Origin of the sequence: Ralstonia sp. A12 (assembly GCF_000801955.1) — a bacterium.
Taxonomy (GTDB): domain Bacteria; phylum Pseudomonadota; class Gammaproteobacteria; order Burkholderiales; family Burkholderiaceae; genus Ralstonia.
In genome coordinates this window covers 511285-626627 of the sequence record NZ_JSZO01000001.1, presented here as the reverse complement: position 1 = coordinate 626627, position 115343 = coordinate 511285, and the positions used below count along the sequence as shown (strand labels likewise).

At 61.4% G+C, this 115343-nt stretch carries 104 protein-coding genes, 3 tRNA genes, 1 other RNA gene and 1 pseudogene (2 of these 109 only partly in view); 72 read left to right on the top strand and 37 right to left on the bottom strand.

The window, feature by feature from the left end; genetic code table 11:
• The 3 genes from PI87_RS02870 to PI87_RS02860 all read right to left on the bottom strand — a co-directional run.
• A protein-coding gene (locus PI87_RS02870) for a hypothetical protein (RefSeq protein WP_084209882.1) crosses the window boundary here: on the bottom strand, window positions 1-129 show its 5' portion. It extends 216 nt beyond the left edge of the window; the window shows 129 of its 345 coding nt (coding positions 1-129); the start codon lies at window positions 127-129; the stop codon falls past the left edge of the window.
• A gap of 92 nt (window positions 130-221) precedes the next feature.
• A complete protein-coding gene (locus tag PI87_RS02865; RefSeq protein ID WP_232313927.1) occupies window positions 222-578 on the bottom strand; it encodes a hypothetical protein in 357 nt (118 codons plus the stop codon).
• Between the two features lie 78 nt (window positions 579-656).
• Complete coding sequence (locus PI87_RS02860) at window positions 657-1205, bottom strand: DUF4339 domain-containing protein (protein WP_039596455.1); 549 nt, start codon at window positions 1203-1205, stop codon at window positions 657-659.
• Window positions 1206-1403: 198 nt separating this feature from the next.
• On the opposite strand from PI87_RS02860, the gene PI87_RS02855 reads away from it, so the two are divergent.
• Entirely contained in the window at window positions 1404-1745 is a 342-nt protein-coding gene (locus PI87_RS02855; RefSeq protein WP_039596454.1) for a helix-turn-helix domain-containing protein, read from the top strand.
• On the opposite strand, the gene PI87_RS02850 is transcribed toward PI87_RS02855, so the two are convergent.
• From PI87_RS02850 to PI87_RS02810, 9 genes are all read right to left on the bottom strand, one after another.
• On the bottom strand, window positions 1746-2363 hold the full coding sequence (locus tag PI87_RS02850) for a hypothetical protein (RefSeq protein ID WP_157003061.1): 618 nt from the start codon (window positions 2361-2363) through the stop codon (window positions 1746-1748).
• Entirely contained in the window at window positions 2363-2665 is a 303-nt protein-coding gene (locus PI87_RS02845; protein WP_039596138.1) for a hypothetical protein, read from the bottom strand. The genes PI87_RS02850 and PI87_RS02845 overlap by 1 nt, the downstream gene beginning before the upstream one ends.
• 107 nt (window positions 2666-2772) lie before the next feature.
• The gene (locus PI87_RS02840; RefSeq protein WP_039596137.1) at window positions 2773-3582 is read right to left on the bottom strand and encodes a DUF4942 domain-containing protein; all 810 of its coding nucleotides are present in this window, start codon (window positions 3580-3582) and stop codon (window positions 2773-2775) included.
• A 50-nt stretch (window positions 3583-3632) separates the two neighbouring features.
• Window positions 3633-4670 carry a hypothetical protein gene (locus tag PI87_RS02835; protein WP_039596136.1) on the bottom strand — a complete coding sequence of 346 codons (1038 nt, stop codon included), beginning with the start codon at window positions 4668-4670 and terminating at the stop codon, window positions 3633-3635.
• A gap of 112 nt (window positions 4671-4782) precedes the next feature.
• Window positions 4783-5808: a hypothetical protein gene (locus PI87_RS02830; protein WP_039596135.1), complete on the bottom strand. Its 1026-nt coding sequence runs from the start codon at window positions 5806-5808 to the stop codon at window positions 4783-4785.
• Window positions 5805-6725, bottom strand: coding sequence for a recombination directionality factor (locus PI87_RS02825; RefSeq protein WP_039596134.1), 921 nt, complete (start codon window positions 6723-6725; stop codon window positions 5805-5807). Before PI87_RS02825 ends, PI87_RS02830 begins: the two co-directional genes overlap by 4 nt.
• Window positions 6726-6738: 13 nt before the next feature.
• On the bottom strand, window positions 6739-7737 hold the full coding sequence (locus PI87_RS02820; protein ID WP_039596133.1) for a YqaJ viral recombinase family nuclease: 999 nt from the start codon (window positions 7735-7737) through the stop codon (window positions 6739-6741).
• 71 nt (window positions 7738-7808) lie between these two features.
• Window positions 7809-8780, bottom strand: a complete 972-nt coding sequence (locus tag PI87_RS02815; protein ID WP_039596132.1) for a DUF932 domain-containing protein — start codon at window positions 8778-8780, stop codon at window positions 7809-7811.
• Between the two features lie 100 nt (window positions 8781-8880).
• The gene (locus PI87_RS02810) at window positions 8881-9222 is read right to left on the bottom strand and encodes a hypothetical protein (RefSeq protein ID WP_198139502.1); all 342 of its coding nucleotides are present in this window, start codon (window positions 9220-9222) and stop codon (window positions 8881-8883) included.
• Between the two features lie 933 nt (window positions 9223-10155).
• Between PI87_RS02810 and PI87_RS02805 the strand changes: the two genes are divergently transcribed.
• The 38 genes from PI87_RS02805 to PI87_RS02620 all read left to right on the top strand — a co-directional run bounded on the left by PI87_RS02805 (window position 10156) and on the right by PI87_RS02620 (window position 43234).
• Window positions 10156-10353: a hypothetical protein gene (locus tag PI87_RS02805; RefSeq protein WP_039596131.1), complete on the top strand. Its 198-nt coding sequence runs from the start codon at window positions 10156-10158 to the stop codon at window positions 10351-10353.
• Window positions 10354-10847: 494 nt separating this feature from the next.
• Window positions 10848-11621: a hypothetical protein gene (locus tag PI87_RS02795; protein WP_157003060.1), complete on the top strand. Its 774-nt coding sequence runs from the start codon at window positions 10848-10850 to the stop codon at window positions 11619-11621.
• A gap of 149 nt (window positions 11622-11770) precedes the next feature.
• Window positions 11771-12007 (top strand): hypothetical protein, encoded by a 237-nt coding sequence (locus tag PI87_RS02790; RefSeq protein ID WP_039596128.1) that lies wholly within the window; start codon window positions 11771-11773, stop codon window positions 12005-12007.
• Between the two features lie 482 nt (window positions 12008-12489).
• Window positions 12490-12834 carry a hypothetical protein gene (locus tag PI87_RS02785; RefSeq protein ID WP_039596127.1) on the top strand — a complete coding sequence of 115 codons (345 nt, stop codon included), beginning with the start codon at window positions 12490-12492 and terminating at the stop codon, window positions 12832-12834.
• 106 nt (window positions 12835-12940) lie between these two features.
• Entirely contained in the window at window positions 12941-13408 is a 468-nt protein-coding gene (locus PI87_RS02780; protein WP_039596126.1) for a hypothetical protein, read from the top strand.
• A 503-nt stretch (window positions 13409-13911) separates the two neighbouring features.
• Window positions 13912-16623, top strand: a complete 2712-nt coding sequence (locus tag PI87_RS27985; protein ID WP_052321376.1) for an ankyrin repeat domain-containing protein — start codon at window positions 13912-13914, stop codon at window positions 16621-16623.
• 208 nt (window positions 16624-16831) lie between these two features.
• Window positions 16832-17113 carry a hypothetical protein gene (locus PI87_RS02770; RefSeq protein ID WP_039596125.1) on the top strand — a complete coding sequence of 94 codons (282 nt, stop codon included), beginning with the start codon at window positions 16832-16834 and terminating at the stop codon, window positions 17111-17113.
• A 90-nt stretch (window positions 17114-17203) separates the two neighbouring features.
• Entirely contained in the window at window positions 17204-17575 is a 372-nt protein-coding gene (locus PI87_RS02765) for a hypothetical protein (RefSeq protein WP_157003058.1), read from the top strand.
• 12 nt (window positions 17576-17587) lie between these two features.
• On the top strand, window positions 17588-18169 hold the full coding sequence (locus PI87_RS02760; RefSeq protein ID WP_039596123.1) for a hypothetical protein: 582 nt from the start codon (window positions 17588-17590) through the stop codon (window positions 18167-18169).
• Entirely contained in the window at window positions 18156-18641 is a 486-nt protein-coding gene (locus PI87_RS02755; RefSeq protein ID WP_039596122.1) for a hypothetical protein, read from the top strand. The genes PI87_RS02760 and PI87_RS02755 overlap by 14 nt, the downstream gene beginning before the upstream one ends.
• A 152-nt stretch (window positions 18642-18793) precedes the next feature.
• Window positions 18794-19981: a glycosyltransferase gene (locus tag PI87_RS02750; protein WP_039596121.1), complete on the top strand. Its 1188-nt coding sequence runs from the start codon at window positions 18794-18796 to the stop codon at window positions 19979-19981.
• Window positions 19982-20221: 240 nt separating this feature from the next.
• On the top strand, window positions 20222-20482 hold the full coding sequence (locus PI87_RS28965) for a hypothetical protein (RefSeq protein WP_157003057.1): 261 nt from the start codon (window positions 20222-20224) through the stop codon (window positions 20480-20482).
• 203 nt (window positions 20483-20685) lie between these two features.
• On the top strand, window positions 20686-20928 hold the full coding sequence (locus PI87_RS02745; protein ID WP_232313926.1) for a flagellar biosynthetic protein FliQ: 243 nt from the start codon (window positions 20686-20688) through the stop codon (window positions 20926-20928).
• Between the two features lie 7 nt (window positions 20929-20935).
• Window positions 20936-21781, top strand: coding sequence for a flagellar biosynthetic protein FliR (locus PI87_RS02740; protein WP_039596119.1), 846 nt, complete (start codon window positions 20936-20938; stop codon window positions 21779-21781).
• Window positions 21781-22872, top strand: a complete 1092-nt coding sequence (locus PI87_RS02735; protein WP_039596118.1) for an EscU/YscU/HrcU family type III secretion system export apparatus switch protein — start codon at window positions 21781-21783, stop codon at window positions 22870-22872. The genes PI87_RS02740 and PI87_RS02735 overlap by 1 nt, the downstream gene beginning before the upstream one ends.
• A complete protein-coding gene (gene flhA, locus PI87_RS02730; RefSeq protein WP_039596117.1) occupies window positions 22869-24953 on the top strand; it encodes a flagellar biosynthesis protein FlhA in 2085 nt (694 codons plus the stop codon). The genes PI87_RS02735 and flhA overlap by 4 nt, the downstream gene beginning before the upstream one ends.
• A gap of 48 nt (window positions 24954-25001) precedes the next feature.
• Window positions 25002-25766, top strand: a complete 765-nt coding sequence (locus PI87_RS02725; protein ID WP_052321375.1) for a flagellar hook-basal body protein — start codon at window positions 25002-25004, stop codon at window positions 25764-25766.
• 44 nt (window positions 25767-25810) lie between these two features.
• On the top strand, window positions 25811-26602 hold the full coding sequence (flgG, locus tag PI87_RS02720; protein WP_039596116.1) for a flagellar basal-body rod protein FlgG: 792 nt from the start codon (window positions 25811-25813) through the stop codon (window positions 26600-26602).
• Window positions 26603-26619: 17 nt separating this feature from the next.
• The gene (gene flgA, locus PI87_RS02715; RefSeq protein WP_198139501.1) at window positions 26620-27684 is read left to right on the top strand and encodes a flagellar basal body P-ring formation chaperone FlgA; all 1065 of its coding nucleotides are present in this window, start codon (window positions 26620-26622) and stop codon (window positions 27682-27684) included.
• Window positions 27681-28271 (top strand): flagellar basal body L-ring protein FlgH, encoded by a 591-nt coding sequence (locus PI87_RS02710; protein ID WP_232313925.1) that lies wholly within the window; start codon window positions 27681-27683, stop codon window positions 28269-28271. The genes flgA and PI87_RS02710 overlap by 4 nt, the downstream gene beginning before the upstream one ends.
• Entirely contained in the window at window positions 28271-29410 is a 1140-nt protein-coding gene (locus tag PI87_RS02705; protein WP_052321373.1) for a flagellar basal body P-ring protein FlgI, read from the top strand. Before PI87_RS02710 ends, PI87_RS02705 begins: the two co-directional genes overlap by 1 nt.
• A 35-nt stretch (window positions 29411-29445) precedes the next feature.
• Window positions 29446-29829 carry a flagellar basal body rod protein FlgB gene (locus PI87_RS02700; protein WP_039596114.1) on the top strand — a complete coding sequence of 128 codons (384 nt, stop codon included), beginning with the start codon at window positions 29446-29448 and terminating at the stop codon, window positions 29827-29829.
• 12 nt (window positions 29830-29841) lie between these two features.
• A complete protein-coding gene (gene flgC / locus PI87_RS02695; RefSeq protein ID WP_039596113.1) occupies window positions 29842-30312 on the top strand; it encodes a flagellar basal body rod protein FlgC in 471 nt (156 codons plus the stop codon).
• The gene (gene fliE, locus PI87_RS02690) at window positions 30312-30632 is read left to right on the top strand and encodes a flagellar hook-basal body complex protein FliE (protein WP_039596112.1); all 321 of its coding nucleotides are present in this window, start codon (window positions 30312-30314) and stop codon (window positions 30630-30632) included. The genes flgC and fliE overlap by 1 nt, the downstream gene beginning before the upstream one ends.
• Before the next feature lie 88 nt (window positions 30633-30720).
• Window positions 30721-32205, top strand: a complete 1485-nt coding sequence (fliF, locus tag PI87_RS02685; protein ID WP_232313924.1) for a flagellar basal-body MS-ring/collar protein FliF — start codon at window positions 30721-30723, stop codon at window positions 32203-32205.
• Window positions 32202-32912 (top strand): hypothetical protein, encoded by a 711-nt coding sequence (locus PI87_RS02680; protein WP_039596111.1) that lies wholly within the window; start codon window positions 32202-32204, stop codon window positions 32910-32912. Before fliF ends, PI87_RS02680 begins: the two co-directional genes overlap by 4 nt.
• Window positions 32909-33772 (top strand): FliH/SctL family protein, encoded by an 864-nt coding sequence (locus PI87_RS02675; RefSeq protein WP_039596110.1) that lies wholly within the window; start codon window positions 32909-32911, stop codon window positions 33770-33772. Before PI87_RS02680 ends, PI87_RS02675 begins: the two co-directional genes overlap by 4 nt.
• Window positions 33769-35100: a FliI/YscN family ATPase gene (locus PI87_RS02670; RefSeq protein ID WP_039596109.1), complete on the top strand. Its 1332-nt coding sequence runs from the start codon at window positions 33769-33771 to the stop codon at window positions 35098-35100. Before PI87_RS02675 ends, PI87_RS02670 begins: the two co-directional genes overlap by 4 nt.
• 54 nt (window positions 35101-35154) lie before the next feature.
• Window positions 35155-35625, top strand: coding sequence for a hypothetical protein (locus tag PI87_RS02665; protein ID WP_039596108.1), 471 nt, complete (start codon window positions 35155-35157; stop codon window positions 35623-35625).
• Window positions 35622-36725, top strand: a complete 1104-nt coding sequence (locus PI87_RS02660; protein ID WP_039596107.1) for a hypothetical protein — start codon at window positions 35622-35624, stop codon at window positions 36723-36725. The genes PI87_RS02665 and PI87_RS02660 overlap by 4 nt, the downstream gene beginning before the upstream one ends.
• Complete coding sequence (locus PI87_RS02655) at window positions 36722-37126, top strand: flagellar hook capping FlgD N-terminal domain-containing protein (RefSeq protein WP_039596106.1); 405 nt, start codon at window positions 36722-36724, stop codon at window positions 37124-37126. Before PI87_RS02660 ends, PI87_RS02655 begins: the two co-directional genes overlap by 4 nt.
• A 33-nt stretch (window positions 37127-37159) precedes the next feature.
• Entirely contained in the window at window positions 37160-38347 is a 1188-nt protein-coding gene (locus PI87_RS02650) for a flagellar hook protein FlgE (RefSeq protein WP_039596105.1), read from the top strand.
• Window positions 38344-39333, top strand: a complete 990-nt coding sequence (locus tag PI87_RS02645; RefSeq protein ID WP_084209865.1) for a FliM/FliN family flagellar motor C-terminal domain-containing protein — start codon at window positions 38344-38346, stop codon at window positions 39331-39333. The genes PI87_RS02650 and PI87_RS02645 overlap by 4 nt, the downstream gene beginning before the upstream one ends.
• A 56-nt stretch (window positions 39334-39389) precedes the next feature.
• Window positions 39390-39788 carry a FliM/FliN family flagellar motor switch protein gene (locus tag PI87_RS02640; protein WP_084209864.1) on the top strand — a complete coding sequence of 133 codons (399 nt, stop codon included), beginning with the start codon at window positions 39390-39392 and terminating at the stop codon, window positions 39786-39788.
• Window positions 39736-40413 carry a flagellar biosynthetic protein FliO gene (locus PI87_RS29935; protein ID WP_084209863.1) on the top strand — a complete coding sequence of 226 codons (678 nt, stop codon included), beginning with the start codon at window positions 39736-39738 and terminating at the stop codon, window positions 40411-40413. The genes PI87_RS02640 and PI87_RS29935 overlap by 53 nt, the downstream gene beginning before the upstream one ends.
• A complete protein-coding gene (fliP, locus tag PI87_RS02630; RefSeq protein WP_232313922.1) occupies window positions 40406-41224 on the top strand; it encodes a flagellar type III secretion system pore protein FliP in 819 nt (272 codons plus the stop codon). Before PI87_RS29935 ends, fliP begins: the two co-directional genes overlap by 8 nt.
• Window positions 41225-41320: 96 nt before the next feature.
• A complete protein-coding gene (locus PI87_RS02625) occupies window positions 41321-42037 on the top strand; it encodes a sigma-70 family RNA polymerase sigma factor (RefSeq protein WP_198139499.1) in 717 nt (238 codons plus the stop codon).
• Window positions 42038-42088: 51 nt separating this feature from the next.
• A complete protein-coding gene (locus tag PI87_RS02620; RefSeq protein ID WP_052321369.1) occupies window positions 42089-43234 on the top strand; it encodes a tetratricopeptide repeat protein in 1146 nt (381 codons plus the stop codon).
• Here PI87_RS02620 and PI87_RS28960 read toward each other — a convergent pair.
• The 7 genes from PI87_RS28960 to PI87_RS02590 all read right to left on the bottom strand — a co-directional run bounded on the left by PI87_RS28960 (window position 43231) and on the right by PI87_RS02590 (window position 49822).
• Window positions 43231-43626: a hypothetical protein gene (locus PI87_RS28960; RefSeq protein WP_157003056.1), complete on the bottom strand. Its 396-nt coding sequence runs from the start codon at window positions 43624-43626 to the stop codon at window positions 43231-43233. The genes PI87_RS02620 and PI87_RS28960 overlap by 4 nt on opposite strands.
• Before the next feature lie 122 nt (window positions 43627-43748).
• Window positions 43749-44495: a dienelactone hydrolase family protein gene (locus PI87_RS02615; protein WP_232313921.1), complete on the bottom strand. Its 747-nt coding sequence runs from the start codon at window positions 44493-44495 to the stop codon at window positions 43749-43751.
• Between the two features lie 325 nt (window positions 44496-44820).
• A complete protein-coding gene (locus PI87_RS02610; RefSeq protein ID WP_039596102.1) occupies window positions 44821-45402 on the bottom strand; it encodes a tetratricopeptide repeat protein in 582 nt (193 codons plus the stop codon).
• A 50-nt stretch (window positions 45403-45452) separates the two neighbouring features.
• Window positions 45453-46604 (bottom strand): hypothetical protein, encoded by a 1152-nt coding sequence (locus PI87_RS02605; RefSeq protein WP_039596101.1) that lies wholly within the window; start codon window positions 46602-46604, stop codon window positions 45453-45455.
• Window positions 46601-48277, bottom strand: coding sequence for an outer membrane protein assembly factor BamB family protein (locus PI87_RS02600; protein ID WP_157003055.1), 1677 nt, complete (start codon window positions 48275-48277; stop codon window positions 46601-46603). The genes PI87_RS02605 and PI87_RS02600 overlap by 4 nt, the downstream gene beginning before the upstream one ends.
• 92 nt (window positions 48278-48369) lie before the next feature.
• Window positions 48370-48762, bottom strand: coding sequence for a hypothetical protein (locus PI87_RS02595; RefSeq protein WP_052321368.1), 393 nt, complete (start codon window positions 48760-48762; stop codon window positions 48370-48372).
• Window positions 48763-48781: 19 nt separating this feature from the next.
• Window positions 48782-49822, bottom strand: coding sequence for a hypothetical protein (locus PI87_RS02590; protein WP_039596099.1), 1041 nt, complete (start codon window positions 49820-49822; stop codon window positions 48782-48784).
• Window positions 49823-50172: 350 nt separating this feature from the next.
• Between PI87_RS02590 and PI87_RS28955 the strand changes: the two genes are divergently transcribed.
• Window positions 50173-63267: a carbohydrate-binding protein gene (locus tag PI87_RS28955; protein ID WP_039596098.1), complete on the top strand. Its 13095-nt coding sequence runs from the start codon at window positions 50173-50175 to the stop codon at window positions 63265-63267.
• A gap of 2 nt (window positions 63268-63269) precedes the next feature.
• A complete protein-coding gene (locus tag PI87_RS28345) occupies window positions 63270-63572 on the top strand; it encodes a hypothetical protein (RefSeq protein WP_157003054.1) in 303 nt (100 codons plus the stop codon).
• Window positions 63573-64039: 467 nt separating this feature from the next.
• Here the strand turns inward: PI87_RS28345 and PI87_RS02580 are convergent, their stop codons facing one another.
• Window positions 64040-64258: a hypothetical protein gene (locus PI87_RS02580; RefSeq protein WP_157003053.1), complete on the bottom strand. Its 219-nt coding sequence runs from the start codon at window positions 64256-64258 to the stop codon at window positions 64040-64042.
• A 9-nt stretch (window positions 64259-64267) separates the two neighbouring features.
• Here PI87_RS02580 and PI87_RS28950 point away from each other — a divergent pair, with 9 nt between their 5' ends.
• The 6 genes from PI87_RS28950 to PI87_RS28945 all read left to right on the top strand — a co-directional run bounded on the left by PI87_RS28950 (window position 64268) and on the right by PI87_RS28945 (window position 69714).
• Window positions 64268-64588: a hypothetical protein gene (locus PI87_RS28950; RefSeq protein WP_157003052.1), complete on the top strand. Its 321-nt coding sequence runs from the start codon at window positions 64268-64270 to the stop codon at window positions 64586-64588.
• A 28-nt stretch (window positions 64589-64616) separates the two neighbouring features.
• The gene (locus PI87_RS02575) at window positions 64617-65027 is read left to right on the top strand and encodes a hypothetical protein (RefSeq protein WP_157003051.1); all 411 of its coding nucleotides are present in this window, start codon (window positions 64617-64619) and stop codon (window positions 65025-65027) included.
• 1152 nt (window positions 65028-66179) lie between these two features.
• Window positions 66180-66392, top strand: a complete 213-nt coding sequence (locus PI87_RS02570; protein ID WP_039596095.1) for a hypothetical protein — start codon at window positions 66180-66182, stop codon at window positions 66390-66392.
• A gap of 565 nt (window positions 66393-66957) precedes the next feature.
• A complete protein-coding gene (locus tag PI87_RS27980; protein ID WP_157003050.1) occupies window positions 66958-68304 on the top strand; it encodes a KAP family P-loop NTPase fold protein in 1347 nt (448 codons plus the stop codon).
• A 48-nt stretch (window positions 68305-68352) separates the two neighbouring features.
• A complete protein-coding gene (locus tag PI87_RS02560; protein WP_039596094.1) occupies window positions 68353-69066 on the top strand; it encodes a hypothetical protein in 714 nt (237 codons plus the stop codon).
• Window positions 69067-69411: 345 nt separating this feature from the next.
• A complete protein-coding gene (locus PI87_RS28945; protein ID WP_157003049.1) occupies window positions 69412-69714 on the top strand; it encodes a hypothetical protein in 303 nt (100 codons plus the stop codon).
• 73 nt (window positions 69715-69787) lie between these two features.
• Here PI87_RS28945 and PI87_RS02550 read toward each other — a convergent pair whose 3' ends face one another.
• Both PI87_RS02550 and fabI read right to left on the bottom strand, forming a co-directional pair.
• Window positions 69788-70978, bottom strand: a complete 1191-nt coding sequence (locus tag PI87_RS02550) for a tyrosine-type recombinase/integrase (protein WP_039596092.1) — start codon at window positions 70976-70978, stop codon at window positions 69788-69790.
• Between the two features lie 343 nt (window positions 70979-71321).
• Window positions 71322-72116 (bottom strand): enoyl-ACP reductase FabI, encoded by a 795-nt coding sequence (gene fabI / locus PI87_RS02545; RefSeq protein WP_039596091.1) that lies wholly within the window; start codon window positions 72114-72116, stop codon window positions 71322-71324.
• A gap of 306 nt (window positions 72117-72422) precedes the next feature.
• Here fabI and PI87_RS02540 point away from each other — a divergent pair, with 306 nt between their 5' ends.
• The 5 genes from PI87_RS02540 (at window position 72423) to PI87_RS02520 (ending at window position 79080) form a co-directional block, all read left to right on the top strand.
• Window positions 72423-74321: an extracellular solute-binding protein gene (locus PI87_RS02540; protein ID WP_039596090.1), complete on the top strand. Its 1899-nt coding sequence runs from the start codon at window positions 72423-72425 to the stop codon at window positions 74319-74321.
• 28 nt (window positions 74322-74349) lie between these two features.
• Window positions 74350-75402: a microcin C ABC transporter permease YejB gene (locus PI87_RS02535; RefSeq protein WP_039596089.1), complete on the top strand. Its 1053-nt coding sequence runs from the start codon at window positions 74350-74352 to the stop codon at window positions 75400-75402.
• Window positions 75403-75415: 13 nt separating this feature from the next.
• Complete coding sequence (locus PI87_RS02530) at window positions 75416-76540, top strand: ABC transporter permease (RefSeq protein WP_039596088.1); 1125 nt, start codon at window positions 75416-75418, stop codon at window positions 76538-76540.
• Window positions 76537-78192 carry an ABC transporter ATP-binding protein gene (locus PI87_RS02525; RefSeq protein ID WP_039596087.1) on the top strand — a complete coding sequence of 552 codons (1656 nt, stop codon included), beginning with the start codon at window positions 76537-76539 and terminating at the stop codon, window positions 78190-78192. Before PI87_RS02530 ends, PI87_RS02525 begins: the two co-directional genes overlap by 4 nt.
• Window positions 78193-78432: 240 nt before the next feature.
• Window positions 78433-79080: a C40 family peptidase gene (locus PI87_RS02520; RefSeq protein ID WP_039596086.1), complete on the top strand. Its 648-nt coding sequence runs from the start codon at window positions 78433-78435 to the stop codon at window positions 79078-79080.
• Window positions 79081-79142: 62 nt separating this feature from the next.
• On the opposite strand, the gene PI87_RS02515 is transcribed toward PI87_RS02520, so the two are convergent.
• From PI87_RS02515 to PI87_RS02500, 4 genes are all read right to left on the bottom strand, one after another.
• The gene (locus PI87_RS02515; RefSeq protein WP_039596085.1) at window positions 79143-80099 is read right to left on the bottom strand and encodes a patatin-like phospholipase family protein; all 957 of its coding nucleotides are present in this window, start codon (window positions 80097-80099) and stop codon (window positions 79143-79145) included.
• Between the two features lie 93 nt (window positions 80100-80192).
• Entirely contained in the window at window positions 80193-80573 is a 381-nt protein-coding gene (locus PI87_RS02510) for a hypothetical protein (protein ID WP_039596084.1), read from the bottom strand.
• 107 nt (window positions 80574-80680) lie between these two features.
• Window positions 80681-80965 (bottom strand): hypothetical protein, encoded by a 285-nt coding sequence (locus PI87_RS02505; RefSeq protein ID WP_039596083.1) that lies wholly within the window; start codon window positions 80963-80965, stop codon window positions 80681-80683.
• 44 nt (window positions 80966-81009) lie between these two features.
• Entirely contained in the window at window positions 81010-81285 is a 276-nt protein-coding gene (locus PI87_RS02500; protein WP_039596082.1) for a hypothetical protein, read from the bottom strand.
• A gap of 185 nt (window positions 81286-81470) precedes the next feature.
• On the opposite strand from PI87_RS02500, the gene PI87_RS02495 reads away from it, so the two are divergent.
• From PI87_RS02495 to PI87_RS02470, 6 genes and pseudogenes are all read left to right on the top strand, one after another.
• Complete coding sequence (locus PI87_RS02495) at window positions 81471-82154, top strand: response regulator (RefSeq protein ID WP_039596081.1); 684 nt, start codon at window positions 81471-81473, stop codon at window positions 82152-82154.
• Between the two features lie 112 nt (window positions 82155-82266).
• Window positions 82267-83945: pseudogene (locus tag PI87_RS02490) on the top strand (sensor histidine kinase).
• Between the two features lie 147 nt (window positions 83946-84092).
• Window positions 84093-85490, top strand: a complete 1398-nt coding sequence (gene gltX, locus PI87_RS02485; RefSeq protein ID WP_039596080.1) for a glutamate--tRNA ligase — start codon at window positions 84093-84095, stop codon at window positions 85488-85490.
• Between the two features lie 129 nt (window positions 85491-85619).
• Window positions 85620-85695 (top strand) — tRNA-Ala (locus PI87_RS02480).
• Between the two features lie 118 nt (window positions 85696-85813).
• Window positions 85814-85889, top strand: a tRNA-Glu gene (locus PI87_RS02475).
• Window positions 85890-85953: 64 nt separating this feature from the next.
• Window positions 85954-86030, top strand: a tRNA-Asp gene (locus PI87_RS02470).
• Between the two features lie 109 nt (window positions 86031-86139).
• On the opposite strand, the gene PI87_RS02465 is transcribed toward PI87_RS02470, so the two are convergent.
• The 5 genes from PI87_RS02465 to PI87_RS02445 form a co-directional block, all read right to left on the bottom strand.
• Window positions 86140-87486 (bottom strand): MATE family efflux transporter, encoded by a 1347-nt coding sequence (locus tag PI87_RS02465; protein WP_039596079.1) that lies wholly within the window; start codon window positions 87484-87486, stop codon window positions 86140-86142.
• 15 nt (window positions 87487-87501) lie between these two features.
• A complete protein-coding gene (locus tag PI87_RS02460; RefSeq protein ID WP_039596078.1) occupies window positions 87502-89292 on the bottom strand; it encodes an ArnT family glycosyltransferase in 1791 nt (596 codons plus the stop codon).
• Between the two features lie 172 nt (window positions 89293-89464).
• Entirely contained in the window at window positions 89465-89725 is a 261-nt protein-coding gene (locus PI87_RS02455) for a type B 50S ribosomal protein L31 (protein WP_021194158.1), read from the bottom strand.
• Between the two features lie 214 nt (window positions 89726-89939).
• The gene (locus PI87_RS02450) at window positions 89940-90806 is read right to left on the bottom strand and encodes a zinc-dependent peptidase (protein ID WP_039596077.1); all 867 of its coding nucleotides are present in this window, start codon (window positions 90804-90806) and stop codon (window positions 89940-89942) included.
• A gap of 40 nt (window positions 90807-90846) precedes the next feature.
• Complete coding sequence (locus PI87_RS02445; RefSeq protein WP_039596076.1) at window positions 90847-91515, bottom strand: LuxR C-terminal-related transcriptional regulator; 669 nt, start codon at window positions 91513-91515, stop codon at window positions 90847-90849.
• A gap of 377 nt (window positions 91516-91892) precedes the next feature.
• Here PI87_RS02445 and PI87_RS27975 point away from each other — a divergent pair, with 377 nt between their 5' ends.
• Window positions 91893-92774 (top strand): hypothetical protein, encoded by an 882-nt coding sequence (locus PI87_RS27975; protein WP_157003048.1) that lies wholly within the window; start codon window positions 91893-91895, stop codon window positions 92772-92774.
• A 133-nt stretch (window positions 92775-92907) separates the two neighbouring features.
• Here the strand turns inward: PI87_RS27975 and PI87_RS02435 are convergent, their stop codons facing one another.
• The 3 genes from PI87_RS02435 to trxA form a co-directional block, all read right to left on the bottom strand.
• Entirely contained in the window at window positions 92908-94287 is a 1380-nt protein-coding gene (locus tag PI87_RS02435; protein WP_039596075.1) for a sigma-54 dependent transcriptional regulator, read from the bottom strand.
• 281 nt (window positions 94288-94568) lie between these two features.
• A complete protein-coding gene (rho, locus tag PI87_RS02430; RefSeq protein WP_039596074.1) occupies window positions 94569-95831 on the bottom strand; it encodes a transcription termination factor Rho in 1263 nt (420 codons plus the stop codon).
• A 191-nt stretch (window positions 95832-96022) separates the two neighbouring features.
• On the bottom strand, window positions 96023-96349 hold the full coding sequence (gene trxA, locus PI87_RS02425; protein ID WP_004626253.1) for a thioredoxin TrxA: 327 nt from the start codon (window positions 96347-96349) through the stop codon (window positions 96023-96025).
• A gap of 202 nt (window positions 96350-96551) precedes the next feature.
• On the opposite strand from trxA, the gene PI87_RS02420 reads away from it, so the two are divergent.
• Both PI87_RS02420 and PI87_RS02415 read left to right on the top strand, forming a co-directional pair.
• A complete protein-coding gene (locus PI87_RS02420; RefSeq protein WP_039596073.1) occupies window positions 96552-99395 on the top strand; it encodes a PD-(D/E)XK nuclease family protein in 2844 nt (947 codons plus the stop codon).
• Window positions 99392-102904, top strand: coding sequence for a UvrD-helicase domain-containing protein (locus PI87_RS02415; RefSeq protein WP_039596072.1), 3513 nt, complete (start codon window positions 99392-99394; stop codon window positions 102902-102904). The genes PI87_RS02420 and PI87_RS02415 overlap by 4 nt, the downstream gene beginning before the upstream one ends.
• A gap of 53 nt (window positions 102905-102957) precedes the next feature.
• Here the strand turns inward: PI87_RS02415 and ffs are convergent.
• An RNA gene (ffs, locus tag PI87_RS28335) (signal recognition particle sRNA small type) lies at window positions 102958-103056 on the bottom strand.
• A gap of 126 nt (window positions 103057-103182) precedes the next feature.
• Between ffs and PI87_RS02410 the strand changes: the two genes are divergently transcribed.
• The 4 genes from PI87_RS02410 (at window position 103183) to recR (ending at window position 106778) form a co-directional block, all read left to right on the top strand.
• Window positions 103183-105402 (top strand): DNA polymerase III subunit gamma/tau, encoded by a 2220-nt coding sequence (locus tag PI87_RS02410; RefSeq protein WP_039596071.1) that lies wholly within the window; start codon window positions 103183-103185, stop codon window positions 105400-105402.
• Window positions 105403-105481: 79 nt separating this feature from the next.
• On the top strand, window positions 105482-105829 hold the full coding sequence (locus tag PI87_RS02405; protein WP_039596070.1) for a YbaB/EbfC family nucleoid-associated protein: 348 nt from the start codon (window positions 105482-105484) through the stop codon (window positions 105827-105829).
• A 29-nt stretch (window positions 105830-105858) separates the two neighbouring features.
• Window positions 105859-106158 carry an antibiotic biosynthesis monooxygenase family protein gene (locus PI87_RS02400; protein WP_039596069.1) on the top strand — a complete coding sequence of 100 codons (300 nt, stop codon included), beginning with the start codon at window positions 105859-105861 and terminating at the stop codon, window positions 106156-106158.
• Complete coding sequence (gene recR, locus PI87_RS02395; protein WP_039596068.1) at window positions 106155-106778, top strand: recombination mediator RecR; 624 nt, start codon at window positions 106155-106157, stop codon at window positions 106776-106778. Before PI87_RS02400 ends, recR begins: the two co-directional genes overlap by 4 nt.
• Window positions 106779-106794: 16 nt before the next feature.
• On the opposite strand, the gene PI87_RS02390 is transcribed toward recR, so the two are convergent.
• A complete protein-coding gene (locus PI87_RS02390) occupies window positions 106795-108201 on the bottom strand; it encodes a carbohydrate porin (protein ID WP_039596067.1) in 1407 nt (468 codons plus the stop codon).
• Window positions 108202-108360: 159 nt separating this feature from the next.
• On the opposite strand from PI87_RS02390, the gene PI87_RS02385 reads away from it, so the two are divergent.
• The 7 genes from PI87_RS02385 (at window position 108361) to PI87_RS02355 (ending at window position 115265) form a co-directional block, all read left to right on the top strand.
• Entirely contained in the window at window positions 108361-109275 is a 915-nt protein-coding gene (locus PI87_RS02385) for a LysR family transcriptional regulator (protein ID WP_039596066.1), read from the top strand.
• 22 nt (window positions 109276-109297) lie between these two features.
• A complete protein-coding gene (locus tag PI87_RS02380) occupies window positions 109298-110506 on the top strand; it encodes a CaiB/BaiF CoA transferase family protein (protein ID WP_039596065.1) in 1209 nt (402 codons plus the stop codon).
• Between the two features lie 96 nt (window positions 110507-110602).
• Window positions 110603-111652 (top strand): ABC transporter substrate-binding protein, encoded by a 1050-nt coding sequence (locus tag PI87_RS02375; RefSeq protein WP_039596064.1) that lies wholly within the window; start codon window positions 110603-110605, stop codon window positions 111650-111652.
• Between the two features lie 73 nt (window positions 111653-111725).
• Window positions 111726-112538: an ABC transporter ATP-binding protein gene (locus PI87_RS02370; RefSeq protein WP_039596063.1), complete on the top strand. Its 813-nt coding sequence runs from the start codon at window positions 111726-111728 to the stop codon at window positions 112536-112538.
• 23 nt (window positions 112539-112561) lie between these two features.
• The gene (locus PI87_RS02365) at window positions 112562-113353 is read left to right on the top strand and encodes an ABC transporter permease (protein ID WP_039596062.1); all 792 of its coding nucleotides are present in this window, start codon (window positions 112562-112564) and stop codon (window positions 113351-113353) included.
• 78 nt (window positions 113354-113431) lie between these two features.
• The gene (locus PI87_RS02360) at window positions 113432-114061 is read left to right on the top strand and encodes a TetR/AcrR family transcriptional regulator (protein WP_039596061.1); all 630 of its coding nucleotides are present in this window, start codon (window positions 113432-113434) and stop codon (window positions 114059-114061) included.
• 97 nt (window positions 114062-114158) lie between these two features.
• Entirely contained in the window at window positions 114159-115265 is a 1107-nt protein-coding gene (locus PI87_RS02355; RefSeq protein ID WP_039596060.1) for an alkene reductase, read from the top strand.
• 77 nt (window positions 115266-115342) lie between these two features.
• On the opposite strand, the gene PI87_RS02350 is transcribed toward PI87_RS02355, so the two are convergent.
• Window position 115343 carries a 1-nt sliver of an NADPH:quinone oxidoreductase family protein gene (locus PI87_RS02350; RefSeq protein WP_039596059.1) on the bottom strand. It continues 974 nt past the right edge of the window, so a 1-nt sliver of its 975-nt coding sequence is all that appears in the window; the start codon falls outside the window, past its right edge — the gene reads right to left on this strand; the stop codon is cut by the window's right edge — 1 of its three bases falls inside, at window position 115343.

The following is a 115343-nucleotide window of genomic DNA, read 5'->3' as shown; positions in this document are numbered from 1 at the left end:
GATTCTGGAAGCGGTCACGCTGATGTCGCCCACGCCAACGACCTGGAACGACTGGTGCTGCGAGATCAGGGTGTCGAGCTTTTCCGAGTCGAGTTCATCGGTGGTGAATTTCTGAATGTCGATCGACATAGGGCAGCAAAGAAAAAAGAAGACCTGAGACAGGACGAGAGCCACGCCGACCGGCGTGGCTCTCACTATGACGTTGGTTGTTGCCGGCGCGGTCAGTTGCAGTTACGCAGGTCCTGGAAGTCGAACGCGCTGAGTTTTGCCCAGCCGACCAGCTTGCCTGCAGCGCTCTGCGGGTTCGGGAGGTCGTAGTTCGGCACCGTTGCCAAGCGGACATAGCCACCAGGTGCGTCAGCCGTGATGGTGAAGGCCGACAAGAGCGTGAGCGGGCGTTTGGCCGCCGCAGCGCTGGGTGTTTCGTAAACCTGGATCGGATGCGCCAGGACGAGCCTGCCTCCCGGTCCGGTCTTCGTTTTCGGGAACACGCATTGGCCCACATGGCTGCTAGCGTGGGCAAGCGAGACAACGGCAACGGCGCAGGCCGCTGCGGCGATACGGAGCATCGATTTCATGGTCGAGTTGGGGGTAGTGGGTGAGAAGGTGGGTAAGGGAATGACAGACTGCGGATAGCGCAAACTCGCTGTAAGTAATCAAAGCGCTGACAGCAGGTTGAGCACAAACACGCCGATCCACGTCCAGAAATAGGCCGGGCGCTGCTTCAGGGAGGTCGCGCGCTTCCACAGGTAGACCGGCACGATGAAGACGAGCTTCCCAAACGTGGAGGTATCCACGCCGGCCACTTTGAGCCGGCGCTCATCCACGATGCACAGACCGACATTCAGCAACACGGTGACCCACCAATACCGGCCGGAAGCCAGCGCGCGTTGCGCCATCCATTCGTTACCCGCCACGACGTAGGCGAGAACACCCTGCAGGAAGCTGCCGATCAGTGGCGCGGCCGCAATGAACCAGACGACGAGGTTGCTCACATGGGTGGCCGGCAGCGTTGGCGGCAGATCGGCCGAGGCGAGATGCGCCGCAAGCTCGGTCTGTGCCAGCGGCGTCCAGGTCGCCAAGCCTTGTTTCCAGACCAAGGTTTCGGCGGTGAGGGCGTGTTGCGCAATCAGGCCAACGACCTCCGCCTCCGGCAGTCCGCCCAGACGTTGGCCGTTCTTTTCGTAATACCAAGCGTTGTTCATGTTCATGTTCGTTTTGGTGTTGAGTGTTTGGAAACCGTCCCATGGGCGGCTTGGGATGTTTTGTCGTGTCTACTCTACAAATCTTCGTATGAAGAAGCCCGCGCAAAGCGGGCACTGGGTGTGTCCGAATTGGATTGTAGAGTAAACACGTCCTAAAATGACGTGTTTACAGCGTCGTGAATCAGTCGTCAGGTGGGCATTCTGCACGCCATGACTGCCAAGCGCTCAGAGACCCCTTCCGCTCGACCGGCTCCGATCTCGGTGGCCCTGGGCAAACGCATCAAGCAGTGCCGCCACGCTGCGGACAAGTCACAGGAAACGTTGGCCTTCGAGGCGCACGTCGACCGGACCTACATTTCCTCGATCGAGCGCGGTATTGCCAATCCGTCGGTGGAGACGCTGGCGAACATCTGCTACTGCTTGGGCGTGACGCTCTCCGAACTGTTTGCACCGCTCGATGGCGTGTCGCTCAAGCCCACCGGGCACCGGCGCGTCAACGCCGCCACGCCGCCCGAGATCAAGCGCAGCCGCCTGCGGTAACTACGGCGGCTTGCGCCGGATCGACACGGCGCCCTCTATGGTCACGCGCTGCGTCGCCGCAGTGGTGAGCAGCAGCGGACGCTTGGCGGTCTCCAGGCGGGCGTTGAAACTGGCCAGCCCAGGCTCGGGTGCGGCGGGATCGAGCAGCAGCAGGGCGTGGGGCGTGAAATGGCGATGGGACTGCCGTCCTTCGATGCCCACCACGAGCGCTGCATGGGTGCGCCGCCGGGTGCACAGCGCCACGATCACCGGCCAGCCTTTGGCGAGTTCCCGGACGCAAAAGCGCAGCACGGCTGAGGGATTCCCTTCGCCAGTAACGGGGCGCACCCCGCAGTTCAGTTCCCAGACGAAGCTCGCTAGTTCTGAGAGCGTAAGGCCGTGCAGGTAGTGCGGCCAGGCGCGGTCCCAGAAGCGGGCGTCGGGACCGTCTGTGTGCCGCCGAATATCGACTGGATCGGCGAGCTTGCCCAACAGTGCCAGCGCCATGGCGACGCAGTGCAATGGGCTGCCGCCATCCCAGTCGCCCTGGCGGCTGAAAAGCGGCTTGCCAGAGTCCTTCACGACGAGCTGCCGTCCGGGCTGCATGGCCGGGTGCAGTTTCTGGATCAGCAAGTTCATCAATAATCCTCCGGCAGCAGGACCGTCGTCGCCGCACGATCGGCCTCCGTAATGATCAAGACCTTTTGCTGATTGGGTAACCGGTAGGAGGAGACCACGCGCTCTCCGGTATTGACCGCCAACACGTTCTGCAAGCGGTCTGCCTCGCGCAACTCGCCCCAGTCGCCACGAGCGTGGCGGTTGAGCAGCAGGTAGACCGATACGCCGGCCTCGGACAGGGCGGCAATCGCCGCCGGGGTTGCCACCAGTTGCCCGAGCGGCAAGCGTGGCGGTGTCAATGCGGGTAAAGCGGGTTCCGTCATGGGTGTTCTCCAAAAAATGCGGACGAGCGCGGGCCTCCAGCGGTGCCGGATGCAGGGTCGTCGGGGTCAAAGGGGAAGAAACCGGACGCAGGACGCGCCCCAAGGGGCTACCGCACTTGGGAAGGCAGTGCGTTGGGATAGTGCTTGGCGAGGATCAGATTCATGCGGTCTACCAAATCCGACCGCTTGAACGTCAGGTGTCCATTGCCGTTTTGGAACCAGCGCAGGTGCAGATAATCGTTCTCTGCCTCGACCTGCCGTTGCCCTCGCGCGTGGCTGATCAGGTAGTAGACGCCGGCACGGTGATCCGGCTCGGGCTTGCCGTCGAGCACGTGCAACACGCGCAGCAGGTCGTCCAGCTCATTCGCGCCGTGGTGATTGAGCGATCCGTAACTGAACAGGGACTTCAAGATGACCCGCTTGCCGAACTTGAAGGGCTGGTTGCTCTTGTAGTCCCACGACAGCCGCCGGAAACACTCCAGCACGCCGCGCTCGAACATGTCGCCACGGGCCCCGTGCAGCTCGGTGAACGTGGCTTCGATGTTGGCAGCGGTGAACTCGGGCACGTTGCCATCGGCAATCTGCTGGTGCCATTGCGCGCGGGCGCGGGCATCCATGAAGGTGCGCAGGCCCGATTCGCTGAGCAAGTAGTTCCAGCCCTGGGCGTCGATGGTGTGCAGGATCGCTTGTTCCGCCTCGGCGCGCGTCGCATATTCGCCGGTCACCGTGACCACGCCCCGGCGCGCATAGCTATTGTCGAGCACCAGCCTCGGAAAGCCCAGGTGGGCGGAGCGTGCGAGCTGTTCGGCTTCTGCAAGCAAGTCGAGCGCGGCGCGGATGCGTTCAACCACGGCGGCGCGCTGGTTGGCGAGATTGGAGATGCTGACGCTGGGGACGACATCTGTGGTGGTATTCATGAGAATCCTGTCCGTCGTAGGAAGACCATCCCGGGCACGCAGCCCGGGGCTTATGCCGCTGGCGCCGGTGCAGTGTCGGCAGGAAAGCTGGGCGGGAAGGTGGCCTCGTCCCAGTGAAGCTGGGCGGCGCTGAGCGACGACAGATCGCGTAGGGCGCCTGCGCGCCGCAGTTCGCCCAAGGTGGTGCTCAAGGCCGTTTCTTGCGTGCCGCCGAGCGCCGCCGCAATCCGGCTGGCGCATTTCCACTGCCACGGTTGCACATCGGGGGGCTCATCGAGCCGGATCGTGATGCGCACGGTGTCGGGCAGCAGCGCAGCGGACAGGCAGGCCTCTCGGAAGCGTCGGATGAGCTCCGCCGAGATGCCGGTCCGCCGCAACTCCAGCGGGTAGATGTACTGGCCCAGGAAATGCCCCACCGCCCGGTACGTCCAGCCCAGGACAGCCACGGGCGCATCGCCGAACTTACCGATGCGTAGATCCTGATCTAGTGCCCACACCGCATAGAGCGGCGCCATCGCCGGCTCCCGGGATCTTGGCGGTGCCAACTCCGGCGCCGCGGGCTCCCGAGCCTGCTCCGCGCGTACGGCTCGCCAGGGCGACACCGGCCCATCCATGCCATGCAGCGCCAGCACGAGATCGAGGTCGGCGTATAGCTCCAGCGTGATGGCGTCTCCCGCACGGATGGTCTCCGCCAGCTCCGGGCGGCCTTGGTCGGCCAGCACCCCGGCAAGCTTGTCTCGATACCGGGCGTTCTCCTCATCCCGGGAGTAAGGCAGAGTCGGCTCCACACGAACGGTGACATCCGGCATGGTGAGCGGGGTTCGTAAGGCACGCTGCCAGCGCGGAATGAACGTCTCTGGCAGAAGGCCACGCCCGCGCCCCTGCAGCGACCCGCCCTCGCAGGCGGCGGCGCCCTGGAAGATGCGCTTGAGCACCTGGTCGTACGACCCGATGGCGACGCAGGACCAGCGCGGTTCGTGTGGGTAGAGGTTTTTCTCGTACGTGTTCTCGAACAGAAAGTAGACGATGGACCCATCGGGGCGGCGTAAGGCCGCCGTTTTGAGGTCGACGAGGACGGTTGCACCCATTGGGGGCTCCTAAGGTGTAAGGGCGTGCGCGAGCCTCCGGGCCAACCGGAACCGGGCACACCAAAATGGATGGGAAACACAACGGCAGAAATGCCGGGCGCCAAGCCCGGCGTTATGCCGCTGAGGCGAGTTCAGCGAGCCGGCGGCGCAGGGCGATGGCCCGGGCCTGGGAGCAGCCAAGAAACTGGCGGATGCCGTTGACGGTCGGGCGCAGTTGTCCGGTGGCGATGGCCTGGACGAGTTGCGTCACGTCGGGGTCGTGCGACGCGCTTGGCGGGTGCGGCGTGACTGGAGCGTCGTGTGGGGCGTGACTGCCTGCCGTTTCGACGGCACCTAGCGTGACGGCCGTGACTGGGGGTGCAGTCACGTCAGTCGCACATGCGACCGCTGCGGGTAACGGCCCTGCTGGTGCGACGGCTAGGGCATGACTGGGCGCGACTGGAGTCTCCGAGCGCTGGCGCGACACCAGTGTCAGCGTCCAGAGCAGACAGGCAATGCCCTCCAGAACCGCAGCGAAGGTGAGCGCCGTCAGGAGCTCAACACGCACCACCGTTGTGCCCAGTAGCGCGGCGAGTCGCGCCGTGACCGGATCGGTGAGTCGCGCGTCGCGTTGTGCCGTCGCGCGGTCACGCTCGGCCATGCTGCGCCGTACGTTTTCCACTTCGGCGTCCAGCGCAGCAAGTCTCGCAGTCAGCGTGACGCGACGCGCCTCCAGTGTCGGGCAGTTGCCGGAACAGCGCTGAGTCGTGATCGTCGCCAGCCGCGCAACAACCTCAGCCCGTTCCGTCATGACCGCTGTGAGACTCCGATTGGCCGCCGCCGGCTCTGGGACAGGCGCCGCCAACATCCGCAGTTCCCCGGCATGCCGCTGGGCCAGGACGAAGAACGTGGCGTGACCGAGGCACGCCGCCGCCATGCAGGCAAGCCACAGGACGGCGGCCACGCCACGGACTCCAGCCGACGCGCCCCGCACCAGCGCCGGCAGCAGGTGGGCGCAGGCGACCAGCACGACACCGATGGCGACCCACACCAGCCGTTCGGCAGACGAGCCGCCGCGCTGCCAGCCGGCCAACAACGACAGGCAGAGCGCGGTGCCGGTCGCCGCGACCGCCAGCGCCCGAGAGGCGCCCCGGCTCATGCGGCCGATCCGCCCAGCAAAGCCGCCTTGCGCGTGAGCTTGTCGCGCAGGGTGGGGACAGGTCCGGGTGCCTCATTAGCCGCCGCCTCTGAGCCAAGTGCTGCATCGCCCTGGACTTGCCCCGGATAGAATTCCTCGGCCACCGCTGCCGCTTCTTCCGCGCTGTCCTCGAACTCCCCGTTGGCAAAGCCCGCCCTGGCGGCCGCATCCAACGCCGCCTGATCGAAGCCGGCTGCCTTGCGGCGTGCGTCCAGTTCTCGCGCCTCCGTAATGGTCGCTTCCAGCGTCGTGCCGACCCGGACCGCCAGATCGACGTAATAGATGGCGCCACGGTAGCTTTGCGCGGTGGATTTACCCCGCAGCCTCAATTCCAGCGCCAGACAGGCCAGCAGGTTGCCGGATACCGCGCTGAAGTAGTGCAGGCGTGCTGCCAGCGTACGAATGGAGTTGAACGAGGTGGTACGGAAGATGAACGAACCCATCTCGTCTTCGTCGCCTACTATCACATTCAATCGGCCATACGGCTTGCAGCCGCCCGGGCCGCCGAACTGACAGCCTTCCGGCGACGGGCAGGGCAGGACCGCAATGCCGCTGTCCTCCACGCGTTTGCAGCGCTCGCCATTCCCGACGCAGACCGGGCGACCGCTATCTCTGTCGAACAGGGTGTAATCCGCACGCAGCGAGAGGGTCGGATCGTTGAAGAGCAAGCGCACGGGAATGGAGCGCAGCTTGCCCGGCGAGGCCTTGCGCAACGATTCGTTGAGCGGATGCAAGATCCACTCGCCACGCTGCTGCACCTGGGTGGTGAGCGTGAACTGGTCATCCTTCTCGGGCAGGCGCTTACCGTTCTTCTCGACGACACGACCAATGGTGATGCGCCCAATGATGGGCGGCGTGATCATCAAACCTTTCAACATAGGGGACTCCAGATTACGGGTAGATGAGAAAGCGGCGTGAACCCGCTTTGGGGAGGGCGTACTGCTGAGCAAGCTCGGGGTGGTCGGCCAGGAGCCGTTCCAGGTCGATGCTGGTGCCGTCCTTGCTGCGCCGATACGTGACTTCGCCGGTCTCGAAGAGCGCGCATGACGCTTCACCCATGGCGGACTGGATCGTTTGTTTGAGCTTGGCAGCCGCCACTTCCTGGGCCTCGATCTGCTCGCGCACGCTGACCAGATCGGCGAACACCGCGCTCAAGTGCCGGTCGTCCGAGAAATCCACCGTGCCGCCGCTATCACGCGGATACAGAACGCGTAGCGCACGGTCGGCCGATTCGGAGCCGTCTCCTGGTGGTGGGGTATCGGTTTGCACATAGCGCCAGAACTCGGCTTCCAGCGGAATGAGCCCGGCGATGAGTTCGTCATCGCGTTCGATGCGGTGGACCTCCAGACGCTGTCCGCATAGCAGCACGGCCACATCAGCAGCTTGCTTGCCGGATACCGCGAGCTGATGTTGAGCCTGCAAGACCACGTATTCTGGGACGCCGTCCTGCCAGTGGCGCGCACCGAACAGGCCAGCGGTCTTGCACTCCAGGATCTGCACACCGGGCACGCCAATGACTTCGCGATCCAGATTCGCCAGCATGAAGGGAATGGTGGGGTGCCGCAGTACGGCATTGACCTTGCGGACACGATGACCCGTCTGCTGCGTGTAGGCCGCTGCGACGATGCCTTCCAAGAGCACGCCCCAATACACGGGCTCTCGCGTGTCGTTGGGGTCGGGCTTGGGCAATTCGGCATCCCGGCCGGTCTTCTCCAGCCACAACTCCAGCCGGCTCTTATAGGGGTTCAGGCCAACCGCTGCGGCGGCATCCGATCCGCCGATGCCGGTCCTGCGTACGGCCAGCCAGTCTTCACGCGGCAAGTCCTTGGTGGGCACCAGGCGCAGCGCAGGACGCTGGCGTCGGCGCACCTTTGTTTCAGACAGGGTCATGCTGACCTCCAGAAAGAAGAACGCCCGGCGGGAAAACCCGGCCGGGCGTATTGGGAAAAGCACATCAATGTTCACGCGATGAGTCGCATGGCCTCATCCCAAGCACGTTGCTTGAGCGTGGCGCCAGAGCCAAACCAGGACGCGTCGCGGCGATGGTCATCGCTGCGTGCGCGGCGGTGGTGGTCTGTCCACTCGGTCAAGGCATTCACCGCGCCCCACAGCGTTCCCGCCGCAGAGGGCAACTGGGCGCCCATGCCGCGCCCGGCGTACAACTCGCCGACCACCTTGAGCGCCTGTTCGTTGACGACAGGTGCGGCCCGCTCGGACGGCTGGTTGGTGGGGTAGGTCAGCACTCGCCGGAAAAACGTCTCGACCGCCGCGTCGGTGAGCTTGCATTCGGCCATCGCCTTGGTGCGGGCCATGAAGGCTTCCCAGTTCGACACGGCCAGCCCCAACTGACGTTTGACCGCATCGGCATCAAAGCGCGTCCGATGGGAGACCTTGACGGCACCAGCGCCGTCGCCCAGGGCGATTTGCAGCGTGTTGTTGCACACGACCCTGACGCTTGTTGGCTGGGCTGTCGTGGCCAGCGACCCGTCGCATGCGGAGGCAAGGAGCAAGTAACCCTTGATGGTGTCCTTGCCCTTGAGCGTGCCGGTTTGGCCCGTCTTGGCCAATGCCCAAAAACGGCGGCCTTCTTTGAGCACGCCAGCCGTTTCCAGTTCGAAGCCGCCCACTTCAGTCAAGTCACGATAGAACTCCAACACTTCTCGAGGCTGAACAACTTGATAGCGCGAGGAAACGACAGCCAAGGCCGCCTTGTTGTCTGAACGGTAGAGGACTTTTTGTTCGGGGAAGGCGTGGATGGCGCCGATGTGGGAACTGGCGCTGCTGGCGACAAAGCGAACGTCGGACGATTCAATCTGCCAGTTCATGCCGGCGCGTTCGGCCCAGACCTCGAGCGGTTGGTTGGGTGCGAGCTTGTTGCCAAGGCCGTGCCAAGGCCGCTCGCCGGTATATGCCATGGATTGCACAAGGTGCATGGTGAACTCCTGAAAACAAGTGCATAAAGCCCGGCTAGAGCCAGGCGGATGAAAAGATGGAAGAGAAGGGGAATGCGGTGGGCCGGTGAAGGCGAGGGAATCAGTCCTGCACGACGCTGAAGACATGCTGGCAGGCCAGGCACCGGTAGTTGTCCAGCACGTTCGCGTCGATGGCGGCCCCCACGACCGAGCCTGCCGCACAACCGGCGGCACTGCCCGCGAGGCCGGCGATCACGGCGCCGGCCAGTCCGCCGAACACCGTGCCAAGCGGTCCCGCGAAGGAACCGACTACAGCACCGGTCTCGGCACCGGCGAGCGCCGCTGCCATGCCGCCGGTCGCGCCCGCAACGCTGCCGATCGTGCTGCCGGCCTTGCGGGCGAGGTTGCGGGTGTCGATGCGCGAAGACAGGCAGCGTGGGCATCGGATTTGGCCCGCAGACATCGAGGCTGGTGAGGGTGGGGAAGGGGATGCTAACGACGCTGGCTCAACCGCTTCCTGAAGAGATTCCCAAACGTCGTGAAGATCTTGGGCGGGATGGGCGTCGTCTGGAGTGGGCTCGCATATGTCGTGGAATGCCGAGACTGAGTGCCTTGCCTGGTTCGCAAAGCGCGCATGCTGCGTAGCGAATTCAGGGTACGGTGCGGAGGCTTCCCACTCGTCCTCTGACGCATGAGGTAGGGGAGGCCAGGAGCTAGCGTGTGGGCGGGTGGGACGCGGTTGAACGGGCCCTCCTTTGCGAAACAGCAGCCAGTAGATTCCGAGCGCAAAGAGCACAACGAAAACGACGATCAGGCAAATCGTCAAGGCGATCGGTGGATTGGTCGTGGAGGCCACGGGTTCTCCCAAGTGGTGCGCCCGTGCGGAATTACTCGGACGGAGCAGGGCTCTTGCCGGCTCGGGGAGGTGATATGTGATTCAGAAATTCTGGAATCTCGGTTGGCGAATTGTTGCGAGCCTGTTCTGAATGGAATGTTGCGGGTGCGCTGGCGACAGCTATCTAGGAAGCTATGTGAAGGGTTTCCATCGAGCGGCATGCAGCAACTATTCGGATTGCCCGAAATTTTTCAGCCGAGGCCGTCAATCAAGGCGGGACTAGTGTTGCTAGCGTATGCCTGACTACGTTGTCCCGAATCTGGATGGTCCGGGTCCCGAGCGCGAAAGAGCGGGAGATTGTCAGACTGCCTGTTGATGACAGGACTGTTACTACGTTCGAGCTAGTCCCTCATGCTGGTGGCATGTGGTGCGTTTCAAATCTATAACCTTCCGCATGCTGCAGTGCGGAGATATGAGCGAAACACACGCGGGGAGACCGGGTGGGCAAGCACATTTCAACCAGCCGTTCGGTTGCCAACAACCTTGTCGAGGAGACCACTGATGAAGCAGCCAGGACTAGACGGTAGGCATCGCGATAAGGATGGTCAGATTGAGCAGAAGCATGGCAACACCATGAACAAAAATCTACCGAGACCGATTCCCGGATTTGGACCACAAACGACACTCAAGAAGATGCGCGATGCGACCGGCAAGACGAGCGAGAAGGACATACGCAACGCAGCAAAACGCAAGCACTAGCTCGATTTGTAGATGTTGGGACCAGCATGAAAGGGAAGAGCACCTTTTCGCAAGCCGACGCGGAGCGCATTCGGGATCTCCTGCGACAGGTCCGTGCGGCTGCGACTGGTGATCAGAAGAAGCTCCGCGACCGTCTGCGAATCGATGTAGGTTTCTATATCTCCGATTTCACCAGATCGAACACAGGTTTCACAGCTGCTGACTTCGATGGCCTAGTGGATCACGGAACGATCCAGATCATTTGACCCGAGCGCGTGCCGCATGGGATAGGGGTGAGCGCTCTTGGCCGCTTTCGCGGCCACGCTTTTCATGTGTTGCTCGCCAGGGCCAGCTTACCCTCATTGAAATCCACGGGAACTCACACAATGCAAACCTCCCAATACGCTGCCGTAGCCTTACTGTGCCTCGTAGGCGCTAGCGCCCATGCAGAGTCTCCCTTTGCATGCGGGACATTCGGTCCCGGCAGCACGATCAGCACGACAGCCGACCTTGGCATGACGGCCACGTCGATGATCGCGTCGCCAGGCAATTCGGCAACACCGGACATGTTCGCGCAGGCTGGCTGGTTTCTCGTCGACCTGTTTGGCGCCGGCCCGGTGATGGGCTGCCTTCCAAAAACCAGCAGCATCGCAGGTTGGTCACAGACAAACAGCTACTCTCCGGACGGCATGCTGAGTGAAATCGTCGCTACGCGATACGACGCGCCGCCAACGAAGCTCAGTTTTGCGTATAACGCGGTTTTGCCCTACCGTCTGCAGACGGCCGAGAACTTTTGCATGGCAGTTGGCGGCCAGAAGGTGCGCTACACCTTCACGTACAACAAGGACGGGCGGCTCGCTATCATGCGGCAGGCGTTGGATAGCGAATGCCCGAACCCGGCACCGGTGACAGTCACGTACGAGTATGCAGACCCTCGGGTACCTGGTCTGCCGACGCTCATGACCGTGTTTATGGACGAAAAGGTGATGGAGGTGGCTCGCTACGCCTATACCATCTCGAACGGCGTCCTCCAAAACGTGAAGATCGATCTCGCCAGCGGCCGGACATCGGTTGTACAACTCGGCTACACCGGAGCCCTCATTACGGCTGTCGATTTGGCAGGGACGTCTTTCGCGGTCACTTACCGCAACGGCACGCAATGGAAAAGCCTTCTCGATCCCAAGTTTGGCTGGGGACTGAGCATGTCATACGGTGACAGCAATCTTGTTACCGAGGCACGGCAAGATACGGGCTGCCCGCAGTGCCCGCCAAATACCTTTGGCTACTGAGTCGGTGCTGTTCTCTGAAAATCGTCGTCGCCGTCCATATCCCGCCAGATCAGCGTCTCGCCGATCGAACCTCGTGGGCTCCCTTTGTCGCGACGGTCAAACAGTTGTGCTGGTATGCTGCCCCAACCACAACTGCGCAGGAGGACGTCATGGCTGCGAAGAAGGTCTCGAAGAAGAAGTACCTCAAGATCCTGAACAAGCGCCTACGTGCCGAACCAGATGCCTCACCCGGCACCCTGTTCGTCTTCTATCCGCAGGGGACGAAGGCGAAACACGCCACCGGCATCACCGCCAGCGAGCCAACTACCAAGCGTGATCTGGCAACCATGGCGACCATCCAGCACATAGCCGCTAGCGAATTCATCGTCACCGACGAGAGGAAGTAGGCAACGGCAGCCCTCTATCGTTGCGATGTTGGATGGTGGCCTGGCATCGTCTTGAGCTTTGTCAGTGTCTTCTTGGCCGCAAGCAAAATTACAAAGGTTTCCACCGTGGCGTCAGAGCTCAACGTCCTCAAGATGTCGTGGAAGACGGGAGCAACGACTTGTGGTGGCAAGCCGGTTCGGTCCGAAATGTCGCGGACGTATGCTTGGTATACCTCTGATACTTCGTCGCTCACGCTCAAAGACGGATCGCAGTGGTCATGCAGGACACGTAGCACATTGCCGACTCCAAAGGAGCGATGGGCCGGTAGAGCCTTCAGCATACGAATGACTCGATGGAAGGCAGCACATTGTGCCGGGCCCAGGTATGTTTGTGCACGTATCGGTGCCGGTCACCGACTTTTATTGCATGCTGGACATGCGCCCAGCTTGTTGACCGACTGCATCCTGGGGCATGCATGTTCAAATTGATTTGAGGCGGAGCTATGTCTACCGAGAAGGCAATCCTGCAGACAATAGAAAAGGTGATGCCGGAAGGCGCGGACATCCAGATAGTGCGAGGAGTTGACGCATTGAACGTAGGTGTTTCGTGGTTGCTCCACGATGATCCTGAGCTTCCGAACAAACGATCCAAAACAATTTCGATCGCTGTTTCTCATGAAGCAGTGCAAGATTTTGCCGCAGCGGAAGATCAAGCCGGTGCTGAGCGTCGGGTCAGTGAATTCCTTCGAGCGCAGCTTGCCCAGTTCGACCCGACGCACCAAGCACCAGCTTCTGAGCCACCGCCCATTGAAAAATGGGTGATCACGACGAAAATTCTCAATGGTTGATGAGCATCGACGATGGTAGACCTATGCCATCGATCCTAGTACGTTGCTTTGGGGACATGACTGTCGTAGTGGTGGCCGTCAGACTGAACGGCGGCTGCGATGTGCCATGGCCCTGAAACCTTTAACCAGGAATGCGATGGAACGGGCTTGCGACGACGTACTGATGGTGTTGACCGCCAACTCCATCGATGAAATTGTTCGACGCGGAGGGGTTGCGTATTGGGTTGCGAACGCCGAGCGCGTGAGCGGTTGCAAGTACGTGATCGCCACGCGGAACCGTAATGATCGCTACGAGGAGCCCGGCGGCGATGAGGATCACGGTGCAGCATTTTTCGTTGGGGAAATCGGCAGAGGTATTTACATGCGTCGGGAGCCCGGCTACGAAAATCGTATCGTGGTCGGCGTGACGCGGTTTGCCAGAGTGAACGTTCCAGGGGTGTGGGCGCCACGTGGTAGCAATCCGGTGCGCTACTCGTCGATGGGCAAACTACCGATCGATTTCAACGCTCTCCGATGGGAGCTATGGCCACGCGCTCGTGCTGCAAGCGGTCTCGTTAAGTTGGTCACCTTTTGACCGCCCCGTCTAAAGGGAGCGTATCAGGCCGTGTTTCGCCAGAGAGGAACTATGGCGATCAGGATTCCTGGATTCCTGTAGCACTTGGGTGATCAAAACTCGGCACCGCCCACACGATCAATAGAGTTCTGAGCGCCATAGCGGATGCCGCACCAAACGGCATCCGCAGGTTCATCGCTTACCGCTTCGGCGCGGGGGATTGTTGCCGCGTCCACCGCCAGATTTGTTGCCTGTGGTGCTGGGCCAGTTCGGATTGTTGGTCATTGCGTTCTTCCATACCCCCTGAGTATTCCTGCCCACCCCGAGGGTTCAGGGCTCGGGCAGGATCGGGTGCAGTACTGCACTCGACGGGTCGAAGTATCGATTTCGATGGTCGCTGAGGTCGATGACAGATCCCGTACGGCGCAGTTGACGGCTGTCACGCTGGCGGTACGGGATGTTTCATGGTGCATTGGAGAGGGTGTCCGGCAGAATGCCTCATCTCGCATTTCAACCGTCACGCCATGGCCCGCATTCCTTCGTTCGAAGAGGTTCTGCTAGAAGTCCACCAGAGCCTTGGGCTCGAACGGCCTCAATCCAAATACATCAATCAGTTCCGCGACCTCGACATGCCTCTGAGCAGGCACGTGGGGATGGGCGAGGAGCTGCTTGCATCGGTGATGGCGGCGCTCGATCTGGATGCGGTGGCTTGCCGCGACATGATCGCAAACGTCCAAGAATGGGGGGACTTCCACAAGGCGCTTGAACTGCACGTATGGACGGGTCCTGCGAGCCAGCGGCAAGTGTTATGGCATTTACTTGCCTACTCCTACATTCCGTCGCTGGCGCGAAGGGTGGCTTTCTGGAGCCTCGCCGGCGTCGAGCATCAGCAGCCCTTTGATGCCGGTATGCCAGGTGGGGAGTTCTGGTTCTGCCCGAACGGGAACCCAGAACACAAGCGGATCGATTTGCCGGTGCAGCAAGTGACCGATTGGCTGATCGACATCCTAGGCGGCCAGTCGCTTGAGGAGGCAACCCACGGATTTGCGCGCAAAGAGAGCGGAAAGGACCTGAACGGACACGCTCTCCGGCGGCTGCAAGGATGGCGTCTGGAGGGCCGACTACCGAAAAGCGCCAAGGAAATCGACGAGCTGTTCGACGACGAAGCCGAACTGGAGTTTCTCGGGGCGTTCGAGTGTGAGGAAGGGGTATCCACAGCCGCTCAATTTCAGGCAGCCATGCGTTTTGTCGGGCACAAAGGACTTGACGCCACGGCATTGCGAGACCAGATCCCCATGACGATCGAGCGCTTGGCCGCTATCCTGGGCGGCAGCTCACCAGAGGACGACCAGCAGGAGTTCGTCAGGCTCGTCTCATTGCGCTACAGCAAGCCGACGATGCGCATCATTCGCCAGCGGCTCAAAGTCGCGCGCATGGTCCAAGACGGGTATCAACGCCTCCTGAAATTCCTCTGCCCTGGCGTTGCACCAACCTGTGCCGATCCGACGCAGAACAAGCTGCTGCAATTGATCGGCCTGTTCCAGACCATCTACAACCTGACGATCGAAGCCTGGAAGAACGGTAGTGATCCTTCAGAAGAGGATGCCTATTTCGAAGCTCGCTTGGCACCCTGGGATCGCGCCGATTTGCTGCTCTCCATTCTGCCGTCGCTGCAAGGGCGCAGCGTGCATTCCAAGTTGGCAGAACGACTGACGCGCAAGTTCCTCGTCCTTGAACCTGACTCCCCGTTGGAGGACTTGGTTGCATTGGGCGAGGCTGGCGCACAGTCAGTGATCCTGGCGCGCGTTGAGGCTCTTCATCGCGAGGCAGCAGAAGACGCGCGGCAGGCCGCTTTGTTGGATCGGGTTCGAGTCGCGTCCCCGTGGCGGGCGTTGCAAGGCGAGGATAGCTACTGGATCGTCAGCCAACTGGTTCAAAACGAAGATCTGCCAAAGAAAGTGCGCGCGATGGCTGCGCAGCGACTGCACAAAATGGCAAAACCCCCCGGCCAGGCTGTGGGCGCGGTTGTGCTTGAACTGGATTTCCTTCTGAATGGACCACCGACACAGCGCCCGACCGGCGTGTGCCAATCGGTTCAGCGCCTGCTGGACTCCGTGCCGGAGGGGGCCGATGGTTACGAGGAATGGAAAGCGCCGTTGCTGCGTTTTCGCGCGAAACATCTGCTGATGCAGAACCAGTTCGCGGACGCCTGCGACGTCTTCCAGCAGGCGTTGAGAGCGTGCCTGGAACGCGGCTATGGTGACTTGGCAGGGCAGATCGCCCGGGATGGCTTCGCCGTTGAGATTGCGGAGTTTGGATTCAGGCCCAAAGGTCAGGAACGCTACTACCGCAACATGATGGCGTATGGGATGTTCCCTGCCGGAGTGCCGTCGTTCGAAGATGCTACAGTCGCGTGCGAGGAGTATTTCTGGGGCGATCTCTACCATCCGTATCCTGGAGTCGAGCGGGAGACGCCGCCAGCCGTACGGGAGTTCGAGCCAATATTTAAAGAGACGTTCGGGCTGATAGCCAAGGCTGACTGGGATGGGCTGCAGTGCTGGATGCAGCGGCATGCCAAGACATTCCGAAAGGCGAATACGAAAGATGCTCGCCGGAACAGCGTCTTGCTGATGTGGCTAAAGATGCTGCACAAGGTCGAGTCAACGGTGGTGATGTTCGCTACCCATGAGAGTGCCAGTGCCCTTGGGCAGATCTTCACTCATCTCAACCACTGGCGGGACGCGATTCGGCTGCTGGTCGAAGTATGGCCCGAGCAGGCTCGAATTGCTGATTTCAAAGGGCAAACGGCCCTGATGTTTGTGGCTGCCGCGGGCGATGTCGCTCTGACAACCTTGCTTGCCCCCATTTCGGATGTCGATGCCCAGGACTATCTTGGGAGAACCGCTTTGCACGCGGCTGCGGGTGGGCGATCATTAGAGTGTGTTGCTGCGGTCTTGGAGCGCAATCCAGACGTCGGCAGGGTGACGGGGGGAGGGGGAAACTCTGCATTGCACACGGCGGTGCAATTCGCAGCTCCGGGGTGTGCACGCATCATTCTGGAGGAATTCCCTGGATTGGCATTGATGCGCAATATGATGGGGCAGACGCCTTTGGCAATGGTCCGGGCCATCGTCGACGATCTGCCGAGTTGGCGGAAAGCCATGGGAAAAGACGGCCGTGGTACAGGGTCTGACGAAGATGTCGCGGCATTGGTAGCGCTGCTGGAATCTCCTTGAGACCTCATTGCGACAAGGCAATGAAGCCGGAGGTGTTCAAACGGAGATGCCGTGGCGGCCCGGAGGTGGCCACGTATGTAAGCAGTCTTGTCGTCCCCATTTTGTTTTCTGCCGAGATAAAATCAGTCGGACCGCCTATCTGCGGGTTTCGACATGACCGATCTCCATGAAAGAAAGAGAACTTACGGCGAGTAGTCCGAAGGGTGGGATGAACAAGATGACCTGCCCCCATTGCCACAGCAAGGTGCCATATGGTGCTTTTGTGTGTGTCGGCTGCAAGGCCGAGGTGAAGTATGGGAACACGCTCCTCGCAGTCGGTCTTGCGTTGATTGCTGCGTTGATCGCAGGCTTTTTTGTGCAATGGATTTTGCCCCGCGCGTTGGGCATCGTTTCCGTCTGGACGTTCATAGCGATATTTGTCTGGCTGCTTATCGTGCTGCGCCGGAAATTTGCTACCGAAGTGCGTTTCAATCGGCGCTACCGAAGTTGAACTGTCCTTCCTGCAAACCGAAAATCCGGATCGGAAACCAAGGCGTCGTGCCTCTGCATGATCACTACTTGCGCAGAGGAAAACATGCCCATGCCGACTGACAGCCGCGGCCGCCTTCACGAGCTTTTTGCCTTGGACGAAAGGCGAGAGCGCGGCGAGCTTTCTGACGCCGAACTGGCCCAGTTCGCAGAGATGCGCGACAACTTGTTTCGTGACGCTGGTCGCACACCCATGGCGAGAGAGCTGACCGAAGCAATCCAGCTTGCCGACATCCTCAAAGCGGATGGTGCATCACTGGGCGCCGAGGAGTACGCCAGCGTCGTTGTTGCGTTTTTCCAAGCAGGCAGGGATCGCATTGCGCTGTTTTCGGCGATGAAGAGCATCCAGCGAACCCATGCGCGATTGTCTGAGGTGCCAGGGTCTACAGAACGGCCGAACCTGTCAGCACAAGACAGTACATGACAGGGGAGAACCATGCCAAATTTCGAAAACTACTTATGCATCAGCCATAAGCCTAAAGCGATCCCCTATGGTGGTTCTGGCATCGTGCGCGCAGATGGTGACGCAAACTTTGGCTTTAAGTGCCTGAAAGGCGCACTGCATCGCGCTGACGAGGTACCGGAGCTGCAGCGAGATTCGACAATGAAGCAGCTTGCGGTTGCCATCAACGGCCCCGCAACTGGCCTGTTATCTATCGGGTGTGTCAGCGGTCCGCTGCATGAAGATGGACGTCATCGGTACATGGGCTATTTCGAGTTTGCCTTCAACTCGCGGACTGGCATCAGTGACGCCCAGCACTACTTCCCAGCGTTCTTTCACTTCGACCGGAGGCTGACCGAGACGCCAAATGTTCGCCCGGTGATGTACCACTGGGAGCTGCAGCCCTGCACGTTTGTCGAGCGTGACAATGCCTCGGGATACTCCTGTGCAATCACTGTAAACACACACTGGGTCGATAGCCACGAAACCGCTCTGCAAGACTGGGAACAGTCGCTTGGATACCTGCGGCAGATGCTGGAGCAGATTCCGCCGTTCGGCCCCGATGCGCTTTATTGATGACAAGGAAAGCTCCGGCTACGTCGGCGCAGAAAACAACCAGAACGGGAGCAACGCGATGAACGCCGAATACTTGACGCCACACGAACTCAAGATAAGGCGGGCCGTGCGGTCGATTGCAGCGTTCCTATCTCTTGCCGTACTGGCCCTTCTGCTGCCGTTCGTCGATGCCTTTCGGCCTGCCGGGGAGTCGGTCGCAACATGGTGGCAGCGAGCGGGGGCCCCAGTTGCCGTATTCGCGTTTATCGCCCAGAACAAATCCCAGTATCTCGGTGCTCTGCTTACGCCTGGTTCATTTACTAGTGCGGCGTTTGAGTCCCTGAGAGGGAAATATCGTCGAACACATCAGATGGGGCTTTCGGCTGCGATAGCTCTGACTGTCCTCGGTACAGTGGTTTGGGGCTATGGGGACTGTTTTATCAAAGCCGTGGAACAGGCACAGGCGAAGTTCGCTAGCCACAAAGTTCGCTAGTAGGGGAAACGCCGGCCGCGCCGGCAGAAGGGAAAGGAGAGAGCGATGGTGATCCACTTCCTGAACAAGCCTGCGACATATACCCCGAACTGCACGCATCAATTCGCGTTGTGCAGTCGAGCCCGATAGAACTGTTTAAACACAACGGCGGTATGAGTCGAATACTTTTTGCTTGGGAACTTGGGGCGAACCTGGGCCACCTTGCACGGGACATCCCGGTAGCTGAGCGGCTGCGCGCGCAGGGGCACGATGTTCTGTTCGCGGTGAAAGATGTCGCCATGGCGGAGCGGTTACTGTCGTTAAGGGGTTTCAGCTTCGTGCAGGCTCCCGTGGCGCCTCCCCCGCAGAAGAGGGAGGCACCGGCCAACTATTCAGAAATGCTGATGGCTGCAGGCTACGGCGAGTCGCCGAGTCTCTATGGCCGCGTTCGGGCCTGGGCCGCTCTTTTTAAGCTGCACGGCTCGCACGTGGTGGTGATCAACCATGCGCCCACGGCGTTGCTCGCAGTGCGAGCGCTCGGCCTGCCGTCGGTACTTACGTGTATTGGATTTGAGGTGCCGCCGCAGGTTGATCCGCTTCCCAGTATTCGACCATGGGAGGAAATCCCACAGGAGCGTTTGCAGTCGGCGGACGCCTTCGTGCTCGAGCGGATCAACGGAGTTCTGAGTCAGTACGGACGTCCCATGTTTGAGCATGTGGCGACCTTGTTTGAAGGTGTTCCTACCCTGTTCACTACATTTGCCGAGCTCGATCACTATGGTGCTCGCGTGGACGGCAAATATGTCGGTATGTTTTCGTCTCAGGGTGATGGAGGGCATCGCGCTTGGCCCGAAGCTGGCGGTACGCGCGTGTTCGCTTATCTACGTCCGACCGTCCCCGGCTTTGAAAATATGCTCGGAGCTATGCGTGATGCGGATGTGTCTGCAATTTGCGTCGCGCCAGGCATTGCGGCTGACGTTGCAGAGCGATATCGCTCGCCATCGTTGGACATCGTGACTCAGCCTGTCGCGCTTGGCCCGATATTGGATGGTGCTAGCTTGGCGATCGTCTATGGCACTGGGACGATGTCGGATGCGCTCCTGGCTGGCGTGCCGCTGCTGATGGTGCCTCAGGTTGTCGAGCAGGCGCTGATGGCAGAGCGCATCGAGGCATTTGGGGCAGGGGTGTTGTGGCACGCGCCGCGCACGGCGGCGAGCGCGTGCGACATTCTGGATGCGACCCTAGCAAATGCCGAGCTTAGGCATGCCGCTCAGACATTCGCAGACAAATACCGGGATTTCTCACCAGACAGGGCCGCTGAGCATGTCAGTGAGTCGATTCTGCAGGCTGCAAGGGCTTAGATCGGCCTACAGTCATCTGTGATGGAATTCACAGCGCGAGTGCATTTGGCGTGCCGCCTAGGTATTCAGCTAGTGATTCAGTGAGTACTTAATTCCTGAATTTTCGTGGCCCGATGCAAATTCAACATCAATAAGATCAGGTCTTAAGAAATTTCAGGCGCAGAACCCCACGACGAGGGGTTCTCACTGTGAAGAGCCGTCTCTACTATCCCCTGCGATCAGAGATGAGGGCGTCGATTCATGTCAATCGAACGCTCCACCAATATGAACTCGGGGGAGTTTCACTATGTGCCGACGGCCGAACATGGTCGCGCGTGGCGCGACTACGTGGATGCTTGGTGGTTATGCCAAGCAAGAGTATCCAGCGACAGCGCCGCTATCTGGCGGGCCGCCTATGCCTATCCGGCTGGGCAAACGCCTGCCAAAAAGACTCCTGCATTGAATTCACCTCTAGTCGATTTCGCATCGACATTGCTGCGCCTGTTCCGCGTGGGGCGGTAGCTCGCCCAGATTGGCTTCGCGGAAATGCAGTGGGACTGTGCAACCGAACTACCAGTCCTTGGAGGTGAGTCAACGTCAGTTGGCTATCCCCTGTCACGCCAAACAGTCTCTAGAAGTCGCCAGCTTTGAGCATGTAGCAGTAAAGCCGGGCGTAGTTGAGCACACGGAATTGTCACACGATGCACGCGGATATGGCTTTGAGAATGCTTAGCGACCTGCTCTGGACGGGCGTGGTCGTTTGCGCGCCTGTGCTTGGTTTGACCATGACCGTCGGCTTTCTGATTAGCCTGTTCCAGGTCGTGACGCAGGTGCAAGAGAACTCGCTCACGTTTGTGCCCAAGCTTCTGACCGCGGTTATCAGCCTAGTTGTTTTCGGGCCTTGGATGCTACGCAAATTCGTGCAATTTTCCGTGCACCTGTGGTCCGGAATTCCATCGATGATTTGAGGATTCCGTGGCCGTATCCGTATTTCCGGCATTCGACGTCAATCGTCTTGAGACGGTGTTCCTCCTGTCATTGCGGCTGGGGGCTACATTCCTTGCGACACCGGTCCTTCCGGCCGCAGGGGTTCCCGCTATCGTTCGGGTGCTGGTGGTGCTGGCATTGGCTACAGCGCTTTCGTTTGGCCTACCAGGGACTGGCATCTCTGTCGGGGCCGATGGTCATGCCGGCAGTCTGTTCCAGGCAGCGCTCTCCGAGTTGGCACTGGGAATGACGCTGGCACTAGGCATCCTGCTCGCATTTGCCACGTTCGTGACAGCCGGGCGCCTGCTCGATATCCAGATTGGTTTTGGTATCGCTCAGGTGCTGGATCCCGCGACCAACACTCGAATGCCGATTTTCGCGACTGCCTACAACCAAGCCGCAGTTGTGGTGTTCTTTCTGATCAACGGACACCACGCGCTACTCCGCGGTCTGGCTTACAGCCTGGAGCGATTTCCTCTGGGGACGCCTTGGCCGTTGATGGCAGCACTGGCACCTGTCACCAAACAGGCTGCGGGTCTGTTGAGCTTGAGTTTTGCCTTGGCAGCACCCGTCGTGTTCTGTGTCCTCATGGCGGAAATGGCGCTGGGTGTCATCGCCAAGAATCTGCCTCAGATGAATATGCTCACGATGGGCATTCCGGTAAAGATTGCCGTCGGAGTGATCGCTGGATCCGTGTGGTTTGCCGGAATCGGCAGCGTGATGTCACGGGCTTACGAAGAGATCTACCGTTGCTGGGATGCAATTTTTGCATCGGTGGCTGCGAGCGGGGCAGTGGATGGTGATATGCGCCAACTGGTTGCCAAGGAGGGGTGATGGCTGACCAGGATATGGACAAGAGCCAGCCGGCCACGCCTTACAAGCTACAGAAGGCCAGGGAACAAGGGCAGGTCGCAAAGAGCCGTGACCTGATATCGGCTGTGACCTTCACTGCTTCCATGGCGTTTCTCGCTTCACAAGGCTGGGATACCTGGCGCCGATTGTTTCAGATGGATCGCCTGATCCTTGCACAAGTCGGCAGCGTTGAGGCAACGCAGCCGGCGATGTGGCATCTCATCGAACAGATCGTTCGGGCAGCGCTGGAGCTGGGGGCACCATTCTTGGTGACGCTGGTGCTTTCGGCTATTGCGGGGAACCTGCTGCAGACTGGTCCCATACTGTCGTTCGAGCCCATTAAGCCGAGCTGGGAGCGAGTCAATCCTGTCCAGGGATTCAAGAAGATTTTCTCTCTGCGCACGCTGTTCGATGGCGCGCGTGCCATCTTGAAGCTGGTCCTGCTCGGGCTGGTCGCGTACTTCTCGCTCAAAAACCTGGCACCCCAGTTCTATCACCTCGCCAGCCTGCCAGCCCCCCGCTTTGTGCATGCGCTGTTGGACGATTTCGCGGCCCTCGGCTTGAGGATGTCGGCCATGCTGATCTTCATTGCCATTCTCGACTTCCTGTATACGCGGAGGGAGTTCGGCAAGAAGATGCGGATGAGCCGAAAGGAGCTCAAGGACGAATTCAAGCATCGGGAGGGCGATCCGAGAATCCGTGGCCGTCTGCGCAAGCTGCGGCAGGAGATGCTCAAGCGTAGCCGCTCGCTGAGCAAGACCCGGCATGCCGATGTGCTGATCACCAACCCGACGCATGTCGCCGTTGCGCTGCGCTATGTGCACGGCGAGATGGAATCGCCGCAACTGATTGCCAAAGGGGCAGGTGCGCTCGCAATGGTGATGCGCAAGATCGCAGCAAAGCATCACATTCCCGTCGTGCAGAACCGGACGCTGGCACGTGCCCTGTTTCATTCGCTGGAGGTCGACCGATCGGTGCCGCCAGCGCTTTATGCGGACGTGGCACGCATCATCGTTTGGGTATTTGCCATGCGGCGGACACGCGAGAAAGCTCTGGCGGAGCGCACGGCATGACATTGCTCAAACGCTTTTTCGGCGCGAACAGCGACATGGCCATGGTGTTGCTGATTCTCGGCGTGCTGGTCGTACTGTTCGCGCCCATCCCGTCTGGGTTGCTGGATTTTCTGATTCTGACGAACTTCAGCTTTGCATTCCTGATTCTGCTGCTGACGTTCTACATGGCGCGTCCGGTGGAGTTCTCGACGTTCCCGTCGCTGCTCCTGATCGCCACTTTGTTTCGGTTGTCGCTGAACGTCGCCGCGACGCGACTCATCCTGTCTGACGGCGATGCGGGGAAGGTCATTGCCGCGATTGGCTCTTACGTCGTCGGGGGCAACTACGTCATCGGGCTGATTGTCTTTCTGATCCTCATTGTCGTCCAGTATGTGGTGGTGACCAGCGGCGCGCAGCGTGTGTCCGAAGTCGCGGCGCGGTTCACGCTCGACAGCATGCCCGGTCAGCAGATGAGCATCGACGCCGACCTGAACATGGGCTTCATCGACCAAGCGGAGGCCCAGAAGCGACGGAAGAATCTGGAGAAGGAGGCCGCCTTCTACGGTGCGATGGACGGCGCCAGCAAATTCGTCAAAGGCGATGCGATAGCCGGCATTGTCATCATGTTGGTCAACGTCGTAGGCGGTCTGGTCATCGGAGTCATGCAGCACGGCATGTCATGGGCGCAAGCCCTGCAGACCTACACGCTGTTGACCATTGGCGATGGGATCGTGACACAGGTGCCCGCCCTGGTGATCGCCGTCGGCACCGGGATTATCGTGACGCGCTCCGCATCCGACGAAAATCTGAGCCAGGAAGTGCTGCGCCAGGTCACCTCGTTCCCGAAGACGCTGCTGCTGGTCGCAGCGGCGCTCATGGGCCTGATGTTGCTCCCCGGCATTCCGGCCGGTCCTACGTTGACGCTTTTCTCGATCGTCGTGGTGGTTGCGGTTGCCGTGTATCGCTCCACCAAGGGAGCCGAGGAGGGCGAGGATGCCATCCCCAGCGGAATGGCCGAAGAAGTGCCGGCCAGTGCGGAAGATGATCCGTACGCGTTGCTCGCGGTCGACCCGATCGAGATCAATGTCGGTGCCAATTGGGTGCCCGTTGTTAACCAGCCGGGCAGCCTCTTCATGGAGCGTATCGCGGCCTTCCGGAAACAGCATGCACAGGACTTAGGTGTGGTTCTGCCGCGTGTCCGGTTCAAGGATTCCGTGAGACTCGGGCCTGACCAGTATGAAATCGCGCTGGATGGGGTGGTGTGCGCGAAGGGCGAAGCGAGGCAGGACCGTGTTCTCGCCATTCATCCTGCCGGCGACACCCGGGCGATCCCGGGGGAAGTGACCCGTGATCCGACCTACGGTCTCCCCGCGTTGTGGATCGAGGAACATCAACGGCAGGCGGCGACGGCAGCTAAATTCACGCTGGTGGATGCTTCAACCGTCTTCATGACTCACCTGAGCGAGATCCTGCGGCGGGAGTCCGCCAGCTTGTTGACGCGTTCGGAAACGGAAAAGCTGCTGAGCCGCGTTCGGCAGTCGCAACCGGGGCTAGTGGAAGAAATCGTCCCAACTGTCCTGTCGTTGAGCGACATCCAGAAGGTCCTGCAGAACCTGCTGCGGGAAAAGGTCTCGATCCGCAACGTTGATGCCATTCTCGAAGCGCTGGCCGATGCCGGCCGTAGCACGAAGGATGCGAACCTGCTGACCGAAGCGGTTCGGCGTCGTCTTGGCCACGCCATCTGCCAAGGGCTGCTGGGGGATGCCAGTTCATTACACGTGTTAACGCTGGATCCCGCCATCGAAGGTCAATTTCTGCAAAGCGTTCAGGGTGCGAAGGTCGCGGAAGCGGGCGGCCAAGGACCGGCGTCCGCACTGTTTGTCGTCGAACCGAAGCTGGCAGAGCAATTCATTGGTCGCCTTGTGCAGCAGGCAGAGAAGATGATGAAGAGCAATCTGCTGCCGGTCCTGCTGTGTTCTCCCGAATTGCGTAGGCATATCCGTGCCATGTCCGAACGCGTCATGCCGCATCTGCGTGTGCTTTCGATGGCGGAGATTCCCCAGAACATCGAGCTCAAGTCATGGGGCGTGGTCTCAATCTGAGCGCCAGCCCCCAACCTTCACCCAGACCCTTCCTCCAGCAACCGACCTATGCAGGAAATCTTCGCCGCCACGCTCGCCAGCATGCATCAGGACATGGCCCGTCTTGACGGCGTAGCGCTCAATCTCGCAAACGTTTCGACGCCTGGCTATAAGCGCGGAATTGTGACCACCCAGCCGTTCTCCAGCATTGTCGACGCTGTTGCGGGCGGGGCGAACATGAACGCTGGAGAGGCGACCGGTGTCCAGGTTCTGAGCGATATGCGTCCTGGCACGGTGAAGCTGACCGGCGAGGTGATGGACGTTGCGCTAGCCGCCGACGGCTTCTTTGAAGTGACGACACCCTCCGGACCTGCGTACACCCGACAAGGAAACTTTAGGACAGATGCCCTTGGTCGCCTGGTGACCGCCCAAGGCTATCCAGTCATGGGCAAGAACGGAGAGATTTTTCTCACGACGCAGACGCCCGTAATCGATGCGGTGGGGAACGTCACTGAGCCAAACGCTACGACGGGCCCGTCCGCGGTCAATCCCGGCACGCCTATCGCGCAATTGAAGGTTGTCAAGTTTGACGCGCCCAAAACGCTCCAGCGCCTGGGCGACGGGATGGTGGCTGCCGGCACTGGTATGACCGTCATGGACGACACCAGTGTGCAGATCCGGCAGGGCGCACTGGAGAACGGCAACGTCAGCTCGATGCAGGAAATGATGCAGCTCATCCAGACCATGCGTCATTTCGAATCGATGCAGAAGATGACCCAGGGCTACGACGACATGCTTGGAACCGCGATCAGGAAGCTGGGCGATCTGTCGTAAGCGGATGTTCCATCACGAAGATTTTTCTACAGGAATGACAGACCGTGTTTGATGCACTCTATATCGGCGCGACCGGCATGCAGGCGCAGCAGCTCAACGTTGACACGATTGCCAACAACCTGGCCAACGTCAACACGACGGGCTTCAAGAAGAGCCGGGTGAGCTTTACTGATCTGGTCGCCCAGGAAGCGAGCCGAGTACAGCCGGCTGCCGATGCCCAATTGGGTCCGCTGTCGACGCTGCCGCATCTGGGGGCCGGGGTTGGCATCTCGAGTGTTGCCAAGTTGTTCGATGTCGGCAATCTGCAACAGACCGGTTCATCGTTCGATGTGGCGATCCAGGGGGATGGATTCCTGGAAGTGGCGCTGCCCGATGGTAGTCGTGCTTTCACACGGGGTGGCACGCTCAAGGTCAACGCTGATGGCATGCTGGTGACGCAGGCCGGTTACGTGGTCAAGCCCGGCATCTCGGTACCCAGCAATGCCAAAGACATGACGATTTCCGCCGACGGTCATGTCAGGATTTCTGTGCCCAACCAAGCGTCACCGGTGGATGCGGGGCAACTCGAGCTGGCGCATTTCGCGAGTCCCGGGATGCTGCTGGCCCAGGGGGACAACCTGTACCGAACAACCGACACGTCGGGTGAGCCCGTGGTCGGCAAGGCAGGCCAGGACAACCTGGGCACTTTCGCACAAGGATTTCTTGAAGGCTCGAACGTCAAGATGGTCGACGAGATGGTCGGGCTGATGGTCGCGCAGCGTGCGTATGAGGCCAATGTCAAAGTCGTGCAGGCTTCGGATGAAATCCTTGGCATGGTCAACAACCTTCGCAAGTAAGCGTGACACCAATGCCGATGCAGTTGACCAAGCGACGTCACGGAGCCCACCAGTTGTTGGTAGCCGCGGCCATCATGGCCGGTTGGATGCTCGCGCCGCAGGGAGTGCGTGCGCGTGACTTACCGTTGCCGGAGCCGACGACCCTCGGGGCCTCCGCGGGAGACGGCGCAATCGCCCGAATTGAGCTGCCGCCGATGGTCGAGGCGCGGCATGGCGATGTCTCGCTTGGAGATGTTGCGGCCCTGGCATCTTCGGATCTGTCGACGTTGCGCCGGTTGATGAGTCTGCCTCTCGGCAGGCTGCCCAGGTCAGGTGAGTCCGCGCGTCTTGACCAGGCCACGCTGGCCCGCTGGATTCGCGCCCGCACCGGAATCAATCCCCAGCGCATCGCGTGGAGCGGTGCTGAAGTGGTCAATGTCCATCTCTCGATGCATGAACTTAGTGGCGAGCAACTGGCTTCTGTCGCCAAGGCGAGCCTGCACGAATGGCTTGCAGCTAGGAGTGCGCGCTCCAGCGTTGAACTGAGTCGGACGCCGCGTGACATCCCCGTGCCTGCGGGTGAGGTCAGGGTGCAAGTCCGTCCGATCTCCAACGCCGCGATGTTGACCAAACACATGTCGGTCTGGGTGGATGTCTGGGTCGATGATCGCTTCATCCGCACGGTGCCAGTGAGCTTTGAAGTCAGCGCTTATGAGCAGGGCTACGTCGCAGATTCAGCGGCTGCGTCCGGAAGCCCCCTGGACCAAGTTGCTCTGCAGCCCAGGGAAGTCGATCTTGCGGTGTTGCCTTCCAAATCCGTACTGACGGGGCTGGCACCCGAGACAGCAGCTAATTTGCGCCTGCGCCGCACAGTTGCTGCCGGGGAGGTCATGACGCGCGACAGTATCGAATCGCGTCCGTCCGTCACGCGTGGTGATTGGGCGACGCTTCACGCGGTGTCGGGGGCCGTCAATCTTGAGAGCCGCGTCGAAGTTCTCGAGGATGGCCGGGACGGACAGATGGTGCATGTGAAATTGTCCAATGGGACGGTACCCATGCTGGCGCGTGTCGTGGGGACGCGGATGGTGGAGGTCAGGCAATGAATGTCCGCTTGCTGATTCCGCTATTTATTTGCCTTCTTGGGATGACGATTGCCCATCCCGCAGCGCGTGCGGAGAGTTTGTACAAGGAGGGCACCTACCGGCAGCTCACGTCGGACAACAAGGCGTTCCGGGTTGGCGACGTCATCACCGTGCAGGTCTTTGAGAATTCCAGTGCGACGACGAGCACGGACACGACGAGCCAGCGTAAAAACAACTTGAATGTCGGCATCAGTACGTTGCCCACGGGGCGCCAGGTTGGTGGTACTGCGACCGTTGCTGGCGATTTTGATGGCGGCGGCACCACGCAGCGCGCCAACAAGTTGTTGGCGACCATCACCGTGGCCGTGCTTGAGGTTCTGCCCAACGGCGATCTGAAAGTTGGGGGCGAGCAGTTGCTGACGGTCAACGATGAGCAGCACAAGGTGTCGCTTGAGGGACGTGTTCGACCCCAGGACATTTCGGACGGCAATGTCGTGCTCTCGACGCGACTGGCCGAGGCACGCATCAACTATGTGGGCGAGGGCGAACTGTCGGACCGCCAGCGGCGTGCATGGTGGCGAAAACTGTTGGATCTGTTGGGGTTGTGATGCGGACCGGTCATCGTACGTTCTATCACACCGTATCTGCCTGGCTGCTAGCTGCAGTCGCGGTACTTGGTAGCGTGGCCCACGCTGAAAGTACGCGCATCAAGGACCTGGGCAAGGTGCAGGGGTGGCGGGAAAACGCACTTGTCGGTTACGGCATCGTCACTGGCCTGGCGGGCACAGGAGATTCGCCGACCAATCGGACGACCCGTCAGGCGCTGTCCAACGTGTTCTCGCAATTCAATCTGACGGTGGCGCCGGAGCAGGTGCAAAGTCGCAACGTCGCCGTGGTCATGGTGTCCGCATCACTGCCGCCATTTGCGCGCGAAGGGGACACCTTGGACGTGACGGTATCGTCGGCCGGCGACGCGCGCAGCCTGGTGGGCGGAAGCCTGCTGCTGACGCCGCTGAAGGGTCCGAACGGGCGCATCTACGCGCTTGCGCAGGGGCCGTTGACGGTGGGCGGCTATCGCTACGACGCAAACGGCAACGTCTTGCAGAAGAACCATCCCACGGTCGGTTCGCTGCCGAACGGGGCGACGGTGGAGGTTGGCGTCAATGCGGAGATGCTGAGCGCGAATCAGACGGTCACGTTTGTCCTATCCGACCCTGATTACACGACGGCGAATCGCATTGCCTCGGCCATCAACGGCCAAGTGGGTGGTGGTATTGCCAGGGCGAGGGATGCTTCTGGTATCGAGATTCGGGTGCCCGAAGGTCAGCGAGACCAACTGGTCAGCTTTGTCGCCAAGCTCGAGAACGTCACGGTCGAGCCGGACCGTAGGGCGAAGGTGGTCATCAATGAGCGCACCGGTACCGTGGTGTCGGGTGGTGATGTGCAGATATCCAAGGTCGCCGTGTCGCATGGTGACCTGAAGATTTCGATCGCCACGCAGAACACAGCATCGCAGCCGAGCGACGTGATTTTTCCTGGTCCGGGCGTACGCACCGCCATCGTGAGCAACACGAGGATGGAGGCTTCGGAGCAGAACGGCCCTGGCTTCGTCCCTCCAGGAAACAACACAGTGGCCGATCTGGTCCAGACCTTGGCCAAGCTCAATACCAATACGCGCGACATCATTTCGATCCTGCGTGCCATCAAGGCTGCTGGCGCGTTGCATGCAGAACTGGTTGTCCAGTAACAGAACAGACCCGACTGGGAGTAGGAGTCAAGGCGATGACGGAAGGAATTGAGGCAGTTACGACGACGATGCTGGGATTGGCGCTCGACGCCGCCAGTCTGCGCCAGCAAGTCACCGCGGCCAATATCGCGAATGTCGAGACCGCAGGCTACGTGCCCATGAAAGTCAGCTTTGAGGCGCAGATGGCGGACATTCAGCGTTCTCAGGCAGGCGTTGGTCAACTGGATTCGACGGTGCTCGAAGCCATGCGGCCGAGGATCGAGCCGGTATTCGATGCGGGTGGGTTGCCGGCGAAAGTCATGCTGGATGTCGAGGTGGCAAACATGGCCCAGAACGCCGTGCAATACCAGGCCCTGGTGAAAGGACTGGCGAAGCACTACGCAATCCTGTCGAGTGCTGTGAGCGACGGCAAGAAATAAGGAGGAGGCGAGATGGATTACGCACGCGCTTTCGCAATCAGTGCAGCGGGCATGGCGGTCGAACGGACGCGCGTCGACGTTGCGGCGCTCAATCTGGCCAATGCCAACACCATATTGGGTACGGACGGCGCGAACTATCAGCCGCTGCGCGTGGTGGCACAGGCCGCCCAGCTGGGGATTGGACAGGACGCTGGACCGGCCGCTTTCTCGGATCGCGTTGAGCAGGGGCTCGATGCATTGGAGGCTGTCCCGATCAGCCTTCCCCAGGTCAGGACCGAGCCGACCGGCGCGCAACCCAGGATGGTCTACGAGCCCGGACACCCGCTTGCCAATGACAAGGGTTTTGTCGCCTACCAGGGTGTCGATACCGCAACCGAAATGGTGACGCTGATGAGCGCGCTGCGTGCCTATGAGGCCAATGTAGCGGCGATGAATACCGCTCGCACGCTGGCCCTGAAGACACTCGATATTGGGGGGGCGTGATGACTTGGGAAGCGATTCAAGCTGCGGCGCAGGTAAGCCAGAGCGATGCCGTCGTCGAGCCGCTTGCTGGCGGGAATTCAACCGCAGCAGCGGTGAACGGCGTCGGCTTTGGCGACATGGTGAGCCAGGGGTTGGGCGAGGTGAACCAGCAGTTGCTGGTCTCACAGACCGGCCTGCAGCAACTCGCAACGGGGAATGTGCAGAACCTGCATCAAGTCATGATTGGGCTTGAGGAAAGCAGGCTCTCGTTCCAGTTGTTGCTGCAGGTACGCAACCGCTTGCTGGAAGCGTATCAAGACGTCATGAAGATGCAGGTGTAGGGAAAAGGGAAGGCACGATGCAGGAATCGAAGAGGGAGGAGCGCTGCTCTATGCGTGGCTGTTTTGATCGCCTTTGGGGAGACGCTCGGTGATTCGCGATCTGTGGCACAACCTCAGCGCGCTGGCCCGGACCGGACTAGTTGTTGGCGCGGTCTGCATTGCCGTCGCCATGGCTCTGTTCAGCTATTGGGCCTTGCGTACCGACTATCAAGTTCTGTTCGCCGATCTGACACCTCAGGATTCGGCGGCGATGGTCGCCGAACTCGATCGGCTCAAGATTCCCTATCAGCTGGGCGACCAAGGCACCTCCATCTTGGTGGACCGCAATCAGGTCTACAAGACGCGGATCAAGCTGATGGGCAAGGACTTGCCACTGCACGGTGCCGTCGGGCTGGAGTTGTTCAACAACAGCGACTTCGGTATGACCGAGTTCGCCCAGAAGATCAACTATCAGCGGGCGCTGCAGGGCGAGCTGACGCGGACCATCCTGTCGCTTTCTGAGATTCGGGATGTCCGCGTGCATCTGGCGTTGCCGGAGCAGGGGCTGTTCAAGCAGGCCAGCAGCAAGGCGAAGGCAGCGATCACCTTGACTTTGAAGCAGGGACAGGTGCTGCGGCCGGAGCAGATCACCGGGATTCAGCGCTTGGTCTCCGCCTCGGTTCCAGGGATTGCCACGCAGGACGTGACGATTGTCGATCAGCACGGCGTGGCGCTGACACGCGCGTCGGGTTCGGAGGGCGAGTTTGACGCGGCCTCCGGCAGGCTGGATCTGAAGAAGGAAACGGAAAGCTACTTGCTTCGCAAGATCGGTGACGTGCTGGAGCGCAGCTTTGGTCCCGGTCAGGCCATTGCAAGCGTGGATGTGACGCTGGATATGGACAAGATCCAGACGACGACTGAGGACGTGATGCCGTCGGCTGGTCGCAGTGGCCAAGCCCCCAGCGGCGTGGTGACCCGCGAACGCGAGAGCGTGCGGGAAACCGGGGCCCCACTGGATGCGCGGGTGGCGGATGCTTCCGCCGGTGCGCGAGGCGGCAGTTCGCAGCGTGAGACTGACTACGCAGTGGGCCGGCGCGTCGAGCAGGTCGTGAGCCAGCCGGGTTCGGTACGCCGTATTCAGGTGGTCGCCATGGTTCGCCAGCCGCTGGATGCCGATCAGCAGGAGCGGCTGCGCAAGCTGGTCGCTGCCGCAGTGGGTGCGTCGTTCGAGCGTGGCGATACCGTGGTGGTGCAGCCGTTGGATGCGCTGCTGCCCGCGGGTGCCGTTTCCTCGACCACCGCTACATCCTCAGTTACTACGACGCTCTTGCCTGAGCGTGCAGTTGCCGATCAGGCGGCTGCGGCGGGGGTGCCATCCAGCCGTTTGCTGGCAGGAGCTGCGCTGCTGCTGTTGGCTGCGGGAGCGGGCATCGGCGTACTGATGTCCCGCTACACCAGAAAGGCCGGCGGACGAAATGCGATGGTGGGGACGCAGGAGCCGCTCTCTCCGGCGCAGCGAGAAGCGGCGCTGGCCCAGGTCGAAGCCTGGATGCGGGGGGCCGCTGTACGCAATCGCAGAGAGGGGACATCATGAACCCGCGCGGGGACCTGTCTGCGCTGGATGCCGACTCGCCGACGAGAAGCGCGGCCTTGTTGCTGCACGCGCTGTCCGAGGCAGACCGTCATTGGCTGCTACAGCGCTTGCGGCCGGAAGAGAGTGCCATGCTGGGCCCTATGTTGGCGGAATTGCGCCAGATGGGGATACCTGCAGAACGCTCTCTGGTAAGCAGCGCGCTGCATGAAGTGCCCTTTCTCGACGGCTCTGACTCCAGAGCCGGTGCTGATACTGCACGGGGAGGTATGCCCGGTCCACTGTCCGCAACTACCGATGCAGACCGCATCGTGTGGCTGAAACAGGCTGCTCCGGTCGCTCTGGCTGAGGTGTTTCGGGCTGAGCCCCCCCAGGCGATCGCGTATGTCCTGCTGCTGGCCGACTGGCCCTGGCGGGCACAGCTTCTAACACGTATGGGCCCGTCCATCCGTGGCCGCGTGGAGACCGCAATCACCGAACTGCAGCGAGATACCGCGCGTGTTCGAGCGGCCTCCGCGTTTCAGGCGAGCTTGCTGAAGCATGTGTGTGCGCGTCTGGATGCCTTCATGGCGAGCAAGCAATGGGCGCTTTTGCAAAAAGAGGGGCGGGCAGGTGGTCTTGCTGGGCCGCGTGATCGGTTTTTAAGTGAGGCGACGCACCGCCGCGCACCATGGTCTGGGTGGCTCACAAAGTTGAGGGCTTGGCGATGAGTGCCCCGAAGCGTGGCGATACCGTTCTGGTCCACGGCGCCATTGCGCGTGCCGGGCAGGAGCTCGCCCCGGTCCTGCGCGGCGTCGCGGTACAGGAGGTGCCGCGTCTTCTGACGCGCCGGCGTGGCGCAGGTCATGCCGGCACACCGGCTGCGCTTGCGGTCCATGAGCTTCGCATGCCCGGGGATGATGGGCGCAGCGGGCCCGCCAATCCAGCGAGCGCGGCGGCCGAGTCGGCTGGTTATGAAGCGGGCTGGCTGGCGGGGCAGCGGGAAGGGACTGCCCTGGGGCACGAAGAAGGTTATCGCAGCGGATTTGAGACGGGCCGTGAGGATGGCTATCAACAAGGCTTGAAAGCGGGGCGAACAGACGGCCAGCAGGAAGCACACACCATCGCCAAGCAGGCAGTGGAAGACCGCCTACGTCAGCTTGACCATTTGCTGTCAGCACTTCCAGCCGAGATGCTCAAGCGCTTGCATCAGTCTGAAGACGAGATGGCGGCACTGTGCTTCGAGGTGATCTGCCGGATTGTTGGGGACGCTGCCACCAATCGGCAGGCCGTGCAGGATATGGTTCGGCACGCTGTGCAGCAGGCGAGTACGCAACTGGTAGCGATTCATGTTCACCCGGCCGATCTGGCACACCTGCAAGGCGATGCCGACTTGAATGCGTGGTTTGCTCGCCAAAGCTTCCAGGAAGGCTCAGCGGTGCAGTGGGTGGCGGACGATCGCGTCAAGCTGGGGGGATGCATTTTGCGGTCTCCTCGCGGCAACCTGGATGCCCGTCTAGAGACACAGTTGTCGGCAGTGCGCGAAGCGATATCCCGCGGCCTCTCCCGATCGCCGGAGATTGCAGCATGACCACTGGAAGCCTCCGGCAACTGCGTTCCGAGTTGCGCGACGCCGAGCTGACACGGCGTACGGGCACCGTTCGCCGCTTGTCGGGGCTCGCCATCGTTGCGCAGGGGCCGATTGCGAAGGTGGGTGAACTGTGCGCGATCCAGTCAACCGAGGCCGAGGCGGCTCAGACGCTGGCCGAAGTGGTTGGCGTCGAAGGCGGTCAGGTCATCCTGATGCCATTCGGAGGGGTGCAAGGGCTGGCTGCCGGCAATGAGGTGACAGCACTGGGCAGTCGCGCTGAGCTGCGGGTGGGCGAAGCGTTGCTGGGCAGGGTGATTGATGCATTTGGACAGCCGCTCGATGGACTTCCCGCGCCTGCGCTGACTGAAACTCGCACGCTGAAGTCGTCGCCGCTCAATCCGATGATGCGCCCACGTATCCACACGGTGTTGGAAACCGGTATCCGCAGTATCGATGCGCTGCTCACGCTCGGCAGGGGGCAGCGGGTCGGCATTTTTGCAGGTAGCGGTGTCGGCAAGAGCACGTTGCTCGGCATGATCGCGCGTCACGTGGATGCCGAAGTCAATGTGATTGCGCTGATCGGCGAGCGCGGTCGCGAGGTCCGGGAGTTCATCGACAAGCAGCTTGGGCCGGAGGGGCTCAAACGTTCTGTGGTGGTGGTCGCTACAGCGGATCAGCCAGCTTTGGCGAGGGTCAGAGCTGTCCATGCAGCGCTTGCGGTGGCGGAGTATTTCCGAGACCAGGGTAAGCAAGTCGTGCTGACCATGGATTCGATCACGCGTTTCGCGATGGCTAGGCGTGAGATTGGTCTGGCAGCTGGTGAGCCGCCGACGGCGCGCGGTTACACGCCGTCAGTGTTTGCCGAGTTGCCGGAACTCTGCGAACGCTGTGGGACCGCTCCATCAGGAGGTTCAATCACTGCGCTGCTGACCGTGCTGGTCGAGGGCGACGACTTGAACGAGCCGATCTCGGATGCGCTGCGTGCCATTCTCGATGGCCACATTGTGTTGTCGAGACAAATTGCGCATCAGGGGCAATACCCTGCCATTGACATTCTCAAGAGTGCAAGCCGCCTGCTGCCGGATTTGGCCACGCGGGAGGAGCGGGAACTGGGTGCAAAGGCTGTCCAGGTTCTTGCCATGCTGGAAAGAAATCGCCAGATGGTGGAACTGGGTGCTTACGAACACGGCACGAACCCAGAGCTGGATCGCGCGTTGATCTGTGCGTCTCGACTGAAGGCCTGGCTGAGCCAGGCAGAGGGTGGAGCAGGCCGAAGCGATGCATTGCGTCTGCTGGCTGACGCAGTGTCACCTGCAGAAGGCAAGTGATGGAAGCCGCCATGAATTCTGTGGTGCCGCAGCACGTTGTTCGGGGCGACCGGCATGCATGCTGACCTGCGCGGATTTGAGTATGCGCTGGAGCCACTGCGGCAGCAGCGGCAGTGGCGTCTGGACAAACTGCTCGCCGACCTGGGCAGCCTGCAGCGTGATATTGCACGCGCACGGGCCGAACTGGACCGGTTGCAGGCACGGCATCGGGAGCATGCTCAGGCGATTTCAGATGCCATACAGCGGCACTTCGATATGGATGTCTACAGGCGCGGGCTGCACTGGTTAGCAGGGTTGCGTAGCCAGATGCTTGAACAGGAGGCCGCTCTGGAGACATTGCTGCTCAAGAAAGAAGGTATGCAGAAGGCTTGTGTGGATGCGCAGCAGAAACTGGATGTGATGGAACGACATCGGGACGACAGCATCGTGGACTATGTGCAGGCACAGAGCAGTCGAGCACTGGCGCAGGCCGATCAGGATTGGATCGGCAGGCAAGGGCAAATGCCAGCAGGAGCCAGCGTATGAAGCTACAGCGAGACATCGCGTTTCCGGCGACCAATTCAGACAGCAGGCCGCTGCCGGCTGGACAGGAAAGCGGCGCCTATGGTCTGTCCAACCGGTACCAGGGGTGGCAGCGCGCCATGGAACAGGCGGAACTGGCCAACTGGTTCAAGGGCGTGGGTGGGGAGCAGGAGCGCGAGGGACGCACGACACACCAACAAATGGTGAAAGCTGCTTCGCTCGCCCGTCCCGGTACCCGCGCTCGCACATTGGTATCGCCCTCTCAGGAGGCTCTCCAGGCGGACAACGTCGCGCAAGCGAATGCCGGGGCGCAGGAGTTGATGCAGCCGAACGCACGACCCGTTGCTGAGGAGGCTATTTCGGTTGCCGAAGTAGGCGCAACGCGGTCTTGGCAAGGCTCGACGCCGCAGGCCCAACAGGTGTTTGGGCGAACCATGGTTTCCCAACCTAACGTGACATCAGCCGTGTCCGCCAACTTCGGGCAGGTCGGACTTGGTGTGGTGACTCCGACTGACACAGCAGCCAGCGTTCCCTTTCCGGTTGGGTTGCCGACACCGTTGGTTTCACAGCTTCTTGCGGCGATGAGTGCATCAACGAGCGGCGTCCTGGATACGGTGGTAGTTGTGCCCACCCGAGCGGAAATTGCTATGAATTCCCCGGTTGTTCCTGGCATGCCGTTGCAGGTCTGGACTGGTGGCGATGTTCAGCCGGAGGACGTGATGCAGAGCCTTGATGAACACGAGTCGCCGCCAGCATCCGGCAAGCAGGAGGCGACCGCTTCGAATGAAGACACTCCGGCCGTACGGATCCACGCGGAGTGGACCGAACAGGGCGTGCGCATATGGCTGGGAGTCAGCCGTGACGAAAACGTGGTCTTGCCGGAGGTTCAGCGGCAGCTTGATCGTTTGCTGGCCGAGAGCGGTCACCAACTGCTCAGCTTGGTCTGCAACGGTCGTTCGCTGACGGGTACCACGCAGGACGATCTGGCCAAGCGAGCACCGTTAGCAAGACTACATGAAGGGCAGTACCGACAGGTACTTCAGGATGGGGACTGGTCTGCCGGCCAGCCGATGTTTCACGTTTATCAGCAGGTAGGACGATGACAATCAGCGCAGCAAGCACCGTCAGCAGTACCGCCGGATCCCAGGTCAACAACCTCAACATGCAGGATTTCCTGAAGGTCCTGCTCACGCAGTTGACCTATCAGGATCCACTCAAGCCCATGGACAACCAGCAGTTCATGGCGCAGGTCGCCCAGTTCACTGCGCTTGGGCAGACCCAGCAGATGAACAGCAACATTGAGACGCTGGTGTCGAACCAGGCATCTCTGCAATCCGTTGGTCTGATTGGCCGCACGGTGGATATCACGACCAGTTCGGGGACCATGACGGGCACTGTTTCGGCACTGTCCCTATCCGGAACCTCGCCTCAGTTGACCATCAACGCGGGAGCCGGCGGGACGCTGACCGGCATCGCTCTGAGTCAAGTCATTGCCGTTCGGTAAATACCCATCATCCCTGAATACTAGGAGCCACTGATGCTTGATTCCATCTACATTGCGATGACCGGCCTGCACGGTTTCGAAGAAGGGCTGCGCGTGATCTCGAATGACACGACCAATATGAACACGCCAGGTTTCAAAGGGTCTGGGCTCCAGTTCTCAGATCTCTTCTATTCGACCGGTGGGCTCGGTGGTCAAGCCGGCGGGCACGCTTCCAGCCAATTCGGCTTCGGGCTCAACACCGTTGGCACGGTGCTGAATTTTCAGCAAGGACAGTTGCAGAACACGGGTAACGACCTTGATTTGGCGGTCGATGGCCAAGGGCTCTTCGTGCTGAAGGCGGCTGACGGGACGATTCACTACACCCGGGATGGGCAGTTCAAGTTTGATACCAATGGCAACCTGATCTCGAGCGCGACCGGCGAGCAAGTAATGGGCATGGACGCCACCGGCAGTCTGACGGCCATCAGTATTGCATCGCTCAAGACGAACGCGGCGAAGGCAACGAGTACGGTCACATTCAGCGGCAACCTGTCGAGCACGTCCACGGGTCAGACCGTAGGCAGTGTCACCGTCAACGACGCTGCTGGCAGTGCCCATACGCTGTCGGCAAAGCTGGCGCCCGTCAGCGGTAAATCGGGCAGTTGGACCGTGACGTTGCTTGACGGCACAACCACGGTCGGTAGTGGAACGATTGCGTTCATCAATGGCCGCCCGGATCCGGCCAATGCAACGGTTTCGGTCAACTACACGCCGAGCGGTCAGTCTGCGATTCCGCTTACGCTCGATTTCTCTAACAACGTCACGTCGTTTGACTCTGGCAGTCAGTCGACGCTGGCGGTAGCGTCGCAGGATGGCTTTGGCGCCGGCAGCCTGACTAAGGCTACGTTCGATACCACGGGGACGCTTGTTCTGAACTACTCGAACGGACAGACCGCGAAGGGAGCACGCCTGGCTCTTGGGCACTTCAGTTCTCCCGACGCAGTGCAGTCTGTTGGTGACAACGAGTTCAAGGCGGTTGACGGCCGCGCATGGGAAACCGGTGTGGCAGGCAGCGATGCGTTTGGCAACGTGCGCTCGGGGATGGTGGAAATCTCCAACGTCGATTTGTCTCAGGAATTCAGCAACTTGGTCATCATGCAGCGGGGCTATCAGGCATCGTCTCAAGTGGTTTCCACAGCGAATGACATGCTGACCGAACTCTTTGCAATGCATGGCAAATGAGCATGATCGTTGAATATCCCGAGGTGGATCTACGGAGAGCGCCTGTCTTGCCAGATGCTGAGGTTCGGCCATTGCGCTGGTGGCCGGCCGCTCAATTGGGTCGGCTGGCGGGGGATTTGCAAGAGGTGCTCGCCCAATGGGCGCGTGATTGGGGACTGCCGACGGCGGCGCCCGGCGCGACATGCGCTCCTCAAGCCATGGCGGCTTCGGAGCATTTCCTCGGTGACGGAGCGGCGGACGCCATCGAGCGGTCGTGGATTGCATTGAGGCCAGGCAGTACCACAGAGCGTTGTTGGTGGACGGTGGGTGCCCCGGGCGACAGCAGTTGTGTCAACAGTACTGAAGGCCGGCACGATCGTACGCCGCTTGGGCAAGCCGGTTCGTCGCTGTTGGCGGCGCTTTTTGCCGCATCCCATGAGGCACCAATGATGCTGGTCGATGCGTCTGCGCCATGGGTGGCGACCTGCGTCGCAGCGGATGCCGTCGAGGATTGGTGCGCGCAATTGCGCAAATGGATCGGAGCACCTGACGGAGCGGGGAGCGCGTCAATAGCTAAGACGGAGAGCGTTCTGCGGGAAGAAATCCTGCAGCCCTGGTCTGGTGCGGTGTGGCTGGCTCTGGATTGGTGCGGGCTTAGGTTTCAGTTGGTGATGGATTTCTCCTGTGCCACTCGTCTTCTAGGGCAGCACTGCGCTGTTTCGACGGGTGCCGAGGCTACGCAACCGGTCGCAGTTGCGGCGTTGGTTCCCGTGTTGTCTGCGTTGTCTGCTGAAGTGTTGTCCATGACAGTGGAACTGAGCCCGGTCGAACTGGAGCTCGGGACTGTGTCCGGATTGCGACTTGGCGACGTCGTACGCATCCCGCATGCACTGGAGACACCACTGCGCGTTCGCATAGCTGATGCCGAGCCTTTGTTCCAGGCGTTTCTGGGAAGGATCGATGATCACAAAGCAGTTGAACTGCAACCGCTCGACACAGCGCACTAGCGCGCGGCTACGGCGACATGCCACAACATCCAAGAATTAACCTGACGAGTACCCCCATGGAGCACCTATTGAGCACAGCCACGCATGGCCGAAATCTGGACGCTGAAGAAGACGGTGATGTCATGCCCGCAGCGCAGACGCTTGCGTTGAGCGATTTGCACGCGACGGGCGAGACAGTTCCGGATGCGCCGCTGTTGAGCAACACCTTGGATTCAGGCGTTAACCCGCTGCATCGCGTGAAAGCACAGCTGACGGTATGCGTCGGAACGGCAACGATCTCAGTGGGCGAACTGATGGCTGCCAGGGAACAACAGGTCTTGCGCCTAGACAGCAAGGTCGCACAGCCGGTCGATCTGCTTCTGGAAGGGAAAGTTGTGGCTCGTGGCCAACTTGTCGCCGTGGATGATCATTTTGGCGTGCGGATCACGGAATTGCCGCTTGACCTCAAGCTATAAGGAAGCCGTTTCAGTGCGCCGTATGCCTTGTTTGAACATGCTGGGGCTTGTGCCTGGGGCCTCGGCCCTCAGCATTGCGACCAGTCTCCTCCTGCTTTGCGCACTCGCCATGGTTGGGCTCCCGGCAACTGCGCAGACGAGGCTTGCTTCGGTGCCGGCTGCTTCCGCAGAGTCTCCCGCCCATGAAGCGGCCGGGATGTCGGACTCGGACAAAGCCAATGCAGAGTCGGGACGCCTTCCTGCCAGCATTCCTTTGCGTCGGGAAGCTGAGGCGGATGGTAGCGCCATGTTTGGTACAACGCAGTTGCTGATGGTGGTGGCTGTCCTGGCCGTCTCAACGTGGGGACTGTCCAGGTGGCTTCGGTCAAGAGCGTCTTCAGCGGAGAGTCGGCCTACAGGATGGCTAGGCCGGTTTGCCGGCCGCTCGGGAATCGATGCTGCGCAAGTCGTCAGCTCTTCGCGCTTGACGGGTAAGGCAAGCCTGCATGTAGTCGAATGGGATCGGCAACAATGGCTTATCGGGTGCACGGAGCATAGCGTCTCCGTGCTCGCGAAACGCCCTGTCGGCAAGGATGGCACCTCCAGCACGCTGCGTGCACAGCAGGAGGGTGCGAGGCATGAGTAAGCATGGCTCTCTGAACCTGCTGGTAGTTTGCCTGAGCTTGGTGAGGCGCGTATTGTGCGCGCTCGCGTGTATGGTGCCGCTGTTCCTGCCAATCGAGAGTCACGCGGCGTCGCCGTCCACCGCCATCGTCGCGCCGACGCTGCGGCCGACAGCGCAATCGGTACAGCACACAACGCCTGCCGTTGAAACGGCGCAGGCGCTGCGCGTGGTTTTGGGCCTCACGGTGCTCGCGATTCTGCCGGCGCTGTTGGTTTCGGTGACATCGTTCCTGCGCATCATCATCGTTCTCTCCATGCTCCGGCATGGCATCGGCATGCAGGAGACGCCGCCCAACACTGCGCTGATTGGCCTTGCGCTGTTCCTGACACTTTTTACGATGTCGCCGGTGCTCGAGCAGATCAACCAGCAAGCGTTCCAGCCATTCATGGCAGGGACCCTCTCCATGGAGGCGGCCTACGAGCGGGGCAGTGCACCGTTGCGCGAGTTCATGGTGCGCCAGACGCGCGAGCAGGATCTGGCGTTGATGGTGGAACTGTCTAAGGCCAAGCCGCCGCAGACGATGGATGACATCAGCAACGTACAGCTTGTCCCGGCCTACATGCTTTCCGAGCTGCGCACGGCATTCCAGATTGGCTTTGTTGTGTTCCTGCCGTTTCTCCTGATCGACTTGGTGGTGTCAAGCATCCTGATGGCGTTGGGCATGATGATGATGCCGCCGTCCACCGTTTCGCTGCCGCTGAAGATCTTGATGTTTGTGCTCATGGACGGATGGGGTCTACTGATAAAGGCCCTGGTTGGATCGTTCCACTAGACACCAGTGAGCTCTGGGATGGATCTGTCCAGCGACGAACCATTGTCGGGTGATCGAGCGAGGCTCCCAGTCGAGGCGTCCGCTGAGGACGCTCGCGTGGACGAGTCGGCTTTGTGGGGCAGATTGCACAGGCAGGGTGATACTGCGGCGCGCGAGGCGCTGGTTGCGCGATATCTTCCTTATGCGAAGGCACAAGCCGCAACCACCTACGCTCGCCGAACGCACGACGCGTTCGAATTCGAGGAATACTTGCAGTTCGCAGTAGTGGGCCTGATGGAATCACTTGAACGTTTCGATCCCGCGCATGGGGCTCAGTTCAAGACGTATGCGACACCACGAATCATCGGCGCCATGCTAAATGGAATCGAACGACTCAGTGAGCAACAGCAGCAGATCGGTCTGCGTCGCCGACTTGCCGCCGAACGCGCTGCCTCACTGGCCAGCGAACCGTTGAGTGATGGAAGTCCACAGAAGCTGCTGCGAGAGCTCGGGGAGATCGGTGTCGGTATCGCGCTTGGCATCCTTCTTGAGGGAACCGGCATGCTGGCAGATCAAGATGAAGTCTTGCCAGACAACGCATACTCCCGTGTCGAATTGCGTCAGCTGCGACAGCAGATATGGCACCTTGTGGACCATCTGACGCCACGTGAGCGCGAAGTCGTTCGTCTCCACTATCAGCAACTGAAGTCGTTCGATGAGGTGGCGGCAGAGTTAGGTCTCACGAAAGGACGGGTCTCACAATTGCATCAACAGGGTTTGAAGCGATTGCATGCGTTGGTAACGAAGCAGGCTCGATGCGATATCGCGTATTAGCCACACGGAACATACGAGGCCTGCAGAGGGCCACCATACAAGAGAACAGCCATGACTGCCGATTCGGTTCAATCCCAACGTCTAGAGCGCCTGCAGAGTTACTTGGAGGCAGATCCGCAGAATGAGCGACTGCGGGCGGATTTGTTTGAGGCTGCCTTGGCGGCGGGGAACCTGTCACTTGCGGCGCAGCATGTCGACGCCATGCTGGACAAGGATGCCGGTTCTCAACCGTGGGAACATCGTCGCGCCTTGCTCCTGTTGGCTCAAAAACAGTACGCCGAGGCCGAGTCCGTACTGGAGGGCTTGGTCATCGCAGGGGCGAACAATCCTGTGGTCGTCTATAACCTTGCGTTCTCATTGTTCGGCCAAGGCCAGTTCGAGGCCGCGCGTGATCGACTATCTGGACTCATTGGCCAAAGTCAGGAGGAGGCTCAATCGGCTCTGGCGCTTTGGCTTCGGTGTCAGCATCACCTCGGGCAGTTGAATGACGGACTGGGCAGATTCAGCGAGGTGATCACAACTCAGCCGGCTTCTACCGAAGCGATAGGTGTCGCAAGTCTGATGGCTTTTGATGCCGGCCGATTGTCCGACGCCGCCGCATGGTCGTCGCAAGCGCTCAATGTGGAGCCGGACCAGCTTGAGGCGCTGGCATGCCAAGGCTCGCTTTCGTTGGGAAGGCAAGATGTCGAGGCTGCAATCGCCACTTTCCAACATGCGCTGACGCTTAACGCGAATGATGGACGTAGTTGGTCAGGCTTGGCGTTCGCAAATCTTTTGGAACAGCGTTTCGACCAGGCGTACGCTGCATTTGGGAATGCAGTCGCTCACATGACGCGTCACATTGGCACCTGGATTGGGCTGGGGTGGTGTGAGTTCATGCGCCGCGATTTGTCAGCCGCGCGCCGTGCGTTTTCAAGTGCGCTTGCCTTGGATCGGAATTTTGCCGAGAGCCACGGTTCCATGGCAGTGATTCTGGCGACTGAAGGCAAGCGCGCCGAGGCAGCCTGGGAGATCGAATTGGCGCTTGGGCTCGACAAGGGATGCCTGTCCGCTCGCTACGCCCAGGCCGTGCTATCGGGCGAGGTGAATGATCCGGTTGCATTCCGCAAACTCGCGGTGCGCGTGCTGGCTCAGCATCCTGGTCCTGTAAAGGGCCAATCCCTAGCAGACGTGGTCTTGCGGAACCCACATAGCTAACGTTGTGCCGTCGTTGGTCTCGCCGTTTCCAGGAGCAGTTGCCCAGCGCGTTCCATAGCGACGGACAGCTTGGGATCATGCTCCATCGATGCTTGTACCTGACCGACCAGATCATCGAAGCCGGGGTCGTTGAGGAGATGAAGCCCCAGTTCATTCGCCAGAACTGAGCCTAGATATACCCGGAAGGCTTTCTTTCTGCGCTGAGGATCATCCGGGTCGATGGCGACGACTGCCTGGGCAACACGAGTTAGAAGATCTTTGGGGCCGCTTGATGCGTCCCCAGTCGGTGATGGGGTCGCGTTCCGTCCGCTCCGCGTGACTTCACGCTTCCAGTTCTGTGCCTCCGTGCGGATGTAGGCAAGAAGCTGACTGGTTGGGTCAATGGCACTCATGGGCGCAGGCGGGATGGCTGGATGTTTCGGCAAGCAGTACGTCTGTGCAGGGTGAACCGCTCGTGCCGGGCTGACTCTCTCGCCGCTCACCACCACGCATATACCGCGATTATAGGCAGCGACTAGAGTCCGAGTTGTTTGACGAAGCGGTCGACGTGAACAGACCACAGCTTGCCGCCGTAGTACATCAGAGCGTGGCCATCGTGCCCCGGCAGTTCGGTAGTATGGATGAACTCCGCAGAACTTCCTCCGGATGCGAACGCCTGGTGCCACTCCCCGGGGGCGTCGGGCCCCCAGTACCGATCGTTTTTTGCGTAGAGCCACAAGCCTGGGATCTTTGTAGTTTTTCCAAGTTCACCCATGACTTCGCGCAATTGAGCTTGATCGCAACTGTGGCCCGGCGCGCCCTCAGGCCAACCCGCTGCGCCGCCAGCGAAGTTGATGTAGCCGATCACGCCCGAGGGTTGCGCCGCTACTGTCGCCACAGTGGCAAACCCCCCGACTGACTGGCCCTCCAGAATGATGCGGTCTTTATCCACCCAAGGTTGCGTACGAGTCCATGCTAGTGCGATCAGGGTAATGTCTTGTGCGACCTTGGCCAGATGCCGAAAATCAGGTCTGCTTGTGCACATGCCGGTGGAGTTGAATATGGCACCTGCGGCCTCAAGGTCAGGGCCCCCGGTGGCACCGTAGCCGATGCGGATAGGCGCAACAACGGCGATGCCTTTTGCCAACCAATATCGCACATGCCCCTTCGGAATCGGATTCTTGAAATTCGCCCTATCTACGCGGTCGGCCGTGCGCCCGTGGGAGAAGATTAGGGTTGGGAAAGGGCCGGATCCTGCCGGCTTATAGACTTCGGCACGCATGGCGATGTCGCCACCGAATGTGCCTGCTCCTGGAACTGTGATGGAAACGATTTCTGGCTCTACCGGGGCAGGTGACGAAGCTGGGGCAGGGATTGGAGCCGGAGTTTCAACTGAACCTGGAGTCTCTGCTGCCGTAACCGGTTGGCTATGGAGTCCGCCGCAAGCTACCAACAGGCCAAGCCCAAGTGCAACGATGCGGCGTATGTAGTCATTGCCGTTTTCGAGGCCCGCAAAGGGCGAGAGAGATCCCGGCTTGTGGATACGCGTATAGCTCACGATGATTTGGCGGGAAAGTATCGGCCCTAGTTCGGGGCAAAAGATGGCGTTAGTGCAAGCTCTTGTACGTCGACAAGAGAAAATGCGCACCCTCGTCGGCTTCGATGGACTGGCTGGCGGCTTTTGCTGCAGTAGGGGCGCCATGACGCGCTTCTTCCGCCATTGCCGCTTCGAGCCTTCCAAGCAGCATCTGCATGTCGCGGCTCAAGGGATCGTTTTCGACGTTTTGCCCGATACCCTCGCGCAAAAGTGTGCACGCATCCGCGATCTGGTTCTGATGCAGCAATTCAAAGGCACGCTTGAATAGCCTTAAGGGGTGTCTGTTTTCCAGCAAGTCGAGCGGCCCCCAGGTGGTCAGCGCGGTTGCTGGGCGGCCACTGGTCATCTGCAATAGCCCTAGCTGGAATCTCGCAATCGAATAGTCGGGTGCAACTTGCAGCACCGCGATATACGCTGCCTCGGCCTGATCCGTGTGTTTCGCTTGCATGTACTGTGCAGCCAGTAGGAACAGTACGTGAGGATTCGCGGGGTAGCGTGTGGCGGCCGCTTCGAGAAGCGTCATCGCACTGTCGGCGTCACATGTGCCGATTTGCTGGACCAAGTCGCGGATTGGATTCTGATCGGCAATCATGCGGTGCCTCGAAACTTTGCTTGGTCGGATAGGATGGAGTCGTACAAGGCTTAAGCAATGGCGGGTTCTTTGCCTGCTGCAAGCGCTTCCAGCACTTCACCAATCGTGCGGATGTCGCGCAGATTCGCAATGGCGTCGATTCTCCCCAGCATGGCATCCTTCAATAGTTCCGTGCTGATTAGGGTTGCTTCCGCATCATGATTGGCTTGGACCAACTGTTTTGCGGCGTCGATCGGTAGCATTCCCATCTGCCGTGCATGGCTTTCCACTAGCGCACAGTCTTGCTCGGAGCAGCAACTGTCGTTCTTTAGCAATGCCTGAGCTTGTTCAAGCCGTCTTCGGGCAATGAGATCCCCGCCAAGATAGCCATCGTGAAGCGCTGCACGTTTTGCGTTGATAATTCCGCGAAGCTGCGCGCGCAGGCGTGCGGTTTCATGAATCTTGTGGACTTCGGATAGAGGCTTGCTCCAGTCCCCCGGTTCAAACGGGGCAGCGGGAAACTTGAAGCGAGCAGAGAGGTCGGGCAGTACTGTATCGAGCAATTCACGACGCAACCGGAACATGTCCTCTTGTGTTTGGGCGCGATGAATGGCCTGTACGTAATGTTCGCGCACTTGCTCCGTTTGCTCGAGCATGCGTAGCGTGTTTTGATGCCGGTGTTCGATGAGTGATGCCGCCTCTTGCAACGCGATTCCGCGCGCTGTTGCAACTGCGCTGAGCATGGGGAACTGTCCGGTATCTCCCTCCGATGATGAGGCACCTGTTTCGTTCAAATAGCGCTGAGCTTCAGCGTGTTTGAGGTGTCGCACGTCATTCCCGAGCGCGCACGTCGCCGCAAACCGATTGCGCGCTTGTGAGACCTTGTCCCGCAACAGCGCGAGTAGGGCGCTTCTGTTGCTGTCCAGCATGCGCTGCAGAAGTGGCTTCGCCTCTGGCTCCCGCACGTCTTTGAACACACCACCGTTGAACCGCCAACTCCAGCAATTGCGCAGGGTCATTGCTGCGGGTAACTCGCCCAGATACTGCGAAACGAAGTACCAGTCGCCGTCCATGGCAGGCTGGTACTCCGGGTCATCTGTAAAGTAGACCACCCGATTGGATTTGACCTGCGCCACGATGATCCAGTTCGTCCCGGGGGAACGGGTGGTATCAAATTCCGCGGCTACAACAGCCTGTGTTTCGGTCGAGTAGGGGTGATTCATTGACGTCGCTCACAGTAAAACGGGTGAATCTTGAATGCTTTGAGGCCGGAGTGATGGCTTGCCGCAACGAGCATTGGTGTTCCATCTACATAGCCCAGCGCAGGCGGTTGTCGGAACTCGCCCCCGACGTTGCCTTCCCACAGTTTGACTTCCCGCTGTGGATCCAGCACGGCCAAATGGCCCTCGCGGGAGAGGACAACGAGATGCTTATCGAATTGCATGGGGGCCCATACCCCTGGGCTTCTGAACTTGGACATCCAACGGATGCTGAGGTCGCTGACGTTGAATGCCACGAGATGAGATGTGTCGTCCAGGACGTAGGCAACGGAGTCTGCAACGTGCAAGAACTGATGGTGAAGCCCTTTTCCATGTCGCCGGCTATGAAGTAACTCACCGGTCTCGATGTCAAAGCTCTGTAGGAAGCCGGTTTCGGTGGCGACGAGTACTAGGTCGTTTGCCAAGCCAGGCCTGCCTCGCACTAGACCCTTTGATAGAACCTGCCAGCGAAGGGATCCACTGTCCGCGTCTACGCAAATCACGGACTTATCGTTGCAAGTCGAGATTACCGCGCGATGCTCTGCGCTATAGGCAGCGGTGGCGGGGGGCCAAGACGCATGAGTATGGCTCCAGAGGATTCTGCCGGTCTGCCAATCGATGCAATGTAGATAGCCGAATGCCTCATCGCCAAAGTTGTCCTGCTCGGCATTGATATACAGACGCCGGTTGGGCAGATCGACGACCGGCGTGGCGTGGACGTGCGAACCGATACGCCAGCGCCAGATGATGGAGCCATCACTCGCATTCAACCGCGTAATGGTCCCGTCGTAGCAGCCAAACACCAAGCTGGAATCTACATGCTGCAGTTGCTGAACGATGGCTTTGTACGGCTTCGCAAGACTTTCATAGCACCAGACAGCTTCGCCGGTGTGAGCGTCGAATCGCCAGACACGGGATTGATCATCAGCGACAAAAACGGCGTTGTCCGCTATGACGGGAGCGCATTTGAGGGGGTGCTTGAAGTACCCGTTCAGGTCAAAACGCCACCATGCTGGCATCCCGATAAACGCTGGAGACGCGCCCTGCATCAGGGGCGGTTTCGCGTCGTGGCAATCGCGTGTCAACCCGATGTCATGCCGCTTAAAGACGGAAACCACCGGAAACGTGCCGACCGATAGTTGTCGGGACCCGAGCGGCCTCCATTGGTCGAACAAGACGGCCAATGCGCAGATGTTGGGAGAGAGTTTGTCTGCGGCGAGGGCTTCTTCAACTAGAGAGACAGCTGAACCCCGTCCTAAGAAGTCGTCGATCATGACGGCGCGAGCGCCATCGGCACAAGGTGCGCCTTCGACCCAGCGCTTGCGATTGTGGTCCTTGCGCTCGCTGCGAACCATGAGAATGCTTAGGTCAACGCCGTCCTCCAGTGCCGCCATTGCGATGGCGTAGAGGAGCGGTGCTGCACCATAGCCCGGACCTACAAGGACTTCCGGATTGAACGGTTTGATCAGCGGCCACATGAGTTGACCAGCGGCTCTTGCGTACCGCGCTTGAGTTAGCAGATCGCGGAAGTCGAAGGTGACCGCGTTCCCGAGCAGGACGGCGCGCTCGTAGATTGCTCGACGCAACATTTCCCGAACCTCCCGCTGGGCGTCCGGGATATCGCCAACTTGAGTCAAATTACGGCCCTTGTGAATCAGGTTTTCACTACGATGGCTGGCATCCGCCGGGCGAGTACCAACTGTCCGGCGGATTCGGTGTGCGTTACGGCTTAGGAGCCGCCTTCACCGCCACCGCCACCTTCCCCGCCACCGCCACCACCACCACCTTCACCGGCTCCTTCGCCAGAGCCTTCACCGCTGCCGCTTTCACCGCTGCCACTTTCGCCATCGCTGCCGCTCTCGCCGTCGCTACCGCTCTCGCCGTCGCTACCGCTCTCGCCATCGCTGCCGCTTTCGCCATCGCTGCCGTTCTCGCCGTCGGAACCGCTGTCGCCGCCCTCACCGGATCCGCCGCCGTAATCGCCGCCGTAGTCGCCAAAGAAAGCCGGCACCCATTGGCCGGGCTCGAGAATGGTGTCATCGGGAAAGACAGCACTGGGTAGTGGTCTGCCGCTGTCGACCCAGGCGGGCAACGCATCGGATCGCAGGCTTTCGCTGAACATACTTGCTCCTTATGTGGAATCAGGCCTGAGCAGGCTCTAGGGATTGACTGACTTGAGGCAGGTCTTGAACGTGAGGCTGGGCCACGTTGTTCAGGAGACCCTGCATCATCGGTACGTAGACGAGTGGATGCAGCGTCGGGTTGCTATTCATTTCCAGCAGCCACAGCTGTCCAGCTGGGTCGCGAATCGCATCCACGGTATAGACAATGTGCTGCCGCAAGTCGCCGGGGATTGCGCCGTACAACGTTTTTCCGATTTCCGGGATGGGCTGTGCCCAGGGCTCGAGCGGATCAGACTGAAGATCCACGATGCGTCGGTTTCGCGGGTGCATGAGGTCAGACCCATAGCGGAACTCGATCCGTTGCTCCTTCCCTCGCGGGAGAACCGTGTCTTCCGTCACGCCGTAGTACTTCAGCAGAGGGGCGCAGCTTTTCACCAGCTCACGCGACTCCTCTTCCGAATAGTTACGCGCGTAGCGCGCGCGCACGATGATCTGTTGGCGCAGGTTCAGTACACCGTCACCCATGACGTACGGCATTCTGTCCAGCTCGGCACAGACGGGCGTTGCATTCCAGAACCAGATCTTCAGGAGATCGCCAAAAATGAATCGCTCGTAGTACTCGCCCACCGACGGATCGATCGGGTTTTCCTGTGCCTTCCTATACGGGCCGCTGACCGCCGTGCCGAACGACGATGCCACCCGCTTCACGACAACGTCCGTCATCTGGCTGTTTGGCGACACATCATGTTCTGGTACGTGAAAGCCCGCGCTTTGCGCAAAGTGCTTAAAGGCGAGCTTGTCCGAGGCCAAGCGCCAGCGCCGAGTGTCATACGGAAACCAGCCGGCGAACATCTGCGAGCCGTCCGACGGAGTCGAGGAATACTGGCGCGTGCCGTCAATCGTGGTGAGAAATTGTGGACGCAGCAGCCAGTGTGCGTTGCCCTTGCGAACGAGCGCCTGCATTGTGTCGCCAGCCAGGATGAACTCAGCCTGCTCTGCGGCAACGGCTTTGCGTAGCCACTTCACATGGTCGAGAAAGCTGTTCTTGGATGGCAGCACGAAACAAATCTCCAAATTGTGCGGGCACTCGCCGCTGAGTACTGACTAACTTGAGGCACCTGTTCTTGTTGCTCAGTTCGACGCGACCTTGCACGCAGTCATGCCCTTTCCCCAACTTATCCGTGGCTGGCCGCAAAAGTTTAGGGACGCATAGAAAAAAGATGCGGTTGTTCATTTCAAGAGCATGGAGTGTCTCCAATGGCAAAGGCGGCGCCCTGAAAAAAGTTGGAGAGCGCCCTAAACTTCGTCGCCGATCGCTGGATAACTTAGTCAAGAGCAACAGAACGCGATGCTGTTGGACCACCGGGATTGGTGTCTGCCAGCACTGAACTTGACAGGACGACGACACCATGGTCGGTATCATCAGCGGCGATTTCTTCGGTTTGACCGGTAACAGCCTTGCAGGACTGGGTCAGCGTGGACTGCTTGGTACGGCGGGCGAGGGCAGCGCCAGCCAGCAGGCCTACGTGAACGTCGCAACTGGCAACCTGGTGCTGCAGGGCCAAGACGATTTCCTGGCGAGCCGTGGCGTGGGTATCGGCGTGGTGCGCACCTATAACAGCCTGGGGACGTACAACAACGAGAATAGCGACGCATGGTGGCGCAACGGCTATCACCGCCTGATCAACCAGACCGGAACAGTAAATCAGCCCGGCAGTTCTATTCAACGCGTCGCGGCCGATGGTTCCATTCTCACTTACACGTACGACACGGCCAGCCAGCATTACCTGGCTGCAACAGGGAGCGGCCAGTTCGACTCCCTGTCTTACGATGCCGGCAGCAACCAATGGACGTGGACGCAGTCCAGCACGCAGAACACGGAGACCTACACCGCCAACGGCAATCAGTGGCGGATGACTTCCGCCAGCGACCTGAATGGCAATACAACGACCTACGCCTATACGGGCGACCTGCTGACCAACATTACGGATGCAAGCGGAGAGAGCGTCCGTTTCACCTATCAAGGCAACAATCTCTCGCAGGAAGAGGTGGTCAAGGCCGACGGCACGCTCTATAGCCGGACGTCGTATCGCTACGACTATCAGAACCGGCTGCAGCAGGTCAAGGTGGACCTGAGCCCGTCGGACGACAGCATTTCCGACGGGAACGTCTATGTCACCAGCTATAGCTACGTCGACAACACTAACCTGATCTCGAGTGTCACTCAGACCGACGGTTCGCAACTGAGCTTCACCTATACAACGGTCAACGGGCGCTCGGAAGTCGCCAGCGTGACGGATAGTCTGGGCCGCACCGTCAGCTTCACCTACGACCCGGCGGACAACAAGACGACAGTCACCGATCCGTACGGCAATCAAAACGTCTACACGTACGACGCAAATCATCGCTTGACGGAGATCACCGGCCCCCAGGTGAGCGGTGTGACGCAGCAGGTGCAGTACACCTACGATAGCGCTGGCAACCTCGTTCAGTCGACGGATGCAGAAGGCAATCAGGTTCAATCAACATTCGACACGAATGGCAACCTGCTGACGCAAGCGGATAGTCTTGGCAATCGCGTCGAAAAGAGCTACGACGCCAAGAACCGTCTTATTGCCAGTACCCTGTATCAGCAGCCCGCGACGGTGGGGCAGGCGGCCGCTGAGCCATTGACCACCCGATACGTCTACGACAGCAACGAGAATCTGCGCTTTGCTATCAGCCCCGAAGGGCGCGTTGTCGAATATCGCTATGACGCCTACGGCGAACGGACCAGCCAGATCGGGTACCCGGCGCAGACCTATGACGTTTCGGCGCTCAGTGTCGGACAAGCCCCCACGTTGCAGGGCATGACTAACTGGGCAGCCGCCCAGAACGCCACACAGACCACGCGCACCGACTATCAATACAACACCCGCGGTCAAGTCGTTGGCACGGTGACTTACTCTCGCGTCGACGCGACGGGGGCAGGTGTTTCTGACGGAACGCAGTCCGTGCAAACCTTCAGCTACGACGCTGCCGGTAACCTGCTGTTCAGCGTCGATGCCAACGGCAACCAGACCAGCTACACCTATGACGGGCTCAATCGACTGCTGAGCAGTACCGACGCTGCTGGGAACATCACGGTCAACCAGTACGATGATGCGGATCACGTGGTTCGCCACACGCTGGCCAATGGTCGTGTGGATACCAGCATCTACGATACGGCTGGGCAGCTCGTCTCGACGATCCAGGGCGGGCAGGCCCAGAGCGAGTATCGCTATGACGCGCTTGGTCGCCTGGTTCTGAGTATCGATCCCACCGGGGTCGAGCAGCACTACTTCTACGATGCCGCCGGTCGTCTCCAGGCGCAGGTCGACGGAACAGGCCAAGTGACGGCGTTCGTCTACAACGATCTGGGGCAGAAGGTCCAGACCGTTCGCTACGCCACATTGTTGAGCGCGTCACAGATGGCAGCGCTGGACGCTGGGTTGAATACCGCCTCGACAGCAGTCCCTGCCGCGCCTGCGCAAAACATCCCTCAGTGGTCTGCTGCTGGCATCTACACCCAGGGCAGCCAGGTCGTCTACGGTGGCAAGGTTTATCAGGCGAACTGGTATGTGCAGGGCATTGAGCCCGACAGTGCGAACTCGGGGGCATGGTCTGAGGTCGCGCTGCCGAACACCCTGCGCACGTGGTCGACCACGGCTGTGTACCAGTCTGGCGAGAAGGTCGCCTATGCCGGCCAGGTATTCCAGGCGCAGTGGTATGTGCAAGGCGTCGATCCTGAGCATAGCGCGGCGTGGGCGCAAGTGTCCGCGCCGGGGACGTATCCCTCCTGGAATGCTGGCGCCGCGTATCAAGCGGGTACGGTGGTTTCATACGACGGCAAGCTTTGGCAGAACCAGTGGTACAGCCAGGGAGGCACGCCGGACAGCGGTTTGCCGTGGCAGAACGTCGGTCTGGCCCCCGCGCTGGCGCTGCCCAGCTTGTCATTGCCGGAGCGCTCGTCGGGCGACCAGATCAACGTGACGCTGTACGACGCCGCTGGTCGGGTGACGTGGCAGGTCGACGGCGAAGGGTATGTGGTTCACACCGAATACGACGGTGCATCACGTGTGACTTCGGTTACGCAAATGGCCACGCGCCTGGATACCAGTGTGTTGGGTGACCCCGCAGCGGTCGCGCAGGCTTTGTCAGGCCAGACGACAGCGGTCTCGCTCAATGATGCCGTGGCCGGCGTCGGTGCCAACGCGTCGCATCTCTTGACGGCGACGGTGACGGGTTCGGGGCAGCCAGGCGGCACGGTCGACTTCTATGCTGGCGAGACGCTCCTCGGTACCGGTACGCTGAACGCAAGTGGTGTCGCGACGCTTTCCGTTGCTGCACTGCCGGCTGGCGCTGGCACGTTGCGCGCGGTCTACAGCGGGGATGCCACCAATCTTGGCAGCGCATCGGACGATCGTACCGTCAATCGCCTTTACGACAAGGACGGCTTGTTGCGCGCCACGATTGATGGCGAGGGATTCCTGACGGAATTCCGCTACAACGCGGCGGGGCAGCGGATTCAGAGCATTGCCTACGCGGAACCGGTGACAAGTAATGCCGCCATTGCTACGGCATCCAGTACCGATTCCCTGGCGAGCCTGTTGCCCGTGAGCGGCGCGGCGGACATCCAGGATTTCTACTACTACGATGGCCACGGTCGTCTGGTTGGCCACGTCGATGGCGAAGGCTATCTAACGGAATCGGTCTACGACGCAGACGGCAACCTGACACAGACCATCCGCTATGCGAACCGCGCCAATGGGCCTGTGGGAGCTAATTCCACGCTGGACGCCCTGCGCCCGACCCGCAGCGTGGAAGACCATGTCAGTCTGAACACGTGGGATGCGCTCAATCGGCTGAAGTCGCAGACCAATGCCGAAGGCTCCGTCTCGCAGTTCAGCTACGACAGCGTTGGTGATGTGGTGGCCAGCGTCACGGCTGCGGGGACGGCCGACCAGCGTACCGCACTGGTGCGCTATGACTCGCTGGGCCGGGTGACTGAACAACTGTCGGCACGAGGTGCGGCGCTGATTACGGGTAACGAGACGCCCACCCAACTCGACGCGATCTGGGCTCAGTACGCCACCCAATACAGCTATGACGCCGCGGGCCGCCGTATTAGCGCTACGGACCCCAACGGCAATCGCAGTCTCTTCTACTACGATCAGGACGGCCGCCTGCGTTACACGGTTAACGCAGAAGGCGAGGTGCAGGAGCGTCAGTACGACGCTTTCGGGAATCTCACGAGCACCATGGCCTACGGTGCTCGAGTGGACGCTGGCACGCTGGCCAACCTGCAAGGCGGTGTGCTGACCGAGGACACGCACAGTCAGCAAGCTGAACAGGCATTCGCTACCGCCAAGCAGAACGGAGCCGGGCTCAACAGCACCACGCAATACACCTACAACGGCGTCAACGAGCTGGTCTCGACCACCGACGCCAACGGTGGCGTGACGACCGCCAGCTACGACACCTTTGGCGACGTGGTGAGCAGTACGCAATCCATTGACGGTTCGAGCAGCGTCACGACCACGCGCAGCTATGACCGTCGTGGACTGCAGACCGAAGTGGTATCGGATGTCGGTGGTGCGAACATCGTCACGCGTGCGCAGTATGATGCCTTCGGCCGCCTGATCGAGTCGGTTGACGGCAATGGTCATGTCAGCTCACAGACATTCGACCGCCTCGGGCGAGTCGTGCAGGCACTGGATCCGACCAACGCGCAGCGCAGCAGCAGCTATGACGCATTTGGCCGTGTACTGACCCAGACGGATGCGTTGGGCGATACCACCCAGTACAGCTACAGCACAGCCAACCGAAGCATGACGGTCACAACGCCCGAAGGCGTGTCCGTGACCACGGTGCACAATGCCGAAGGTCAGGCGCACAGCGTGACGGACGGCAACGGTAATACGACCGTCTACAGCTATGATGCCGACGGCAACCTGGTTGGCACCACGTCGCCCACTGGGCAGAGCACCAGCCAATATGACCATGCAGGGCGTTTGATCGAGACAATCGATGCCAATGGCAACAAGGTCGACTACACCTACGATGCGGCCAATCGACTGCTGAGCCGCACCGTTGACCCGAACGGACTGAATCTCGTCACGCGCTACCAGTATGACGCCAAGGGTGAGCGCATCAGCACCACTGATGCCAACGGCACGGTAACGCTGACCGCCTATGACCTGAAGGGCCAGGTCGCAAGTCAGACGGTTGATCCGAACGGGCTGAATCTCACCACGACCTACACCTACGATGACGTTGGGCACGTCCTGACCGTCACGGACCCGAAGGGCATCACCACCCAATACGTCTACGATGCGCTGGGCCGACGGGTGGAGACGCACGTTGATCCCCAAGGTCTTGACATCGCACGGCTCTATGCCTATGACGCCAACGGCAACGTCGTTAATGCTACCGATGGCAATGGCAACACGACGCGGTATGTCTACGATGCCGACAACCGCCTTGTCTACACAATCGATGCAGCCGGCGACGTTCAGCAAAACACCTATGACGCACAAGGCCAGCTGACCAACACAACGGCCTACGTCAATTGCATCAGCCTGGCGGGGCTGAGCAATGCACCTTCGTTGGCTGATGTCGCCAGCCGTATCAGCGCCAACTCTGCTCAAGATAGCTCGCAGAGCCGGGTGTACGACAACGATGGTCGCCTGAATTACACGGTGGACGGGACCGGCAGCGTGGTCCGCTACTCGTACGATGCCAATGGCAACGTCGTGGACCGTGTTGCATACGCCAATGCGATCCCCACTGGAACGCAGGCCACGGAAGCTGCGTTAGGCGCTGCTGTGACTACCATCGCGGACGCCTCGCGCGATGTGCATGTCCGCAACATCTACGATGCCGGCAATCGGCTGATTTGGAGCGCCGACGGAACCGGTGCCGTCATTCAGCGTAGCTACGACGCCAACGGTAACTTGGTCAAGCAAGTCGCCTACGCGAATCGCATCGCCAGTGGCGCGTCGGCTGACAGCGTCGCCGCCAGCGCAGACGACCGTGTCACGCTGATGGCCTATGACAGCGCCAACCGCCTGACCTGGCAAGTGGATGCAATGGGTGGTGTCACCCACCTTGTGTACGACGCGAACGGCAATGTGGCGGAGCGGATTTCGTATGCCAATCGTGTTGCCTCACCTGGGGCGGGTGCTGTACTGACCGCGGCTTCTATCGCATCTGCCGTAACGTCTGATTCGGCAAACGACCGAACCGCACGCGCGGTATTCGACGCGGCCAACCGCCAGATTTTCAGTGTCGATAGCACGGGCGCCGTAGTTGAGACACGCTACGACGCGGACGGGAATGCGGTTCAGACCACAGCCTACGCCAACCGCATCGATAGTGGTGTCCTGCCACAAGTGGCTCTTCTTTCCGACATGCAGAGTCGACTGCAGCCGAACGCCGCAAACGACCGCACGACTCGCCACGTCTTTGATACCGCAGGCCGGCCCGTTTACGCCATCGACGCGCTGGGTAACGTGCAGCAGACGGAATACGACGGCGCGGGGCGTGTGGCCAGCACGACGCTCTATGCGAATGCCATTCCACTGAACACGCTGGCCACTGAGGCGAACGTGTCAGCGGCCATCCGGGCCAACGCAACGGTTGATCAGACCAACGTATTCAGCTACGACGCAGCAGGGCACCTGACCAGCAGTACGGACCCTCTTGGGAATACCGAGACGTACACTTGGAACGGCGTTGGCGACAAGCTGAGCTACACCAATAAGAAGGGCGATACCTGGACGTACGCGTACGATGCGGCCGGGCGCATGGTGTCTGAAACGTCGCCGGCTGTACCGTTGGTGACTGTGGGGGTAGGCGCCAGCGGGAAGCTTGCCATCAGCCAGGCTGGGTCTGCGCCGGTCATCACGCGTCTGGCATACGACGCACTGGGCAACCTGATTAGCCGTACCGAAGCGGCAGGGCGGCCCGAGGAGCGCACGACCCAGTATCGATACGATGCACTGGGGCGCCAAATTCAGACGATCTACCCGACGGTTGGCGTTTACAACGCAGCCGCGGATGATCTTGCCAGCAATGGTGCTGACGGTGTTGCCGCGCGCACCGACGCGGTCCGGCAACTGAGCACCAGCGTTATCTATGACGCATTTGGCGATGCGGTGTCGAATGTCGATGTAGCCGGTAACGTTAGCTACAAGACCTACGATGCGCTAGGTAGGGTGTCCTATGACGTAGACGCGGTGGGTTACGTCACGGGTTACGGACGCAATACGTTCGGCGACGTGACGGCGCTGACGCGTTATGCAGGTGGGACTGCGCTCGAGACCGCCGGTGCACTAGCGCTGAGCACGGAGCAAGTTTCGCTTGCAGTTGCTGATCTTGACCACAGCAACGATCGTACGATCGTCACGCAGTACGATCAGTTGGGTCGAGCCATTCAGGTCACGCAGCCGCCGACCTGGGTCAGTAACGGGCCGAGCTACATGGCTTCGGCCGTTACGCGCAACACGTACAACGCCTTTGGGCAACTGCTCCAAAGCGCGGCGCTGGCGGACCCTACCACTAATACCTGGGCCACGACCACGCATTACTTCGATCAGGATGGCCGTGAAACGGCGACTGTCGATGCTCTGGGCTATGTCACCACGCAAGCTTATGATGCCGCTGGCAATGTGGTTCGGCGCACCGAATTTGCCAACGCCACGTCGAACTGGTCGATTGGCAGCCTCACAATGCCGGCTGTCAGTAATGACGACCGCATCACGGCGACCACCTACGATCAGAACAACCGCAAGACGAGCGAGACGCGAGTCAATGTCGAATACAGTCCAAGCGACAACGGTATATCGACACGTGGCGACCTGACTACCTCGTATGGATACGACGCAGTCGGCAACCTGACACGTACGACCGACGCGAAGGGGCACAGCACCTATACCTACTACGATGCGATGGGTCGCACGGTTGCCGTTGTAGCCCCCGTGCGAGCAAACACGGACGATGGCTTACCTCTTACACCACTGTCTGTGTTCTATCGCGATGCACTGGGTAACGCGGTCGTCCGGATCGATTTCGCTAGGGGCGCCGCGAGCGCATCAGAATCAGGGTATGTGCCTGGCGCAGCAAGTGGGGACGACCATGTCACCTTCAATCAATACGATAGCCACGGCAACCTGACGCAGACAACAGATGCCGGCGGTAATAACCACTATTACTCGTACGACGCCTTCGGGCATCTGGCCAAGCAATGGATGGGAGTGACGGGCAACGATGGCGTTACCCATACGCTGTTTTCTGCCTTCCAATACGACGCCCTGGGCCGCCAGACCGACATCATCACCCCGGCTTCAACCAGCGTAGTGGCTGATGGCACGATCGAGACGATCAGCCAGCAAGCTGCGGGCGTCATTCACACCCGTATGGCCTACAACGGCTTTGGGGAGATGATCCTGCGCGGAACCGGCAGCGGGGACATAAGCGGAGTCGATGGCGTCATGCACATCGAGTCGGCAGTCGCAACCGGAGGCAAGGTCGGCGGCGACGATTTCGCCTGGCAGGAGCACTTCGACTATGACGCGGCCGGCCATCTGTGGCGCACCAACAGTGGCGACGGTGTTGAAAAAGTCTTCCTATACAACCTACAGGGGTATCAGACAGCCCAGATCACGAGTAAGGGTCAGGTGAATGGGGCGAGTGACCTTGGCGTGGATCTGACGGGGTTCAGCAGCGCGCGGGATGTAGAGCTATTCGGCTTTGAGACGACCCTCGAGCGCCGTACAGACAGCACACGTGACCTACTTGGCCGCGTAACACAGGAGACATTGCCGGCGCGCTTTGCGCAGAACGTCGGATCGGTCAGGCCCGTCGTATACCAAACCTACGACAGGTGGGGCAATGTGGCCTCTCAAAGCGACGTGCGAAACGCCGCTTGGATCACGACGTTCCGGTACAACGCCAACAACCAGGTTATTGAGGAAACACAACCTGACGGCAATGGCGCGATCACTCAGGACAGCCCCGTGACCCGTCTGTTCTACGATGCGCTGGGTCAGCAAGTAGGCGTACTTGACGCAAACGGGCACTTCAATGGAAAGGTGTGGGATGCGGGCGGCAACCTCGTCGAGGAGGATCATGCGGACGGAGGCACAGTTCAGTATGACTACGACGCATTCGGAAACCGCACGGTTGCCGTTGACGCGATGGGTAATACCACCCGATACGCGTACGACAGCCTGGGCCGGAACACAGCCGTCATCAACGATGTCGTCAACCAATACACCGTAGACGGCAACAACAACGTCACCGGCGTTCAGTCCAACGACGTCGTCTCCATGACGTACGACCAGGCCGGGCGCAAGCTTTCCACGACGAACGGCAACGGCGAGACTACGCGGTTCACCTACGACCTGCGGGGCAATGTCGTCGCAACGACGCAGCCAATGGGCGAAGTCAGCCGCGCAGCGTTTGATGCTCTGGGCCATCAAATCGGTGCCCTTGACGCCAACGGCGCGTTGGCGACGTGGGGCTACGATGTGTTCGGCCAGTTGAAGGCGCATACCGACATCGGTGGCGCGGTGTATTCGTTCCAGTATGACAATGCACGGCAACTGATTACACAGAGCAATAATCACAACCAACTGCTCTACTATCAATACGACTCGGCCGGCCAGCTAGTGCAGATCACGGATGCGGGTACGGGCCATATCACGCAGTACGACTACAACCTGGCGGGCAAGCACGTCCACGAGCGTACTTTCCTCAATACCGGGGCCGCGACTTACCAAGATCAGACGCTGGCGTATGACACGCTGGGCCGCTTGGCGCAAGTGAATACGGCGGACGGCACGGTAAGCCTGCACTTTGAGTACGACAAAGTCGGTAATCGCGTTCTCCAGCAGACGAGCCACACCACGTACACCACCACAACGGACTATGAGTACGTGGTGACCGGCTACGACGAAGCGGGATCGCCGCAGTACGCGTACATGCCGGTTCAGCACAGTGTGCCGACCACCACCACGCAGAACCTGTGGTACGCCTATGACAGCATGAACCGCCAGATTCTGGTGGATGGTGCAGTCAACAACAATGCAACGGACATCGCCAACGTGGTCGGCGGCCAGGGCCACATCCTGACCTACGACAAGAACGGCAACCGCACCAGTGACATGAGCTGGGGCGAGCAGGTGGTGCGCCAGGAGAACATCATTGGTTATGATGAATCCGGGCACGCCGTTAGCAATGGCGTGAACTACGTCAACCATGCAGGCCGGATCACCGAGTACTACACCTATGACAGGATGAACCGCCTGTCGACGGTATCGACCGGCGCGTTCGACCAGAACTGGCAGGCGCTATCGATCCGGGAGAGCATTCTTCTCGACACGCGCAAGTACGACGGCGCGTCGCGCGTGGTGGAAAGCGGCCCGGCCGGGCACTTGTCGAATGCGTACATCCAGGCGTTGACCAACGGCAAGAGCGACGCTAACGGTGCGGTGACACGCGTCTCGCACTACGACGCGGACGGTCACCTGCTCAGCCTGCACACCACCAAGCCGGACGGCTCGTTCAGCAGCGATCAGGTGTATGAGAAGGTCAACACTTGGCAGACCCAGGAGCAAGTGCAGACGGGCACGGACGAATCCGGCGCGCCAATCTACATCACCCAGACCGTCACCCACACGTCCACCAGCAGCGGCTATGACGCCGCAGGCAACGTCACCAACTACCGGATCACCGACAGCAGCGGTGTGACGGAAACCTTCAGCACCACTTACACCAAGTTCGAGGGCTACAAGGAAGCGAGCGTCACTGGCTTCCGTAGCGACAATGCCGGCCAGAGCGGGACCACGCTCGACCACTACGACGTCAATGGCAACCTGATCGAAGTCGAAGACACGACCAAGGATGCCAACAGCCGCGTCTTCGTCAACGACGCCAACGGCAACATCTTGCAGAAGACGCAGCAGGGCAATGTCCTGCAGCAACTGGTGGTGGACGGCCAGGTGTATGGCACCTACGGCACGGGCGTGGACCCGACCAAGCCGACCAACGACAACGGCGACCCGAACTACGCGGACCTGACCAACTTCAACCTGAGCTACCAGCCGATCACGAACGCCTACCCGGGCGCGGCGACGGGCCAGTACACGATCCGCAGTGGCGACACTCTGCGCTCCATTGCGCAGTCGGCGTACGGTGATGCCGAACTGTGGTACCAGATCGCGGACGCGAACGACCTGCGCAGTGACAACGACTTGCGCGTGGGCCAGACGCTGACGATTCCGAACCGGGTGGCGTCGGCACACAACACGAGCAGCAGCTTCAAGCCGTACGACCCGGGCAAGGTTGTGGGGGACACCACGCCGAACTTGCCGGTGCCGCAGCAGGATAGCGGCGACGGCGGCGGGTGTGGCGTGATCGGGCAGATCGTGATGATCGTGGTGGCGGTGGTGGCCACGATTTATACCGCAGGCGCCGCTGCAGGGGCGTTTGCCGCCGCCGAGACGGGCGCAGAGGCGGGTGCCGTTGCGGCTACTGAGGCAGGAGTGGAAGCGGGCGCTGAGGCTGGAACGTTGGGGGCGACCGAAGGAGTTGCTGCTGACGCGGCGGCAACATCGATCGGAGGCACGTTCAGCGCAGGGCTGTCAGTTGTGCAAGGTGGTTACGGAATAGCAGGTTTGGGCTACGCAGCGATTGGCGGGGCCGTTGGGTCGATTGCTAGTCAAGCGGTCGGCAATCTGATTGGTGCACAGCACGGCTTTAGCTGGGATCAGGTCGCACTCAGCGCCATAGGCTCCGGCGTGAGTGCTGGTATGGGGTCGGTCTTCGGTACCGGAGGCGGTCTTGCAACTGGAATCGGACGGGCAGCCGCAGGCAGCGTCGTTACGCAGGGTATTGAGGTAGCGGTTGGGCTGCAGCACTCATTCAGTTGGCGGCAAGTTGCTATGGCCGCAGCCAGCAGCGCTGTGGGCTCGGTGGCGGGTAGCGCAGCCAATACGGCCATGGGCTACAACCCGCAACAGGCGTTTGACTTCAGCAAGAGCCTGATCTCGGGGGCTGTATCGAGCCTTGCAAGCGGAACCGCGATGGCGGTGATGCGCGGTGGCAAGGTGCAGATCGAGCAGGTTGCCGTGGATGCGTTTGGCAATGCGCTGGGTCAGAGCCTTGCGGAAAATGCGGGCAGTCAGAGCAACTCGCAGCAAGAGGGCGTGCTGGATCAAGCGATCGAGCAGCAGGTGCCGCCAGCGTGGAACGGTGGGCCGCAAACGGCTCAAGGCGGGCAGGTGACGCCGGGTCAGGCCGTGTTCATCTATGGCCGGGATAGTAACGAGGAGGTTCCCATTCCCGCAGCGCATGAGGGGGATGCAGATCGCGTCGTTCAGTTTACTAACCAGTTGATGAACAACGGAGCGTTTACATACGTGCCAGGCCCGGAGTATGCGCCCATCGCGACGCTGGCTGCTAACGATGTGAAGGAGCCAGGGCAACCTGTGGTGACGTCGGATGCCGGTGGAGGCGGTGCCAACGAACTCGCACCTGTCGTCATAACAGGTAGCAACAGTATGTTGTACCGAGATGGAAGAGGGGCGGCAATTTCAGAGCAATCCTTGGCGGACGGCACGGTGGTCAAAACCTATGCCAATGGGTATAGCGTGACTGACCCGCAAACAGGGAAAATCACCTTTACGCCTGCGGACATGTCCGGGCTAGGTGCGACGCTTTCGGGTAATGACTACAACTTTGTTAGCAAGCGGGCGGCCGAACTTGACTCGAATTACGACAGCCCGGGTGCATGGCATGATTTCAAGGTTGGATTGGATAACCTACTCGGGATCACCCCCAATCCAGTTAGATCCATTGATCAAGAGGCTGAGTTAGCTGCCCTGCAAGGGATCGCGCGCACGCGTGTGGATGCAATTTCGAATCCAAGTAAGTACGATCCGACGCTGGCGGCAGTCGATACGGCTGCAGGAGGCTTGGTAGGCGCGGCTGCAGTTATCGCGACGCAGAACTCTGATCCAGAGAGAAGGCAAGACGTTCTGACGCTGGCAAGAGCAGCAGATGGGACACTCTTTGCGTTTGGTTCGGCCGGCGCTGCCAAGGTAGGGATGCCGTCTGCGCTAGAATACCAGGGCGCCCAAGATAAACTTAAACCAGAATGGGGCGGTCCTGTCGACTACAGCAAGTTGGAGGATCCGGCCAGTGTTGGACAGGGCAAGAATTTCACGCAAGCGCAAAAGCAGAATATATACATACAGAATATTCAGGCCAATGGAGGGGTACTTCGTTCTGATCTAGATGGTGAAATACTTGTGCTGCCTAGTAAGAGTCAATCTGGTGTAACGCCACCAACAAATGAGGCTCAAGTTGATCACGTCGTACCTCGTCGACCGTCTGATCCTATGGTTTCTCCGGGCTCTAACAGTTACAGTAATGCTGCTGTACTTTCGAGGGCTCAAAACAGAGACAAATCGAATGACTAGGAGTGATTGTGTTTGAATGGAAATTTACGGATCCACCAAATGTCGCTGTCATTGCAGATCGCGAGATTGCCAAGGGGGATCGCTGGATCGCCCATGTCTTTCATGACGCGGAAGACGGGGCGTGGCAGTTTCATACAGATTCGCTAAAAGGGAGTAGTGAAGTCCAATCGATGGTGGTTAGTTTGCGGGCGATTGTTCAACTAGATCCGTCGATTCTGGAACTTGCGGACCTCCCTCTCGGCTGGCACGCATGGCGCGACACAAAAAATTCTGCATGGCAACGGAAACCTGCGAACTCAGAGTGATCCGCGCGGGTACCAAAGCCGGAGCAGCATAGCGCGCCGCCGGTAGTGCGCTGGGTGGGCGCTTGGCCGAAAATGCCGATAGCACCAATAGTTGGCAAAACCGGCATGCTGGGCCAGAAGATTGCGGAGTGGCAGCTACCGCCGATCTGGAGTGCACCGGGCCATTGCTCTGATGTTGCCTGGATTGGGCTGTTGTATGGCTTTTATGGTCCGTCGGCGCCGGCACCCAACTATGGAGCCGGCACGAGAACCAACAGTATCTTTGCGGACCTCAACGGAGACACATCCGACGCGCCGACTGCGCCGAGCTACAACGTGTGGCTGATGCGGAGTGTTCGAGTTGTTTTATGTAGCGGGGGACCTGCCAGAAGACGCATGAGTGATTTGCCCGTCAAACGTTGACCGCATAACTAGGGAGGTTGCTGTGAATGTGTTCCTGCCCTTAGCGAAGTAAATGCGCTACAGGCTCACGGTTGCTCTTCGCCGGTCTGCGCGCCAGCGCTAGGACTCGCCCGCTCAAAGGTCCTCCGGTCCACCCCGTGGCACTCGTCCTCGTTCTCGTGCACTTGCTTGGTTCCGTCCAGCACGTTGAGGGGCCACTCGGCAGCGCTTGAATGCCATTCGTCGTGCTGCTGGTCGGCGGGCACGGCTGCTGAAGTGCCCAATTGATCGGGGTGATCGGTCATCGAAATCCCGTGTTTGATCGCGTCAGCGGCGAGGCGCTGGATACTGCAAGCGTGCACCGGCGCCGGGACATGGAGGCGAGTCTGATTACGCATGGAGCCTGGCGGCAGCTTGCGCTGCTGTTCTCTGTGCCTGCGGCACCAAAAACGCACATCGATGCCATCACCTCCAAAATGTGGGTTGCTTGGGTTGGTTTGAATTGGGCAGCGGTTGTCGATGAAGGGGCCAACAGCCGGCTGCGCGTGTATGGAAATAGCCTCGTGTGGTTAGGGGGAAAGGGGCGAACTAGAAAACTCACTAAGAAAAATGAGGAAACCGATGTTCTTGAGTAGGACTACTACCGTTGTGGCTCTTTGCGCCATGCTTTTCGGCTGCGCAACCTCCGGTCGAATCGGTGAGCTACCGGCTATTCCTGCGGATGTCTCCGCATCTAAATTGGTGCTGATCCGATCGAGTAGCTTGGTCGGTGCCACAAATAGCTACTACGTCGCCTTGGACGGCAAGGATATTTTCTCCATCCGTTCGGGCGAGAATACACAGTTCGCTATTCCGATGGGCTCGCACACGGTGTCGGTTAAGTGCTTCGGGGGCTGGTCACCGACCTGGAAAGAAGATGGCATCCAATTCGCGGCAGCGGCCAGCGAGGCGAACTACTTTGAAATCAGTCCAAACCTGACGTGTGCGAAGATCGTCCAGATCGATTCCGATGGGGGAAAGAGACAACTGGCAGCAACGAAGTTTGTCAGTCCAACGACGGTGTCGAACAAGTAGCTCGCTGGAGCAGGTGACGCTGAGACCAGAAGCTCTGAACTGAAGCGAGAGAACTAGGTATGGCTTCAACGCCTCAACATCAGCATGACGCTGCGCCTACCGTGCCACCGACCGATTCATCTACAAGGATCCCCCGAGATCTGCTCGGTATATCAACTGCCGTACAGGCTGGCTTCACGGTGCGGTACGGCTGGGCCTACTGGGAGTTGACACGCGTTGGCGTGACGTCCTTGTTGACCGCCTTGATTTCAACGATCTCGTGTGTGCTGCTTTATGTGGGGATTGTTCGGTTGCTTACCGGCCGTAGGGTCAAGCACAGCCTGCTGCTTGCAACCACCGGGTTTGCTTGGTCGTTTTTTGGATGGGGTGTTCGCTACAGTTGGTCTCACCCATTTCTTCTCGGAGCAATCGTTGGCACAGTTGCATGGTGGTGGGCGGTGAAAATGCCTACTAAGCCGTGCTCCGTAGAAACCGGCAGGCAATGAGGGGCGCCGTCGGGTGGCCGTCGCTACCTGCGATGACCAGTCTCATCTGCGTCGTCCTTCTTGCGATTGGCTTGCTCATGTATACCTTCCGACTCTTAGACAACAGGCGAATGCGCCGGCTTGCTTCCGCAGAGGATGTCACCTCATCGTTAGCACAAGGTGCTGCGTGAATCTGGCCCAGTAGCAATGGACCGCAGATTGTGTCCAGCGGTAAAGCGCCGTACCGCGTGGCAGTGTCCTTGTGGAATCGCTGGTGCTGCTGGCCGATGGTGTTGAGCGTGGTGGGCGTACTCAACCGCTGAGTGTGTCTGCTGGCGTGCGCCTCACCCACTCGTGCATATTGAGGTTGGGATTGACGCACGGCCAACCTCACGCTAGGTTCATGACAGTCTTGTTGCCGCTCCGGCGGAGGATTAAATCGCTGCCTGGCTGAGTGCGCGTGGTGCGGTAGTGCCTCAGGCTCCGGTTGTGGCCCCTGAATACTTCCGCCATGGGAAGTTGCGGGTGGCGGGTGTTTGGGGGGGCAACCCCGAGACGGGCAGTGCGGTCCGGACGCCTACGCATTTGCGAAGCGCACACTGAGTGACCTGTTGACTGCGCGTCGCTGAAGGACAACGATCGCCAAGTGTGGATCACTCGCCAGGATGCTGCTTTTGCGCGTTGCATCATGGATGCCAAGCAACACTCCAGCGCCTGCGCTGCCCGCGCACCGGCAAAGTTGAAAGCTCTCTATGCCAACCAGCAAGCGGCAGCCTTGCTCCATGGTGGTGACTTCGTGGCCGCGCGCCGTGAGTTTCATGCCATTGCTGCCACGTCTGACCTGCCGATGCGCGCTTGGGCCATGCTGGGAAGCTGTGCCGATCGGCAGGCGAACTGGTAAATCTGACTTCAATATCTTTCAGAATGAGTGGGATCGGGCTCCCGCTAGCATGGCGGGCTTTACGGCAACGTGCTCAATTCATCAGATGTCTGCGTACCCCGAAGCAATAGATGGGCTCCCCTTGGACGCGCTGGCTACTTGGAAGCGCCTACGTCAAAGAAAACGCGAACAGTGGACTGCCCGCTATTGGCGGAAAAATGTGGCAGGCGAGGCCTCCCTGAATGCGGATGGCTATGTGACTACCGTTAAGGCAGGGACCAATGCTTGGTGCTTCGAGATTCGCGCGATTAGGACGACAGAGATTTGCCAATCGGGCGATGGATATCGTTCCTCTGAGAGTGCCCGTTTAGCGGCGTTTGATGCGATTACCGACCTGCTATTGAAGCAAGCTGAGCTGCGGGGGTGCGCAAGCACAGCAACCCAGAAATTGTGATAGTCATCATGGCGCGGCATACAGGTGGCCTAGATACGACCTCGTCCAAGACCCACTATCTGGCGTGCATGAGACGCTGAGGCCGGGTGCCGCCCCTAACATCGAACGTTGCACGAAACGAGCCTCTCCATCATGACGCAAACACCTCAATCCTTGTCTTTGCCCAGCGATCGCTGGGATGCGATAGAAACACCGTTCGAAGGCGACGTCTTGGGCCGACGGCGCTTGGCCGAGCAACTGACGGGCTATCTCGCACGCCTGCGTACGGGCGCGGTGATCGCCCTTGATGCTCCATGGGGCGAGGGCAAGACCTGGTTCGCGCGCCACTGGTCCGCCTATCTTCGCCGAGAAGGTTTCCGCTTCGGCTGGATCGACGCCTTCGAAAACGACTACGTTGAAGATCCGTTTCTCTTGCTAGCGGCCGAGGTGCGGCGCCTGAGTGCGGCCGACCAATCGCTGGCCGAGCGTTTGGGTAGCCAGGCGGCTCAGGTCGGCAAGGCCTTGATGCCGATGGCTGCCAAGATGACCCTCAATCTGGTCGGCAGGGCGGTTGGCACGGAGGATCTCGTTGGAGAATGGGGAGAGCAACTCGCGAAAGCGGGGGACAAGGGCGGCGATGTGGCGCAGGCCTGGGTCAAACAGCGCATCGAGCAGCATGACAAGGAGCGCGATTCGATGCGCGCCTTCCGCCGCGAATTGGAAACCTTTGCCCGGGGTACAGACGACAAACCCGTGGTCATCATCATCGATGAGCTGGACCGCTGCCGCCCGGCCTTCGCGGTCCGTTTGCTCGAGCGTATCAAGCACTACTTTGAGGTGCCGAATCTCGTCTTTGTCTTGGTCATGAATCGACGCCAGCTAGAGACTGCCGTCAAAGGCGTGTACGGTGCGGAAACCGACGCTACGATCTATCTGGGCAAGTTTCTGCACCTGTCGCTCGCGTTGCCGCGGGTCCGTTCTTGGGAGTTGGACCACGGTTCGCATTTCATGCGTGGCTTTGTCGCCCATGTCCTGCGTCGCTATAACTTCCAGGACAATAGCGGCGATCTCGGGCGCTACCTGACCGTCTGGGCCGAGGCGTTTCATTTGTCTCTGCGAGACGTCGAGCGGGCGAGCGCAATGTGTTTCTTGGTGGAACCGCGCTGGCCGGCCTTGTTGACTTTCCTCGTTGCACTACGGGTTAAACATCCCGAACTGTTCGATGGCATTCGCCGGGACGATTCCGAAGCGAATGAGCAGGGTGTTGCCCTTTTACAAGAGGTGGTACGGCAGATTGCACAACTTGAAGGGTGGGTCTCCGACTATGTGCAAGCTCTCACCAGTCTGGTCTCACTGGCGCAGCTCCGCGATGATGAGACTGCTCTTAAAGACGAGGAGTCTCGATTGATTTTTGGGCAGGGCATGATCCGCAGTGTAGCGAGGGTGCCCGTCAAGACGATGCGTAGGCTTATGCAGAGCCTTGATTTTGACGTGCAATAGTGCACCAACGGTCTGCACATCCAGGAACAACACGGGGAATCACCCAAGATGGACTTGCTGAAATCGCTGGTGGAGTTTGCCCAGAAATCGAAGGCCGCGGCCTTCGGTTTGGTGATGGCAGCGCTGTTGTTTATTGGGGGACCGCACTATGCGCCAGGTGTGATACCGGAGCTTCCCAAGGAATGGGCATGGGCGCCGTGGTTTGTGCTCGTGTTCTGCGGCGCTCTGTTGGGGATTTCGGTGCTCTTGGGTGGAGCGTGGCTGTTATGGCGCGCGGTTCGCGGTGTGTATCGCTGGGTGGCGGCGCGCGGAAAACTTGAGGATGACGAAGTGCGTTTTTTGCTGACCTTGGGTAAGGCAACTGACCACACGATCTATCTCGGGCGTCTGGCGCTCAGTAATCCCGGTCACTCGGCGCTCGAGTTCCAGTCGACCGCGGACAAATTGACTCGGCGGGGGCTGATCAATCGCAACCCGTGGGATAACGATATTTGCAGCTTAACGGTTGCGGGACGAGGACGTACGTTGCAATTGCAACGGGAAATGGGCGCGTCGAAACCTCGACCCTTGCGAAAGGGAGACTGGGTCCGGCATCACGAGAGCGGGCGAGCGATGCGTGTAGCGCAGACCCCGAACGCGATCGGTCTGGCGGTCGATGCCGCCTCGGTGCCGGTCATCTGCGAGTGGCATGAAGCGGATGGTCAGATCGCGAGAAGCCCGTTCCATCCTGATGCACTTGAGCGGATAGATTCGCCCCAATGAACGATCGACCACTTTCATAAGTGTCCAGGAAAACTTAGATCACGTATCTGTGGCGCACATGACCATTCCTCCGGCCCGCGTCCAGTTTACCGTGCTGGTTCTTCAATGACCGGATGTTGACTAGAACGACATTGCAGCATGGGACGTAGTAGCAGACCTCGCAAAACTTACCGCCCTCGCACGCACAACGCTGCGACGGCGCTCCGCACGCAGCCGTGGCTGCTTGACACAACGTTCGGTCCGCTCAGTGAGGTGTTGGAGCATATAGCTCGTGGTGGCGAACTGCATGAGACCGACCACGGAGCCTTGATTTATGTATCTCCCAGCAGCCACAAACCATATGAGGTGGCGGCGACGATCAGGGCCTACGTGGAGATTTTCACCGTACTGCGTTCTCGCGATCCGGTTTGTCCGGATGTGGAGCCCCTTCGGCAGGCGATGCAAGATATCAACGGAGGTGAGGTTAGCGAGGCGGTTGTGATGGCGGCGCTGGAGTGTCTGACGGTGTTGCGCTCGTACGCTGCTGGCAAGCCTTCGGAGGTCATCGCGGACGCAGCTCAGAGCGTTTTACTCCGATTGCATATGGACGCTGCGGAGAAGCCCGCAGAGGACGACACGCACGACACGGCGGCGGAGAGTCGCCGCTGATGATGAGCCCCCAAGGGATCGAGATCCCATGGGGAGCTTTGCAGTTGATCGTATCGGGGAGGAGCTTGCCGTGTCAGCCGGTGTAGACGTGTTCAGCCCACGCTTCCATCAGCGGTCGTCGTTGTTCAAGTAGGTCCGTTCGGTGGTACGCGGCTTCAACCTTGTTCGCAACAGTATGAGCGAGAGCACGTTCAGCAAGGTCTCGCGCATAGCCGCTTTCGCTTGCCCAATCGCGGAAGCTGGAGCGGAAGCCATGAGCGGTTGCAATCCGCCCAGGGGTATCACTCTCCGCCTTGACGCGGCGAAGCAGCGCGGTGAGCGTCATGTCGCTCAGCACCTTTTCTCGCGGCGACGGAAAAAGCAGGGTTTCGTGCAACTGGTGCTGCTTCAGGGTCTTAATCAGAGTCAGCGCCTTTTCAGATAGCGGAACACGATGGGGTTCATTGGCCTTCATGCGAGCTGCCGGGATATTCCATACTCGCGCGTGCAGGTCAAACTCGCTCCACGTTGCGCCGCGCACCTCACCGCTGCGTGTTGCTGTCAGGATCAGGAATAGCAGAGCCGCACGCGTGCTATCGCCGACCTCATGTTCCGCGAGATGCACCGTGACGAATTTTGGTACTTCCCGCCAAGGCATGGCGGGTTGATGCTCGGATTTAGCGGACTGCTTGGGTAGAAGGTGATCCACAACGCTCACGGGATTTGCCGTGATATGGCCGTGAGCCCATGCCCACTGCATGACGGCGTGCATCCGCTGCCGAGTGCGGCTGGCGGTCTCCGCCTTCGTCAACCAGATCGGGCGGAGGACTTCTGCGCAATCGGCGGGACTGATAGCGTCCAGCTTGCGGTTTCCAAGTTTGGGAAAGACGTAGGTCTCAAGCGTGCTGATCCACTGTGCAGCATGCTTTTCGTTCTTCCAGCCTGGTTTGAGGTCTTCATGGACCTGCCGGGCAGCTTTCTCAAAGGTGAGGGCGGCAGCGGCGACAACTGCCGCCTCGCGCTCCCGGTTGCGCTGGTCAATGGGATCTTCGCCATTGTCGATGAGCTTACGCATGGCGAGCGCCTTTTCGCGTGCTTCCGCGATCGACGTTTCGGGGTAGGTGCCGAGGCCGGCGTCTCGACGCTTGCCGGTCACCGGACTGGTGAAGCGCAGCGTCCACTTGCAGCCGGATTTGGTTGGCGACAGCAGCAGCCCAGTTACCTTTCCATCGAAGACCGGCTTGTCGTCCGGCTTGAGCGCTCTTGCTTGTTTGTCAGTTAGCATCGGTTTCTAGCCCATCATGCGGCCCATCAGCAGACGCTGGATGGTGTTGGAAGTTGCTAGCGTAGATTGGATGCTTGGATGATGCAACCTATTGAATTATTAGACAATATTTGGATTTGCTTGGCGTCCGCTGGATCTGAATATGGCGGTCTCCGTCTCCGCCAGTTTGGCGCTTCTCGCGGGAAGCGCATCTAACAGGCGGATGCGAGTCGAGCTGACGTGACGGCTCGCATTGCAATGCACGTCAAAAAGCCCGCATGGTTTGCGCCATGCGGGCTTTTTCTTTGTCTGCGTTGCTTGCACATGCGCCACCCGAAGATGGCGCGTGCACGCGTTCAGCGCATCAGCCTTGGCCGACGCTCTCCGGCACGCCTGCGGTCACGTTGAAGCCGCAGTCGACGTAGGTGATCTCACCGGTCACGCCGCTTGCCAGGTCCGACAGCAGGAAGGCGGCCACGTTGCCGACTTCTTCAATGGTGACGTTACGGCGCAGCGGGGCCACGTCTTCCATGTACTTGAGCAGCTTGCCGAAATCCTTGATGCCCGACGCGGCCAGCGTCTTGATCGGGCCAGCCGAGATGCCGTTGGCACGGATGCCCTTCGGACCCAGCGCGCCAGCCAGGTAGCGCACGCCAGCTTCCAGCGACGCCTTGGCCAGACCCATCGTGTTGTAGTTCGGGACGATGCGCTCAGCGCCCAGGTAGGTCAGGGCGAGCAGCGAGGCATTGGGCGAGAGCATCGGCAGGGCAGCCTTGGCCAGTGCCGGGAAGCTGTATGCCGAGATGTCGTGCGCGATGCGGAACGACTCGCGCGACAGACCATCGATGAAGTTGCCGGCAATCGCCTCACGCGGTGCAAAGCCGATTGAATGCACCAGGCCGTCAAAGCGACCCCAGTGTTGGCCGAGGTCTTCGAACACCTTGGCGATCTGCTCATCGCTGCCGACGTCGCAGTCGAACACCAGCTTGCTGTCGAACTCGTTGGCGAATTCAGTAATGCGGTCCTTGAAGCGTTCGCCGACGTAGGTGAAGGCCAGTTCAGCGCCTTCGCGCTTGCAGGCGTTGGCGATGCCGTAGGCGATCGAGCGGTTGGACAGAAGGCCGGTAATCAGAATGCGCTTGCCAGCGAGGAATCCCATGGTTTCTCCGTACAAATGTGGGGCACCGTCGCGCTCGCATGCCACTGTGGTCACTCAGCAGCGGTATCCGGGGCGCGAGGCAATAAGGTCGGCGCGATCATACCGGAAAGCGCTGGGCGTCTGCGCTTTTGGCCGCTGCTGCATTCGCTGCCGCGTCAGCCTTGTCAATGCGGGACGATCCCCGGGCCAGAATTGACGGGAAAGCCTGGAGAGGGCGTTAGAATTGTCTGAAACAGGTTTTCATACAGTGATCGATCTGGATCAACGCATGCAGGGACAACGGGGGCAAAGGGCGCAATGAGCGCAATGGGCGTACTTGCAGCGGCACACAAGCCATCTTGGCAACTCCGTCGACGACTCCTGGCAGCGCTGGCCTGCCTGGGGGCGACCCTCTGTGCGGCACCGACCTGGGCGGCACATGGCTATGCGGAATACGGCGATCTCAAATATCCGGCCGGTTTCTCGAACTTCGGCTACCTGAATCCGAAGGCGCCCATTGGCGGCATGCTGCTGCTCGGCAATCCAGACCGGCGCACGAGCTTCGACAAGTTCAACCCGTTCACCATTAAGGGGACGTCCGCACCGGGGCTGAACCAGCTTGTGTTCGAGACCCTGCTCATCACAAGCTGGGACGAAACCGCCAGCGGCTACGGCCTGCTGGCTGACGACGTGACGGTCGCGCCTGACGAACTCTCGGTCACGTTCCATATCAACCCGCGTGCACGTTTCTCCAATGGCGACCCGGTGCGCGCCTCCGACGTGAAGTACTCCTACGACATGCTGATGGGCAAGGGCGCCAGCCCCGCCTATCGCAGCATGACTGCGGATGTGTCCAAGATCACGGTGGTGGATGCCGCCACCATCCGCTACGACTTCAAGCGCCGCAACAAGGAACTGCCGTTGATCGTTGGTGGGCTGCCGGTGTTCTCGCCCAAGTGGGGCAAGGGCAGCGGCAAGCCGGACGATCCGGACGGTGGCAAGGACGTTGCCTTCGACAAACTGACGTTCCAAGATCCGATCGCCAGCGGTCCGTATACCGTCGAGCGCTTTGACCCATCGCGCGGCATCACTTTCCGGCGCAATCCAAACTACTGGGGCCGTGATCTGAATGTCCGGCGCGGCTCGTTCAACTTCGAGCGCATCCAGTACAAGCTCTATAAGGACCAGACGGCACGCCTGGAAGCATTCAAGGCTGGCGAGTATGACGCCATGGTCGAGTACCTCGCCAAGAACTGGGCCAAGAGCTACGTGGGTGTGAAGTTCCGCAGCGGCGAGTTGATCAAGAGTGAATTCCCGCATCGCAATGGCGCGGGCATGCAGGGTTTCCTGATGAATCTGCGCAGGCCGTTGTTCAAGGACCTGCGGGTGCGTAAGGCGCTCACACTGGCGCTGGATTTCGAGTGGCTCAATCGTCAGCTTTTCTACGGCGCGTATCGCAGGCTCGACAGCTATTTCACGAACAGTGAGCTGGCGGCCTCCGATTCGTTGACCGGCATGCCGAGCAAGGGCGAGTTGGCGTTGCTGGAGCCGTTGCGCAGCCAGCTTGATCCAGATGTGTTCGGCATCCTGCCTGCGCCGCCATCGACGGACCCGCCCAGTTCGCTGCGTGACAACCTGCGCCAGGCGCGCCGCCTGCTGGCCCAGGCCGGCTGGACGTATTCCGACGGTGCGCTGCGCAACGCCCGTGGCGAGCCCTTCGTCTTCGAGATGCTCGATGACGGCGGGGCAATGAGCCGTGTCATGGCAGCGTATGTGCGCAACCTCGAGAAGCTTGGCATCCAGGTCAACCAGCGCATGACCGATTTCGCGCTTTACCAGAAGCGGCTCGAAGAGTTCGACTTCGACATGATCTCGTTGCGCTTTCCCGATTCGCAGAGCCCCGGCAACGAGCTGAAGGATCGCTTTGGTACTGCGGCGGCCGACGAGCAGGGCTCCGATAACGTGATCGGCCTGAAGTCGCCCGCGGTGGATGCGTTGATCGACGACGTGCTGCGCGCCGACAACCGCGATGAACTGGTTACCGCCTCGCGCGCGCTCGATCGCGTGTTGATGCACGGCTATTACGTGATTCCGCACTGGTACTCGGCCGTGCACCGTGTCGCCTACAACAAGAACCTGATGTATCCGGACCGCCTGCCGTACTACTACTCGGCCGAGGCCTGGGTGCTGACGGCCTGGTGGCGCAAGCCCGAATCTGCCCAATGAGCCGCCCAATGACCGCATCGGTGACACCATGTTTGCCTACCTGATCAAACGGCTGCTGCTCCTGATTCCGACGCTGATTGGCGTGGTCACGCTGACCTTTGCGGTCATCCAGTTCGTGCCCGGGGGGCCGGTCGAACAAATGATGCTGGAGATGAAAGGGCGCAACGGCGTCGGCGAGGCCAGTGGCGGGGGCGCATTCGACTACCGCGGCCGCCGCGGTGTCGACCCTGAGAAGATCAAAGAGATCCGCGCGCTGTATGGCTTCGATAAGGGGCCGGTCGAACGCTACTTCTTGATGCTGGGCCGCTTTGCCCGCTTTGACTTGGGTGAGAGCTACTTCCAGCACCGCAGTGTGTGGGAACTCATCAAGTCCAAATTGCCGGTGTCGATCTCGATTGGACTGTGGACGTTCTTCCTCACGTATCTCATCGCGGTGCCATTGGGTATCGCCAAGGCAGTGCGGGCAGGCAGTCGATTCGATCTGGTGACCAGCATCATCGTGCTGGTCGGTTATGCCATTCCGGGTTTCGTGCTGGGCGTGCTGTTGCTGGTGCTGTTTGGCGGCGGCACGTTTTTCCAGTGGTTCCCCATTCGCGGCATCACGTCTGACAACTGGGACCAGCTCAGCCTGCTCGGCAAGGTGACGGACTATCTCTGGCACATCGCACTGCCCGTGACGGCATCCGTGGTGGGCAGCTTTGCCGTCATCACCATGCTGACGAAGAACGCGTTTCTGGAGGAGATCCGCAAGCAGTACGTGCTGACCGCGCGCAGTAAGGGATTGTCGGAGCGGCGCGTGCTGTGGAAGCACATCTTCCGCAATGCGCTGCTGCCGTTGGTGACCGGATTCCCGGCGGCCTTCATCGGTGCGTTCTTCACGGGCTCGTTGCTGATCGAACAACTGTTCTCGCTCGATGGCATGGGCTTGCTGTCGTACGAGGCGGTGATGCGCCGTGACTACCCGGTTGTGCTCGGCACGCTGTACCTGTTCACGTTGATCGGGCTGGCGACGCGATTGATCTCTGACGTGTGCTACGTACTGGTCGATCCGCGTATCCACTTTGGCTCGGTCGGGCGATAGGCGGGCAGCCAATATGACTCAGTACTCCCGCACTTCTGCACACCCATCAAACGTGGCGGCGCCACATGCGGTGCGCCACTCCCCGTCGCCACTCAAGCGTGCATGGCGGCGGTTCAAGCAACACCGGTTGGGCTATTGGAGTCTGATCCTGTTCGTGGTGCTGTTCGTGCTCAGCATGGGCGGTGAGCTCATCTCGAATGACAGGCCGCTGGTGGTGAAGTACCACGGCACGTGGTATTTCCCGATCGTGAAGACCTATCCCGAGACGACCTTTGGCGGCGACTTCCCGACGCCCACGGACTACCTCGATCCTTATATCCGCGACAAGTTCAAGGAACCGGGCAGCTTTGCGATCTACCCGCCCAATCCGTATTCGTACGAGACGCTGAACTACTTCTCGAAGGAACCCAACCCGGCGCCGCCCTCAGCCGAGAACTGGCTGGGCACCGACGACCGTGGCCGTGATGTATTTGCGCGGCTGCTGTACGGTTTCCGAGTGTCGGTGCTGTTCGGGCTGGCGCTCACGCTGATCGGCGTGGTTGTCGGCACGCTTACCGGCGCGCTGATGGGCTTTTTTGGCGGGCGCTTTGATTTGTGGGCGCAGCGGCTGATCGAGGTCTGGAGTTCGATGCCGGAGCTGTACCTGCTGATCATCTTTGCGTCGATCTTCACGCCGAGTCTCGGGCTGCTGATCATCCTGCTGTCGCTGTTCGGCTGGATGAGCCTGTCTGACTATGTGCGCGCCGAGTTCTATCGCAACCGCTCGCTCGACTACGTGAAGGCTGCGCGGGCGATGGGCCTTTCCAACTGGCAGATCATGTGGCGCCACATCATGCCCAACAGCCTGACGCCGGTCATCACCTTCCTGCCGTTCCGCATGAGCGCAGCCATCCTGGCGCTGACCAGCCTTGATTTTCTCGGCCTCGGCGTGCCGCCATCCACGCCCAGCCTGGGCGAGCTGCTGGCACAGGGCAAGGCCAATCTCGACGCGTGGTGGATTTCGCTGTCGACCTTCGTGGTGCTCGTGTTGACACTCGTGCTGCTGACCTTCATGGGCGACGCATTGCGCGATGCCTTCGATACGCGCCTGTCGTTCGCGCAACTGCGCGCGCGCCAGAAACCGACGGTGGTGAAATGACCCGCGTCGATCTGCGTTCCTCTGCACCCAAGTACGACGGCCCGCTGCTGCGGCTGGATGATCTGTGCGTGCACTTCGAATCCGAACACGGCGAGGCTACCGAGGCCGTCAAGAATGTCTCCCTCGATCTGCATGCCGGCGAGCGCTTCGCGCTGGTAGGGGAGTCGGGCTCGGGCAAGTCGGTCACGGCGCTGTCGATCATGCGTCTGCTGGCCGACGCGCAGTACAGCGGCCGTATCCTGCTCGAAGGCCGCGACTTGTTGGCCGCCAGCGAGCGTGAGATGCGCGGCCTGCGCGGCGCCGACGTGGCCATGGTGTTCCAGGAGCCGATGACGGCGCTCAACCCGCTGTACTCCATCGGCAACCAGATCGTCGAGACGCTGGAGCTGCATGAAGGGCTGGACAAGCGTGCTGCCAAGGCGCGCGCGATTGCCTTGCTGGAGCGCACCGGCATCGCCGAGGCGCCGCGCCGCTTTGATGCCTTTCCGCACCAACTCTCAGGCGGTCAGCGCCAGCGCGCGATGATCGCCATGGCGCTCGCGTGCTCGCCCAAGCTGCTGCTGGCCGATGAGCCGACCACCGCGCTGGACGTGACCGTGCGCATGCAGATCCTGCAGTTGCTGCGCGAGCTGCAAGGCGAATTCGGCATGGCCATCATGCTGATCACGCACGATCTGAACATGGTGCGTGCCTTTGCCGAGCGCGTTGGCGTGATGGAGCGGGGCGTGCTGGTTGAGGCGGGCGACACCGCAACCGTGTTCGCAGCACCGCAACACCCCTACACCGTGCGCCTGCTGGAGAGCCGCCCGCAACGCGACGTACTGCCGCTTGTGCCGCTGGCCCCCGTGCTGCTTGAAGCCGACAAGCTGACCGTCACCTACGAGCGCCATCGCCCGGGGTTTGCTGGCTGGTTCCGCGCCGATCCGTTCACCGCGGTCGACGCCGTCTCGCTGCAATTGCGTGAAGGCGAGACCCTGGGCATCGTCGGTGAGTCTGGCTCGGGCAAGACCACGCTCGCGCAGACGTTGCTGGGGCTGCAGACGCCGAAGGGTGGCGATCTGCGCTTTCTCGGCAACTCGCTGCTGCGCGTCTCGCGCGATGAGCGTCGCGCGGTGCGTGCGCGCATGCAGGTGGTGTTTCAGGATCCCTATGGCTCGCTCTCGCCGCGCATGACGATCGAGGAGATCGTCGGCGAGGGGCTGGCGCTGCACCAGCCGCACGTGAACCCGACCGAGCGTCGGCATCGCGTGATCGAGGCGCTGCGCGAAGTGGGGCTGGATCGCACGGCGCTGGGGCGCTATCCGCACGAATTTTCTGGCGGGCAGCGCCAGCGTATTGCCATTGCGCGTGTGCTGATCCTCAAACCGCAGGTGCTGGTGCTCGACGAGCCGACTTCAGCACTGGACGTGTCGATTCAGCAGCAGGTGCTGTCGCTGCTGGGCGCCCTTCAGAAAAAATACAACCTGTCGTATCTATTCATCAGTCATGACCTGGCCGTCATTCGTGCGATGTCTCATCGCGTGGTGGTGATGAAGGACGGCAAAGTGGTGGAAGAGGGCGACACCGAGGCGGTGTTGGCATCACCCTCACACCCCTACACCTGCAAGCTGATGGCCGCTGCGTCACTGATCCCGTCGAGGGATAACCCGTAAAACCGGCCGGTGATGCCCCAGGAAGGTGCGGTTTGATGGGGCTGCATTGTAAGAGTGCGCCTCCAAAATCATGTCTAAGTGCCTGATTCGCATATGAATTCAGGCAAATTTGTAACGACCTTTGACAAGTCAAGGTGTCACTTTTATTATCCTGCGAGATTGTTTTACGCAGGATTCGGACGCGTCTCATTTGCATTCACGCATAAAGAGCCGATCATTCCGACTTTCCCAGGAGAACCGATGCAGCACTTCGTACTTCATTCCATGGCGCGCCTGGCGGTAGGGGTTGTGATCGGCTGCGGCGTGATCGTGTCGAATGCAGTGCAGGCTGATACGGTCTTCAAGGACACGGAGGTTCGTGCCGACGTGAAGCCGGAAGCCAAGCCTGGCCTGATCTCCAACGTCATGACCAAAACCGGCGACGTCGTTATGAACGCGCTGGGCATGATTGGTCTGCGCTACCGTTTCGGCGGCAACACGCCGGAATCGGGCCTCGACTGCAGCGGCTTCGTCCGCTACGTCTTCAACGACACTTTTGGCTTCTTGCTGCCGCGCCGCGCCGTTGAAATGAGCCGCGTTGGCACCAGCGTCGAGACGGCTGAACTGCGCCCGGGCGACCTCGTGTTCTTCAACACCATGCGCCACACGTTCTCGCACGTTGGCATCTACATTGGCGATAACAAGTTCGTGCATGCACCGTCCACCGGCAGCAAGATCCGCGTGGATGACATGACCGCCTCGTACTGGGTGACGCGCTACAACGGCGCGCGCCGCATTGAAGGCAACTCCAGCACCCCGATCAAGGACGGTGCCGACAACTTTGTCGAGCAACTCAAGCGCGTGGATCCGAACGCTGCCGGCAAGCCGCTGGCACTGTACGGCGGCTGATCTGCTCGGCTCCAAACAAAAAGACCGCCGCTGCGGTCTTTTTTGTTGCCCGACGATTGGCGTCAGTGTGCGGGCAGCGGGGCGGACACCGTGGTCTGCGGCAGTCGCAGCTTCTCTCGCAGCAGGGGCATGGCGGCCTGTGCGGCTTGCTCGCCGGCGAGGATGGCCTCGTTGCGCGCAGTAAAGTCGCTACCCTTCACAAACGGCAAGGACGGCGTGATCACCACATCGGCTTGTGCCAGTTCCGTTTTGTTGATGCTCTGGCCCATGATGGCCGTCGTCTGCAGCAGCATGCTGGCCTGACCCGAGACCGACTGATTGGACGGGTCTGCCGAGATGTTCACCGCAATCACGAACGTCGCGCCCATCTGCTTGACGTACGAGACCGGCACCGGCGCTACCAGCCCACCATCGACATACTGACGGCCGCTGATGGTGACGGGCTGGAACACGCCCGGAATGCTGGACGACGCGCGCACCGCCTGGCCGGTATTGCCGCGCCGGAACAGGATCGGCTTACCACTGGCCAGGTCTGTGGCGACGATGCCCAGCGGAATGCGCATCTGCTCGATCGTTTTGTGCTTGACCAGGCGGTTGATGTAGCTCTCCAGCGCTTCGCCCTTGATGACGCCACCGAAGCGTGTGCCGAACGGCAGCGCCCAGTCGGCAATCATGGCCTCGTCCATCTTGAGCGCCAGACGATTCATCTCAATGCCGGACAGGCCCGATGCGTAGATGGCTGCCACTACGCTACCGGCGCTCGTGCCGGTAACGAAGTCGACCTGGATGCCCTGCGCCTCTAGCATCTTGATGACGCCGATGTGCGCGAAACCGCGCGCGGCACCACCGCCCAGCGCCAGCCCGATGCGTACGGGCTGCGTGGCCCCCTGGGCAGTGGGTGGCAGCACGGCCGTGGGTGGCGTCGCGGGGGTTTCAGTCTTGCCGGACGAAAAGCCCGTCACGGTGCAGGCAGAGAGCAGGGAGGCGCCGGCGGCGCCCAGAAAGAGGCGGCGTTGCATGGATCGATTTGGAAGGCCCAGGTGCCGCGCGAAGGTGCGCGGCCGGCCGCCATTGTGCCAAAGATCGACGACGAACTGAGCGCGCGGCTACCGTCAGTCGTGAATCCAGAGATGGAACTTCCCGTCTCCCGTCTTGACGACCCGTGCATTGAAGTTGGGGCCATCGGTGAATTTGAGGCCTTTGCGCCAATCGTGCACATCCGCCACATTCGGCGTGTTGCCGCATTCGGCGGAGCCTTTGACTTCTGCGCGCACTCTGAGATCAGCCTTCCTGGCAATGCGAAAGTCTTCGACGGCGCCGGGTTTGACAAAGCGAGCGCCCTGTTGATTCCAGGGCATCAGGTTGACGGCGCTGTAGACGGTGATCCAGGCACAGTTGTTGGTCTCGTTCTTGACAGAGATGTTGAGGGCGAGTGCTGCGGTCGAGGGCAGGGTGAGCGCAAGCAGTACGGCAACTGGAAGCGGTGTACGCATCGTTGACTCCAAGGGCGATGTTGGCGATGCCGGTTTCTGTGCGGCGTTGTTTCAGCGGCATCAAAAAAGGCACCTCGCGGTGCCTTAGGTTTGGGTACGCAGGAGGATCAAGGGTTGTGCCAGTGCCCGCCCGACGGATCACCCCGCAAGTGGATGGAGTCGTGGTCCGTCTTGGTCAGGTATTGCTTCGTCGTGGTCGTCCAGCGGTGCGGTTCCGCGGTCGGATACTCGGCGAGCAGCTTGTACTGCGAGCCGATCGCATAGAACCCCGACGTGAACTCGTGGCTCTTGCCCTTATCCACGTTACCGTAGCCGATCTGCTGGCCGAACGGATCGTAGATCGTCACCCAGATGTTCTGGTCTGAGTCATTGAACACTTTGAAACCAGCCATGTGCTCTGCTCCTGAAGGCGTCGCTTGAGAGCGATCTTTTGGGGTTACGGCTTGATACGGCGGATTTCGGTCACGTGCGGCTCGCCCGACAGCGGCTTGTACACGTAGACCAATGCCGGGAACTGTGTGTGCGGCGTGATGTAGGTGGACGTGCCGGTGCACAGGAAGGCGTAGTTGGTGCCGGCAACCACCTGCGTTGCAAAGGCCGTCGGGGTGTATTGCACGCCCACGAGATTTCCGATGGCCTCCTTGAGTACCGCCTTGGCTTCGGTAGTGATTTCATAATCGAATTCAGTCCAACCACCAACGATTTGCGTCATGTTATGCACTCCTTAAGGGCCGCATTGAGAGAGCACCTGCTGCTGTTGCGACCGACGGCTGCAGGTGGATAAAACCATTTCCCGTGCCTCAAAATCAGCGTGAATATCGGTGATGCGGTACCCGGTGTCTGTAGAACAAAGGCGCTACAATCGCCGGCCCTGAACCGTCGTACATTTATTTCCCCATGGAAACTGCACGCACCGATTCAGCCCCGCCGCATATTCGCGTCGCCATCGTCGAGGACGATGCCGGTTTTCTCGCGGCAGTCAGTCATGCCGTCAATGCGGCGCTGGATATGCGCCTGGCCGGGCAGGCCGGCACGCGCGCCGAGGGGCTGGCGATATTGCAGGGGGTGCCGGTGGATGTACTGCTGGTCGATCTGGGATTGCCGGACGGCTCGGGCATCGACGTCATCCAGGCCGCCGCGCAATGCTGGCCGCGCTGCAGCATCATGGTCAGCACCAACTTTGGCGACGAGACGAACGTGATGCGCTCGATTGAAGCCGGAGCGGCGGGCTATCTGCTCAAAGACAGCTCGCCAGCGCGGATGCTCGATGAGATTCGCAGCCTCGCCAGCGGCGGCAGCCCGATCAGCCCGATCATTGCCCGGCAGATCCTGGCCCGCTTTCGCCAAGGTGGCGGTGCGCGTGAACAGGCGGCGGCCGCGCCGGATCTGTTGTCGGCGCGGGAGAAAGAGGTGCTGGACCTCATCACTAAAGGTTTTACCGCGCAGGAAATCGCCAAGCTGATGCAGGTTTCCCACTTCACCGTGCGCTCGTTTGTGCGACGTATCTACAGCAAGCTCAAGGTGACGTCCAAGGCCGAAGCCATTTACGAAGCGAGAAAGCTCGGATTATTGGACGATTAACGCGTTAACTTTGCTTTCAGCTTTTTTCGAGAGACAACCCATTTGTCATTTCCCTGTTGGAGGGGGTAAAGCCGGAAACTCGACTTGATGCCGTCGGCGATATGCTTGCTGCATGAAAATCCTGCCCGCCTCTCTATTTGCCAACGCCGCATTTGTTCTGTCGCTGGCATTGCTGATGGCGGTGGGTATCTGGAAGCAGATGGCTGGCAGCAGCCCGATGCCGCACTGCATCTCACGCAAGCGGATCTGCTGACGGCCGACGCGCCGGATCGAACACCGTCACCCGCAACAGTCGATAGCAGCAGCTTGTCAGGTGCCTGGCAACCTGTTGCATTGCCCCATGCGCTGCCGTTCCCGTTGTCGCATCAAGACCGGGGGGCACCATCGCCGTGTATGCCAATGGCCGGCTCGTGCATCGTGCGCAGGAACAGGGGGCGCTATGGAACAGCCTGTTCACGCCCCTGTGGGTGGTGTTGGACGGCGCGCCGGAAGCGCCGCTCACGGAAATCCTGATTCGTATCCAACACCCGCCGCATACGCGAGAAGCCATCACCTCGTTCTGGCTCGGGCCTGCCGATGCCTTGCAGGGACGCTACTACCTGCGGCAGTGGCTGCAACGTGAACTGCCGGCAACGCTTAGTGCGGCGTTCATGGCGGTGGGCGTCTTTGCCCTGTTCGTATGGTTCCGGCGTGGTCACGAGCGCCGCTATCTGTTGTTCTTCCACCTTGCCGCCGGCTCAAATGGCTGACCCGCGCCGTGATTGGCATACCGCTGGTGGTCAGTGTGCTGTCACTGCCTGCGGTGGGCGTGCTGCCGGTCTACCCAAGCACGTCGATTCTCGTGCCGCTGATTTACGGCGTTGCCGTCGTGCAGGGCGTGATGGTGAGCATGGTCGGGGCTGTCAGTTCTTGGCGGCGCTCGGCGGATGGGCTCCTGGTTGCCGCTGGCCTGAGCGTCTGCACATTGCTGGGGATGTCGGAATGGCTGCTCTATAACAATGTGATCAGCGTGGAGGGCTGGTTTCTTGGTGCGTACGCCAATGCCGTCACCTTTGGCGTACTCGGCTTCCTGATGTACCGGCGCTACATCAGCGCCATTGTGGAGGTCGAGCAGGTCAACGCAAATCTGGCGCATCGCCTGCAGGCGCGTGAAGCTGAGCTGGAAGAGAGCCACCGCCTGCTGCGCGAGGCCGAGCTGCTGCAAATCATCAGCGACGAGCGGCAGCGCCTGATGCAGGACATGCACGACGGGCTTGGTGCGTCCCTGATCAGCGCGATTCGGTCAGTGGAGCGCAGCGGCGTGAGCGATCTCAAGGTCTCGCAAATCCTCAAGGGCTGCCTGGATGATCTGAAGCTGACCATCGATCCGTGGAGCCCATCGAAGCCGACCTGTTGCTTCTGCTGGCCACGCTGCGCTTTCGCCTGGAGCCTTGGTTGGAGGGCTCCGGCGTCGCCCTGCGGTGGGAAGTGCAAGAGCTGCCCGCGCTGCCGTGGCTGGACCCCTCCAGCGCGTTGCACATCTTGCGCATCGTGCAGGAAAGCATTGCCAACATCCTGCATCACACCCGCGCTAGTGAAATCCGTGTGGCCACGGCGCGAGTGGGGGAAGGTGTGGTCGTGAGCATTGACGATAACGGCGAGGGTTTCGACGTCAAGCGGGCGCTGGGCACAACCACCGGGCGGGGGCTACGCAATCAGCAGCGCCGCGCCCATGCCATTGGCGGCACGCTGGACTGGCGGTTCGGGGCCGACGGGGACGCATTCACACTGTGGCTGCCGCTGGCCCGGTAAGCCATCGGCTGGCGACACCAACTGCGGGATCCCCACGCGAACGCGATGGCAAGGGAGCAGGGCGCCGTTGCTATAATTTGCGTTTTGACAGAGGCCGCTGATGACCCCCATCGTGCGGCTTTGTTCATTCCGCATTCCGCCATTCCTATGACTCAGCGCGTCCGCACCCGTTTCGCCCCCAGCCCGACCGGCTTCATCCACCTCGGCAATATCCGCTCGGCGCTCTATCCGTGGGCCTTCGCTCGCAAGATGAAGGGCGATTTCGTCCTGCGCATTGAAGATACCGACGTCGAGCGCTCCAGCCAGGAAGCCGTCGACGTGATCCTCGAAGCGATGGACTGGCTGGACATGAACATCGACGAAGGCCCGTTCTACCAAATGCAGCGCATGGACCGTTACCGCGAGGTGATCGCCCAGATGGTCCAGCAGGAGCTGGTCTACCCCTGCTACATGAGCACGGAAGAACTGGATGCCCTGCGTGACGCGCAACGCGAGCGCGGCGAGAAGCCCCGCTACGACGGCACATGGCGCCCCGAGCCCGGCAAGGTCCTGCCGACCCCGCCGGCCGGTGTGCAGCCCGTGATGCGTTTCAAGAACCCCATCGGTGGCAGCGTGGTGTGGGACGACGCGGTCAAGGGCCGCATCGAAATCTCCAACGATGAATTGGACGATCTCGTCATTGCACGCCCAGACGGCACGCCCACGTACAACTTCTGCGTGGTCGTCGACGACATGGACATGCAGATTACTCACGTGATCCGCGGTGATGACCACGTCAACAACACGCCGCGCCAGATCAACATCCTGCGTGCACTGGGCGGTACGCCCCCGGTCTACGCCCACCTGCCGACCGTGCTCAACGAGCAGGGCGAGAAGATGAGCAAGCGCCACGGCGCCATGAGCGTCACCGGCTACCGCGATGCCGGCTACCTGCCTGAAGCCATCGTCAACTACCTCGCCCGCCTGGGCTGGGCACACGGCGACGCTGAGATCTTCTCGCGCGAGCAGTTTGTCGAGTGGTTCGACCTGGAGCACCTGGGCAAGTCGCCCGCGCAATACAACCCCGAGAAGCTCGCCTGGCTGAACAACCACTACATCAAGCAAGCCGATAACGAGCGCCTGGCGGATCTGGTGAAGCCGTTCATTGAAGAGCTGGGCGGCAAGGTCGACGGTGGCCCCGTGCTGGCTGATGTGATTGCGCTGGTGAAGGATCGCGCCAACACGCTGCGTGAAGTCGCCCAGACCGCGCTGCTCTTCTACCGCACGGATCTGACCATCGAGCCGGAGCTCGCCACGCAGCATCTGACCGACGACGTGCGTCCTGGTATTGCCGCCCTGGCCGAGAAGCTGAGCGCGCTGCCCGAGTGGAAGCGCGAGGCCATCGGCGCTGCTTTCAAGGAAGTGCTGGCCGCGCACGGCTGGAAGATGCCCAAGCTGGCTATGCCGGTACGCCTGCTGGTGGCGGGGCAACTGCAAACGCCGTCGATCGATGCCGTGCTGGAACTGTTCGGCCGCGACGTTGTTCTGCGCCGTTTGGCAGCGTGATGGGTGCGCCGCAAAAAAAATTGCGAAAGGGTATTGCCAAGCGCTAAACACTTCCCCTATACTCTTGCTTTCGCTGCAACACGAAGCGAAACGCAGTAAGAAGCAAGCAGTAAAGTGCAGTTAGTGATTGGGGCTATAGCTCAGCTGGGAGAGCGCTTGCATGGCATGCAAGAGGTCAGCGGTTCGATCCCGCTTAGCTCCACCAAAATGCCGGAAGATTCGATTCAAAATTAAATTTGAAAAGAAGCTTCCAAAACGCAAAGAAGTACGTTATGATAGCGGACTTCGCAGCGTAAGACAGAAAGCGTTGCAAAGCAGTTTCTGTCCCCTTCGTCTAGAGGCCTAGGACATCACCCTTTCACGGTGAGTACAGGGGTTCGAATCCCCTAGGGGACGCCAAAACAAGAGCTTAACCAGAAGCTCATTCGCAAAGTCAGTCTCTAGCTGGTTTTGCAACCGACACGGAGCGGTAGTTCAGTCGGTTAGAATACCGGCCTGTCACGCCGGGGGTCGCGGGTTCGAGTCCCGTCCGCTCCGCCAAATCAAAACCCGCTGCTTGCAGCGGGTTTTTTCTTTTGCGCTTCCCATTCAATTACCGTGATTGCCCCGTGCTTTAAAGCTGGGGCAACCCGTCGTTTAACGTGCGGCTTTAATTGGCGGTGCGGCTGACGCGATTGAAATAGCTGACTAACAGGGCACCAGCCACCATCAGGCTCATGCCGTTGGCTGCCCAGAAGCCAGCGGCGCCACGCAGTGCTGCGGCACCATCTCCCAGAAGCCCAAAGCCGAGCACATAGCCGCCACCCAAGCCAACGCCCCACAGCGAGAGCGCGTAGATGACGGTTGGGATCAGCGCGATCTTGTAGGCGCGCAGGATGAATGCGGCCATCACCTGCAGCGCATCGAACATCTGATAGAACGCGATGAAGGGCAGCAGCGGAACCGCAATCGCCAGGACGGCCGCATCATGCGTATAGAGGCTGACCAGATCGTGGCGGAGGATCAGTACCGCAGTGCCGACAATGGCCGCGCAGATCGCTGCCAGCTTGATGCCGTTCAACGAGATGCGTCGCGCTGCCGTGCGGTCACGGGCGCCGATCGATTGTGCTGCCAGCGTGGACGTCGCAATCGACAATGACAGCGGCACCATGTACGCCACTGCCCCGAGGTTGGCGGCAATCTGATGCCCAGCCAGCACGACCGTACCCAGCCGCGCAATGAAGATCGCCATCAGCGTGAACGAGGTGATCTCGATCAGGTAGGTCAAGCCCATCGGCACACCCAGGCGAATCAGCGCCCAAAGCCGCGCGCGATTCGGCGGCGAGAACTGCGTGAAGATCTCGAACGGTTGGTATGCCGGATTGCGCATCAGGATGGCCGCGCCGGCGATAAACCACACCCAGCTGATGATCATGGAGGCCAGCGCGCAACCTGGGCCGCCCATCGCCGGGATGCCCATGCCGCCATACAGGAACAGCGCGTTGAGCGGGAACTTGAGCACGAGGCCCCCGAGCTGCAGCACCGTCACCATCACCGGGCGCGACAGCGCGTTGTTCAGTGCCGAGTAGATCCGGAAGCCGAGTGCCGCAGGCAGTGCCAGCGCTTCATAGCGCAGGTAGGCGGTCGCCTTTTCTGTCAGCTCTGGTGACGCGTTTGCCAGCTGGAGCAGCGGGGCCGGAAACCACAGAAGCAGCATGCCAATGGCCGCCAGTGCGATCCCGAGCCAGATGGCCTGGCGGACTTCTTCGCCGATCTCGCCATGTTTCTGCGCGCCATACAGTTGTCCTGCGACGGGCGAGAGTGCCTGCAGCACGCCCATCAGGCTGATGTAGACGGTGACATAGATGGACCCACCAAGCCCGATGGCCGCCAGATCCGCTGCTGAAGCGCGCCCCGCCATCGCTGTGTCGAGTACGCCGAAAGCGATCACGGCCAGCTGGCCAATCAGAACTGGCCAGGCCAGCGCGGTAATACGGCGGACATCAGAGAGGAACATGGGGCGCTGCCGGTGTTACTGGCGCAGCTTGCGCCGGCGTGAGGTGGACGGAGTTGGCGGCGGATGCGTGGCGGCGGCGGCTTCCGTCAAGCGGTACATGCGGAAGTGCTCGTCGCGGTCAGCGGGGCGGCGGCCCTCCCAGATCAGGCGCCATTCGTAGTTCGAGACGCGCGAAGGCGCGCCGTAGTCATACGGGTCGTGGCGCAGCAGGATGTCGCAGTTGTCTTCGGGGCTGCCGAAGCGGATGTGGCCGAAGTAGGCGAACGAGGCGAGTTGGGCATCGCCCATGCGAATCGGCTGCACGCACGTGTAGGTGCTCGGCAGCGCCAGCGCGGCCGACTGCGCGACGTCGCGATAGGTCTTGGCGTAGTTGATGGTAGGCAGCCACAGCGTCATCATCAGCACCCACATCAGCGTGGTGCCGGCGGCCGAGATCACCACCGCGCGCCAGATGGCCTTGGGTGCGCGCGACGTGCGCCACACGACGATGAGCACCCATGCTGCCGTTACCAGGAGCGCGCAGGCCAGCGCCGTCCAGCTGAACTCGGGGCGATAGCCCGGCACGATGCGGTATACGTTGCGTGCGAGTTGCGGCGGAAAGCCCGTCATCTTCGCGATCCACAGCAACCACACCGTACCGCCCAGAACGGTGAAGGCCAGCAGCGCAAACCAATCGATTGCACTGATGGCGCCCCGCTTGAGCGTGGGCAGGGCAAACGTCGCTAACACGGCCATCGGCGGGATCAGCAGCAGGAAGCCGTCGTCGCCTGGCTGCTGTTGCATCAGCAGCAGGAACAACTGCGGTACCAGCACCGCCAGCGGCAGCGTGATGTGCGGGGCGGTGCGCATGCCACCCCAGCTTTTCCAGGCCCACGCGGCCAGCGGCCATACCGGCCAGGCAAACAGGGGCAGGTTGCGCGCAATGTAGCCAAGCGAATGGGTGGTTGGGCCGGCGTACTGGTGGCGGTCGAAGCGTGCCCACTCGCGAACAAAGGTAACGACATCGTCCGGATTGCTGGCGAGCAGGTAAGCCATGGCTGGCCACGAGCAGCCGAGCGCCAGTGAGGCGGGTAGCGCCACGGTCAGCAGCGGGCGCAGCGGCAGTACGCGTGTGGCCCGCGCGGTGGCGAGTACGGCAACGGTGATGCCCAGCGGCAGGATCGGCCCACCCGCGAGCGCCAGGCACCCAACGCCGATGCCGTAAGTGAGGCTGCCTTGGACTGGCTTGTCCAGCGCGCGGATCAGCCCGTACACCGTCACCGCGACAAAGCACAGCGAGCCGACCAGCGGCGTCGTTTCATGGCCGCGCTGCGCCAGGCCCACGCAGGCGAGGAAGATCAGCAGTGCGCCGTCGGCCAGCGTACGGCCATAGTCGCGCGAGTTCGGTTGTCCGCCGAAGACGAATTCGAAAGGCTGGACTTCGGCGCGGCGGCCGAGCAGGTACGCGCCGTACCAGATGCAGGCGCAGGTGACGAAGAAGAAGAGAGCAGTCGCCAGGCGCGATGCATCTGACGGGCCAAACCATTGGCCGAACACGCGGATGAATGCACCGCCGATCCAGAACACCAGCGGGCCGGCTTGCACGACCGGGCGGCCGACGATGTTCGGCATCAGCCAGTCTTGCGCGTTACCAGTGGCCAGCGTCCACATTGCGCCGAAGCCGGCGGCGTCTTCGTTCTTCCACGGGTCGCGCGAGAACAGGCCCGACAGGCCGTAGATCACGCAGATGGCGAGCAGCAGCCAGCGCGGCAACTCACGGGTGGCGGCGGCAGTCAGGCGGATGCGCGAGACGCGTGTGGTGTTCATCGGGTGTCAGACCGGGCGGACCCGGTCACAGTTGCACGTTGGCGTGCAGATCGTAAAGAACGGCGGCAGGTGAGAGGTCTGCCATTGTGCCGAGAAACAAAAAAGGCAGCCGGAGCTGCCTTTTTCTGACCAGTGAGACGGGCCATGTGGTGAGCCGTCTCCGGCGCCGGTATTACTTGGCAGCCTTGCCGATCTTGCTGCCGAACTTGTTGCGGAACTTTTCGACGCGGCCGGCCGTGTCCAGAACCTTTTGCTGGCCCGTGTAGAACGGGTGCGATTCGGACGAGACTTCGATCTTGGCTAGCGGGTATTCCTTGCCGTCCAGCGTGATCGTTTCCTTGGTTTGGATCGTCGAGCGGGTGACGAACTTGAAGTCGCTGGACATGTCCTGGAACACGACTTCGCGGTAATTCGGGTGAATGCCTTCTTTCATGATGGGCCCTGGTGTTGAGGTAGCCAACTCGAGACGCGCTTCAGGTGCTCTGGTGAGAAACCGCACCGTGCGACCAGCCGTCGAGTCACTTGCCGGGTGGAGAAACGGTGATTATGCCAGAGAAACAAGGGCTTGGGCAACGCGCTGGCCGCAAATTCCGTGGCCGGCAAACATCGGAAAGTGGTACATCAGTCGCATTTTTGTGGCGGGGATGTCACGACGGACGTTCTGTCTGAAGCTGCATGGCATGTAGCGTACGTTGCGCCGGGTCTTGCAGGTAGAACGCCTGCAGCAGTGCATACAGCGCTGGCAGCGTATCGAGCAGCGCAGCCGGCTCAACAAAGAACACTTCTGACGCCACGGCGAAGAACTCCGCCGGATGCTGCGCGCCGTACGGATCGAGCAGCGCGAGGATCGGATCGGCATCCCAGCGGTATTCCGGGATCTGCTCGCAGCGATTCGCAAAGGCATCGTATTCAGCGTAGAGATCGTCGGCCCATTGCTCGCGGTCGATGCCGGCATGCAGGTGCGAGGAGAACGCCGGGATGCCGTCCGACTCGCCGTTGAGCATGTCGAGCTTGTGTGCGAACTCGTGCATGACCACGTTGTAGGGCTGCGCGCCGGGCTCGGCCTGGGCGCCGCCCAGCTCGATGTCTTGCCACGAGAGGATGACTGGTCCGTGCTCCCAGGCCTCGCCGGCAGCTTCTTCACGCACGTTGTGCACGACGCCGTCCTCGTCCATCACCTCTTTGCGGATGACGAACTCGCCGGGGTAGATGACCACGCCGCGCCAGCCGCGATACCACGTAACGCCCAACTCCAGAATCGGCACGCTAGCCTGCACGGCGATGCTGATCACCATCTCGTCGGTGAGCGGCAGGTCGTGGGCAGTGGTGAATTCCTTTTCGGCGATGAAGAGCGTGGCCGTTTCACGCAAGCGCGCGAGGTCGGCCTCGGGCCAATCCAGAAGAAAGGGCAGGCCGGCAAGCGCGCGCGACCAATGCGTGTCGGAGATAGCGTAGCGCGCCAGACGCCGCGAACGTGCGCGGCCGGAGAACCAGCGGAAGACGGATGAAAGCATGCGCCCAGTATATCGGCGCGTGCTGCCGTTCCAGTTGGGATCAGGCCACGGAGAGCAGCCGCGCGCCGCGCTGATTGGCCACGTACACGGCCTCGGTGCGGCTACGCACCTTCAGACGGCGGTACAGCGTGCTGATATGCGCCTTGGCTGTGGCCTCGGAGATGTTCAGCATGCGGCTGATGGTCTTGACCGGGTGTCCGCGCGACAGCAAAACCAGGATCTCATACTGGCGCGGCGTGATGCCGAGCAGCTTGGGGTCGGTCTGCGGATCGCCGGCAAGCGCGGGGTTGGGGGCGCCGTCCAGGCGCGACTCCGGCAGCAGGGCGCTGGCCGGGATGTACTGCCCGCCCACGAGCACCAGCTCCAGCGACGCCGCGATGACCTCGCCCGGCGAATGCTTGAGCGTATAGCCCGACAAGCCCATCTGCATGAGCGTTCGGATGATGTCGGAGGATTCGGACTCGGCCAGCACGACCACGTGGCGCGCGTGCGGCCGATGCATGATCTCGCCGATGGCAGAGAGCTCGTCCAGATGCGGGAGCGGCAGGCCGATCACCAGCAGGCCCGCGTCGGCATTGGCTTCGATGGCGTCAAACATGCCGTCGTCCGGTTCGACGACGGTGACGCCGGTGACGCCCTTGAGCGTCCGCAGCAGGTGCGCAATGCCCGTACGCACCAACGGATGGGCTTCGATCAAAACAGTGTTCATCGTTGTTCTCGACCTGTTACCGATCTTGCGAACATCCTTCGTCGCCCCAAGCGAGAAACAGGCCGGAGCAGACCCCCGTTCCGAATCATTTTAGTGGCGTATCACGAAAATAACAGACGCCACGGCCATGCCTCGGGACTCTCGTTGACGCGTTCTGGCTACTGTAGACCAGTGTTTGCCAGGGCGCACAACTCACGCGTGGGAAGCCGTTCGGCCCTCTGGCCCGGTTTTGTGGCGGTGGCTGTTTCGGCCAAGACACAAAAACGCGCGCCAAACCGGAGCGATCCGTCTTCCATGTGCTGAATATCCCGTAAAAACAAGGCTTTAATCGTCTTGGCACGGATGTCGCTCCACCGCCATTCGGGGAGGGGCGAGCCATGCCAATGTCCATGCAGCGCCGTGCTCGACGTTTGCCGTTCTGGTGGACGATCGATATGACCGGAATGGTCGCGAGTCATGCGGCCATGGTCGTCATGGTGCCGGCGCTCGCAGAAGACGGCGACATCATCAGGCAGCGCGCATTCGCGCCGCGTATCGCCTATCGAGGCGTTCCCACCGATACGTTGCCGGTGCGAATCGCGCTCGGTCTTTATCCCACCCGCGCATTCGATCTTTCCATCGCTTCTGTCATGTCGGTGCTCTCCGACGGCGAACTGAGTACGTCGCATGCGTGGCTTAACAATCCATCGCCCAGGGGGGCGGGCGCAATCCCCTCGGAAGTGGGGGGTGGGTGGTCGGCCGGCGCCATGCTGAGCGCCCATCTGGCCACTCTCCACAATGTGTGCAGGCTGGACGTGCCGGCGATTGCTGGCGCGGTCGCAGAAAGCAACCACATAGGGATGTCGCCCCCAGATTTGGGGACAGTGTTGAAAGCCGCATTGTTAAGCCATCTGCGGCTTGCCTCAACCTTGATCGGCGCGGCTGCAGCGCGGGTGCGTAGCGCTCAATTTGAGACCGTCTGTGACGGCGCAGCCGCTTGGTACACGAGTCGATGTGCCGCCATGAATCGGCCGGCGTGGCCCAACGCGCGGTCAATGTGCGTTGCAAGCGTCGCGTTGTCGCAACGTGCGCGTCGGCGCCAGACGTCCATTGCATCCAGGCAGCTTCACCAGATTGAACCACCCGCCGGCTTCGCATTGCCGGACGCGGTGGCACGGACGGGGAATGTCACGTCCAACGCTTTCGTGCTCCGTCCCCCGGCGGGCACTTTTTTATACCGGCAATTCAGGAACGGGAGATCGTCATGCAAGCCAATTTGACTGCTTTCGCAGCCCTGGCGCCACCGCTCATACGGTGACCAGGACTGTATTGAACCGAATGGACGCCCAAGAACAATCGGGACGCAGCACGCAGGCGACGCCCCGACGCTGTGGGGAGGACCAAGCGATGGAGTCAGGCAGAGGCCGGATGCAACGGATGTTCCGCGCGGATGCCGTGCTTCTGCATCAGCCGGTACAGCGTCACGCGGGAGACCGCCAGCTCGCGCGCCGTCATGCCCATGTGGAAGCCGTTGCGGGCGATGGCCGTGCGGATGGCGTCCGATTCAGCGCCCTCGCGCGCTTCTTCCAGCGTCTGGCCCGATACGGACGCGTAGCCCTCCAGGTGGAGGTCTGCGGCGGAGATCTTGCGGTTGTCCGTCATCACCAGCGCGCGGCGTACGCGATTGATCAGCTCGCGCACGTTGCCCGGCCACGGGTAATGCATCATCGCGTGCAGCGCGCAGGGCGTGAAGCCGCGGATGCGGTGCGAGGCCTCGCTGGCGTGCTGCGCGAGGATGTGTTCGGCCAGTAGCACGATGTCGCTGCCACGCTCGCGCAGCGGCGGTACCGACAACGTCAGCACGCACAGCCGGTGAAAGAGGTCGGTGCGGAACCCGCCGTGGTGCTGGGCGGCTTCCAGGTCCACGTGCGTGGCCGAGATGATGCGGATGTCCAGCGGAATCGCCTGATGCCCGCCCAGCCGCGTGATGGTGCCTTGCTGCAGGAAGCGCAGCAGGCTCACCTGGCTTTCCAGCGGCAGGTCACCGATTTCATCGAGGAACAGCGTGCCGCCGTTGGCATGCTCGACCCAGCCGATATGACGCTGGTGCGCGCCGGTGAAGGCGCCTTTCTCATAGCCGAACAGCTCGGACTGGATCAGGTGCGGCGGGATCGCACCGCAGTTGATCGCGATGAACGGGCCGCTCGCGCGGGCAGAGGCTTCGTGGATGGCCTGAGCGGTCAGCTCCTTGCCGGTGCCTGATTCGCCGGCAATGAAGGCCGGTGCGCTGTTCTGCGCAACCTTGCGGATGGCGCGGAACAGGTTGTGCATGGACGGGCATTCCCCCAGCATGCGGGCGTTGCTGACCTTGGGGATCGGTGCGACTTCCTGGGCAAGGGATGCCATGCCCCATGCATGGCGCAGGGAATAGGCGGTTTCTTCGGTGCGCAGCGGCATCTGCACGTAGTCGACGCAGTAGTCGCGCACGAGCTGGCGCACGCGCTCATGGGTCAGCATGGCGGGCGGCAGTGCGGCCACCCAGCCTACATGCGACACCTGCATGCAGCGTTCAAGCAGATCCAGTTCGGCGGCAGAAAAGGCACTGCTGAAATCGATCAACCCGGCCTTGGGCACACCGTCACGAATGGCGCAGCCAAGCTCGCGCATCGACGTTACACGCCGCACGTGCCAGTCTGCTCCCAGGATTGTTTCGTCGATCTCCCCCATCCCTGCACGTGACGCGACAACGACGGTTCGGCACGCACCAGTACATTCCAGCGACTCTTCGCGCATGGTTTCCCCCGTTCGATTTTTGGTGATTCCCTCCTGCTCTGGATCAAGCGGCTCGGCCCAGGCAGGTTTGCAGTATGGTTGCCGTGTTTCTCTTTTGCGATGACGTTTAAGGACGAGGGAAGCAAACGGTTGCGCGCGCGGCTTGTAATGCAAATGAACTAGCGAGTTTCACAAAGGTGCCGGACACACTCGCTCGAAAATCAAGCGGTTGATGCGGCAATAAAAAAGCGCACCGTTTCGGGTGCGCTTCTCTGTACGTACGGAGGGGAGTCTGGAGAGACTTAGCCGCCGCGTCGCATCATGTCGAAGAACTCGGCGTTGTTCTTGGTCGACTTGAGCTTGTCGAGCAGGAATTCCATCGCTTCGACTTCGTCCATGTCGTGGATGAACTTACGCAGGATCCAGACCTTCTGCAGGATGTCCGGCTTGATCAGCAGTTCTTCGCGGCGTGTGCCCGACTTGTTCAGGTTGATGGCGGGGTAGACACGCTTCTCGGCCAAGCGGCGTTCCAGGTGCACTTCCATGTTGCCGGTGCCCTTGAACTCTTCGTAGATCACGTCGTCCATGCGGCTGCCGGTTTCGATCAGCGCCGTGCCGATGATGGTCAGCGAACCACCTTCTTCCAGGTTACGCGCGGCACCGAAGAAGCGCTTCGGGCGTTGCAACGCGTTGGCGTCAACACCACCGGTCAGCACCTTGCCCGAGGTCGGCACCACGGTGTTGTAAGCACGGGCCAGACGCGTGATCGAATCCAGCACGATCACCACGTCCTTCTTCAACTCGACCAGGCGCTTGGCCTTTTCGATGACCATTTCGGCCACCTGCACGTGACGCACGGCGGGTTCATCGAACGTCGATGCCACCACTTCGCCGCGCACGGTGCGCTGCATTTCGGTCACTTCTTCCGGGCGCTCGTCGATCAGCAGCACGAACAGCTCGGCTTCCGGGTGGTTGGTCGCGATGGCGTGCGCAATATGCTGCAGCATCACGGTCTTACCCGACTTGGGTGACGCCACCAGCAGCGCGCGCTGGCCGCGGCCGATCGGGGCAATCATGTCGATGATGCGGCCGGTGATGTTCTCTTCGGCCTTGATGTCGCGTTCGAGCGTGAGCGGCTTGTTCGGATGCAGCGGCGTCAGGTTCTCGAACATGATGCGGTTCTTGACCGCTTCAGGAGGCTGCGCGTTGACCTTGTCGACCTTCACCAGTGCGAAGTAGCGCTCGCCGTCCTTGGGCGTGCGGACTTCGCCTTCAATCGTGTCGCCGGTGTGCAGGTTGAAGCGGCGAATCTGCGACGGGCTGATGTAGATGTCGTCGGTGCTCGCCAGATACGAGGTTTCCGGCGAGCGCAGAAAACCGAAGCCGTCGGGCAGCACTTCCAGCGTGCCGTCGCCGAAAATCGTTTCCCCCTGTTTCGCCTTCTTTTTCAGGATGGCAAACATCAATTCCTGTTTGCGCATGCGCTGGGCGTTATCAATCTCCAGCTGTCCCGCCATTTCCAGCAATTGGGACACGTGCAGGGATTTCAGTTCTGTCAGATGCATAGACGAAAGAATGGGAAGGGCCCGAACGGGCAGCGAAACGAGAAACGGGGGGAGGGGGAAAAGGTCGAGCGAACGCTCGGGGAAACAGATTCGATGCAATCTTAGCACAACGCTGGCGGGCTTCCAGGCGGAAGATTGCCAGCGCGTGCTTTTGCGGCGGGATGCACTCCGCGCCGCGGTCGAATATCGACTTACAGGTGGCTATCCAGGAACGCGGTCAGTTGCGACTTGGACAGGGCGCCCACCTTCTGGGCGGCCACAGCGCCGTTCTTGAACAGGATCAGCGTCGGGATGCCGCGAATGCCGAACTTGGCCGGCACACCCTGGTTCTCATCAACGTTGATCTTGGCGATCTGCACCTTCTCGCCGTAGTCCTTGGAGACTTCGTCCAGGATCGGGGCGATCATCTTGCACGGACCGCACCATTCAGCCCAGAAATCGACGAGCACGGGTTTGTCGGACTTGAGCACATCGGCCTCGAAGGACGCGTCGCTCACATACTTGATCTGTTCGCTCATGGCGGGAACCTCTGTTATTTCGTAAAAGCTGGCGACGTGCGCCGAACCCATACATTACACGATTACGCGTGCCGGCGTGCATTACGGCCACTGCCAGTGCGGATGCTGCTGATATAGTACCGGCGCCCCCATTTTCAACCGTTGATTGTTGCTATCACGCTGATAGCCACGGCCGCAGTTCATCGCCCATTTCCCTCGCCGCATGCAGACGCTTGCCTTTGCGCCCGGCCCAGCATTTCTCTCCCGTGCCGCTGATGCGACGTGGCGCTTTCTGGACGCGCATGCGCAGTCGTCCGGCACCGGCACCGTTGTTGTACCGACTGCCGCACAGATCCCGGGTGTGCGCAGCGCCCTGCATGCCAGCGCCCAGGCGTGTGGCACGCCACGCCTGCTGCCGCGCATTCTGACGCTGGGCCACTGGCTGCTCGATCTGCCGCCCGAGCCGGGTTTGCCGGCGGCGCGCACGACGCTCTCGCGGCTGCTGGCTGTACAGCAAGCGCTCAAGACACAAGCATGGCTGCGCGAAGCGCTCGGTGCGCAGGACGATGCGGCGTTATGGGGCGTGGCGCAGGTAATGGTCACAGTGTCGGACGAGCTGTCGCAGCGATGGCTCACGCTGGATGCGGCTGACAGTGATGCGCAAGAGCGCCCCGACGCGCTGGAAGCTGCGTTGGCCGAGGCGCTGGAGCGCACCTACGCGCAGCTGTCCGAGCGCTTTCTCGGCACGGAGTCGCGCATCGTGCTGACGTTCTGGCGGTTGCTGTCGGGCGCGGCTGACCCGATTCCGGTGCGGCTGCATGCCATGCGGCGTCTGCTCGGTGAACTGCGCGGGCCGATTGTCTGGATGAGCCCGACCGACCCTGAAGCCGTTGATCTCGATTTCCTTCAACGTGCAGCCGAACACGTACCGGTGCTGACTATCGGCTACGACTGGAACGCGCCGGAAGTGGCGTCTGGCGCCAGCCCGGCCACGCATGCGGATTTCCGCGATCTGCTGCTGCATGCCTGGCCGGAGTGCGCCACGCCGGCGCAGGCTGCGCACGAGGATTCCGACGCCGCGCTTCCAGCGCCGGTCCTGCACATCGCCGGTGCGGCGCGTTTTGAGGATGAGGCGGCCTTTGCCGCGCACACGCTGGTCGATTGGTTGAATGCGGGGCGGCGTTCGCTGGCGCTGGTGGCGCAGGACCGCATCGTTGCGCGGCGCGTGCGGGCACTGCTGGCGCGCGTGAATGTGCCCGTGCGCGATGAAACCGGCTGGAAGCTTTCCACGACCCGCGCCGCCGCGGCGCTCATGCGCTGGGTGGACGTGGTGCAGGGCGACGGCGATACCGCCGCGCTGCTCGATCTCATCAAGAGTCCATTCTGTTTGCGCGATGCAGATGCCGGCACCGCGACGCCTGCGTGGATTGCCGAGCTGGAGCGCCGCATCCGCAGGCACAACGTATCAGGCGGATGGGGCCGGCTGCGTCGGCTGGTGGCGGATCGTCCTGCTGAGGAAGCTGACGGTGAGCCGCAAGTCAGCCGCCTGTCAGACCGCCTTGGCCTGCTGGCCGACGAAGCCGCGCTATGGCGCCGCGCCGGCAACGCTACGCTGGAGGCGTGGGTCACGCTGCTGGTCGGCACGCTGGATCGCCTGCACATGCGCACTGGCCTGCAGAACGATGATGCGGGTCGGCAGTTGCTCGACTGGGTCGACCGACTGCGGGTGTCCGTGCACGGCAGTACCGATGCGAGCGCGCGCTTCTCACTGACGGAATGGCGCGCATTGCTGTCGATGCTCCTCGAATCGGCTGTCTTCAGCGAACCAGCGCCGCCGGCGGATCGGCGCGTCGTCATCCTGCCGCTGAACGGTGCGCGCATGCGGCGTTTCGACGGTGTGGTGGTGGTCGGTTGCGATGATGCGCAGTTGCCGTCTGCGCAGCCGGAATGGCTGTTCTTCTCGAACGACGTGCGCCGCGAGCTGGGGTTGCCGGACCGCGCGCAGCGTTTCGCTCAGCAGGCGCGGGATTTGGCGGAGGTGCTGCTCAATCAGCCTGAAGTCGTGCTGACTTGGCAGCGGCACGGCGGGCGTGGTGAACCCAATCGCCTTTCGGGTTGGCTCGAGCGCCTGCAGCGGCGGCTGGCCGTGGCCGGCGTGCGTATCGATATGCCGGTCGTTCTGCCAAACCTGCAGACCCGCAGTCAGCCGACCGACATGCCTGCACCAGCAGCCCCCGCGCTGGTGCCGTCCACGCTCAGTGCCGCTGCCTACAACAGCCTGCGCCGTTGTCCGTACCAGTTCTTCGTCGGCCGCATGCTGCGGTTGGGCGAGTTGGAGGAGGTGTCCGACGAACTGGAGAAGCGCGACATCGGCGAGGTCCTGCACGCGATCCTGCACCGCTTTCATCGGCACCTGCTCGATACGCCAATGCACGATCCGGCGGATCGATTGGCGTTGCTACGGGCCATCACCGATGAGCAGTTCGGTCCGATGCTGGCGGAGGATGGCAACGCGCTGCGCTTCTATCGCCGCTGGCAAGGCGTGATGCCGTCGTATCTGGCGTGGCAGGCCGCGCGCGAGGCCGAGGGCTGGCACTTTGAGTCGGGCGAGGTCGATGTCGATACCTCGATCACGTTGCCGAATGAACGTCCGCTGCGCCTGCGAGGCCGTATTGACCGCATCGATGTGCATCGCGAGCACGGCGTGGCGGTGTTGGACTACAAGACGCAATCATCCATGGTGCTGGCGCGCCGCGCCAAGACACCGTTCGAGGATTGCCAGTTGCCGTTCTACGGTGTGCTTGATGCACGTGCTGATGCGGGCGGTTGGGTCTCGCTCGACGGCGAGGCGCGCGGAGACAAGCGCGACGTTGTTCTGCCGGATTTCACGCAGGTGGTCGACTGGCTGCTCGAACAGATGGAGAAGGACATGACCGCCTTGGCCGCCGGCGCGCCGCTGCCGGCGTTTGGCGATGAATCGGCATGCCGCTACTGCGCCGCGCGTGGCCTGTGCCGCAAGGGCTATTGGACCAAGGGTGCACAACGCGAGCCGGGGAGCGAAGCATGAGCGATCACGCCTACGAGCGGGATAGCGCTCCCGTCTCCCCCGAGGATTTCTCGCGCGCCGCGTGTGACCCGCTGCGTTCGGTGGTGGTGGAGGCCTGCGCGGGCAGCGGCAAGACGTGGCTGCTGGTCACCCGCATGCTGCGCTTGCTGCTGGCCGGCGCGGCGCCGTCTGACATCCTCGCCATCACCTTCACGCGCAAGGCCGCCGAAGAGATGCGGCAGCGCTTGCTGGACATCCTTGCGCAACTGGCGAGCGCGGATGACGAAGGCGTGGTGCATGAGCTGATCGCCCGCACAGTCGACGAGCGCGATGCCTCAGTGTTGATCGAGACAGCTCGCGGGTTGTATGCACGGGTGTTGGAATCGCCGCAGCGCATGGCGATCGATACGTTCCACGGTTGGTTTGGTTCGTTGCTGCGCGGGGCTCCGCTGTCGTCTGGCGTGCCGCAAGGGGCGTCGCTGCGTGAAGATGCTGGGCGGTTGCGCCGCGAAGCCTGGGCGCCGTTCTGGCGTGGCCTGCTTGCAGAAGATCAGGCCGAGCTGCGCGCTGTGTACGAGGCGCTTGCAGACCTGGTCGGCGATTTCCAGGCGGGCCGCTTGCTTGATGCCATGTTCCATCAGCGCAGCGATTGGTGGGCGTACAAGGCGCAGGCCGGCGAGCATCCGTTGCGCCCGCTTGATGACGTGCTTGGCGACGATGCGCATACCGATCCGCTGATCGAGGCGCTGCAAGACCAAGCCCTGCTGGCCAATATGCTGCGCCTATCCGGCTGGTTGGGGCAGGGCGGCGCCACCGAGGGCAAGCGCGCGACGCAGATTGAAATGGCAGTCACGTCTGCGCGTTCGATCGATGTGTCGAATGACTCTGCCCGTGCGCAGGCTTTCGACGGCTTGTTCAGCGCGTTCCACACGCAAGCCGGCAAGGCACGCGCCTGCAAGCCGACCAAGGCGCTCATCAAGGCCATCGGCGATGATCAGGCGCAAACCTTGGTTGCCCTGCACGCCACGGTATGTGAGGCACTGACCGTTTATCAGGCGCGTCGCCAGGAGATGCACGTGCGCGCCGTCAACGCGGCGCTGTTCACCCTCGGCGATGCGCTCATCGATCGCTATCAGGCCTATAAGCGCCAGGCGCGCGCAATGGACTTCACCGATCTGGAATGGGAAGCCGCCCGCCTGATGCAGGATGAAGACACGGCGGCCTACCTGCAGGTGCGGCTCGACGCGCGCTACAAGCATTTGTTGCTCGATGAGTTTCAGGATACGAACCCGATGCAGTGGCGCATCCTGCGAGGCTGGCTCGCAGGCTATGCGGGCACCGGTACGCAGCCGAGCGTGTTTCTGGTGGGCGATCCGAAGCAGTCGATCTATCGATTCCGCCGTGCTGATGCGCGCTTGTTTGAGGCGGCGCGCGAGATGCTCGTTGCGGACTTCAACGCCACCGTGCTGCGGACCAACCGGACACGCCGCAATGCGCCAGCTGTGCTGGAGTGGGTGAACGCGGTGTTCCTGCAGGCGCGTGCGCGCAACGACTATCCGATTTATGCGGAGCAAAGCACCGCTGTTGGTGCGCCTATTGGGCAGGCATTGCTGTTGCCGCTAGTGCCTGTGCCCGAAGCTGCGGAGGTCGATGAGACCACGCCGCGCGACACGCTCACCGAGCCACGCGAAGAAGCTGGCGATTCGCAGCGCTATGAAGAGGGCCGCCAAGTCGCCGCGTGCCTGCGCGCGTTGCATGCCGGAGAGCGTATCCGCGAGAACGGCGTCCAACGCCCTGTGCGCTGGAGCGATTTCCAACTGCTCGTCCGCCGCAAGCGCTATCTCGCCGACTACGAGCGCGCGCTGCGCGATGGCGGTGTGCCGTACCTGAGCCCCCGCAGAGGCGGTCTGCTGGCGACGCTCGAAGCGCTGGACTTGTGCGCACTGCTCGATTTCCTGATGACGCCGCAGGCGGATCTCTCGCTCGCGCACGTGCTGCGCAGCCCGATCTTTGCGGCAACTGACAATGATTTGATCCAGCTTGCGCAGTCCGCCGACGGCCCGTGGTGGGAACGCCTGACTGCGCTGGCACAGCAAGCCGAGACGGCCCCGACATTGCGCCAGGCACATCGCATGCTGTCACGCTGGCTGGCCGTGGCGCCCACGCTGCCCGTGCACGACCTGCTCGACCACATCGTGTACACCGGCGAACTCAAGCGCCGCTACGCTGAATGCGCACCCGCTGCCAATCGCGAACAGGTGCTCGCCAACCTCGATGCATTCCTCAAGCTCGCCCTCGATCTGGATGGTGGCCGCTATCCGAGTCTGCCCAAGTTCATGGCCGAACTGCGCGCCATCCGCCAGGGTGATGAAGACGAAAGCCCCGACGAGGGCGTGCAGAGCGATGCCGCGGACGCGCCAGACGCTATCGACGCTGAACTCGCAAGCGAAGGACTCGATGCCGCGCAGATCCTGACCGTGCATGCATCGAAGGGGCTGGAAGCGCCGTTCGTGGTGCTGCTCGACACGCACCACAGCGATACGCGTGCCGACAGCGCCGGCATTCTGATCGACTGGCCGCCCGGCGCTCCAGCGCCCACGCATTTCTCTGCCTTCGGCAAGACGGCGGAACGTGGCCGTGCACGCGACCCGCTGTTCAAGCAGGAAGACGACCTTGCCGAGCGCGAGAACTGGAACCTGCTGTACGTGGCAATGACGCGCGCACGGCAGGCGCTGATTGTTTCCGGCGTGGCCAACAAGCGCGACGCGTCAGCCGCCCAGGCGACTGATGAAGGCGATGTGCCGGACGTGGATGGCACCGCAAGCTGGTACACCTTGTTGGCGACGGCAGGCGTGGCCACGCCTGCGCCAATGCTTGAGGCCGCGGCCAACGCGGATGTCCTTGCGGCTGAGGCCGACGTTGTCTCGTATCACGACTTCCGCGCGCCGCTCACGGTGGCGGTGCGTGTCGGTAGCGCCATTGCACAGGCGGAAGGTGCCGCCGATCCTGTTTTCGATCAGGGCGCCGTCGCACAGGGCGAACTGCTGCATGCTGTACTGGAGCGTCTGACGCGCCGCGGCATGCCTGAACAGGCGCCGGACACTGCAACCATCGTGCGCTGGTTCGGCGCAACCGGTGTAACGGAAGCCGATGCCGCCCGCGCCGCCGAAGCCGTGCGCCGCATGCTGTCCGCTGACGCACTGATGCACGTGTTCGACCCCGCGCGCTTCGACGCGGCCCACAACGAGATCGAGCTGTTTAGCCCTGACGGCGCACTGCTGCGCATCGATCGCCTGATCGAGCGCGGCGACGACATCCTGGTGGTGGACTACAAGTTACGTCTCTTGCCGGTCGAGCGTGCAGCCTACGCTGACCAGTTGCGCGGCTACGTAGCTGCCGTCACGCCGATGTATCCAGGCCGCACAGTGCGTGCCGGTGTCGCAACCGCGCAGGGCGAGTGGATCGATCTGGAATCGCTCCCCAAGCCAGTACAGACGTCACATGACGACAGCCAAGGCGCGCTGTTCTGACGCGGGCGATATGACAAAAAAGGGGGAGGGGAATGCGGAAGGGAGATGAGAAGGGGGACGAGCCTGACCCTCGGCACTGGCGGAAAACGGCTGTGGCTGCTTCGTTCCCGACCTGACCAGGTTGACCGCGCCACCATGCGAGGAGGCCCGTCCGACCGGCATTGTAACCGACTCGCGCATCCCCACCTGAATATCCTTGCAATTCACTCGGCGCGCATCCTGTTCGAACCCTCGGAAAGCACGTCGGAAATCCACCTCGCTTTGCTACAATCCGCCGCATGAGTTATCAAGTGCTCGCCCGCAAGTGGCGCCCTCGCGATTTCACCACGCTGGTTGGTCAGGAACACGTGGTGCGCGCGCTTACGCATGCGCTCGAACAGCAGCGCCTGCATCACGCCTACCTGTTTACCGGGACGCGCGGTGTCGGCAAGACCACGCTGTCGCGCATCCTCGCCAAATCGCTCAACTGTGTCGGCGCAGACGGGCAGGGCGGCATTACCGCGCAGCCGTGCGGCGTGTGCCGCGCCTGCACCGAGATCGATGCCGGGCGCTTCGTCGATTACATCGAGATGGACGCCGCGTCCAACCGTGGTGTCGATGAGATGGCCCAGTTGCTCGATCGCGCGGTCTATGCGCCCACGGTCGGCCGCTTCAAGGTCTACATGATCGACGAAGTGCACATGCTGACCAACCACGCCTTCAACGCGATGCTGAAGACGCTGGAGGAGCCGCCCGAGCACGTCAAGTTCATCCTCGCGACCACCGACCCGCAGAAGATTCCGGTGACGGTGCTCTCGCGCTGTCTGCAGTTCAACCTTAAGCAGATGCCGCCGGGGCACATCGTGTCGCACCTGGAGCGCATCCTCGGCGAAGAGCACATCGCCCACGAAGCCAACGCGCTGCGCCTGCTGGCCGCTGCCGCACAGGGCTCGATGCGCGATGCGCTGTCACTCACGGACCAAGCCATCGCCTACAGCGCCGGCGAGGTGAGCGAAGCTGCCGTGCGCGGCATGCTCGGTGCGATTGACCAAAGTTACCTCGTGCGCCTGCTCGATGCGCTGGCCGACGAGAACGGTGCGGCGCTCGTCGAGATTGCAGACGAAATGGCCGGGCGCAGCCTGAGCTTCTCGGGGGCGTTGCAGGATCTGGCGTCGCTGCTGCAGAAGATTGCGCTGGCGCAGGTCGTGCCGGCCGCCGTGCAGGACGATTGGCCCGAAGCCGACGATGTGCGCCGCCTGGCTGCGCGCTTCGATGCGCAGTCGGTGCAACTGTTCTATCAGTTTGCCAATCTCGGCCGCAGCGAGCTGGCCCTGGCGCCGGACGAGTACGCCGGCTTCACGATGACGCTGCTGCGCATGCTGGCGTTCCAACCCGGTCAGTCGGGTGGGGATGCGACGCCGCCTTCGGGTGGTGGTGGCAAGCGGGCTGTGCCGTCGGCTCCGGCTGCATCGCCACGTCCGACCATGGCGGCGAGTGCGCCTGTGGCGGCGCCGGTTGTGCAGTCCGCGCGTGTGGCGCGTCCGGAGCCGGTGGTTGAGGCGCCGCGTGCAGCGTATCAAGTTACGCCGCCTGCTCCCGCGCCGGTCACGGTGGTGGCCGCGGCTGAAACGCCCGCAGCGCCGGTTGCGGCGCCCGTCAGTGCTCCGGCTCGCCGTTCACCGGCCATGGAGGCACTGGCCGCAGCTCGTCAAGCGTCGAACCGTGGTCGTGGTGGCGCTTCGGCACCTGCCGCTACACCGGCGGCCGTTCCTGCACCCGTTGCACGTCCTGCTGCTGCGGTTGGGCCGCGTCCGAACCCGGTGGCTGCACCTGCATCGCCACCGCCACGTCGTGAGCCGCCGGCTGCATCGGCAGCGTCAGCCGACGATGGCCCGCCGCCGTGGGATGAAATGCCCGGTGAATTTGCTTCGCCGTCGTTGGAAGAGATCGATGCCGCGTTCGCCGGCTGGGATTCGGCCTCGAGTGCACGCCCTGGCGCTTCTGCGTCGGCTGCATCTGCAGCGCGCTCCCCGCAGGTCGAGACGCCCGCTGCTGTGCCGGAACCGGTGCAAGCCAAGCCTGTCGCACCGGAGCCAATGGCTGCCGCTACGCCGCCCGACCTGAGTGCCAGCAGCCTCACCACGTTCGATGGCGACTGGCCCAAGCTGGCGGCTCGCCTGCCGATGCGCGGCCTGGCCCAGCAGCTTGCACACCAGAGCGAACTGGTGGCGGTGGAGGGCGTTACCGTGCGCCTGCGCGTGCCGCTGCCGGCACTGACTGAAGTCGGTGTCGTGGAGCGGCTGGAAGCTGCATTGACGGAACACTTCGGCACGCCTGTGCGGGTGGCGTGCGACATTGGCACAGCACGTGCGACAGCCGCGGCTGCCGATGCCGAATTGCGCGCCCAGCGCCAGCGTGACGCTGAAGACGCCATCGCTGCCAACCCGTTTGTACAGGCGTTGGTACGGGACTTTGCCGCGCAGGTCGTCCCGGGTTCCATCCAACCGCACGCGCACTAAAATCGCATTCCCAAACTGAACACCGGCGCGCCTAATCAAGCGGCGCGCCTCGTATGACCCATTGCAAGGAGCAACGACCATGATGAAAGGCCAGATCGCCGGGCTGATGAAGCAAGCCCAGCAGATGCAGGAAAACATGAAGAAGGCGCAGGAAGCGCTTGCCCTCATCGAGGTGGAAGGCGTGTCCGGCGCCGGCCTCGTGAAGGTGGTCATGACCTGCAAGAACGACGTGAAGCGCGTGTCGATCGATCCGAGCCTGCTGGCTGAAGGCGAAGACAAGGAGCTGCTGGAAGACCTCGTGGCCGCTGCGTTCAATGATGCCGTGCGCAAGGCCGAGGCCACCACTCAGGAGAAGATGGGCTCGCTCACCTCCGGTCTGGGCGGCATGGCGAGCATGCTGCCGCCGGGCTTCAAGCTGCCGTTCTAAGCTCAGGCTAGAGCCATCAGGATCGCGCCATGGTGCTGGAATCTGCGCTGCTGCACGTCAAGCCTGGCCAGGAAGCCGCCTTCGAGGCGGCTTTCGGCGAGGCCCGCCACATCATCGGCGCGATGCGGGGCTTTGTTTCGCTGACGCTGTCGCGCTGCGTGGAGAAGTCCAGCGACTACCTGCTGCTGGTGCAGTGGCAGACGCTGGAAGACCACACCATCGGCTTCCGGCAGTCGGCTGAATACCAACGCTGGCGTGCGCTGCTGCATCACTTCTACGATCCGATGCCGGAAGTGCTGCACCACACACTGATTGTGGAGCACGCATGACGCGCGGCGGCTCAGGTACGCCATCGGCGCTGCAGATGCTGGTCGAGGCCCTGCGCGTGCTGCCGGGCGTCGGTCCCAAGTCAGCGCAGCGCATGGCGTATTACCTGCTGCAGCATGATCGCGATGGGGCCGAACGCCTGGCGCAGGCGCTGAGCGAGGCCACCGAATCGATCCACCACTGCAGCCGCTGCAATACCTTTACCGAGCAGGAAGTCTGCGAAACCTGCCTGGATACGCGTCGTGATGCCTCTGTGCTGTGCGTGGTGGAAACGCCCGCCGATCAGATGATGATCGAGCAGACGCTCACGTATCGCGGACAGTATTTCGTGCTGATGGGGCGGCTCTCGCCGCTGGACAACATCGGCCCCAAGGAAATCCACCTCGAACGCCTGCTGGCCCGCGCGACCGACCCTGCGCTGGGCGGGCCGTGCACTGAGGTCATCCTCGCGACCAACTTCACCAGCGAAGGCGAGGCCACAGCGCACTACATCGGCGAGATGCTCAAGGCGCGCGGCATCAAGGCGACGCGTCTGGCGCGCGGCGTGCCGGTGGGCGGTGAGCTGGAGTATGTCGATGCGGGCACCATCGCCCGTGCCGTGCTGGACCGGCGTCAGCTCTGATACTTCGAAGCGCTGCTTAGAACTCGGCGTGGATGCGTACGCCACCGATGGACACCGGGCCGCGATCCCGGTTGTACGCGGGGTGGACGACGTACTGGTAGTTCAGGCCAAGCGTCAGGTGCTTGATGACGGCGACGTTGTAGTACAGCTCGGCGATGCGTTCGGTGCCGTAGTTCAGCGCGCCGTCGCCAATCAGCACGCCCATGCCGCCGGCCGCAAAGTACTGGCGCGCCGCGCCTGACAAGCCATTCACCACCACCGCTGCGCCGAACGTGTCGTTCGGTCGGCCCCAGCGCGTGCCCTTGAGCGAGAGCCCGGCCGATACCGATTGGTTGATGTCGGTGAATTCGAACGTTTCCTTGCTGCCGTCGTTCATGCTGGCACGAGCGAAGACGCCCAAGTCGTCGGTGACTTCCTGCTCCAGGTTCACCGCAATGCCGGGGCGCCAGGCGAGCCGCCGGACGAGGCCAGTGTCGGGCGTAGTACCGGTCTGCTGTGCCAGGTTCACTGCATCGCCGTAGCCGCCCATGCGGCCGCGCGTTGCAAAGGCGAGCAGCTTGACCTTGCCGGGGCGGCCGAACCAGCTTTGGCGCGCCTCGAATTCGCCCACCCATTGGTACTGCTTCCACGTCGTGTCGATCGTGACGCTGTTGGGCTCCTTCGACAGCGCGAAGAGGCCGCCGCGTAGCGTCCACCAGGACTGCGTCCATTCCACCGCGAGGCCGTGTGTGTAGCCCCAGGCGTCGGCAGCGTAGTCGAATGCGCCGGCGTCGACCACGGCCCAGTTCAGGAAATCGCCGCGCGGGTCGTGCGCATAGGTGTTCGTGTCGAAGATGTCGACCACCGAGAACTTGCCGACGGTGATGGTCAGGTTGTTGGCCGAATGGCTGCCGGCAAGCTGGTTGGGCCCCGACTCAACGGCTTGCTGTTCGCCGCCCAGGTCGATCACCTGCCGCAGGAAGAGACGGGGCAGCTTGTGATATGGAGCATTCTTGCCGACCTTGTACGCTTCTGCGCTGGAGAAGCCGGCCAAGCCTACGGTATTGCTCAGGCCGAAACCCTGGTCGATTTCCGGGTTGGCATACAACTCGGCCCCCTTCCACAGGCGCAGGCCGAGGTAGAGCGTGATGTCGGTCGTTTCCTTGTTGTTACTGTCGGCCGTCAGGCTGTTGGTACCGCTGTAGGGCGAGCGGAACGACGGGTGCCACTGCGTCACATTGGTGAACTGCCCGTGAATGTTCCACCGTTCCGGTTCAGGGATGTCCGTGTTGGGGGCTTCGGAAGCATCGGCGTCTGCTGCCAGGGCAATCCCTTGCAGGCCTAGAACCAGCATGGCGGCCATCAGAGCCTGCCGAGCGGTGCCGGCACGCCTGGCGCGGCGGAGAAAAGACCGAGATTCGAGGTGAAGAGACGACGATGGCATGGGCGCAACAGAGGGGGCAGCCGCTAGAATTCCAAGCTTGTGCGCTCGGAATAGGCAAAAACCCGGCGATAGTAAACGCCGCGTCGTGACCAGCCGGTGAAAACCGGGCTGTTTTCGCAAGCCTGTCGCGTTTCCCCAACTTTGCCAGATGGCTCCACGATGAACCTTGCCCGCTTTGATCTCGTCACCCTCGGCCTGTTTGTGGCGGTGGCCCGGCTGGGCAGCATTTCCGCTGGGGCGCGGCAATCACACTTGGCGGTGGCCGCGGCAAGCAAGCGGATTTCCGACCTGGAGGCCGCCGTGGGCGCGCCACTGCTGTATCGCCATGCCGCCGGCGTGGAATTGACCGAGGCGGGTCAAGCCTGCTTCCGCCACGCCGTGGGCATTCTGCAGGACGTCGAGCGCATGGCCGGTGCGCTGTCGGACTTTGCGGCAGGCACGCGCGGGCAGGTGCGCGTGTGGGCCAACACATCATCGATCACGCAGTTTCTGGCTGACGACCTGGCCGCCTTCATGCTGGCCAACCCGGCCATCCGCATTGCGCTGGAAGAACAGGACAGTGGCGATATCGTTGCCGCGTTGCGCGAGAACCGCGCAGACCTCGGGATTTTCGCCGCCGGCACGCCGTGCGATGGGCTGCAATCGTTCGATTACCGCGAGGACGATCTCGCCCTCGTCACGCCGCGCAGCCATCCGCTGGCCGGTCGCAAGCAGGTGAGCTTTGCCGATGCGGTGGAGTTTGATTTCGTCAGTCTGCCGCCGGGCACCTCGCTGGCCGCGCAATTGCTGGAAGAGAGTCAGCGCCTGGGTAAGCCGCTGCGCTTGCGGATTCAGGTGCGCAGTTTTGAAGCGGTTTGCCGCATGGTGGCCTCAGGGCTGGGCGTCGGTGTGTTGCCGCGCATTGCAGCACAGGGGCACGTGTCGAGCCTGCACGGCGCGGGCCTCGCGCTGGTACCGCTGCAAGACGATTGGGCGCATCGCCGCCTGCTGGTCGGCGTGCGCGATCCGGATGCGCTCACCAGCTCTGCGCGTCTGTTGATGACGCATCTACTCGGCAATCCTGCTGCACTCTGAATTCAACGTTCTTGATACGACCATGTCGACACAGGTTTTGCAGAACATCCGCGTGCTCGAGCTCGGGCAATTGATTGCCGGGCCGTTTGCCGCCAAGACGCTCGCCGATTTCGGCGCGCAGGTTATCAAGATCGAACCGCCGGGGCAGGGTGATCCGCTGCGCAAATGGCGAATGCTGCATGAGGGCACCTCGGTCTGGTGGGAGGCGCAGTCGCGCAACAAGCAGTCCGTCTGCGTCGACCTGCGTGTGCATGAAGGCCAGGATGTCGTGCGCAAGCTCGCCAGTGAAGCCGATGTGCTGATCGAAAATTTCCGCCCCGGCACGATGGAGAAATGGGGCCTGTCATACGAAGCGCTGTCCGCCATCAACCCGAAGCTGATCATGCTGCGCGTGTCGGGCTACGGCCAGACCGGCCCCAAGCGCGATGAGCCGGGCTTCGCGGCCATTGCGGAGGCCATGGCGGGCCTGCGCTACCTGACCGGTGAGCCGGGGCGTCCTCCCGCACGCGCTGGCCTGTCGCTGGGCGACACGATTGCAGGTCTGCACGGCGCGCTGGGCGTGCTGCTCGCGCTGTATGAGCGCGATGCGCGCGGCGGCAAGGGGCAGGTGATCGACGTGGCGCTGTATGAGTCCGTCTTCAACCTGACGGAGAGTCTGCTGCCAGAGTACTCGGTGTTTGGTGCGATTCGCCAGCCGGCGGGTGGGGCGTTGCCGGGCATTGCGCCGTCCAATGCGTACCGCTGCGCGGGCGGCGAGTATGTGCTGATTGCCGCCAATGGCGACAACATCTTCCGCCGCCTGATGCAGCGCATGGGCCGGCAGGATCTGGCTGACGATCCAGGCCTTGCGCGCAACGACGGCCGTGCCGCTCGTGCGGAAGAGATCGACGCCGCCATCAATGCTTGGACTGGCACATTGCCCATTGCCGAAGTCCTGACTGCGCTTCAAGAAGCCGAAGTACCCAGCGGCCCGATCTACACCGTCGCCGACATTGCCGCGGACCCGCACTACCGCGCGCGTGGCGTCATTGAGACTGTGCGGGCGCAGTCGGGCATCGATGTGGAGATGCCAGGCGTGGTGCCCAAGCTTTCCGGCACGCCGGGTGCCGTGCAGGCCAGCGCGCCACGCCTGGGCCAGCACACGCGCGACGTGCTGCGCAGCCATGGCCTGACCGATGCACAGATCGACGCGCTGGCCGCGCAAGGCGTGATTGCCGAGGCCGCAGGCTAAAGAGCTAGGACGATCCCGCATGTTGTGTGGCGAATCGTTGCGGTAATATCGCCGCCAAGGCAGTGAATGCCATAAAAGGTAATCCAGGAGACAAGCATGGGGACACGAGGCATCAGCCGCTGGGCAAAATGGATGGGCGCAGCAATGTGCGCAACGAGCCTGCTGGCCGCCAGCCCCGCCGTGCTGGCGCAGGGCAAGCCTGAGAAGAGCAAGGTCACCGTCGCCGTGGGCGGCAAAGCCTTGTTCTACTACCTGCCGCTGACGATTGCCGAGCGCCTGGGCTACTTCAAGGACGAAGGCCTGGATGTCGAGATCGTCGACTTTGCCGGCGGAGCCAAGGCACTGCAGGCAGTGGTGGGCGGCAGCGCCGACGTGGTGAGCGGCGCTTACGAACATACGCTGGTGCTGCAGGCCAAGGGCCAGATGTATCAGGAGTTCGTGTTGCAGGGCCGTGCCCCGCAGATCGTGCTGGCCGTCAACAACAAGACGATGCCCAACTACAAGTCGATTGCCGACCTGAAAGGCAAGAAGATCGGCGTGACGGCGCCGGGCTCGTCGACCAACATCATGGTCAACTACGTGCTGGCCCGTGCCGGCATCAAACCGAATGAGGTGTCGATCATCGGTGTGGGCCCGAGCAACGGCGCCATTGCCGCCGTGCGCGCCGGGCAGATCGATGCGCTGGCCAACCTGGACCCGGTGATGTCGATGCTGACGCAGAAGAACGAAGTGCGCGTCATCTCCGATACCCGCACGCTGGCCGATACCAAGGCGGTTTTCGGCGGCAACATGCCGGCCGGTTGCCTGTATGCCTCGACGGCGTTCATCCAGAAGAATCCGAACACCACGCAGGCGCTGACCAACGCCATGGTGCGCGCGCTCAAGTGGCTGCAGAAGGCGGGCCCGTCGGACATCGTCAAGACCGTGCCGGAAGCCTACCTGCTGGGCGACCGCGCGCTGTATCTGGCCGCGTGGGACAAGGTGCGTGAGGCCATCTCGCCGGATGGCGCAATGCCTGCCGACGGCCCGGCCACGGCGCTGCGTACGCTGTCGGAATTCGATGCGGAAGTGAAGGGCAAGCAGATCAAGCTCGACCAGACCTTCACCAACACCTTCGTGCAGAAGGCCAACGCTAAGTACCACTGAGTCCAGCAGACTTCCATCCTGCGCCCGGTTTAGCCGGGCGCATTGCTTTCTTGGTAGCCATCAGGCAGACACCATGTCCCACCCCGCACTTTCGTTCGATCAGATCACCTGCACCTTCATCTCGCCCGACAAACCGGGTCAGCGCTACACCGCCGTGCAGAACACCACGCTGGACATCCAGGCGGGTGAGTTCGTCTCGGTGGTGGGCCCGACCGGCTGCGGCAAGTCCACCTTGCTGAACCTGGCGGCGGGGCTGTTGCAGCCGTCCTCAGGGCAGGTGCGCGTGTTTGGCGAGCCGCTTGTCGGTATCAACCGGCGCGCCGGCTACATGTTCCAGGCCGAGGCGCTGATGCCGTGGCGCAGCGCGCTGGACAACGTGCTGGCCGGGCTGGAGTTTCGTGGCACGCCCGACAAGGAGGCGCGTGAACTGGCCATGTCCTGGCTGGCGCGCGTGGGTCTGGCCGGGTTTGAAGACCGCTACCCGCATCAACTGTCGGGCGGCATGCGCAAGCGCGTGAGTCTGGCGCAAACGCTGGTGCTCGACCCCGACATCATCCTCATGGACGAGCCGTTCTCCGCGCTTGATATTCAGACGCGCCAGTTGATGGAGAACGAGGTGCTCGACCTCTGGGCCGCCAAGCGCAAGGCCGTGCTGTTCATCACGCACGACTTGGACGAGGCCATTGCCATGAGCGACCGCGTGGTTGTCCTGTCGGCCGGGCCGGGCACGCACCCGATCGGCGAATTCACGATCGATTTGCCGCGCCCGCGCGATGTGGCCGAGATCCGTGACCAAGCCGGCTTCGTCAACCTGCACGCCCGCATCTGGGATGTGCTGCGTGAAGAAGTGCTGAAGGGCTATGCGCAGCATCGCCGTGTGGCCTGAACTGAATTTGAACGATCTCTCTCATGGCTAATCGTCCGCTCTCTCCGTTCACGCTACGCGCCTGGCAGCTTGGGCTCCTGGTCGTCACGCTGGCCGTCTGGCACTTCGCCACGCGCTCGCAAGACGTCGCATTCTTCTTTGGTGAGCCACTCATCGTCGCCCAGCGCATTTGGGCATGGTTCGTGACCGAAGGCGATATCTATCAACATCTCGGCGTCACGCTGGCCGAAACCGTGCTGGCCTTCGTCATCGGTACGGCCACAGGCTTGGGCGCCGGGCTATGGCTGGCACTGAGTCCCGCCGTGTCTGCAGTGCTCGATCCGTACATCAAGGCTGCCAACTCGATGCCGCGCGTGATTCTGGCGCCCATCTTCGGCGTGTGGTTCGGGCTGGGGATCTGGTCGAAGGTCGCGCTGGCGGTGACGCTGGTGTTCTTCATCGTGTTCTTCAACGTCTACCAGGGCGTGAAGGAAGTGAGCCCGGTGGTGCTGTCCAATGCGCGCATGCTAGGTGCATCGCAGCGGCAACTGCTGCGCTTCGTCTATCTGCCGAGTGCGACGAGCTGGGTGTTCTCATCGCTGCACACGTCGGTGGGCCTGGCGTTCGTGGGCGCGGTGGTGGGTGAGTACCTGGGTTCAGCGCGCGGCGTCGGCTACCTGATCCTGCAGGCCGAAGGCACCTTCGACATCAACACCGTGTTTGCCGGCATCGTCGTGCTGACGGTGTTTGCGCTAGTGCTCGACTGGCTGGTCGGTCTGGTGGAGAAACGCTTGATGCGTTGGCAGCCCAAAACCGGCGAGACCGAAAAGCTATGAACCCCTAGGCATCACATCAACCCTGCTATGAGAAGGGTCATGCAACTAGACGGTCGGTCTACTACAATCCGATTCACCATGAGCAAGCACCCCGAACCCGTCACCGCTGAAGGCGCCGAAGCCCGGCACGACACCCGCGACCGTATTCTGGACGCCGGTGCCGAGCTGATCCTCGGGCGCGGCTTCTCGGCCGTCGGGCTGGCGGAAATCCTTGGCCGCGCGCAAGTGCCCAAGGGCTCGTTCTATTACTACTTCGGTTCCAAGGAAGACTTTGGCGTCGCGATGCTGGAGCGGTATTTCCAGGATTACGACGCTGGCGTCGTCAGTCTGTTCAACGACACGCGCATGACCGCACGTGAACGGCTGCTGCGCTACTTTGCCGCTTGGATCGACCTGCACGAGCGCAGCGCATGTGAGGTCACGTGTCTGGCGGTCAAGCTCTCAGGTGAGGTGTCTGATCTGTCCGAGCCGATGCGCAAGGTGCTGTCGACGGGGATGACGCGGATGGTGGAGCGTATTGCCGTGGCGGTGGAAGCGGGCGTGGCCGATGGCTCGCTCGCACCGGTGGAAGACGCGCGCAACGTGGCGGAAGGGCTGTACGCGATGTGGATGGGCGGGGCGCTGCTGGCCAAGGCACATCGGTCCATCGCACCGTTTCGGAGCTGCATGGACCAAACCGAAGCGCTGCTGGTCAAGCCGAAACATTGAACACAACCGAATGCACTATCAGCGGGGCACGTTCCTCGCTTTTCTTTTAACCCGGTTCTAGATGACCGGTCGAATAGTTTCTCTTTCTGGAGCGGATATGACCCAACAACTGTTGTCGCCTGTTCAAGTCGGTCGCGCGACCCTCACCAACCGCGTCGTGATGGCGCCGCTCACACGCTCGCGTGCGGGCCAGCCCGGCGACGTGCCGACTGAGCTGAACGTGACCTACTACGCGCAACGCGCCACGGCCGGCCTGATCGTGACGGAAGCCACGCAAATCTCCCGCCAGGGTCAGGGCTACGCCTGGACACCAGGTATGTATACCGATGCGCAGGAAGCCGGTTGGAAGGCCGTGGTGGACGCCGTGCACGCCAAGGGCGGCCGCATCTCGCAACAGCTCTGGCACGTAGGCCGCATCTCGAACACGCTGCTGCAAGAGAACGGTCAGGCGCCGGTCGCGCCGTCGGCCATCGTCGCCAAGGGCGCGCAGAGCTTCGTTGTGCAGCCGGACGGCACGCCTGCCAACGTGCCGACCAGCGAGCCGCGTGCGCTGGCCACGGAAGAAATCCCAGGCGTCATTGCGCAGTATCGCCAAGCCGTGCTGCGTGCACGCCGCGCTGGCTTTGATTTCGTTGAAATCCACGCCGCCAACGGTTACCTGCTGCACCAGTTCCTGTCCACCAACAGCAACCAGCGCACGGACCAATATGGCGGCTCGCTGGAAAACCGCGCACGCCTGATTCTGGAAGTGGTCGACACGGCCATTGCCGAAATCGGCGCCGATCGCGTTGGCATTCGCTTGTCGCCGCACTTTGTCGCGCACGACATTGCCGATGCGGAAGCGGAGACCAGCGCGCTCTACCTCGCACGTGAGCTGACCAAGCGCGGTATCGCCTATCTGCACATCGCCGAGCCGGACTGGGCGGGCGGCCCGGAGCTGTCTACCGAGTTCCGCCGCCAACTGCGCGACGCCTTCAAGGGCGCGCTCATCGTTTGCGGCCAATACAGCGCAGAAGAGGGGGAGCAGATGGTTGCCTCCGGTCTCGCAGATGCAGTGGCGTTCGGCCGTCCGTTCATTGCCAATCCGGATCTGGTGGCTCGCTTCCGCGCCGGGGCCTCGCTCAACAAGCCGGATCGCAACACCTACTACGGCGGCCAGGAAAAGGGCTACACCGACTATCCGACGCTGGAAGAAGCCGCCTGATCGGGCGTCGTACCAACAAAAAAGCCGCGTCGGGGTGTCGCCCGACGCGGCTTTTTTTTCTGGATGGCGGATGCCGCT

What these genes read in the sequence shown, in the direction of transcription:
- PI87_RS02865 (WP_232313927.1), bottom strand. Translation starts at nt 578, where the DNA reads ATGAAATCGATGCTCCGTATCGCCGCAGCGGCCTGCGCCGTTGCCGTT.
- PI87_RS02860 (WP_039596455.1), bottom strand. Translation starts at nt 1,205, where the DNA reads ATGAACAACGCTTGGTATTACGAAAAGAACGGCCAACGTCTGGGCGGA.
- PI87_RS02850 (WP_157003061.1), bottom strand. Translation starts at nt 2,363, where the DNA reads ATGAACTTGCTGATCCAGAAACTGCACCCGGCCATGCAGCCCGGACGG.
- PI87_RS02845 (WP_039596138.1), bottom strand. Translation starts at nt 2,665, where the DNA reads ATGACGGAACCCGCTTTACCCGCATTGACACCGCCACGCTTGCCGCTC.
- PI87_RS02840 (WP_039596137.1), bottom strand. Translation starts at nt 3,582, where the DNA reads ATGAATACCACCACAGATGTCGTCCCCAGCGTCAGCATCTCCAATCTC.
- PI87_RS02835 (WP_039596136.1), bottom strand. Translation starts at nt 4,670, where the DNA reads ATGGGTGCAACCGTCCTCGTCGACCTCAAAACGGCGGCCTTACGCCGC.
- PI87_RS02830 (WP_039596135.1), bottom strand. Translation starts at nt 5,808, where the DNA reads ATGAGCCGGGGCGCCTCTCGGGCGCTGGCGGTCGCGGCGACCGGCACC.
- PI87_RS02825 (WP_039596134.1), bottom strand. Translation starts at nt 6,725, where the DNA reads ATGTTGAAAGGTTTGATGATCACGCCGCCCATCATTGGGCGCATCACC.
- PI87_RS02820 (WP_039596133.1), bottom strand. Translation starts at nt 7,737, where the DNA reads ATGACCCTGTCTGAAACAAAGGTGCGCCGACGCCAGCGTCCTGCGCTG.
- PI87_RS02815 (WP_039596132.1), bottom strand. Translation starts at nt 8,780, where the DNA reads ATGCACCTTGTGCAATCCATGGCATATACCGGCGAGCGGCCTTGGCAC.
- PI87_RS02810 (WP_198139502.1), bottom strand. Translation starts at nt 9,222, where the DNA reads ATGTCTGCGGGCCAAATCCGATGCCCACGCTGCCTGTCTTCGCGCATC.
- PI87_RS02805 (WP_039596131.1), top strand. Translation starts at nt 10,156, where the DNA reads ATGAAGCAGCCAGGACTAGACGGTAGGCATCGCGATAAGGATGGTCAG.
- PI87_RS02795 (WP_157003060.1), top strand. Translation starts at nt 10,848, where the DNA reads ATGACGGCCACGTCGATGATCGCGTCGCCAGGCAATTCGGCAACACCG.
- PI87_RS02790 (WP_039596128.1), top strand. Translation starts at nt 11,771, where the DNA reads ATGGCTGCGAAGAAGGTCTCGAAGAAGAAGTACCTCAAGATCCTGAAC.
- PI87_RS02785 (WP_039596127.1), top strand. Translation starts at nt 12,490, where the DNA reads ATGTCTACCGAGAAGGCAATCCTGCAGACAATAGAAAAGGTGATGCCG.
- PI87_RS02780 (WP_039596126.1), top strand. Translation starts at nt 12,941, where the DNA reads ATGGCCCTGAAACCTTTAACCAGGAATGCGATGGAACGGGCTTGCGAC.
- PI87_RS27985 (WP_052321376.1), top strand. Translation starts at nt 13,912, where the DNA reads ATGGCCCGCATTCCTTCGTTCGAAGAGGTTCTGCTAGAAGTCCACCAG.
- PI87_RS02770 (WP_039596125.1), top strand. Translation starts at nt 16,832, where the DNA reads ATGAACAAGATGACCTGCCCCCATTGCCACAGCAAGGTGCCATATGGT.
- PI87_RS02765 (WP_157003058.1), top strand. Translation starts at nt 17,204, where the DNA reads ATGCCGACTGACAGCCGCGGCCGCCTTCACGAGCTTTTTGCCTTGGAC.
- PI87_RS02760 (WP_039596123.1), top strand. Translation starts at nt 17,588, where the DNA reads ATGCCAAATTTCGAAAACTACTTATGCATCAGCCATAAGCCTAAAGCG.
- PI87_RS02755 (WP_039596122.1), top strand. Translation starts at nt 18,156, where the DNA reads ATGCGCTTTATTGATGACAAGGAAAGCTCCGGCTACGTCGGCGCAGAA.
- PI87_RS02750 (WP_039596121.1), top strand. Translation starts at nt 18,794, where the DNA reads ATGAGTCGAATACTTTTTGCTTGGGAACTTGGGGCGAACCTGGGCCAC.
- PI87_RS28965 (WP_157003057.1), top strand. Translation starts at nt 20,222, where the DNA reads ATGTCAATCGAACGCTCCACCAATATGAACTCGGGGGAGTTTCACTAT.
- PI87_RS02745 (WP_232313926.1), top strand. Translation starts at nt 20,686, where the DNA reads ATGCTTAGCGACCTGCTCTGGACGGGCGTGGTCGTTTGCGCGCCTGTG.
- PI87_RS02735 (WP_039596118.1), top strand. Translation starts at nt 21,781, where the DNA reads ATGGCTGACCAGGATATGGACAAGAGCCAGCCGGCCACGCCTTACAAG.
- flhA (WP_039596117.1), top strand. Translation starts at nt 22,869, where the DNA reads ATGACATTGCTCAAACGCTTTTTCGGCGCGAACAGCGACATGGCCATG.
- PI87_RS02725 (WP_052321375.1), top strand. Translation starts at nt 25,002, where the DNA reads ATGCAGGAAATCTTCGCCGCCACGCTCGCCAGCATGCATCAGGACATG.
- flgA (WP_198139501.1), top strand. Translation starts at nt 26,620, where the DNA reads ATGCAGTTGACCAAGCGACGTCACGGAGCCCACCAGTTGTTGGTAGCC.
- PI87_RS02710 (WP_232313925.1), top strand. Translation starts at nt 27,681, where the DNA reads ATGAATGTCCGCTTGCTGATTCCGCTATTTATTTGCCTTCTTGGGATG.
- PI87_RS02705 (WP_052321373.1), top strand. Translation starts at nt 28,271, where the DNA reads ATGCGGACCGGTCATCGTACGTTCTATCACACCGTATCTGCCTGGCTG.
- PI87_RS02700 (WP_039596114.1), top strand. Translation starts at nt 29,446, where the DNA reads ATGACGGAAGGAATTGAGGCAGTTACGACGACGATGCTGGGATTGGCG.
- flgC (WP_039596113.1), top strand. Translation starts at nt 29,842, where the DNA reads ATGGATTACGCACGCGCTTTCGCAATCAGTGCAGCGGGCATGGCGGTC.
- fliE (WP_039596112.1), top strand. Translation starts at nt 30,312, where the DNA reads ATGACTTGGGAAGCGATTCAAGCTGCGGCGCAGGTAAGCCAGAGCGAT.
- PI87_RS02680 (WP_039596111.1), top strand. Translation starts at nt 32,202, where the DNA reads ATGAACCCGCGCGGGGACCTGTCTGCGCTGGATGCCGACTCGCCGACG.
- PI87_RS02675 (WP_039596110.1), top strand. Translation starts at nt 32,909, where the DNA reads ATGAGTGCCCCGAAGCGTGGCGATACCGTTCTGGTCCACGGCGCCATT.
- PI87_RS02670 (WP_039596109.1), top strand. Translation starts at nt 33,769, where the DNA reads ATGACCACTGGAAGCCTCCGGCAACTGCGTTCCGAGTTGCGCGACGCC.
- PI87_RS02665 (WP_039596108.1), top strand. Translation starts at nt 35,155, where the DNA reads ATGCATGCTGACCTGCGCGGATTTGAGTATGCGCTGGAGCCACTGCGG.
- PI87_RS02660 (WP_039596107.1), top strand. Translation starts at nt 35,622, where the DNA reads ATGAAGCTACAGCGAGACATCGCGTTTCCGGCGACCAATTCAGACAGC.
- PI87_RS02655 (WP_039596106.1), top strand. Translation starts at nt 36,722, where the DNA reads ATGACAATCAGCGCAGCAAGCACCGTCAGCAGTACCGCCGGATCCCAG.
- PI87_RS02650 (WP_039596105.1), top strand. Translation starts at nt 37,160, where the DNA reads ATGCTTGATTCCATCTACATTGCGATGACCGGCCTGCACGGTTTCGAA.
- PI87_RS02645 (WP_084209865.1), top strand. Translation starts at nt 38,344, where the DNA reads ATGAGCATGATCGTTGAATATCCCGAGGTGGATCTACGGAGAGCGCCT.
- PI87_RS02640 (WP_084209864.1), top strand. Translation starts at nt 39,390, where the DNA reads ATGGAGCACCTATTGAGCACAGCCACGCATGGCCGAAATCTGGACGCT.
- PI87_RS29935 (WP_084209863.1), top strand. Translation starts at nt 39,736, where the DNA reads ATGATCATTTTGGCGTGCGGATCACGGAATTGCCGCTTGACCTCAAGC.
- fliP (WP_232313922.1), top strand. Translation starts at nt 40,406, where the DNA reads ATGAGTAAGCATGGCTCTCTGAACCTGCTGGTAGTTTGCCTGAGCTTG.
- PI87_RS02620 (WP_052321369.1), top strand. Translation starts at nt 42,089, where the DNA reads ATGACTGCCGATTCGGTTCAATCCCAACGTCTAGAGCGCCTGCAGAGT.
- PI87_RS28960 (WP_157003056.1), bottom strand. Translation starts at nt 43,626, where the DNA reads ATGAGTGCCATTGACCCAACCAGTCAGCTTCTTGCCTACATCCGCACG.
- PI87_RS02615 (WP_232313921.1), bottom strand. Translation starts at nt 44,495, where the DNA reads ATGCGTGCCGAAGTCTATAAGCCGGCAGGATCCGGCCCTTTCCCAACC.
- PI87_RS02610 (WP_039596102.1), bottom strand. Translation starts at nt 45,402, where the DNA reads ATGATTGCCGATCAGAATCCAATCCGCGACTTGGTCCAGCAAATCGGC.
- PI87_RS02605 (WP_039596101.1), bottom strand. Translation starts at nt 46,604, where the DNA reads ATGAATCACCCCTACTCGACCGAAACACAGGCTGTTGTAGCCGCGGAA.
- PI87_RS02595 (WP_052321368.1), bottom strand. Translation starts at nt 48,762, where the DNA reads ATGTTCAGCGAAAGCCTGCGATCCGATGCGTTGCCCGCCTGGGTCGAC.
- PI87_RS28955 (WP_039596098.1), top strand. Translation starts at nt 50,173, where the DNA reads ATGGTCGGTATCATCAGCGGCGATTTCTTCGGTTTGACCGGTAACAGC.
- PI87_RS02580 (WP_157003053.1), bottom strand. Translation starts at nt 64,258, where the DNA reads ATGACCGATCACCCCGATCAATTGGGCACTTCAGCAGCCGTGCCCGCC.
- PI87_RS02575 (WP_157003051.1), top strand. Translation starts at nt 64,617, where the DNA reads ATGCTTTTCGGCTGCGCAACCTCCGGTCGAATCGGTGAGCTACCGGCT.
- PI87_RS02570 (WP_039596095.1), top strand. Translation starts at nt 66,180, where the DNA reads ATGGATGCCAAGCAACACTCCAGCGCCTGCGCTGCCCGCGCACCGGCA.
- PI87_RS27980 (WP_157003050.1), top strand. Translation starts at nt 66,958, where the DNA reads ATGACGCAAACACCTCAATCCTTGTCTTTGCCCAGCGATCGCTGGGAT.
- PI87_RS02560 (WP_039596094.1), top strand. Translation starts at nt 68,353, where the DNA reads ATGGACTTGCTGAAATCGCTGGTGGAGTTTGCCCAGAAATCGAAGGCC.
- PI87_RS02550 (WP_039596092.1), bottom strand. Translation starts at nt 70,978, where the DNA reads ATGCTAACTGACAAACAAGCAAGAGCGCTCAAGCCGGACGACAAGCCG.
- fabI (WP_039596091.1), bottom strand. Translation starts at nt 72,116, where the DNA reads ATGGGATTCCTCGCTGGCAAGCGCATTCTGATTACCGGCCTTCTGTCC.
- PI87_RS02540 (WP_039596090.1), top strand. Translation starts at nt 72,423, where the DNA reads ATGGGCGTACTTGCAGCGGCACACAAGCCATCTTGGCAACTCCGTCGA.
- PI87_RS02535 (WP_039596089.1), top strand. Translation starts at nt 74,350, where the DNA reads ATGTTTGCCTACCTGATCAAACGGCTGCTGCTCCTGATTCCGACGCTG.
- PI87_RS02530 (WP_039596088.1), top strand. Translation starts at nt 75,416, where the DNA reads ATGACTCAGTACTCCCGCACTTCTGCACACCCATCAAACGTGGCGGCG.
- PI87_RS02525 (WP_039596087.1), top strand. Translation starts at nt 76,537, where the DNA reads ATGACCCGCGTCGATCTGCGTTCCTCTGCACCCAAGTACGACGGCCCG.
- PI87_RS02520 (WP_039596086.1), top strand. Translation starts at nt 78,433, where the DNA reads ATGCAGCACTTCGTACTTCATTCCATGGCGCGCCTGGCGGTAGGGGTT.
- PI87_RS02515 (WP_039596085.1), bottom strand. Translation starts at nt 80,099, where the DNA reads ATGCAACGCCGCCTCTTTCTGGGCGCCGCCGGCGCCTCCCTGCTCTCT.
- PI87_RS02510 (WP_039596084.1), bottom strand. Translation starts at nt 80,573, where the DNA reads ATGCGTACACCGCTTCCAGTTGCCGTACTGCTTGCGCTCACCCTGCCC.
- PI87_RS02505 (WP_039596083.1), bottom strand. Translation starts at nt 80,965, where the DNA reads ATGGCTGGTTTCAAAGTGTTCAATGACTCAGACCAGAACATCTGGGTG.
- PI87_RS02500 (WP_039596082.1), bottom strand. Translation starts at nt 81,285, where the DNA reads ATGACGCAAATCGTTGGTGGTTGGACTGAATTCGATTATGAAATCACT.
- PI87_RS02495 (WP_039596081.1), top strand. Translation starts at nt 81,471, where the DNA reads ATGGAAACTGCACGCACCGATTCAGCCCCGCCGCATATTCGCGTCGCC.
- gltX (WP_039596080.1), top strand. Translation starts at nt 84,093, where the DNA reads ATGACTCAGCGCGTCCGCACCCGTTTCGCCCCCAGCCCGACCGGCTTC.
- PI87_RS02465 (WP_039596079.1), bottom strand. Translation starts at nt 87,486, where the DNA reads ATGTTCCTCTCTGATGTCCGCCGTATTACCGCGCTGGCCTGGCCAGTT.
- PI87_RS02460 (WP_039596078.1), bottom strand. Translation starts at nt 89,292, where the DNA reads ATGAACACCACACGCGTCTCGCGCATCCGCCTGACTGCCGCCGCCACC.
- PI87_RS02455 (WP_021194158.1), bottom strand. Translation starts at nt 89,725, where the DNA reads ATGAAAGAAGGCATTCACCCGAATTACCGCGAAGTCGTGTTCCAGGAC.
- PI87_RS02450 (WP_039596077.1), bottom strand. Translation starts at nt 90,806, where the DNA reads ATGCTTTCATCCGTCTTCCGCTGGTTCTCCGGCCGCGCACGTTCGCGG.
- PI87_RS02445 (WP_039596076.1), bottom strand. Translation starts at nt 91,515, where the DNA reads ATGAACACTGTTTTGATCGAAGCCCATCCGTTGGTGCGTACGGGCATT.
- PI87_RS27975 (WP_157003048.1), top strand. Translation starts at nt 91,893, where the DNA reads ATGCCAATGTCCATGCAGCGCCGTGCTCGACGTTTGCCGTTCTGGTGG.
- PI87_RS02435 (WP_039596075.1), bottom strand. Translation starts at nt 94,287, where the DNA reads ATGCGCGAAGAGTCGCTGGAATGTACTGGTGCGTGCCGAACCGTCGTT.
- rho (WP_039596074.1), bottom strand. Translation starts at nt 95,831, where the DNA reads ATGCATCTGACAGAACTGAAATCCCTGCACGTGTCCCAATTGCTGGAA.
- trxA (WP_004626253.1), bottom strand. Translation starts at nt 96,349, where the DNA reads ATGAGCGAACAGATCAAGTATGTGAGCGACGCGTCCTTCGAGGCCGAT.
- PI87_RS02420 (WP_039596073.1), top strand. Translation starts at nt 96,552, where the DNA reads ATGCAGACGCTTGCCTTTGCGCCCGGCCCAGCATTTCTCTCCCGTGCC.
- PI87_RS02415 (WP_039596072.1), top strand. Translation starts at nt 99,392, where the DNA reads ATGAGCGATCACGCCTACGAGCGGGATAGCGCTCCCGTCTCCCCCGAG.
- PI87_RS02410 (WP_039596071.1), top strand. Translation starts at nt 103,183, where the DNA reads ATGAGTTATCAAGTGCTCGCCCGCAAGTGGCGCCCTCGCGATTTCACC.
- PI87_RS02405 (WP_039596070.1), top strand. Translation starts at nt 105,482, where the DNA reads ATGATGAAAGGCCAGATCGCCGGGCTGATGAAGCAAGCCCAGCAGATG.
- PI87_RS02400 (WP_039596069.1), top strand. Translation starts at nt 105,859, where the DNA reads ATGGTGCTGGAATCTGCGCTGCTGCACGTCAAGCCTGGCCAGGAAGCC.
- recR (WP_039596068.1), top strand. Translation starts at nt 106,155, where the DNA reads ATGACGCGCGGCGGCTCAGGTACGCCATCGGCGCTGCAGATGCTGGTC.
- PI87_RS02390 (WP_039596067.1), bottom strand. Translation starts at nt 108,201, where the DNA reads ATGCCATCGTCGTCTCTTCACCTCGAATCTCGGTCTTTTCTCCGCCGC.
- PI87_RS02385 (WP_039596066.1), top strand. Translation starts at nt 108,361, where the DNA reads ATGAACCTTGCCCGCTTTGATCTCGTCACCCTCGGCCTGTTTGTGGCG.
- PI87_RS02380 (WP_039596065.1), top strand. Translation starts at nt 109,298, where the DNA reads ATGTCGACACAGGTTTTGCAGAACATCCGCGTGCTCGAGCTCGGGCAA.
- PI87_RS02375 (WP_039596064.1), top strand. Translation starts at nt 110,603, where the DNA reads ATGGGGACACGAGGCATCAGCCGCTGGGCAAAATGGATGGGCGCAGCA.
- PI87_RS02370 (WP_039596063.1), top strand. Translation starts at nt 111,726, where the DNA reads ATGTCCCACCCCGCACTTTCGTTCGATCAGATCACCTGCACCTTCATC.
- PI87_RS02365 (WP_039596062.1), top strand. Translation starts at nt 112,562, where the DNA reads ATGGCTAATCGTCCGCTCTCTCCGTTCACGCTACGCGCCTGGCAGCTT.
- PI87_RS02360 (WP_039596061.1), top strand. Translation starts at nt 113,432, where the DNA reads ATGAGCAAGCACCCCGAACCCGTCACCGCTGAAGGCGCCGAAGCCCGG.
- PI87_RS02355 (WP_039596060.1), top strand. Translation starts at nt 114,159, where the DNA reads ATGACCCAACAACTGTTGTCGCCTGTTCAAGTCGGTCGCGCGACCCTC.